This is a genomic window from Bradyrhizobium sp. Leaf396, from assembly GCF_001424605.1.
GTDB classification, from domain to species: domain Bacteria; phylum Pseudomonadota; class Alphaproteobacteria; order Rhizobiales; family Xanthobacteraceae; genus Bradyrhizobium; species Bradyrhizobium japonicum_C.
On record NZ_LMQJ01000007.1, the window covers coordinates 1 to 112,529 of the forward strand.

Annotated in this window: 105 protein-coding genes and 1 tRNA gene; 60 read left to right on the forward strand and 46 right to left on the reverse strand. The window is 64.8% G+C overall.

Going from position 1 to position 112,529, the window contains the following annotated elements; translation table 11 throughout:
- Together ASG57_RS37600 and ASG57_RS08765 are read right to left on the reverse strand one after the other, a co-directional pair.
- The coding region (locus tag ASG57_RS37600) for a HoxN/HupN/NixA family nickel/cobalt transporter (protein ID WP_502690773.1) at window positions 1–201 on the reverse strand (201 nt) is incomplete at its 3' end.
- Between the two features lie 187 nt (window positions 202–388).
- Complete coding sequence (locus ASG57_RS08765; protein ID WP_024337757.1) at window positions 389–1,435, reverse strand: putative FMN-dependent luciferase-like monooxygenase; 1,047 nt, start codon at window positions 1,433–1,435, stop codon at window positions 389–391.
- Window positions 1,436–1,659: 224 nt separating this feature from the next.
- Between ASG57_RS08765 and ASG57_RS08770 the strand changes: the two genes are divergently transcribed.
- The gene (locus tag ASG57_RS08770) at window positions 1,660–3,447 is read left to right on the forward strand and encodes a peptide ABC transporter substrate-binding protein (RefSeq protein WP_057196093.1); all 1,788 of its coding nucleotides are present in this window, start codon (window positions 1,660–1,662) and stop codon (window positions 3,445–3,447) included.
- 277 nt (window positions 3,448–3,724) lie between these two features.
- Here ASG57_RS08770 and ASG57_RS08775 read toward each other — a convergent pair whose 3' ends face one another.
- The 4 genes from ASG57_RS08775 to ASG57_RS08790 all read right to left on the reverse strand — a co-directional run bounded on the left by ASG57_RS08775 (window position 3,725) and on the right by ASG57_RS08790 (window position 13,659).
- Entirely contained in the window at window positions 3,725–4,003 is a 279-nt protein-coding gene (locus tag ASG57_RS08775) for a DUF2934 domain-containing protein (RefSeq protein ID WP_024337755.1), read from the reverse strand.
- Window positions 4,004–4,138: 135 nt separating this feature from the next.
- Window positions 4,139–4,324, reverse strand: coding sequence for a hypothetical protein (locus ASG57_RS08780; protein ID WP_024337754.1), 186 nt, complete (start codon window positions 4,322–4,324; stop codon window positions 4,139–4,141).
- Window positions 4,321–4,482 carry a DUF2934 domain-containing protein gene (locus ASG57_RS08785; protein WP_080654833.1) on the reverse strand — a complete coding sequence of 54 codons (162 nt, stop codon included), beginning with the start codon at window positions 4,480–4,482 and terminating at the stop codon, window positions 4,321–4,323. The genes ASG57_RS08780 and ASG57_RS08785 overlap by 4 nt, the downstream gene beginning before the upstream one ends.
- A gap of 681 nt (window positions 4,483–5,163) precedes the next feature.
- Window positions 5,164–13,659 (reverse strand): ExeM/NucH family extracellular endonuclease, encoded by an 8,496-nt coding sequence (locus ASG57_RS08790; RefSeq protein ID WP_057196152.1) that lies wholly within the window; start codon window positions 13,657–13,659, stop codon window positions 5,164–5,166.
- 492 nt (window positions 13,660–14,151) lie between these two features.
- Between ASG57_RS08790 and ASG57_RS08795 the strand changes: the two genes are divergently transcribed.
- Complete coding sequence (locus ASG57_RS08795; protein ID WP_057196094.1) at window positions 14,152–15,930, forward strand: type I secretion system permease/ATPase; 1,779 nt, start codon at window positions 14,152–14,154, stop codon at window positions 15,928–15,930.
- Window positions 15,931–15,940: 10 nt separating this feature from the next.
- The gene (locus ASG57_RS08800) at window positions 15,941–17,263 is read left to right on the forward strand and encodes an HlyD family type I secretion periplasmic adaptor subunit (protein ID WP_057196095.1); all 1,323 of its coding nucleotides are present in this window, start codon (window positions 15,941–15,943) and stop codon (window positions 17,261–17,263) included.
- Window positions 17,264–18,071: 808 nt separating this feature from the next.
- Here the strand turns inward: ASG57_RS08800 and ASG57_RS08805 are convergent.
- The 4 genes from ASG57_RS08805 to mnmA form a co-directional block, all read right to left on the reverse strand.
- A tRNA-Met gene (locus ASG57_RS08805) sits at window positions 18,072–18,148 on the reverse strand.
- A gap of 297 nt (window positions 18,149–18,445) precedes the next feature.
- On the reverse strand, window positions 18,446–18,802 hold the full coding sequence (locus ASG57_RS08810) for a hypothetical protein (protein ID WP_024337750.1): 357 nt from the start codon (window positions 18,800–18,802) through the stop codon (window positions 18,446–18,448).
- Between the two features lie 134 nt (window positions 18,803–18,936).
- Complete coding sequence (locus ASG57_RS08815) at window positions 18,937–19,575, reverse strand: class I SAM-dependent methyltransferase (RefSeq protein WP_024337749.1); 639 nt, start codon at window positions 19,573–19,575, stop codon at window positions 18,937–18,939.
- A 248-nt stretch (window positions 19,576–19,823) separates the two neighbouring features.
- The gene (gene mnmA / locus ASG57_RS08820; RefSeq protein ID WP_024337748.1) at window positions 19,824–21,005 is read right to left on the reverse strand and encodes a tRNA 2-thiouridine(34) synthase MnmA; all 1,182 of its coding nucleotides are present in this window, start codon (window positions 21,003–21,005) and stop codon (window positions 19,824–19,826) included.
- 346 nt (window positions 21,006–21,351) lie between these two features.
- Between mnmA and ASG57_RS08825 the strand changes: the two genes are divergently transcribed.
- The 9 genes from ASG57_RS08825 to ASG57_RS08865 all read left to right on the forward strand — a co-directional run bounded on the left by ASG57_RS08825 (window position 21,352) and on the right by ASG57_RS08865 (window position 30,897).
- On the forward strand, window positions 21,352–22,950 hold the full coding sequence (locus ASG57_RS08825; protein WP_057196096.1) for a flagellar hook-length control protein FliK: 1,599 nt from the start codon (window positions 21,352–21,354) through the stop codon (window positions 22,948–22,950).
- A gap of 13 nt (window positions 22,951–22,963) precedes the next feature.
- Window positions 22,964–23,671 (forward strand): flagellar hook assembly protein FlgD, encoded by a 708-nt coding sequence (locus ASG57_RS08830; protein ID WP_024337746.1) that lies wholly within the window; start codon window positions 22,964–22,966, stop codon window positions 23,669–23,671.
- Between the two features lie 265 nt (window positions 23,672–23,936).
- Window positions 23,937–24,212 (forward strand): CtrA inhibitor SciP, encoded by a 276-nt coding sequence (sciP, locus tag ASG57_RS08835; protein WP_002714638.1) that lies wholly within the window; start codon window positions 23,937–23,939, stop codon window positions 24,210–24,212.
- A 179-nt stretch (window positions 24,213–24,391) separates the two neighbouring features.
- Entirely contained in the window at window positions 24,392–26,005 is a 1,614-nt protein-coding gene (gene fliF, locus ASG57_RS08840) for a flagellar basal-body MS-ring/collar protein FliF (protein ID WP_024337745.1), read from the forward strand.
- 18 nt (window positions 26,006–26,023) lie between these two features.
- Window positions 26,024–27,118: a flagellar motor switch protein FliG gene (fliG, locus tag ASG57_RS08845; protein ID WP_024337744.1), complete on the forward strand. Its 1,095-nt coding sequence runs from the start codon at window positions 26,024–26,026 to the stop codon at window positions 27,116–27,118.
- A complete protein-coding gene (locus ASG57_RS08850) occupies window positions 27,118–27,741 on the forward strand; it encodes a FliH/SctL family protein (RefSeq protein ID WP_057196097.1) in 624 nt (207 codons plus the stop codon). The genes fliG and ASG57_RS08850 overlap by 1 nt, the downstream gene beginning before the upstream one ends.
- 3 nt (window positions 27,742–27,744) lie before the next feature.
- Window positions 27,745–28,095, forward strand: coding sequence for a flagellar motor switch protein FliN (gene fliN, locus ASG57_RS08855; RefSeq protein WP_024337742.1), 351 nt, complete (start codon window positions 27,745–27,747; stop codon window positions 28,093–28,095).
- A gap of 49 nt (window positions 28,096–28,144) precedes the next feature.
- Window positions 28,145–29,530, forward strand: a complete 1,386-nt coding sequence (gene flbD, locus ASG57_RS08860) for a sigma-54-dependent transcriptional regulator FlbD (protein WP_024337741.1) — start codon at window positions 28,145–28,147, stop codon at window positions 29,528–29,530.
- 218 nt (window positions 29,531–29,748) lie between these two features.
- Window positions 29,749–30,897 (forward strand): M20 family metallopeptidase, encoded by a 1,149-nt coding sequence (locus tag ASG57_RS08865; protein WP_057196098.1) that lies wholly within the window; start codon window positions 29,749–29,751, stop codon window positions 30,895–30,897.
- A 60-nt stretch (window positions 30,898–30,957) separates the two neighbouring features.
- Here ASG57_RS08865 and ASG57_RS38585 read toward each other — a convergent pair whose 3' ends face one another.
- Window positions 30,958–31,113 (reverse strand): hypothetical protein, encoded by a 156-nt coding sequence (locus tag ASG57_RS38585; RefSeq protein ID WP_024337739.1) that lies wholly within the window; start codon window positions 31,111–31,113, stop codon window positions 30,958–30,960.
- 383 nt (window positions 31,114–31,496) lie between these two features.
- Window positions 31,497–32,663: a cytochrome P450 gene (locus ASG57_RS08875; protein WP_057196100.1), complete on the reverse strand. Its 1,167-nt coding sequence runs from the start codon at window positions 32,661–32,663 to the stop codon at window positions 31,497–31,499.
- Window positions 32,664–32,877: 214 nt separating this feature from the next.
- On the opposite strand from ASG57_RS08875, the gene ASG57_RS08880 reads away from it, so the two are divergent.
- Window positions 32,878–33,225: a response regulator gene (locus tag ASG57_RS08880; protein WP_024337736.1), complete on the forward strand. Its 348-nt coding sequence runs from the start codon at window positions 32,878–32,880 to the stop codon at window positions 33,223–33,225.
- A gap of 113 nt (window positions 33,226–33,338) precedes the next feature.
- Here the strand turns inward: ASG57_RS08880 and ASG57_RS08885 are convergent, their stop codons facing one another.
- Window positions 33,339–33,602 (reverse strand): DUF2934 domain-containing protein, encoded by a 264-nt coding sequence (locus tag ASG57_RS08885; protein ID WP_024337735.1) that lies wholly within the window; start codon window positions 33,600–33,602, stop codon window positions 33,339–33,341.
- Window positions 33,603–33,614: 12 nt separating this feature from the next.
- Window positions 33,615–33,959, reverse strand: coding sequence for a hypothetical protein (locus tag ASG57_RS08890; protein ID WP_156402625.1), 345 nt, complete (start codon window positions 33,957–33,959; stop codon window positions 33,615–33,617).
- Between the two features lie 305 nt (window positions 33,960–34,264).
- Between ASG57_RS08890 and ASG57_RS37605 the strand changes: the two genes are divergently transcribed.
- Both ASG57_RS37605 and ASG57_RS08895 read left to right on the forward strand, forming a co-directional pair.
- Window positions 34,265–34,432, forward strand: a complete 168-nt coding sequence (locus ASG57_RS37605) for a hypothetical protein (protein WP_155248274.1) — start codon at window positions 34,265–34,267, stop codon at window positions 34,430–34,432.
- A gap of 61 nt (window positions 34,433–34,493) precedes the next feature.
- Window positions 34,494–34,700: a hypothetical protein gene (locus ASG57_RS08895; protein ID WP_024337733.1), complete on the forward strand. Its 207-nt coding sequence runs from the start codon at window positions 34,494–34,496 to the stop codon at window positions 34,698–34,700.
- Window positions 34,701–35,011: 311 nt separating this feature from the next.
- Here ASG57_RS08895 and ASG57_RS08900 read toward each other — a convergent pair whose 3' ends face one another.
- Both ASG57_RS08900 and ASG57_RS39070 read right to left on the reverse strand, forming a co-directional pair.
- Window positions 35,012–35,761 (reverse strand): helix-turn-helix transcriptional regulator, encoded by a 750-nt coding sequence (locus ASG57_RS08900; RefSeq protein WP_422866953.1) that lies wholly within the window; start codon window positions 35,759–35,761, stop codon window positions 35,012–35,014.
- A gap of 134 nt (window positions 35,762–35,895) precedes the next feature.
- On the reverse strand, window positions 35,896–36,270 hold the full coding sequence (locus ASG57_RS39070; protein WP_230646630.1) for a hypothetical protein: 375 nt from the start codon (window positions 36,268–36,270) through the stop codon (window positions 35,896–35,898).
- A gap of 620 nt (window positions 36,271–36,890) precedes the next feature.
- Between ASG57_RS39070 and ASG57_RS08915 the strand changes: the two genes are divergently transcribed.
- Both ASG57_RS08915 and ASG57_RS08920 read left to right on the forward strand, forming a co-directional pair.
- Window positions 36,891–38,165, forward strand: coding sequence for an SDR family oxidoreductase (locus ASG57_RS08915; RefSeq protein ID WP_024337729.1), 1,275 nt, complete (start codon window positions 36,891–36,893; stop codon window positions 38,163–38,165).
- Window positions 38,165–38,644, forward strand: coding sequence for a DUF2269 family protein (locus ASG57_RS08920; protein ID WP_057196102.1), 480 nt, complete (start codon window positions 38,165–38,167; stop codon window positions 38,642–38,644). Before ASG57_RS08915 ends, ASG57_RS08920 begins: the two co-directional genes overlap by 1 nt.
- A gap of 59 nt (window positions 38,645–38,703) precedes the next feature.
- On the opposite strand, the gene ASG57_RS08925 is transcribed toward ASG57_RS08920, so the two are convergent.
- The 4 genes from ASG57_RS08925 to ASG57_RS08940 all read right to left on the reverse strand — a co-directional run bounded on the left by ASG57_RS08925 (window position 38,704) and on the right by ASG57_RS08940 (window position 43,562).
- Window positions 38,704–39,504 carry a DsbA family protein gene (locus tag ASG57_RS08925; protein WP_035697743.1) on the reverse strand — a complete coding sequence of 267 codons (801 nt, stop codon included), beginning with the start codon at window positions 39,502–39,504 and terminating at the stop codon, window positions 38,704–38,706.
- A 40-nt stretch (window positions 39,505–39,544) separates the two neighbouring features.
- Window positions 39,545–41,737 carry a hypothetical protein gene (locus ASG57_RS38590; RefSeq protein ID WP_200948538.1) on the reverse strand — a complete coding sequence of 731 codons (2,193 nt, stop codon included), beginning with the start codon at window positions 41,735–41,737 and terminating at the stop codon, window positions 39,545–39,547.
- Window positions 41,738–41,742: 5 nt separating this feature from the next.
- Window positions 41,743–42,213 carry a DUF3617 domain-containing protein gene (locus ASG57_RS08935; protein ID WP_024337725.1) on the reverse strand — a complete coding sequence of 157 codons (471 nt, stop codon included), beginning with the start codon at window positions 42,211–42,213 and terminating at the stop codon, window positions 41,743–41,745.
- Between the two features lie 155 nt (window positions 42,214–42,368).
- A complete protein-coding gene (locus tag ASG57_RS08940; protein WP_024337724.1) occupies window positions 42,369–43,562 on the reverse strand; it encodes an LLM class flavin-dependent oxidoreductase in 1,194 nt (397 codons plus the stop codon).
- A gap of 234 nt (window positions 43,563–43,796) precedes the next feature.
- Here ASG57_RS08940 and napE point away from each other — a divergent pair, with 234 nt between their 5' ends.
- The 12 genes from napE (at window position 43,797) to ASG57_RS08995 (ending at window position 54,099) form a co-directional block, all read left to right on the forward strand.
- Window positions 43,797–43,982: a periplasmic nitrate reductase, NapE protein gene (gene napE / locus ASG57_RS08945; protein ID WP_024337723.1), complete on the forward strand. Its 186-nt coding sequence runs from the start codon at window positions 43,797–43,799 to the stop codon at window positions 43,980–43,982.
- Window positions 43,983–44,008: 26 nt separating this feature from the next.
- Entirely contained in the window at window positions 44,009–44,323 is a 315-nt protein-coding gene (locus tag ASG57_RS08950) for a chaperone NapD (protein ID WP_057196104.1), read from the forward strand.
- A 16-nt stretch (window positions 44,324–44,339) separates the two neighbouring features.
- Window positions 44,340–46,853 (forward strand): nitrate reductase catalytic subunit NapA, encoded by a 2,514-nt coding sequence (napA, locus tag ASG57_RS08955; RefSeq protein WP_024337721.1) that lies wholly within the window; start codon window positions 44,340–44,342, stop codon window positions 46,851–46,853.
- Window positions 46,850–47,320: a nitrate reductase cytochrome c-type subunit gene (locus ASG57_RS08960; protein ID WP_024337720.1), complete on the forward strand. Its 471-nt coding sequence runs from the start codon at window positions 46,850–46,852 to the stop codon at window positions 47,318–47,320. Before napA ends, ASG57_RS08960 begins: the two co-directional genes overlap by 4 nt.
- Window positions 47,317–47,970 (forward strand): NapC/NirT family cytochrome c, encoded by a 654-nt coding sequence (locus tag ASG57_RS08965; protein WP_024337719.1) that lies wholly within the window; start codon window positions 47,317–47,319, stop codon window positions 47,968–47,970. The genes ASG57_RS08960 and ASG57_RS08965 overlap by 4 nt, the downstream gene beginning before the upstream one ends.
- Before the next feature lie 189 nt (window positions 47,971–48,159).
- Window positions 48,160–49,251 carry a DUF2336 domain-containing protein gene (locus ASG57_RS08970; RefSeq protein WP_024337718.1) on the forward strand — a complete coding sequence of 364 codons (1,092 nt, stop codon included), beginning with the start codon at window positions 48,160–48,162 and terminating at the stop codon, window positions 49,249–49,251.
- A 99-nt stretch (window positions 49,252–49,350) separates the two neighbouring features.
- Window positions 49,351–50,466, forward strand: coding sequence for an ATP-dependent DNA helicase (locus tag ASG57_RS08975; RefSeq protein WP_024337717.1), 1,116 nt, complete (start codon window positions 49,351–49,353; stop codon window positions 50,464–50,466).
- 169 nt (window positions 50,467–50,635) lie between these two features.
- On the forward strand, window positions 50,636–52,009 hold the full coding sequence (locus tag ASG57_RS08980) for an alpha/beta hydrolase family protein (protein WP_051160641.1): 1,374 nt from the start codon (window positions 50,636–50,638) through the stop codon (window positions 52,007–52,009).
- A gap of 159 nt (window positions 52,010–52,168) precedes the next feature.
- Window positions 52,169–52,873 (forward strand): peptide-methionine (S)-S-oxide reductase MsrA, encoded by a 705-nt coding sequence (msrA, locus tag ASG57_RS08985; RefSeq protein WP_024337715.1) that lies wholly within the window; start codon window positions 52,169–52,171, stop codon window positions 52,871–52,873.
- Window positions 52,874–52,903: 30 nt separating this feature from the next.
- Window positions 52,904–53,323: a peptide-methionine (R)-S-oxide reductase MsrB gene (gene msrB / locus ASG57_RS08990; protein WP_024337714.1), complete on the forward strand. Its 420-nt coding sequence runs from the start codon at window positions 52,904–52,906 to the stop codon at window positions 53,321–53,323.
- 106 nt (window positions 53,324–53,429) lie between these two features.
- Window positions 53,430–53,594 carry a DUF3309 family protein gene (locus ASG57_RS36180; protein WP_035697745.1) on the forward strand — a complete coding sequence of 55 codons (165 nt, stop codon included), beginning with the start codon at window positions 53,430–53,432 and terminating at the stop codon, window positions 53,592–53,594.
- 211 nt (window positions 53,595–53,805) lie between these two features.
- Entirely contained in the window at window positions 53,806–54,099 is a 294-nt protein-coding gene (locus ASG57_RS08995) for a hypothetical protein (protein ID WP_024337713.1), read from the forward strand.
- Between the two features lie 135 nt (window positions 54,100–54,234).
- Here ASG57_RS08995 and ASG57_RS09000 read toward each other — a convergent pair whose 3' ends face one another.
- Window positions 54,235–54,777, reverse strand: coding sequence for a DUF4112 domain-containing protein (locus ASG57_RS09000; RefSeq protein WP_024337712.1), 543 nt, complete (start codon window positions 54,775–54,777; stop codon window positions 54,235–54,237).
- Window positions 54,778–54,836: 59 nt separating this feature from the next.
- Window positions 54,837–55,262 (reverse strand): DUF5413 family protein, encoded by a 426-nt coding sequence (locus ASG57_RS09005; RefSeq protein ID WP_024337711.1) that lies wholly within the window; start codon window positions 55,260–55,262, stop codon window positions 54,837–54,839.
- Between the two features lie 145 nt (window positions 55,263–55,407).
- On the opposite strand from ASG57_RS09005, the gene ASG57_RS09010 reads away from it, so the two are divergent.
- The 3 genes from ASG57_RS09010 (at window position 55,408) to ASG57_RS09020 (ending at window position 56,440) form a co-directional block, all read left to right on the forward strand.
- A complete protein-coding gene (locus ASG57_RS09010) occupies window positions 55,408–55,647 on the forward strand; it encodes a hypothetical protein (protein WP_024337710.1) in 240 nt (79 codons plus the stop codon).
- Between the two features lie 36 nt (window positions 55,648–55,683).
- The gene (locus tag ASG57_RS09015) at window positions 55,684–55,911 is read left to right on the forward strand and encodes a hypothetical protein (protein WP_024337709.1); all 228 of its coding nucleotides are present in this window, start codon (window positions 55,684–55,686) and stop codon (window positions 55,909–55,911) included.
- A 253-nt stretch (window positions 55,912–56,164) separates the two neighbouring features.
- Window positions 56,165–56,440 carry a hypothetical protein gene (locus tag ASG57_RS09020; protein WP_349509749.1) on the forward strand — a complete coding sequence of 92 codons (276 nt, stop codon included), beginning with the start codon at window positions 56,165–56,167 and terminating at the stop codon, window positions 56,438–56,440.
- A 158-nt stretch (window positions 56,441–56,598) separates the two neighbouring features.
- Here the strand turns inward: ASG57_RS09020 and ASG57_RS09025 are convergent, their stop codons facing one another.
- On the reverse strand, window positions 56,599–58,194 hold the full coding sequence (locus tag ASG57_RS09025; RefSeq protein WP_024337707.1) for a hypothetical protein: 1,596 nt from the start codon (window positions 58,192–58,194) through the stop codon (window positions 56,599–56,601).
- Between the two features lie 37 nt (window positions 58,195–58,231).
- A complete protein-coding gene (locus ASG57_RS09030) occupies window positions 58,232–59,524 on the reverse strand; it encodes an adenylosuccinate synthase (RefSeq protein WP_024337706.1) in 1,293 nt (430 codons plus the stop codon).
- Window positions 59,525–59,894: 370 nt separating this feature from the next.
- Here ASG57_RS09030 and ASG57_RS09035 point away from each other — a divergent pair, with 370 nt between their 5' ends.
- Window positions 59,895–60,827 (forward strand): DMT family transporter, encoded by a 933-nt coding sequence (locus tag ASG57_RS09035; RefSeq protein ID WP_024337705.1) that lies wholly within the window; start codon window positions 59,895–59,897, stop codon window positions 60,825–60,827.
- A gap of 45 nt (window positions 60,828–60,872) precedes the next feature.
- Here ASG57_RS09035 and ASG57_RS09040 read toward each other — a convergent pair whose 3' ends face one another.
- Window positions 60,873–61,262: a DUF1330 domain-containing protein gene (locus ASG57_RS09040; RefSeq protein WP_200948540.1), complete on the reverse strand. Its 390-nt coding sequence runs from the start codon at window positions 61,260–61,262 to the stop codon at window positions 60,873–60,875.
- A 105-nt stretch (window positions 61,263–61,367) separates the two neighbouring features.
- On the opposite strand from ASG57_RS09040, the gene ASG57_RS09045 reads away from it, so the two are divergent.
- Both ASG57_RS09045 and ASG57_RS09050 read left to right on the forward strand, forming a co-directional pair.
- Window positions 61,368–62,300 (forward strand): DMT family transporter, encoded by a 933-nt coding sequence (locus tag ASG57_RS09045; RefSeq protein ID WP_024337703.1) that lies wholly within the window; start codon window positions 61,368–61,370, stop codon window positions 62,298–62,300.
- Window positions 62,301–62,402: 102 nt separating this feature from the next.
- A complete protein-coding gene (locus ASG57_RS09050) occupies window positions 62,403–63,380 on the forward strand; it encodes a Bug family tripartite tricarboxylate transporter substrate binding protein (RefSeq protein WP_024337702.1) in 978 nt (325 codons plus the stop codon).
- A 108-nt stretch (window positions 63,381–63,488) separates the two neighbouring features.
- Here the strand turns inward: ASG57_RS09050 and ASG57_RS09055 are convergent, their stop codons facing one another.
- Window positions 63,489–65,174 carry a methyl-accepting chemotaxis protein gene (locus ASG57_RS09055; RefSeq protein WP_024337701.1) on the reverse strand — a complete coding sequence of 562 codons (1,686 nt, stop codon included), beginning with the start codon at window positions 65,172–65,174 and terminating at the stop codon, window positions 63,489–63,491.
- Window positions 65,175–65,430: 256 nt separating this feature from the next.
- Here ASG57_RS09055 and ASG57_RS09060 point away from each other — a divergent pair, with 256 nt between their 5' ends.
- The 5 genes from ASG57_RS09060 (at window position 65,431) to ASG57_RS09080 (ending at window position 71,365) form a co-directional block, all read left to right on the forward strand.
- On the forward strand, window positions 65,431–66,474 hold the full coding sequence (locus ASG57_RS09060; RefSeq protein WP_024337700.1) for a C-terminal binding protein: 1,044 nt from the start codon (window positions 65,431–65,433) through the stop codon (window positions 66,472–66,474).
- An 83-nt stretch (window positions 66,475–66,557) separates the two neighbouring features.
- Window positions 66,558–67,907: an ABC transporter substrate-binding protein gene (locus tag ASG57_RS09065; protein WP_024337699.1), complete on the forward strand. Its 1,350-nt coding sequence runs from the start codon at window positions 66,558–66,560 to the stop codon at window positions 67,905–67,907.
- A 121-nt stretch (window positions 67,908–68,028) separates the two neighbouring features.
- A complete protein-coding gene (locus ASG57_RS09070) occupies window positions 68,029–68,985 on the forward strand; it encodes a carbohydrate ABC transporter permease (protein WP_024337698.1) in 957 nt (318 codons plus the stop codon).
- Window positions 68,978–69,877, forward strand: a complete 900-nt coding sequence (locus tag ASG57_RS09075; RefSeq protein WP_024337697.1) for a carbohydrate ABC transporter permease — start codon at window positions 68,978–68,980, stop codon at window positions 69,875–69,877. The genes ASG57_RS09070 and ASG57_RS09075 overlap by 8 nt, the downstream gene beginning before the upstream one ends.
- A gap of 132 nt (window positions 69,878–70,009) precedes the next feature.
- Entirely contained in the window at window positions 70,010–71,365 is a 1,356-nt protein-coding gene (locus tag ASG57_RS09080; RefSeq protein ID WP_057196106.1) for an esterase-like activity of phytase family protein, read from the forward strand.
- A 55-nt stretch (window positions 71,366–71,420) separates the two neighbouring features.
- On the opposite strand, the gene ASG57_RS09085 is transcribed toward ASG57_RS09080, so the two are convergent.
- From ASG57_RS09085 to ASG57_RS09110, 6 genes are all read right to left on the reverse strand, one after another.
- Window positions 71,421–72,251, reverse strand: a complete 831-nt coding sequence (locus ASG57_RS09085; protein WP_057196107.1) for a TonB family protein — start codon at window positions 72,249–72,251, stop codon at window positions 71,421–71,423.
- A complete protein-coding gene (exbD, locus tag ASG57_RS09090; protein WP_057196108.1) occupies window positions 72,251–72,691 on the reverse strand; it encodes a TonB system transport protein ExbD in 441 nt (146 codons plus the stop codon). Before exbD ends, ASG57_RS09085 begins: the two co-directional genes overlap by 1 nt.
- A gap of 4 nt (window positions 72,692–72,695) precedes the next feature.
- The gene (gene exbB, locus ASG57_RS09095) at window positions 72,696–73,472 is read right to left on the reverse strand and encodes a tonB-system energizer ExbB (protein ID WP_057196109.1); all 777 of its coding nucleotides are present in this window, start codon (window positions 73,470–73,472) and stop codon (window positions 72,696–72,698) included.
- Window positions 73,473–73,499: 27 nt separating this feature from the next.
- On the reverse strand, window positions 73,500–74,015 hold the full coding sequence (gene hutX / locus ASG57_RS09100; protein WP_057196110.1) for a heme utilization cystosolic carrier protein HutX: 516 nt from the start codon (window positions 74,013–74,015) through the stop codon (window positions 73,500–73,502).
- Window positions 74,016–74,040: 25 nt separating this feature from the next.
- Entirely contained in the window at window positions 74,041–74,376 is a 336-nt protein-coding gene (gene hmuQ / locus ASG57_RS09105) for a heme-degrading protein HmuQ (RefSeq protein WP_057196111.1), read from the reverse strand.
- A 98-nt stretch (window positions 74,377–74,474) separates the two neighbouring features.
- Window positions 74,475–76,817 carry a TonB-dependent hemoglobin/transferrin/lactoferrin family receptor gene (locus ASG57_RS09110; RefSeq protein WP_024337690.1) on the reverse strand — a complete coding sequence of 781 codons (2,343 nt, stop codon included), beginning with the start codon at window positions 76,815–76,817 and terminating at the stop codon, window positions 74,475–74,477.
- A gap of 254 nt (window positions 76,818–77,071) precedes the next feature.
- On the opposite strand from ASG57_RS09110, the gene ASG57_RS39075 reads away from it, so the two are divergent.
- The 4 genes from ASG57_RS39075 to ASG57_RS09130 are packed head-to-tail and all read left to right on the forward strand — an operon-like array spanning window position 77,072 to window position 80,129.
- Window positions 77,072–77,278, forward strand: a complete 207-nt coding sequence (locus tag ASG57_RS39075; RefSeq protein WP_024337689.1) for a hemin uptake protein HemP — start codon at window positions 77,072–77,074, stop codon at window positions 77,276–77,278.
- Between the two features lie 6 nt (window positions 77,279–77,284).
- Window positions 77,285–78,235: a heme/hemin ABC transporter substrate-binding protein gene (locus tag ASG57_RS09120; protein ID WP_057196112.1), complete on the forward strand. Its 951-nt coding sequence runs from the start codon at window positions 77,285–77,287 to the stop codon at window positions 78,233–78,235.
- Window positions 78,232–79,317 (forward strand): FecCD family ABC transporter permease, encoded by a 1,086-nt coding sequence (locus ASG57_RS09125; RefSeq protein ID WP_057196113.1) that lies wholly within the window; start codon window positions 78,232–78,234, stop codon window positions 79,315–79,317. Before ASG57_RS09120 ends, ASG57_RS09125 begins: the two co-directional genes overlap by 4 nt.
- Window positions 79,314–80,129 carry a heme ABC transporter ATP-binding protein gene (locus ASG57_RS09130; RefSeq protein ID WP_057196114.1) on the forward strand — a complete coding sequence of 272 codons (816 nt, stop codon included), beginning with the start codon at window positions 79,314–79,316 and terminating at the stop codon, window positions 80,127–80,129. The genes ASG57_RS09125 and ASG57_RS09130 overlap by 4 nt, the downstream gene beginning before the upstream one ends.
- Window positions 80,130–80,141: 12 nt before the next feature.
- Here the strand turns inward: ASG57_RS09130 and ASG57_RS09135 are convergent, their stop codons facing one another.
- The gene (locus ASG57_RS09135; protein ID WP_024337685.1) at window positions 80,142–81,821 is read right to left on the reverse strand and encodes a mucoidy inhibitor MuiA family protein; all 1,680 of its coding nucleotides are present in this window, start codon (window positions 81,819–81,821) and stop codon (window positions 80,142–80,144) included.
- 227 nt (window positions 81,822–82,048) lie between these two features.
- Window positions 82,049–83,260 carry an NnrS family protein gene (locus tag ASG57_RS09140; RefSeq protein WP_024337684.1) on the reverse strand — a complete coding sequence of 404 codons (1,212 nt, stop codon included), beginning with the start codon at window positions 83,258–83,260 and terminating at the stop codon, window positions 82,049–82,051.
- Between the two features lie 128 nt (window positions 83,261–83,388).
- Between ASG57_RS09140 and ASG57_RS09145 the strand changes: the two genes are divergently transcribed.
- Window positions 83,389–84,099, forward strand: a complete 711-nt coding sequence (locus tag ASG57_RS09145) for a Crp/Fnr family transcriptional regulator (protein WP_024337683.1) — start codon at window positions 83,389–83,391, stop codon at window positions 84,097–84,099.
- Between the two features lie 108 nt (window positions 84,100–84,207).
- Here the strand turns inward: ASG57_RS09145 and ASG57_RS09150 are convergent, their stop codons facing one another.
- Complete coding sequence (locus ASG57_RS09150) at window positions 84,208–84,405, reverse strand: DUF1858 domain-containing protein (protein ID WP_024337682.1); 198 nt, start codon at window positions 84,403–84,405, stop codon at window positions 84,208–84,210.
- Between the two features lie 184 nt (window positions 84,406–84,589).
- Window positions 84,590–85,942 carry an oxygen-independent coproporphyrinogen III oxidase gene (gene hemN / locus ASG57_RS09155; protein WP_024337681.1) on the reverse strand — a complete coding sequence of 451 codons (1,353 nt, stop codon included), beginning with the start codon at window positions 85,940–85,942 and terminating at the stop codon, window positions 84,590–84,592.
- 167 nt (window positions 85,943–86,109) lie between these two features.
- On the opposite strand from hemN, the gene ASG57_RS09160 reads away from it, so the two are divergent.
- From ASG57_RS09160 to ASG57_RS09180, 5 genes are all read left to right on the forward strand, one after another.
- Window positions 86,110–86,310, forward strand: coding sequence for a hypothetical protein (locus ASG57_RS09160; RefSeq protein ID WP_024337680.1), 201 nt, complete (start codon window positions 86,110–86,112; stop codon window positions 86,308–86,310).
- Window positions 86,311–86,798: 488 nt separating this feature from the next.
- The gene (gene nirK, locus ASG57_RS09165) at window positions 86,799–87,923 is read left to right on the forward strand and encodes a copper-containing nitrite reductase (RefSeq protein WP_024337679.1); all 1,125 of its coding nucleotides are present in this window, start codon (window positions 86,799–86,801) and stop codon (window positions 87,921–87,923) included.
- A 50-nt stretch (window positions 87,924–87,973) separates the two neighbouring features.
- Entirely contained in the window at window positions 87,974–88,852 is an 879-nt protein-coding gene (locus tag ASG57_RS09170; protein WP_057196115.1) for an SUMF1/EgtB/PvdO family nonheme iron enzyme, read from the forward strand.
- 161 nt (window positions 88,853–89,013) lie between these two features.
- Window positions 89,014–90,042, forward strand: a complete 1,029-nt coding sequence (locus ASG57_RS09175) for a Fe(3+) ABC transporter substrate-binding protein (protein WP_024337677.1) — start codon at window positions 89,014–89,016, stop codon at window positions 90,040–90,042.
- Between the two features lie 67 nt (window positions 90,043–90,109).
- Complete coding sequence (locus tag ASG57_RS09180; protein ID WP_024337676.1) at window positions 90,110–91,741, forward strand: ABC transporter permease; 1,632 nt, start codon at window positions 90,110–90,112, stop codon at window positions 91,739–91,741.
- A 199-nt stretch (window positions 91,742–91,940) separates the two neighbouring features.
- Here the strand turns inward: ASG57_RS09180 and ASG57_RS09185 are convergent, their stop codons facing one another.
- Together ASG57_RS09185 and ASG57_RS09190 are read right to left on the reverse strand one after the other, a co-directional pair.
- Window positions 91,941–92,591: a CoA transferase subunit B gene (locus tag ASG57_RS09185; RefSeq protein ID WP_024337675.1), complete on the reverse strand. Its 651-nt coding sequence runs from the start codon at window positions 92,589–92,591 to the stop codon at window positions 91,941–91,943.
- Window positions 92,591–93,328, reverse strand: coding sequence for a CoA transferase subunit A (locus ASG57_RS09190; RefSeq protein WP_024337674.1), 738 nt, complete (start codon window positions 93,326–93,328; stop codon window positions 92,591–92,593). The genes ASG57_RS09185 and ASG57_RS09190 overlap by 1 nt, the downstream gene beginning before the upstream one ends.
- A 272-nt stretch (window positions 93,329–93,600) precedes the next feature.
- Between ASG57_RS09190 and ASG57_RS09195 the strand changes: the two genes are divergently transcribed.
- The 4 genes from ASG57_RS09195 (at window position 93,601) to ASG57_RS09210 (ending at window position 98,975) form a co-directional block, all read left to right on the forward strand.
- Window positions 93,601–95,529 (forward strand): AsmA family protein, encoded by a 1,929-nt coding sequence (locus tag ASG57_RS09195; RefSeq protein ID WP_024337673.1) that lies wholly within the window; start codon window positions 93,601–93,603, stop codon window positions 95,527–95,529.
- Window positions 95,530–95,759: 230 nt separating this feature from the next.
- The gene (locus ASG57_RS09200) at window positions 95,760–97,145 is read left to right on the forward strand and encodes an ABC transporter substrate-binding protein (protein WP_057196116.1); all 1,386 of its coding nucleotides are present in this window, start codon (window positions 95,760–95,762) and stop codon (window positions 97,143–97,145) included.
- Window positions 97,146–97,239: 94 nt separating this feature from the next.
- Window positions 97,240–98,112, forward strand: a complete 873-nt coding sequence (locus ASG57_RS09205; protein WP_024337671.1) for a carbohydrate ABC transporter permease — start codon at window positions 97,240–97,242, stop codon at window positions 98,110–98,112.
- A complete protein-coding gene (locus ASG57_RS09210; protein ID WP_024337670.1) occupies window positions 98,109–98,975 on the forward strand; it encodes a carbohydrate ABC transporter permease in 867 nt (288 codons plus the stop codon). The genes ASG57_RS09205 and ASG57_RS09210 overlap by 4 nt, the downstream gene beginning before the upstream one ends.
- A gap of 104 nt (window positions 98,976–99,079) precedes the next feature.
- On the opposite strand, the gene ASG57_RS09215 is transcribed toward ASG57_RS09210, so the two are convergent.
- From ASG57_RS09215 to ASG57_RS09235, 5 genes are all read right to left on the reverse strand, one after another.
- Window positions 99,080–99,892 (reverse strand): ABC transporter permease, encoded by an 813-nt coding sequence (locus tag ASG57_RS09215; RefSeq protein ID WP_024337669.1) that lies wholly within the window; start codon window positions 99,890–99,892, stop codon window positions 99,080–99,082.
- 4 nt (window positions 99,893–99,896) lie between these two features.
- Complete coding sequence (locus tag ASG57_RS09220; protein ID WP_057196117.1) at window positions 99,897–100,811, reverse strand: ABC transporter permease; 915 nt, start codon at window positions 100,809–100,811, stop codon at window positions 99,897–99,899.
- Window positions 100,808–101,980: an ABC transporter ATP-binding protein gene (locus ASG57_RS09225; protein WP_057196118.1), complete on the reverse strand. Its 1,173-nt coding sequence runs from the start codon at window positions 101,978–101,980 to the stop codon at window positions 100,808–100,810. Before ASG57_RS09225 ends, ASG57_RS09220 begins: the two co-directional genes overlap by 4 nt.
- Window positions 101,981–102,032: 52 nt before the next feature.
- A complete protein-coding gene (locus tag ASG57_RS09230) occupies window positions 102,033–103,508 on the reverse strand; it encodes a glycerol-3-phosphate dehydrogenase (RefSeq protein WP_057196119.1) in 1,476 nt (491 codons plus the stop codon).
- Between the two features lie 133 nt (window positions 103,509–103,641).
- On the reverse strand, window positions 103,642–106,329 hold the full coding sequence (locus ASG57_RS09235; protein ID WP_024337665.1) for a sensor domain-containing protein: 2,688 nt from the start codon (window positions 106,327–106,329) through the stop codon (window positions 103,642–103,644).
- A 202-nt stretch (window positions 106,330–106,531) separates the two neighbouring features.
- On the opposite strand from ASG57_RS09235, the gene ASG57_RS09240 reads away from it, so the two are divergent.
- Window positions 106,532–107,635, forward strand: a complete 1,104-nt coding sequence (locus ASG57_RS09240) for an NAD(P)/FAD-dependent oxidoreductase (RefSeq protein WP_024337664.1) — start codon at window positions 106,532–106,534, stop codon at window positions 107,633–107,635.
- A gap of 169 nt (window positions 107,636–107,804) precedes the next feature.
- On the opposite strand, the gene ASG57_RS09245 is transcribed toward ASG57_RS09240, so the two are convergent.
- A complete protein-coding gene (locus tag ASG57_RS09245; protein WP_024337663.1) occupies window positions 107,805–107,984 on the reverse strand; it encodes a YdcH family protein in 180 nt (59 codons plus the stop codon).
- A 330-nt stretch (window positions 107,985–108,314) separates the two neighbouring features.
- On the opposite strand from ASG57_RS09245, the gene ASG57_RS09250 reads away from it, so the two are divergent.
- From ASG57_RS09250 to ASG57_RS09260, 3 genes are all read left to right on the forward strand, one after another.
- Window positions 108,315–108,521, forward strand: a complete 207-nt coding sequence (locus tag ASG57_RS09250) for a YdcH family protein (RefSeq protein WP_008546179.1) — start codon at window positions 108,315–108,317, stop codon at window positions 108,519–108,521.
- 121 nt (window positions 108,522–108,642) lie between these two features.
- Window positions 108,643–108,861, forward strand: coding sequence for a hypothetical protein (locus tag ASG57_RS09255; RefSeq protein ID WP_024337662.1), 219 nt, complete (start codon window positions 108,643–108,645; stop codon window positions 108,859–108,861).
- 21 nt (window positions 108,862–108,882) lie between these two features.
- On the forward strand, window positions 108,883–109,134 hold the full coding sequence (locus tag ASG57_RS09260) for a hypothetical protein (RefSeq protein WP_024337661.1): 252 nt from the start codon (window positions 108,883–108,885) through the stop codon (window positions 109,132–109,134).
- On the opposite strand, the gene ASG57_RS09265 is transcribed toward ASG57_RS09260, so the two are convergent.
- On the reverse strand, window positions 109,131–109,862 hold the full coding sequence (locus ASG57_RS09265; RefSeq protein ID WP_024337660.1) for a GGDEF domain-containing protein: 732 nt from the start codon (window positions 109,860–109,862) through the stop codon (window positions 109,131–109,133). The two genes, ASG57_RS09260 and ASG57_RS09265, sit on opposite strands and share 4 nt — an antisense overlap.
- 142 nt (window positions 109,863–110,004) lie before the next feature.
- On the opposite strand from ASG57_RS09265, the gene purE reads away from it, so the two are divergent.
- Window positions 110,005–110,493: a 5-(carboxyamino)imidazole ribonucleotide mutase gene (purE, locus tag ASG57_RS09270; RefSeq protein ID WP_024337659.1), complete on the forward strand. Its 489-nt coding sequence runs from the start codon at window positions 110,005–110,007 to the stop codon at window positions 110,491–110,493.
- Window positions 110,490–111,596, forward strand: a complete 1,107-nt coding sequence (locus ASG57_RS09275) for a 5-(carboxyamino)imidazole ribonucleotide synthase (protein WP_024337658.1) — start codon at window positions 110,490–110,492, stop codon at window positions 111,594–111,596. The genes purE and ASG57_RS09275 overlap by 4 nt, the downstream gene beginning before the upstream one ends.
- A gap of 37 nt (window positions 111,597–111,633) precedes the next feature.
- On the opposite strand, the gene aqpZ is transcribed toward ASG57_RS09275, so the two are convergent.
- Window positions 111,634–112,356 (reverse strand): aquaporin Z, encoded by a 723-nt coding sequence (gene aqpZ, locus ASG57_RS09280; protein WP_057196120.1) that lies wholly within the window; start codon window positions 112,354–112,356, stop codon window positions 111,634–111,636.
- Window positions 112,357–112,529 lie beyond the last annotated feature (173 nt).

Consider the following 112,529-nt stretch of genomic DNA (forward strand, 5'->3'; position numbering starts at 1 on the left):
GGCGGCGATGTGATCGGCATCGACGGCGTGGCGAAGGCCGAACACCCAGGCCAGCAGCGCGGTCGCCATGATGGTCGGCCGGTCGCCGAACGCCGCGAAGGCCCAGGCCCATGCAGCGACGTTGGCGGCGATAAGCCCGCCGAACAGCAACGCCATTCCGGGCTCGACCGCCCGCAAAGACAATTTCGTCACGCCAAACATTCCGTCCGTTACACGCCCCGTCCCGCCATCAGTATGATCTTTTCATAGGATGGTCATACTGACCAGTGCAATTCCAACGCACCCGGACCGGGCGCGCGCAGAGCTGGCCGCGCTTCAAGGCCCAGCACGGGTGTCGGGACCTGGCGCTATCGCCTCGGCGCTGTGACGACTTACAATGACATGATGCTCATCCCGGCGAGCCCGCCAGCGCCCCGTCGGATGCCGCCGTCCCGGTCCAGCCCAGCGCCGGCGCGACCTTTTCTGCCACGAGGTCGATCGAGCGCAGCACGTAAGGATGCGGCGCATCGACCGAATGCGCCTGGAACACCAGATCCGTCACCCGCTCCAGCGTGGCATCCGAGCGGAGCGAAGCGATGACCTCGTCGGCGGTACCGACATGGGTATCAAACGCCGCGATCATTTCCTGCAGGGTCTCGCCCGGCCTGGCGTGGCCGCCCTTGAGGAACTGCGGCAACGCGCGGCGCAGTCCGATCTCTGCGAAGCGCATCGCCTCGCCATGGTCGTCGGCCACGAAGACGCTGCGCGATGCCATGATGCGCGGCTCGCAGCCGTGTGGCAGCGCCCCGAGATAGGCATCGATGATCGGGTTCTGGATCTCGGCGAGCGTGGCCTTGGGCGCCTCCTTGGATCGCGGCTGCGTCCGCGACAGCATGAGGCCATCGCCGGCCTTGCCGGCGCGGGCGCCGCCCGCGACCGAGAATGTCGCCTGCCAGATGCGCTTGTCCAATTGCGGCCGCTGCGGATAGAGCGTATCGCCACCGGCGAGCGGCTTGCCTAGCAAGGCCGTGCGGACGATCTCGAGATTGCGCGCAAAGATCTCGTTGCGTTGGGCGCTATCGAGGCCGAAGGCGGCAAAGGCGGACGGGTTGCCGCCGGTGCCGACGCCGAGTTCGAAGCGCCCGTTGCAGAGGAGATCGAGCACCGCGGCGTCCTCTGCAACCCTGACCGCATTCTCCAGCGGCAGAGTGACGATGCCGGTGCCGAGGCGGATACGCGAGGTCTGGGCGGCGGCGTAACCGAGAAACGCGAAAGGCGACGGCAGGCCACCCTCCTGCTCGTGGAAGTGATGCTGCGCGATCCACGCGGAATCCAGGCCCGCTCTTTCGGCGTGCACGATCTGCTCGGCCGCGAAGCGATATCGCTCGGCGGCCGGAGCCTCGTCGAGCAGCCGCGTAAAGAAGCCCAGGCGTTTCAGGCTTGCAAGGCGTATCATACGACCCCTGTCGGCGAGGTTGGCCACGTCCCGATGATGTCGATTGCCGCAGTTCCAGGCAAGCGGCCATGGCGCAAGGCTGCCCGCGGGATCGGGCCGGCGCCGCGCAATCCGGCTACGGCGGCTCGGGCCCGCCGCACCTCTTTGACTCCGCCGAGCCCGACGTGCTGAACTGGCGAGCACACAGCCGGTGACGACGTTGCTTCGAGGGTGGAGGTCATCTGATGAACGAGAACGAAATCCGCAAATGCATCGCAGAGGTAAAGCAAGGCACGCTGTCGCGGCGCTCTTTCATTAAGACACTGGCCGCGCTCGGAATCGCCGCGCCGGTCGCGAGCCAGATCCTCGCCTGGCACGACGTCGCCATGGCGGACGCCACGCTTGCCTACAAGCCGACCAAGGCTGGCGGCGGCGGCACGCTCAAAATCCTGCTCTGGCAGGCGCCCACCCTGCTCAATCCCCATTTCGCGCTCGGCACCAAGGACCAGATCGCCGCGCGCATCTTCTTCGAGCCGCTCGCCGGCTGGGACAAGGAGGGCAACCTCATTCCCTGCCTTGCCGCCGAGGCTCCGACCAAGGCGAACGGCGGCCTTGCTGCGGACGGCATGAGCGTGGTGTGGAAGCTCAAGCAGGGCGTCAAGTGGCATGACGGCAAGCCGTTCACCGCCGACGATGTCGTCTTCACCTGGCAGTATGCCGCCGACCTCGCCACCGCGGCATACACGACGGGCTCCTACAAGGACATCAAGGTCGAGAAGATCGACGACCATACCGTGAAGGTGAACTTCAGGGCCCCGACGCCGTTCTGGGCCGATCCGTTCGTCGGCTCGGTCGGGATGGTCCTGCCGAAGCATCATTTCGGCGACTATGTCGGCGCCAAGTCGCGCGAAGCGCCAGGCAATCTGAAGCCGGTCGGCACCGGCCCGTACAAGTTCGTCGAGTTCAAGCCGGGCGACATGATCCGTGCCGAGCGCAATCCCGACTATCACATCAAGAACCAGCCGCATTTCGACACGCTCGAGGTCAAGGGCGGCGGTGATGCTGTATCGGCGGCACGTGCCGTGCTGCAGACTGGCGAATACGACTTTGCCTGGAACATGCAGGTGGAGGAGGAGGTGCTCAAGCGCATGGAGGCCGGCGGCAAGGGCAAGCTCGACATCACGCCGTCCGGCAATGTCGAGTTCATCATCCTCAACACGACGGACCCGTGGACCGAGGTCGACGGCGAGCGCTCCAGCGTCAAGACCAAGCACCCGACCCTGTCCGATCCTGCCGTGCGCCGCGCGATCAACCTCCTGATCGACCGCGACTCGATCCAGAAGTTCATCTATGGGCGCGGCGCCATAGCCACCGCGAGCTTCGTCAACGCGCCCAAGCAGTTCAAGTCGCCCAAGCTGAAATACGAGTTCGATATCGACAAGGCCAACAAGATCCTCGACGAGGCCGGCTGGACCAGGGGCGCGGACGGCATCCGAGAGAAGGACGGCAAGAAGCTCAAATACGTGTTCCAGACCTCGACCAACGCGCCGCGGCAGAAGACGCAGGCTATCATCAAGCAGGCCTGCCAGAAGGCCGGCATCGAGATCGAGATCAAGGCGGTCACCGCCTCGGTGTTCTTCTCCTCCGACGTCGGCAATCCCGACACATATTCGAAATTCTATGCCGATATGGAGATGTACAACACGACGCAGCCGCAGCCCGATCCGGAACGCCTACTGAACCAGTGCGTGTCCTGGGAGATCGCCACCAAGGACAACAAGTGGCTCGGCCGCAACAACTCGCGCTATTCCGACCCCGAGGCCGACAAGGCCTACAAGGCCGCGCAGAACGAGCTCGATCCGGTCAAGCGCGCCGCGCTGCTGATGAAGGTCGACGAGATCTTTTGCGGGGCGAACGTGTTCCTGCCGCTGCTCTCGCGCCACGTCGTCAACGCCAGCGTCAACAACTTGATGATCGACATCTCCGGCTGGGACACCATCACGTGGAATGTGGCCGCGTGGCATCGGAGCTGAGGGGCGGTGAGCGCCTATTTTTGCGGCGCAGCGCGAGCCTCGGAACGCTGCACCGAATCCCCTCCACTGTGTGCTCCAGATCACAGCAGAATCACGCGCCTTCCCCTACAAGGATTGTGCATGGCCGCAAACAAGGTAACGGCGGTACGCACGAGGCTGGGAAGACGATCAACAGCTACGGACTTCGCAAAGCCGTCAGGGTGAAGAACCCGGCGGCTTTTTCCTTGCTTTCGAACGGCATCGGCTACGGCGTGCAGCGGACGCGGACACCACGCGCCTACGAGGCGCCCGAGCCCTTTCGCTCCTCGCGTTCATCCTCGATCTGGCGTTCGGCTTCGAGCCAAAAGTCCAGCTCCCGATTGCTCGGCCGGCCGGCCTGTTCCCAGAGCTCATAGGCGCGAGTGCGCACCTTGCCACGACGCATCATGCGAAGGAGCCTTCTTTTCAGCTCATCGGCGAAGCTTCTGAAGCGTTGCCCGGTGCTTTCGTCCCTGACGAGCGAGGCCGCTCGCGTGGCGAGGTCGATCTGGTGCTCTAGTTTTCTCTGCTCATCCACCGCGAAACTGCCGTGGGAACGATCGTTGTCGGAGCCGTGCGGACACTCAATTCTCTTCCTGGATGGTCCGTTCCCCCTGGATGGAGCGCGCGGGAAGTGATCACCTTTGCACTTGAATCGAAGCAGCCAACGCCGCTAGTGCCATGTGGTATCGGCTTCGACGATCACCACTCTGACTTCAGGGTCCTCGGCCGTGTTGCAGGTGCAGGGCATGCCCTCGCCGCAGCGGCAGCCGCCGAGCTTCTCGCTCCAGACCCGGAGCGGATGGTTTTCGCAGACCCATCCAATACCCTGGCAGAATGGGCAGGCCTTGTCGGTCACAGCGTATCCGGGGTCCGCAACGTGTTCGACTTGTCCTCGTTGCGCAGATCCTGCTCGGCTGCGTGCCAGAATTCCTCCTCGCGGCCTTCGGGCTTGCCGGCCTGCTCCCACAATTGATGCGCGCGTTCTCTGATCTCTTGCTCGGTCGGCTCGGACAATTGCACCTCCTGCTTGGGAAGCACGGCCCCACCCTTGGGGGGTATGGGGGGCTTGGAGGCGGGGCCGTGCAGACCAGCGATCGGCGGCGATGCTGGCCCACGGAGTCAAGCTTCGACCACGGGCAAGAGTTCCTTCGCCTGACCGCGACCGGGCGGAATCCATTCCGACCAGCGAATTTCGCTCGATTGTCGTGCAGGGGCACGGCACGGCGGCTCGCAAAAACCTCGGGCCACGGTCGGTTCCGGGGCAAATGTGAAGATCAAGGATCGATTCTGTTTCGCGGCCTCCTCTAACACCCCTATCCAGAACTGTTCGCGCAAGCGCGAAAAAGCTCTCGTACCGAACGGAAAACCGCGCCGACCGCATCCGCGACGAGGTGATTGCGAAACGGCGCAATCCCCGTCTGCGCCGCAAGGCTTCCGCGGTAGAAAACAGGCCTCTTCCGTCCAACCTTGGCCGCTACTTGGACGATCCACGCGAAGACATCGGCAGCCTCCAACAATTGTCTACCACGGCCGCTTCTGACCCGTCCGTTTCCACACAACCAAGATCATAGCGAACATTCGAGGCCGTCTCTAGAGTTGGTCTTTCGTCTTGTTTCACCGGCATCGACGCCGGCGCGTTTGCGAAGAACCACGGAACGCTCTTGCGTTCCGTGGTTCGGTTCAGTCGGCGATGGATCAGACGAAGCGGAAATCGTCTGCCGCGAGCGAGGCCATCTGCATATTGGCCAGGGTCACGGTGTTGTCGGCATCGAGCGTCACGACGACGTTGTTGCCGACCTGCGTGGTGTGCGACATCACTTCGGCGAAGTCGGCGAACAGGCTGCTCGAGAATTGCAGCACGTCGGCCGAGCCACCGGTGGCGGCGAAGTCGGTGACGGTGTCCTTGCCGAAGCCGGCGGCGAACGTGAACACGTCGGCGCCCGAACCACCGGACAGGATGTCGTTGCCGGCATCGCCCGCGAGGATGTCGGCACCCGAGCCACCCTTGATGGTGTCGTTGCCGGCACCGCCATTCAGCATGTCGTTCTCGGAGCCGCCATCGATGTTGTCGTCGCCGTCGCCGCCGGAGACGACGTCGACCCCCGAACCGCCCTTCAACGTGTCCTTGCCGACGCCACCCTCGATCACGTCGTTGCCGGAGCCACCGTCGACGCTATCGTCGCCTTGGCCGCCACGCAGCGTGTCATTGCCGGCACCACCGGCGATGACATCGTTACCGGCTCCGCCATCGAACATATCGGCGCCGTTGCCGCCTGTGACATGGTCCGCACCGGCACCGAGCACGAAGCCCTCGATGCCGCTGAAGTGGTCGGTGCCAATGCCTGCGCCGGTCGCGGTGCCGGACACCAGGTTGATGGTGACCGCACCGGTGGCGTCGGACAGATCCAACAGATCCTGACCGAAGCCGCCGTCGATGGTGTCGTCACCAGCACCGCCACGGAGCACGTCGTCGCCGAAGCCGCCGAGCAGCACGTCGTCACCGGCGCCGCCGATCAGCAGGTCATTGCCAAGGCCGCCATTCAGGGTGTTGGCTCCGGCCGAGCCGATCAGCGTGTCGTCATACGCCGTGCCTACCGCGTTCTCGATCCCGGCGAGATGGTCGGCGCCCGGGATGTAGCCGGGATAGTAGGCCAGCCCGGAGTCGAGATCGATCGTCAGCTTGAACGAGATGTTGCTGTAGTCGATGGTGTCGACGCCGTCGCCGCCATCGTAGCGATCCAGACCATAGCCGCCGATGAAGGTGTCGTCGCCGGCGCCGCCGAACACCAGATCGTTGCCAAGGCCGCCGACGATCGTATCGCTGCCGCCGGTTCCGGTGCGCAGCGTCCAGGTGCCGTCGGCGAAGCCGAGTTCCTCGATGTTGCTGAGCGTGTCGGTGCCGTCGGTGCCGGCCTGATCAGCGATGTTCACCGAGTCATCGGCGTTCAGCGTCATCGCGTAACCGGCAATCGCGCCGGAGAAGGTCGCGGTGTCGGTCCCGGCGCCGCCGTCGATGATGTCGTCACCGGCACCACCAATGATCAGATCGTCGCCGTCGTTGCCGTAGATCTCGTCGTTGCCTGCATCGCCGTAGACGGTGTCGTTGCCCTGGTTGGCATAGATCCGATCGTTGCCTTCGCCGCCGTGGATGGTGTCGTTACCGAACGAGGTGTAGATCTCGTCATTCCCGGCACCGCCGTCGATCTCCATCTTGGTCGAGATCCAGTCGTTGGAGATCAAGATATCGTTGCCGTCGCCGAGCAGGATCTGGCCCTGGATATCGGACCCGATCCAGATGTTGACGAAGTCGTCGCCGGCGCCGAGATCGACCTTGCCGACGATCTTGCCGGTGTTGCCGAGCCTGTCGTTGCCGTCGCCGAAGCTGACGTCGCCGGTGATGACGCCGGAGCTCTGGTTGATCAGCTCGTCGGCACCGGCGCCGAGCAGGACGTCGCCGGTGATGATGGCGCGGTTGACGATCAGATCGTCACCCTCGCCCATGTTCACCGCTGATCCGCCGGTGGCGGTGATCGAGCCGTCATTGCTCAGCGTGTCGCTGCCGCCGCCCATCGAGACGCCGCCGACGATCTGACCGGTGGCGCTGTTGGTGAGGCTGTCGGCATATGTGCCGACCAGGTTGATCGCCTCGTTGCCGCGCAGGTCGAACCGCGCCGCATCCTCGGGGGTGACCCCTTCCGGACCGTGGCCGTCACCCTTGATCAGGCCGTGGTTGACGATGGTCGTCACCCCCAGCGCGTTGGCGTTGCTGGAGTTGTCGACCTGGATCGCACGGCCGTAGCCGTAGATCTCGCCGCCGGCATTGTTGACGATGCTGCCGCCGCCGATCGCGATCGCTTCGGAGACGTTCGGCTCGCCGTCGTGATAGCCCTCGGCGCCGAGGCCCGAGATCTTGCCGTAGTTCACGATCTGCACCAGACCGTCGACATCGATGGCGTCGCCGTCGCTGTCGGACAGTTCGGCCGAGCGGCCCTCCATCACGCCGTGGTTGGTGATGAACGCCTTCTGCGCTTCGGTCCCGTCGGTGTCCAGGTTCACGGCGGACCCGTTGCGGCCGATCATCGTGCCACTGTTGATGACGGTGACGGCATTGTCACCGGTTACAGCGTGACGCGAACCTTCCATCCAGCCACCAGCATAGTTGGTGACCTTGCCGCCGGTGTCGCTCTGGAAGTCGATCAGATCGCCTCCGCCCACGAACGTCGGATCCGTCGTGATCGTCCCCCAGTTGTTGACGACGCCGTCAGTGCCCGGGCGGATCACGTCGGTGTCGCTGCCATGCTGGCGGATGACGCCCCCGGCAAGGTTGTTGATCACCGCCGAGGCGCCGTTGTTGTCGAAGGTGCGGAAGTCGATGACGCGGCCGTTCGCTTCGATCACGCCGGCGTTGTTGACGATGATGGTCGCGTCGGCGTGACCGGCCCGTTCCGGGGTCAGCGCGCCGCGGACGACGCCGCCGGCCTGGTTGTCGAGGGTCACCGAGCCGGTCGCCCCCGCCGTGGTGGTGAGCGCACGGGTCGAGCCCGAGATCTCGCCGGCATTGTCGATGACCGCGTTGCCACCGCCCTGCCAGACGATCGCGTTGCCGGACACAGAGAGCGCGCCGCCGGCCTCGATGGCGACGTGATCGTTGTTGTCCACGACGAGGCTCGAAGCCAGCATCGCGCCGCCCTGGATCGTCACATCGTCGTACGATGCCGATCCGGCCACCGACCAAGTGCCTGCGGCCACCAGCAGGTTCTCGACATTGAGCGTGGCGATCAATTCCGCCGTGCCGCCGCCGATCAGCTTGACGGTGTCGTTGCCGGCGCCGCCGTCGATCGAGCCCGGCGCGGGGTCGTCGGTGGAGACGATGATGAGATCGTCGCCGTCACCGGCTTCCGCGGTGTCGCCGGCGCCAGCCATCAGTTCGTCGTTGCCGTCGCCGCCTTGCAAGGTGTCATAGCCTTCGCCGCCGATCAGGACGTCGTCGCCATCGCCGCCGGTCAGGGTGTCGTCACCGTCGCCGCCCACCAGCCGGTCGTCGCCAGCGCCACCGTCGAGCGTGTCGTCGCCTGCACCGCCAAGCAGCGTGTCGTCGCCATCGCCGCCGGACAGGGTATCATCGCCCTCGCCGCCATCGAGTTGATCGTCGCCGCCGAGCCCGGCGAGGACGTCGTCGCCCCCGAGGCCGGTGAGGACGTCGTCTCCGAGCGCGCCGGCGAGTTGGTTGTCACCGTCGTCGCCGACCAGCACCAGCGCCTCTGTTTCGAGCACCGTGTCTTGACGATAGTCGAGGTTCTGGATGCGCTCGTCGTGCGCCCGGTCGGTGTCGGCGACGTCGTAGGGCGTGTCGGAGTAGTTCGCCGCCATGTATTCGGCGAAGGCATCCTGCTCGGTGCCCTCGGTGGCGAAGTTCGCCTCCTGCCCCGCATCTGGAACTAGGTCTGGCGACAGATTGACGACGTTGGCAAAGGTGGGATTGGCCGTGATGAAGCTCGCGAACGGATAGCCGTCGCCGCCGGTGAGCAGGAAGCTCAAGGTCACGACCCGGATCGCCATCTTCGGATCGACCACCAGTTCGCCGTTCGCGACCAACGCCAGCACCGGGTTGCCGTTGTCATCGATCAGCGCTGCCGACTGCACGCGGTTGCCGGCCGGCAAATCCTTGTCGAACGAGAATGCGATGCCGCCGACCTGGGCGAACTGGCCGGGCGTCGCGGTCGCCGTGGTCGCCGCCACTGCGTGCTCGAGCACCTTGAGCAGCTGATCCGCGGTCACCGTGACCATCGACAGCGCGTTGTTGAAGCGCAGCGAGTTGGCGATATCGAGCTGCGACACCTCGCCCGCTTCCTTGCCGACGCTGGTGTTCGCCAGCGGCGGGCTCTCCACCGCTTCGCCACCGACCGCATAGACGTAGCCGATCGAGTCGCGGATGCCGCCGCCGTTCTTGATCGAAACCAGCACGGTCGGGTCGACCTTCTGGGCGTACCACAGGTTCGCATCGGCGGAGAGGTCGCCGAGGTTGGTCTCCTCGGTGCGAGCCTCGCTGCGACGGCCCTCGAGATAGACGTCCGTCTTGCCGAAAGTGTTGCCGTCCTGCGCGTCGATGATGCCGCCCACCGCCTGGGCGATGTCGTTGACCAGATCGCCGCGGCCGCCGTCGGCAAACGGATCGGCGTCGTCGGTATCCACGTCGCCGTCATGGTCGACGTCGACCGTGGTGTTGCCGTCGTACAGGGAGGTGACCACCTCTTCCGTGCTGGCGTAGGCGCCATTGACCGCCGAGTTGGCGGTGTAGATCACGTTGCCTTCAGCATCGAAATCGACCACCAGTCGTCCGACATAGGAGTATTCGCCGGAGGTGTTGACGATAAGCGTGGTTTTGCCGTCGGCGTTCGCGGTGACGATCGGATAGGTGTCGGCAGCGGTCTCGCCGACACGGAGCGTGTCGGTCTCGTCCGCCAGCAGCGTGTGCGAGCCGCCGGCGACGATGACGTCGACGCCGTGCAGCAGGGGCGCCAGCGCCTTTTCGAGCGCGAGCTGCTGCAGATGGCTGACCAGGATGATCTTGTTGATGCCCTGAGCCAGCAGACCATCGATCGTCGGCTGCAGGATTGCCGCCAGAGCCGCCATGTCATCGACATTGTCGCCGATCACTTCGACGCCGCCGGTCGAGGAGATGCTCTGCACGATCTGGGTGGTCGCGCCGATCACGCCGATCTTTTCGCCGTTCTCCTCGATGACCGTGGCCGGCGCGATCTTCTTGCCGATACCGGCCACCGGCGGGAAGCCGGTGTAGACGTCGGCATCCTGGATCGTGCCGGTGTAGACCGAAGCGAGATTGGCATCGGCCGAGAAGTCCAGATTGGCCGCGAGGTACGGGAACTGCGCGCCGGGATATCCGGCGGTCTGCTTGATGATGTCGGCGAACGCCTTGGTGCCGGCGTCGAATTCGTGATTGCCGATCGCCGAGGCCTGCACGCCGATGATGTTCAGCATCGCCATGTCGGCGGTGCCGAAGCCGGGCGAGATGTTCAGCGTCCCGGCAGCGAGGCCGTAATAGGTTTCCAGCGCGGTTTCGTAGACCTCCTTCAGCGAGCTGTCGCTGCCGGCGCTGAAGAACGGGCTGGGAATGAAATTATCTCCCGAAGACAGCGTGATCGAGTTGTCGTAGGTCTCCTCGAGATAATCGACGATCGCCGCGAAGTTGCCGGCGCGATCGACTGCGTTCAGGCCCGCCTCGAAGTCCGATGCATGCAGGATTTGCAGCGTGTAAGCCGGAGTCGGCTCCTGTTCCCCCAGATTGAGGCCCACGATCACCGGGTCGTGGTCGGACACCCGGATCGAGGAGTCGCCGTCGAAGATCGAGGTGTCGCGGCCATAGTCGGTATTGTAGTCGAGCGCGTCGGCCTCGTCGGCATTGATGTGCCAGGTGGTCACACCGGACACCTGCCCGCCGAGGCTGGCATTGGCGAAGGCATAGTCGAGCGTGCCGGTCTGGCCGTCGAATACATAGGAATAAGCGCCGTCCTCGCGATCCTGCAGATTCTCATAGCCCGCGCTCTCGATGAGAGCGGTCGACTGCTCCTTGGCGTAGCCGTTAAAATCGCCGAGCAGCATCACGTCCGGATCGCCCGAGCCGGTCGGATCGCTCGCCGCCCACGCGGTCAGCGCTTTGGCGGCCAGCTCGCGCTGGTTCTGCCAGTTGCCCTGGCCGTCGCCCTGATCGGAATCGGCGCCGGAGCCGGTACCGCTCTTGGACTTGAGATGGTTGGCGATCGCCGTGAAGGTTTCCCCGGTCGCAAGCTCCTCGAAGGTCACCGCGAGCGCGTTGCGGCTGGTGTTCTCGCCGTCGAACACCGCGCCGACCGTGCTCTGCCCGATCAGGCCGCCGAGGCCGAGGCCGGGCAGGTCGGCGTCGTTGAGGGTCTCGATGGTCGTACCGTCGGCGATCTTCACTGCGGTGGTGTCGTAGATGAAGCCGACCGCGATGGCGTCGCCGCCAACGAACTGCCGGCCGGGATCGACCCAGGCATAGGTACCGGCCCCAGCCACGGCATTGAGCTGTTCGACCAGATACTTGATCGCGTTGCCGGACGATGCAGCGGAGAAATCGTTCTCCAGCTCGGTCAGCGCCAGCACGTCGACGTCCATGTCGAGGATGGTCGCGACCAGCTTCTCGGTCTGACGTGCAAACTCCGCCGCATTGTCGGCGCCGCGCGGCGCTTCGCCGATCGCGGTGGTGCCACCGTTGTCCAGCGTGGTGAAGTAGTTCAGCACGTTGAAGCTCGCAACCTTCAGGCGGCCGCCGACGTCTTCCGGCGCATCGGTGCGCGGATTGGCGCCGGCTTCGAAGGTGTTGGCGCCGTCCTCGACCGAGCGGATCCGCCAAGTCGCCCCCGAGGCGGAGTTTCCGGCCCATTGATAGTCGAGCACGCCGGTCAGGCCGGTGACGGTATCACCCATCCGGACCGCGTCGGCGGTGCCGTAGTTCGGCGTGGCGGACGGGTTGTCGTTCGGATCGAAGCCGTCGAGATTGTTGATCGCGGCGTTCTGGACGTTGAGGCCATCGTCATAGGTGATGGTGCGAGCACCGAGCTCCGCCAGATACGCCTGGTAGGCGGCGGCGTCGGGCGCGCTCTCCTGCGTGAATTGCTCGGGCCGTTCGCCCGCCGTCAGCTTGATCTCGTTGAACCGGTCGAGATTGTACTGCTCGGTGACGGTCAGGGTCTGCGGAATCGTGACCAGCATGCCTTCATAGGCTTCAAGATCGGGCTGGTAATCGCCGTCCTGGCTCAGCGTGGTGCCCATCGCCGACAGGTCGATCTGCACCGCCATCGTGTCGACGTCGGCCACCGCGCCGGCCTGGACGACCGAAATGTTGCTGGCGGTGAGCTCGGTCAGGCCGAAATATTCGCTGATCGAGCCGGTGACGCGGACCCGGTCGCCGATCTGGACGTCGGTAGCGCCGCCGTAGACGAAGATCGCCTCGGAGGTCAGCACGTTGCCGTCGGAATCGGTGGTCTCCTCCTGGACATAGAAGCCGTTGAGATTGCGGCCGGCGTCGGCATCGCCGTTCTGGAAGTCGCCAACCACGATGGCTTCGACGGTCACAGTCTGACCGACCATGGCGCTGCTGGCTCCGCTGCCCTGAATCGCGCTGATCTTTGTGATGCCGACGTCGTCGTTGACGATGGTGCCGGTCGCCGTCGTGGCGCTGCCGATCGTGGTGGTCACGCCCACCGAATTGGAAACGTTCTGCAGCGTCAGCGTGAAGCTCTCGCTCGCCTCATTGTCGGTGTCGCCAGCAACGGTGACGGTCACGATCGCGGAGGTCTCTCCCGCCGCGATGCTGCCGCTGAAGCTGACCGGGTTGCCGCCGACATAGTCGGCCGCATCGGTCTGTGCCGAAGCGATCGTTCCCGAGAACGCGACGTCGCCCGTGGTACCGCCGCTGCGCTCGACGATGAACTGATAGACGGTCGGACCGCTGTTGCCTTCGTCATGCGACACCGTAAGCGAACCCGGCGCGAAGGAAACGTGCTGCGCTTCGACCGACGATTCGGATGAACTGGTGACGCGGATGTCGTCGATACCGACCCACTCGTCATTGCCGGCGGCGTTTGTGGTGAGAATGCGAACCTGGATGTCGTTGCGGCCGTCGACGGCGGCGGGCAGCAGCAGATCGAACGGCGTCACCTGGGTTGCGGCGCCACCGGTGGTGGTGTCGGCGGCGTAACCGCTCGGAACGTTGGTCCACGACCCGCTCGAACCGAGCCGGTACTGCACGTTGATCTGCTGCGCGGAGTCGTCCGTGCCGCCGTCGAGGTCGCGTGCATTGAAGCTCAGCCGGACGTCTTTGCGGCCGGTGGCGTCGAGATGGATCACGAGGCCAGGAGCATCCGCGCTGTTCGAGCCGTTCAGCGCCAGCGTCGGGTTGGCGATCTGGAATTCGGCCACACCGCCGTTGGTGATGGCGGTGTTGGTCTGGTTGGCGATGACGTCGACGTCTCCCGACGACGATCCGGTAGCCGTGCGCGCGTCCACCCCGGTGGCCGAAACGACATCGTTGCCGAGATAGCCGACGATCGATGCGACCCCCGACCAATCATCGTTAGTCGTGATGAGGCCGGTGTTGGACCAGTCCTGCAGGAAATCGCCGTTCGCCAGGACATGAGGGGTCGTCGACATGTATTGCACTCCAGCGCTTGAGAAGAAGACGTCGCGGATCGCCGCCTCACGGCATGCGTGAGGGCGCGGTCCAGACGGCCGTTGGTTAACGGATCGTTAATGCGCGTTGATAGAATGCCGACGACAACAGATCGGTGACTGCTTCTTAACGGGCCGGTGAAGTCACAACATGGAAAGTGCCGCGAAGACCGCGCGCACCAACCACTCCTCGCGGCGCGCTCGACGCTCGGCCGACGGCAATCGCCATTGAGTCATCGCGTTAAAGCTTGATCAGTCCGCCGCGAGGGACGACCACGCCAGGCTTCGGTTGCCGGGTGGTGCGGCCGAATTCCGAACCAGAGCGGCGTTTCGTCGCAGGATGTCGCGCCTGGTCGCCACTGGAACGCGTTTTCGCGCACGCGCCGCATTGTCATGCGCCTGACGTTGAACCTCGCTAACGAACGCCGGCCGCATCCGACCGTGACTGTCCGACGTCGTTTTGAATTGAGTATCATGACTGCAACAACGTCCTCCGCGTCGTCCCCCCCGTCCGGCGATCTCGCGTCGGCCGCGCTCGCCTCCTGCAGAACGGCCTTTCTGACGGTGGGACTGTTCTCGGCGGTGCTCAATCTGCTGATGCTCAGCGGCTCGATCTACATGCTTCAGGTGTACGACCGAGTCATTCCATCGCACAGCATTCCGACCTTGATCGCACTGTCGATCGCGGTGGCGGCGGCGTATGCGATGCAAGGGCTGTTCGATCTGTTGCGTCAGCGCATTCTGACGCGGATCGGATCAGCGCTGCACGCCGCGCTGTGGCAACCGGTCGTCTGCAACATCCTGCGGGGGCCGCTGCGCGGCGGCGGCGCAAATCGCGGCCTGCAATTGTCTCATGATCTGGACTCGGTCCGGTCGTTCCTTTCCGGGCTCGGCCCGACGACCCTGTTCGACTTGCCATGGATGCCGCTGTATCTCGCCGGCTGCTTTCTCTTGCATCCCTATCTCGGCTGGACGTTGGTCGTGGGCGCGGTGCTGCTGTTCGGGATCGCGCTGCTCACCGAGGTGCTGACGCGGGCGCCGACCCGGGACGCGTCGCGTGCCGGCGCAATCCGCGGCGTTCAACTTGAAGCCGGTCGGCGCAACGCCGAAATCGTGGCCGCGCTGGGGATGGAGCAGCGGTTGATCGACCGGATCGGCGCCGCCAATGACGATCTCGTCGCCGCCCAGCAGCGCAACGCCGATATCGCCGGATCGCTCGGCGCGTTGTCGAAGGCGCTGCGCTTCATGCTGCAATCGGCGCTGCTCGGCCTCGGCGCCTATTTAGTAATCGAGGGGCTGGCCAGCGGCGGCGTGATGATCGCCGCGTCGATCATGGGCAGCCGCGCGCTCGCGCCGGTGGAGCTTGCGATCTCCATCTGGCGTCCGTTCCTCGGCGCGCGACAGGCGGGCCAACGGCTCCGCGCCGCTCTGCGCAACGGCGACGCCCCGAAGCCCGACGTCGCCCCCGAACGCGCCGTCCATCGACTCACGGTCGAGCAGGTAACGATCGCCGCCCCCGGCGGCACGACCGCGATCGTGCACAACGCCTCGTTCGTACTTGAAGCCGGCCAGGCGGTCGGCATCATTGGCCCGTCAGCCGCCGGCAAATCGACGCTGGCGCGGGCGCTGGTCGGGATCTGGCCGATCGCACGCGGCGAGATCCGCCTTGATGGCGCCACCCTCGACCAGTGGCCGGCAGAAATTCGTGGCGGCATGATCGGCTATCTGCCGCAGGATGTTGAATTGTTCGACGGAACGGTGGCGGAGAACATCGCACGTTTCGACCGGGAGATCGACGAGGCGGCGGTGATCGCCGCGGCGAAGGCCGCCGGCGCCTACGAGATGATCCTGAAGCTGCCGAAGGGCTTCGAGATGCGGATCGGCGAAGCCGGCGCCACCCTGTCGGGCGGCCAGCGGCAGCGGATCGCGTTGGCGCGCGCGCTCTACAAGGATCCGTTCATGGTGGTGCTCGACGAGCCGAACGCCAGCCTGGACGCCGAAGGCGACGCCGCGCTGACCGACGCCATCCGGCGTGTCCGGGCTCGCGGCGGCATTGCCGTCATCATCGCGCATCGGCCGGCGGCGCTCGCGGCAGTCGATCTCGTGTTGACGCTGGCGGCCGGTCAGGTGCAAGCGTTCGGCCCGAAGGACGAAGTGCTGCGCAAATCGCTTGCCGCTCATCCGGCGCCGGGCGGGGCGGCGCTGCAGGCGGTGCCCGATGCGCGCTCGGTTCCGGCCGCAGCCGTCAGTTGAGGACCTCCACATGACCGCCCTCTCCACGCCCGAAGCTCGCCGCAACGATCCGTTTCGCGATATCCGGCGCGCCACCGGACTCGGAATCGGTACCTTGGCGATCGTGGTGTCCACCGCCGGAGTCTGGGCGATGACCGCGCCGCTCGCCAGCGCCGTGATCGCGCCGGCGCAAGTGGTGGTCGACAGCAACGTCCGCAGGGTTCAGCACCCGACCGGCGGCGTGGTCGCCGAAATCTACGTCAACGACGGGGATCAGGTTCGGGCCGGCGATATGCTGGTCCGCCTCGACGAGACGCTGTCGCGCGCCAACCTTGCGCTGATCGAAAACCAGCTCAACCAGCTTGGGGTGCGTCGCGCCCGGCTGCAGTCCGAGCAGAACGGCCGTGACGCGGTGGTGCTGCCCGGCGAGATCTCCGCACGCCGCGCCATCGGTGCGATCACGGAGATGATCGAGGGGGAGACCACGTTGTTCGCCCGGCGGCGCGAGGCGATCAGCGGCCAGCAGTCGCAGCTGCGCGAACGCAAGGCGCAGATCGTGGACGAAATCCGCGGCCTGGAGGCGCAGATCGCGTCGAAGCGCGAACAGATCCGCTGGATCGAAACCGAGCTGGAGGGCGTCCGTCAGCTATACGAAAAGCGTCTGGTGCCCTATGCGCGCCTCACTGCGCTCGAGCGCGAGGCCTCCCGCCTGACCGGCGAGGAAGGCCAGCTGATCGCCGAGATCGCGCGCGCCAAGGGCCGGATCACCGAAACCGAACTGCAGATCATCCAGCTGGTTCAGGACCAGCGCCGTGAGGTCGCGACCGAACTGCGCGACGTCGAGACCAAGCTTGCCGACCTCGGTGAACGCCGCATCGCCGCGATGGACCAGCTCGATCGCGTGGTGTTGCGCGCGCCGCAAGACGGCCTGATCCACCAGAAATCGGTCTTCACCGTCGGCGGCGTGATTACTGCGGGCGAACAGCTGATGCTGATCGTGCCGAAGGACTCGCTTGTGGTCGAGGCCCGGGTCGATCCACAAATGATCGACCGGCTCAAGGTGGGGCAATCCGCCAAGCTCCGCTTCAGCGCGTTCGACGCCGCCGTGACCCCCGAGCTCGACGGCACGCTGACGCGGATCGCCGCCGACTTGACCAAAGACCCGCAGTCCGGCGCGGCTTACTACGTCGCCCGCATCAGCCTCGACGCGAGCGAACTCGCCAAGCTCGACGGCAAGGCTTTGGTGCCCGGCATGCCGGTTGAAGCCTTCATCCAGAACGGCGTGCGGACGGCGATCGCCTACCTGCGCAAGCCGCTGGAAGATCAGCTCGCCCGCGCGCTGCGGCAGAAATAATCCAAGTCCCTATCGTCGTCATTGTTCAGCCTGCTGCCACATTGCCGCCAGCACGATGTCCCGACTTTCGAAGCCGCTAGATCCTCGGATCCTCGCCAAGTGAGCAGGCGTGGTGTGCTGATGCTGCCTGAATCTGTTTCTGGCCTTGGCTGCCCTTTGCTCAGAAGCCTTCGAGGTCAGCTTTCGGGAGACGAGCCGACCAGCGCAATTCGGCCTGGCCAAGCGCAGCGTTGACCGGACACCGACGATCTACCGCTGTCGCGGGTGCGCTGCTCGTCAGTTCGCCCCTTTGGAAACCGGAGCACTCGCCTAAGGGGATAGTCGTGAGCTAGCGACAGCTTTGGAGGTGCCGGCGTCTTCGTGCTGGAAGTAGGCCATTGCGATTTAGCTTCGGTAGAACCACCGCGTTGAGCTGACGGAGCTACCGATGGCAGCGGGCCAATGATTCTAATCAGCGAAACATTGATTTCATGATCAGGTACTTGGCTTCCGAGGAGGATACCAAGCAACGGATCGCAACTGAAGCAGGAGCCGTTGCGCGTCCAGGCGGAGCTGGCTGCCCTCGAGGAGACCCCTACCCCCATCACTGCATCCGGCAACGCTGGACCGCTACATCGAGACCGTCAACGCTCTTGCCAACGTGATAGCACGCGATGCAAGCGCGAGGACGACGGGCCTCTTGGTGGCCGATTCCAGGTCGCTTGTGCACAGCGTCATCGTTCACCCGAAAGAGCCTCGGGAAGGCTTCGACGTCAAGGGAAAGCTGGCCGCTCTGGTCCGGAGGCCCACCACAACAGTGGGTCATACGTGGTAGCGGGGGAGGGACTCGAACCCCCGACCCCAGGATTATGATTCCCGTGCTCTAACCAGCTGAGCTACCCCGCCACAGGGATCGCGGCGGCGAATAGGGCCGATCTCGCGAACGCGCGGCATATAAGGAAGGGGGCGGCGGGAAGTCAAGCAAAGCGGCGGCCTTTTCCGCCATTGCCAGGCTGTGGCGGGACGCGCCGCCTGGTGAATACGGACCTCTTTTCAACGGGTTCGTCATGGCCGGCCAGCTAGTCCCGGCCATACCCCACCTTCAGTCGCGGCCAAGAACCCGGATGCCCGGGGCAAGCCCGGGCATGACGGTCTGGGAGGCGAAACCGGCTTCCGCCTTCGCTCAAGCTTCGGCGGGACAGGCTATTTCGGCCTCACATTCGGGTCGCCGCCGGGGCTGCCGGGGGGCGGGATGACCGGGGTGTTGCTGTCGGTGCTAGGCGCGGGGGCGTGCATGTCGGGATCGACGCCCGAGGGCGGGCAGAGCACGCCGTCCGTCTTGGCGAGCTTGTCTCCGAGCGGTTCCCGGGACTGGCCGGTGGTGGTGCCGTCGGGGGTGGTGGCCAGCCGATCGGATGGGGCACAGCCGGCGGCGCGTTGCGGGGATGGCGGCGCGGTTGCTTGCGGCGGCGTCGCTGGGGCGGGCGGCGCCTGCGCGATCGCGGCGCCGGAGGCGGCGATCAGGAGGCTTGCCAGGATGATATTCGATGTCGTGCTCATGAGAAGGAAACGCGCGGGGCAGGCGGGCTGTTCCCCAGGCGGAGTGCGATCTGATCGGGGTTCGATCGGAGCCAGCCGCGGGCGAACTCCACCCTCCCCTCGGGTGAGCTGCGCACTGCCCGTGTCGCTCGCAGCTACGCTTTGCGGTAGCGGATCAGGGAGAAGTGGCCCATCGGGGGCATCGGGCGGCGCTCGGTGAGCGTGACGCCACCGTGTCTTGCGGCCCAGTTCGCGAGGCGCGCCCAGGGGAATTCCGGGCGCCAGCCGAGGCGGCGAGCGATCGGGGCGAAGGCGAGCTCGAACAGCTTTCGCGGGCCGCTCTCGGCGCCGATGTGGTTGACCAGGATCAGCTCGCCGCCGGGCCGGAGCACGCGCACGAACTCGTCGAGCGTGCCTTCGGGATCAGGCACGGCGGTGATGACGTATTGCGCGACCACCGCGTCGAAGAAATCATCGGGGAAGGCGAGGTTCTTCGCGTCCATCACCGAGAGCACTTCGACGTTGGAGAGACGAAGCGCGCGCACGCGCGCTTGCGCCTTGCGCAGCATCGGCTCGGAAATGTCGACGCCACAGACTTTCGTCGTGCGCGCATAGTCGGAGAGCGAGAGGCCCGTGCCGACGCCGACGTCGAGCACACGACCGCCAATGCGGTCGGCCTCCGCGATGGTCGACTGCCGTCCGGCATCGAACACTTTGCCGAACACGAGATCATAGACTGGCGCCCAGCGGCCATAGGCCTTCTCGACCCCAGCCCGCGAGATGTCTGCTGCCATGCCCCCCTGCCCTGTGCGTTTCTAGAGTGTGATGCGCGCTGGTGAAATCGATACCGGCTCCGCGCTCGGCCTAGCGCCTCTCCCGCTTGCGGGAGAGGTCAAAACGCTCGCAAGAGCGTGGCGGGTGAGAGCTTCTTCCCCTCGCGACGAATCGATGATGGACAGAGCCGCATCTCCTACCATCTCCTGCAGGCGGGAGAGGGGGCGCACCGTCGCTGCGGTGACAGGCGGGCTCGATCTCATCGTGCTCAGCCGCGAACCGCTTCCACCAGCGGGCGCGATGTCGCGTCTCCGACCTTCGCGGCGGCGCTCTGGATGAAGCCGCCGCCGAGCACGCGCGCCTGTCCCGAGGGCGCATCGTAGAACACGCAGGCCTGGCCGGGCGAGACGCCTTCCTCGCCGGCGACGAGTTCGACCTCGTAGCGGCCGTTGCCGCCGCGCAGCCAGGCCGGCTGCGGGCTGCGGGTCGAGCGCACGCGCACGAACATCTCTAACCCGCCGCCGATGGCGCAGTCGATGTCGCCGTCGCCGATCCAGTTGACGTCGCGCAAGGAGATGCGGTGCATCTTCAGCGCATCGCGCGGGCCGACGACGACGCGGCGGTGCGCCGCGTCGAGCCGCACCACGAACAGCGGCGAGCCGGAGGCGATGCCGAGGCCGCGGCGCTGGCCGACGGTGAAATTGGCGATGCCGTTGTGCCGGCCGAGCACGCGTCCGTCCAGATCGACGATGTCGCCGGGATCCATCGCATTTGGCCGCAGGCGCGTGATGATGTCGGTGTAGCGACCCGTAGGCACGAAGCAGATGTCTTGGCTGTCGTGCTTGTCGGCGACCGCAAGCCCGAAGCGACGCGCAAGCTCGCGCGTCTGCGGCTTGGTCATGTCGCCGAGCGGAAAGCGCAGGAAGTCGAGCTGCTCGCGCGTGGTCGCGAACAGGAAGTAGCTCTGGTCGCGGTCGCTATCGGCCGCACAGACCAGCGCGCGCGAGCCGTCATCCAGACGACGCGAGGCGACATAATGGCCGGTGGCGAGCGCGTGCGCCCCGAGTTCACGCGCGGTCTTCAGGAGGTCGCGGAATTTTACGCTGCGGTTGCACTCGATGCACGGCACCGGCGTCTCGCCCAGCGCGTAGGAATCGGCGAAGTTGTCGATGACGGACTCGCGAAAGCGATCCTCGTAGTCGAGCACGTAATGGGGAATGCCGAGCTTGGCCGCGACGTCGCGGGCGTCGTGGATGTCCTGACCGGCGCAGCAGGCGCCCTTGCGGTGAGTCGCCGCGCCATGGTCGTAGAGCTGCAACGTGATGCCGACGACGTCATAGCCCTCCGCCTTCAGCAGCGCAGCCGTCGTCGAGGAATCGACGCCGCCCGACATGGCGACGACGACCCTGGTGTCCTCGGGACGGCCTTCGAGATCCAGACTGTTGAGCATGGGCCTAAGCGTTGTGACGGCGTCGTGGCGCGAACTGCGATTCCTGTGCCTTCTCGCGGGACATCGGCGATCTTCCGGAACTATTGTTCCCGAAGCGCAGACTGCCCAAGTCGAAAGCGGCTGAGAGTAACCTCTTTAATATAGGCGGCCTTCCGGTGAAGCAATCACGCGGGCACCCTGTTAGGGCAATTCTTGCCGGGCCGGCAGAAACGACGGGGCTGCGGGGTCTTGCCGGACTACGGCGCCACGCGCACATGATGTTGATTCTACTATATAAATTGCCGTAACGGGACGCTGGCCCGCTCCTTGCTACCCCTTGTCCGAAGTTGTTTCCAAGGGGTCGCCAGTGGTTGGTCGTACGTCAGATGTCGTGGCAAGCGTGCAGGTCCCGAGCGCGCAGCAAAAGCCTGCGCGGAGCCAAGGGCCGAAAGACGCGTCTGCGAACGACTCCTTCGGCTCGCTGGTCGACAGCAACACTCAGGCGATCAACAACAATGCGCAGGCGCAGGACCCCGCGCCGCGACGGAGCGAATCCAAGTCATCCTCCCCGTCCTCCGACCGGAGCGCGCGCGACACCTCATCGACGGACCAGCCTTCGCAGAGCAAGGCGGGCGAGGACGTCGACACGACTGTGCCGGCGAAGAATGAAAAGAGCGAGGCGACCAGCGATCCGGCCAAGGATGCCGGCAAGGCCAAGGACAAGTCGGAGACGTCGGACGCCAAACCGGCGGACAAATCCGAGGAGACCGACGCTGACAAGACTGACGGCACGCCCGTCACCGGCGCCGATGCGGGCGCCGCCGCGACGGCCGATGCGACGCAGACCGCCCTGCCCGATCCCGGCATCATCGTTGCCGCGCCGGCCGTGCCGGTCGATCCGAACGCGGCGGCCAACCAGGCCAGCGATGCCGCTTCGCCACTATCGATCGCCGCGGCAGGTCTTGCCGCCAGTGCCTCCACTGCGGCCCAGATCGCCGGCACCAAGACCGATACCGCCAAGACGAGCGACCAGAGCGCCAAGGTCGCAGGCGCCGAGGTCGATGCCGACACCACGGCGACCCTCGGCGAGGCCGCGACCGGCACGGACGAAGCCGCCACGACCGATGCGAAAGCCAATGGCGGATTGATCGCCGTCAGTCAGGGCACGCCGAAGACCTCGTTCAAGGATGCTGTCGCGGCGCAGGCCCAGACCGATGTCTCCAATATCGGCCAGGACAGCGGCACGGCGAACGCCGCCACGACGCAGGCACCGGCTGCGAGCGCCGCACATGCAGAAGGTGTCAAGCCGCAGGCAGATGGCGGAGCGATCGAGGCAAAAGCGGGGGCGGCCGACCGCACCGCCGATCTGGCCCACGGCGCGCCGGCCACGCACGCGCATGCGGGCACACAAGCGGCCGTCACTCCGACCGATAGCGGCGCCCAGGCGGCTTCGGCCGTGCAGGCCCCGCTGACCAATAACACCTCGGCCGCCACGGCATCGACCGCGACGCTCACCGCAACCGCGGCCACCGCGACGGCCGTGCCGATCAGCGGCGTGCCGATCGAGATCGCGGCCGCCATACGCGCCGGCAGGTCCCGGTTCGACATCAGCCTCGATCCGGCCGAGCTCGGGCGCATCGACGTGCGCATCAACGTCGACCGCAACGGGCAGGTCACTTCGCATCTGACGGTGGAGAAGCCGGAGACGCTGCAGATGCTGCGTCAGGACGCGCCGCAATTGCAGCGCGCGCTCGACGATGCGGGCTTCAAGACCGGCAGTAACGGGCTGTCCTTCAGCCTGCGCGATCAGAACTCATCGGGCCAGAATTCCGGCCAGAACAACGACCATGGCGGCAACGCCCGCCGGCTGATCATCAGCGAGGACGAAGCCGTCGCTGCCGCGCCCGTTGGGCGCGGTTACGGTCGCATGCTCGGATCGAGCAGCGGCGTCGATATCAGAGTGTGAGGAGTATTCGATCATGACCACCACGAATGCCGCCACCGCACCGTCGGTCGTCTCCGGGACGACCGACATCCCGAAATCCTCGTCGAACTCGTCGATGAGCTCGACCACCGGGTCGACCCTCGCCGGCAACTTCCAGACCTTCCTGACGCTGCTGACGACGCAGTTGCAGAATCAGAACCCGCTGGATCCGCTCGACACCAACCAGTTCACCCAGCAATTGGTGCAGTTCGCCGGCGTCGAGCAGCAGCTCAAGACCAACGAGTCGCTGGCCCAGCTCGTCAGCCTGCAGCAGACCACGCAGGCAACTCAGGCGCTGGGCTTCGTCGGCAAGACCGCCTTGGTCGACGGCTCGACCGCAACCATGACCAACTCGTCGGCGGTCTGGCACCTCAACGTGCCGACCGACTCCACCGTCGAGATCTCCATCGCCAATTCGAGCGGCCAGACCGTGTTCAATGGCAAATACACCGCCGCCGCCGGCACCGACATTCCCTTCACCTGGAACGGCATGGGCAATGACGGCACGCAATGGCCCGACGGCAAGTACACGATCTCGGCCACGGGGAAGGACGTGGCGAACAATAATGTCGGCATCGCCGCGCAGGTGCAGGGCGTGGTGTCGTCGGTCGACCTGACCCAGTCGCCGCCGCTGCTCACCATCGACGGTGCCAGCTACACGATGAGCCAGGTCAAGAGCATCATCGCGACAAGCAGCTATTGAGGCTCGCAGCATCTCTCCCAGCGGGGAAAAGGCGGATCAGAGTTCCGGGCTCGCGCCGACCCCGCAAGCGTCGTTCCGCGTTAGCAAAGCATTTACCTTCTGCCCCGCTCAGCCGGCCGAGATCACCTCTCCCGCCCGCGAGACGGCCGTGTTCCCGCAAGTTTCAACGAGAATTGTATTGAAGCCTTAGGCTTAGCGGATTTTTAAGCCGCGGGGCGTAGGGTTACGGGCGTGAGTTCAGTGGTTGAGAGTTTGTGAGTACGCCATGACAGAACCCCATCGCCCGAGGGTAAAATACGTCATCGGGCCGGACGGTAGTCCGTTGACGATCGCGGATCTGCCTGCACCCGGCACCAAACGCTGGGTCATCCGCCGCAAGGCCGAAGTCGTCGCCGCTGTCCGTGGTGGACTTCTCTCCCTCGAGGAGGCCTGCAGCCGTTATACCCTGACGGTCGACGAATTCCTCTCCTGGCAGTTTTCCATCGACCAGCACGGTCTGGCGGGTCTTCGCACCACCCGCATCCAGCAATATCGCCAGTAAGCGATCCGGAATCTGCTGCTTTTGACGAAAATCGGCCTCGCTTTGCGAGGCCGATTTTTTTCATGATGCACTTTTGTCCGACCTCTTAATCTTCGTTAACCATATCGAAACCATCACCTAGGCAATAATTGCCCAGTCGGCCTTTCCAGTGAAAGCGGCCGAATCTGTGGGGCGGTTGCTTGCAAGGGCTTGCGGACTTTCTGAAGAGTATCGGCGCCGCCCGGTTCGGGGCGATGATCGCGGTCACCGCCGCGCTCATCGGCTTCTTCGCCTTCGTCATCATGCGCGTCACCACGCCGCAGATGACGACGCTGTTCACGGACCTGTCCGTCGAGGATTCCTCCAGCATCATCAAGGACCTGGAACGCCAAGGCATCCAGTTCGAGATCCGCAACGAGGGCTCCATCATCATGGTGCCCAAGGACAAGGTCACGCGCCTCAGGATGAAGCTCGCCGAGGGCGGGCTGCCCAAGGGCGGCGGCGTCGGCTACGAGGTGTTCGACAAGTCGGACGCGCTCGGCACTACCTCCTTCGTCCAGAACATCAATCACCTCCGCGCGCTGGAGGGCGAGCTCGCCCGCACCATCCGCGCCATCGACCGCATCCAGGCCGCCCGCGTCCATCTCGTGCTGCCCGAGCGCCCGCTATTCGCGCGCGAGGCGCCGGAGCCTTCGGCCTCGATCGTGGTGCGCGTCCGCGGCTCGCTGGAAGCCCAGCAGATCCGGGCCGTCCGCCATCTCGTCGCCTCCGCCGTCAACGGGTTGAAGCCACAGCGGGTCTCGATCGTCGACGAGGCCGGCCAGCTGCTCGCGGACGGCGCGGCGACCGATCCGGAGCAGGCGGTCGGCGACGAACGCCGCATCTCCTTCGAAAAGCGCATGCGCAAGCAGGTCGAGGACATCGTGTCCTCCGTCGTCGGCTCCGGCCGCGCCCGCGTGCAGCTCTCCGCCGATTTCGACTTCAACAAGGTCACCCAGACCTCGGACAAGTTCGACCCCGAAGGCCGCGTGCTACGCTCGAGCCAGACCCGCGAAGAGCAGAGCATGACCGCCGACAACAACGGCCAGGTCACCGTCAATAACGAGCTGCCCGGCAACCAGCAGAACAACGGCGTCGCGCCCAAGGACCAGAGCAAGAAGACCGAAGAGACGAACAACTACGAGATCTCCCGCACCACCAAGACCGAGGTGACCGAAGCCGGCCGGGTCAACCGCATCTCGGTCGCGGTGCTGGTCGACGGCATCTACACCAAGAACGACAAGGGCGAGCTGGCCTATCAGGACCGCACCAAGGAGCAGCTCGACCGCATCGCCGCCCTGGTGCGTTCGGCCATCGGCTTCGACCAGAAGCGCGGCGACCAGGTCGAGGTCGTCAACCTGCGCTTCGCCGACGCCCCCTCCACTGCACCGATCGGCGAACCCGGCGGCCTTCTTGGCATGCTGCAGTTCACCAAGGACGACGTCATGTACTTCGTCGAACTCGGGGTGATGATGCTGCTCGGCCTGGTCGTGCTGTTCCTGGTGATCCGGCCGCTGGTCAAGCGCATCCTCGCCTCGGACGAGGTCGCCGCCGCCATCTCCGGCGTGCTGACGGGCCCCGCCGCTTCGGAAGAGGCCGCGCCGGCGGCGGGCCAGCCGCTGCTGCCGAGCGGCGCCGCCAGCGCGATCGACGTCGCCACGGTTCAGGGCCAGGTCCACGCCCAGTCTGTTCATCGCGTCGGCGAACTGGCCGAGCGCAACCCCAACGAGACCGTCGCCATCGTCCGCCAGTGGCTGAGCGAATCCGCAAAGTGATACGAGAAGTGAACTGACATGGCCGCCTCCCTGCAAAACGCCAATTCCAACGACATCACCAGCGTGATCTCCACGCTCGGCCAGCGCGCCGGCAGCCGTGCAGGCGGGCCCAGGACCGAAGGGCTGACCGGACCGAAGCGTGCCGCGATCCTGATGCTGGCGCTCGGCGAGCAATATGGCGGCAAGATCTGGAGCCTGCTCGACGACGACGAGGTGCGCCAGCTCTCGCTGGAGATGTCGACGCTCGGCACCGTCGAGGTCGAAACCGTCGAGGACATGCTGCTCGAATTCGTCTCGCGCATGTCGGCGTCGGGCGCGCTGATGGGCAATTTCGACGCCACCGAGCGCCTGCTCCAGCAATACCTGCCGCCGGAGCGCGTCAACGGCATCATGGACGAGATCCGCGGCCCGGCGGGCCGTAACATGTGGGAGAAGCTCTCCAACGTGCAGGAGGAGGTTCTCGCCAACTATCTCAAGAACGAATACCCGCAGACCATCGCGGTGGTGCTGTCGAAGCTGAAGTCGGAGCACGCCGCCCGCGTTCTCAGCATCCTGCCCGAGGAGCTCGCGCTCGACGTCGTCAACCGCATGCTGAAGATGGAGGCGGTGCAAAAGGAGGTGATCGAGAGCGTGGAGAAGACGCTGCGCACCGAGTTCATGTCCAACCTGTCACAGACCCGCCGCCGCGATGCCCACGAGGTCATGGCCGAAATCTTCAACAATTTCGATCGACAGACCGAAACCCGCTTCATCACCTCGCTGGAAGAGGACAATCGTGAATCGGCCGAGCGCATCAAGGCGCTGATGTTCACCTTCGACGACCTCGTGAAGCTCGATTCCGGCTCCGCCCAGACCCTGATGCGCAACGTCGACAAGGACAAGCTCGGCGTCGCGCTCAAGAGCGCCAACGAGGACGTCCGCAACTTCTTCTTCGGCAACATGTCCTCGCGCGCGGCCAAGATGCTCCAGGACGACATGGCGGCGATGGGTCCGGTGCGCCTGCGCGACGTCGACGAGGCCCAGGCGCTTCTGGTCAACCTCGCCAAGGACCTCGCCGCCAAGGGCGAGATCATGCTGACCAAGAACCGCGCCGACGACGAGCTGGTGTACTGATGGCCGCTCCGGCAAAATTCCTGTTCGATACCGATTTCGCGGCTCCCGAGCGGACGACGCGTGAGAAGGCGGCGACTGCGGCCGAGATCGCCCAGAAGGTCGCCGAAGCCGAAGCGCGCGCCTATCAGGAAGGCTTTGCCGCCGGCCAACGCGAGGCCAAGGCCGAGAGCGACCGCCGCGTCGCGCTCGCCATGGAGGAGATCAACATCGGAATCCGGGGCCTCGCCTCCGGCATCTCCAACATCGAGACCAAGATGGAGACCGAGGCGGTCGAGGTCGCCGTCGCGGTGGCGCGCAAATTGTGCGCCGATCTGGTCGCAGCCGAGCCGCTCGGCGAGGTCATCGCGCTGGTCAAGGACTGCTTCTCGCATCTGGTCGCGACACCGCATCTCGTCGTCCGCATCAACGATGCGCTCTACGACGCCGCGCGCGAGAAGATCGAGCGGCTCGCCAAGCAGAGCGGCTTCGAGGGCCGGCTGGTGATCCTGGCCGAGCCGGAAATTGCCAGCGGCGACTGCCGGATCGAATGGGCCGATGGCGGCGTCGTGCTGGAGCGCGGCGCCATCATGGCCAAGATCGATGAAATGGTCGGACGCTATATCGCGTCCCGCAGGGGGAATTAAGCCATGAGCGATACCGAGGGACAGGTCCCGCTGCCCGATCTCAACGGCCCGATGCCCCCTGGAGGCACCGACGTTGGCTACAACGAGGACGAATATGCGGCACGCGCCGCCGCCGACCTCGAAGCGGTATTCGACGTGCCGGTACAGGTCTCGGCCGTGCTCGGCCGCTCCAAGATGGACGTCGGCGAGCTCCTCAAGCTCGGACCGGGCACCGTGCTCGAACTCGACCGGCGCGTCGGCGAGGCCATCGACATCTACGTCAACAACAAGCTGGTCGCTCGCGGCGAGGTCGTCCTGGTCGAGGACAAGCTCGGCGTGACCATGACGGAAATCATCAAGGCCGAGCGCGGCTAGCACAAGGACATGACGCGCGGCAGCGCGAGCAGACGGACAGGAGACTGACATGCGGCTTCTCATCGTTGGCACATTGAAGGGCCAGCTCACCACCGCCACCAAGATCGCGATGGAGAACGGCGCCACCGTGACCCATGCCGAAGATCACGAGCAGGCGATGCGCGTGCTGCGCGGCGGCAAGGGAGCCGACCTCCTGCTGGTCGACGTCGCCCTCGACATCCGCGACCTCGTGCTGCGGCTGGAGGCCGAGCACATCCACGCCCCGATCGTCGCCTGCGGCATCACCAACGATGCCCGCGCCGCGGTTGCCGCGATCCATGCCGGCGCCAAGGAATACATCCCGCTGCCGCCGGATCCGGAGCTGATCGCGGCGGTGCTCGCCGCCGTCGCCAACGATTCCCGCGAGCTGGTCTATCGCGACGAAGCGATGGCAAAGGTAATCAAGCTCGCCCAGCAAATCGCGGGGTCGGACGCCTCGGTGATGATCACCGGCGAATCCGGAACCGGCAAGGAAGTGCTGGCCCGCTACGTCCACACCCGCTCGGCGCGCGCCAAGCGTCCGTTCATCTCGATCAACTGCGCCGCGATCCCCGAGCACCTCCTGGAATCCGAGCTGTTCGGCCACGAGAAGGGCGCTTTCACCGGCGCGGTCGCGCGGCGCATCGGCAAGTTCGAGGAGGCCACCGGCGGCACGCTGCTGCTCGACGAAATCTCGGAGATGGACGTCCGCCTGCAATCCAAGCTCCTGCGCGCCATCCAGGAGCGGGTGATCGACCGCGTCGGCGGCACCAGGCCGGTGCCGGTGGACATCCGCATCATCGCGACGTCGAATCGCAACCTGGCCGAGGCCGTGCGCGAGGGCACGTTCCGCGAGGACCTCCTGTTCCGCCTCAACGTGGTGAACCTGAAGATCCCGCCGCTGCGCGAGCGCCCCGCCGACATCCTGGAGCTCGCCCAGCATTTCGTGAAGAAGTACGCCGAGGCCAATGGCGTGCCGCTGCGCCCGATCTCGGCGGAAGCCCGCCGGGTGCTCACCGCCAACCGCTGGCAGGGCAACGTCCGCGAGCTTGAAAACACCATGCACCGCGCGGTGCTGATGGCGCAGGGCGACGAGATCGGTCCTGATGCCATCATCACGCCGGACGGCGACCGCCTGGACCTCGCCAAGACGCCCCCGGCCGTGGCGCATGCCACCATGGCCGCCGAGCAGGTGACGCGCGCGCTCGTGGGCCGCACCGTGGCCGATGTGGAACGCGACCTCATCCTGGAGACGCTGAAGCACTGCCTCGGCAATCGCACCCATGCCGCGAACATCCTCGGCATTTCGATCCGCACCTTGCGCAACAAGCTCAACGAATATGCCGACGGCGGCATCCCGATCCCGCCTGCGGGCACGCCGGGTGAGTATCCGCGGATGCCGATGGTGGGGGCGTAGAGGCGCCCACGACCATCGAAAGATGTGAATGCCCGGGCTGGTCCCGGGCATCTTGTTTTGGCGACGAGACAACCACGGGCGCAACCCCCTCGGTGTCGCGGTAGGGGTTCCCGCGTTCGCGGGGACGACCCTGGTCGGCATGGCGGCACCGCATCCGGCGACTAGGTCGCACCTGCGTCAGGCCATATAACGCTGCGTGAGAACACACGAGGGACCGCATGTCTGAAGCTCAAGTAACGAACTGGCTGGCGTCGCAGCGGCAAGCGATGATCGATCTCTTGCGCGATGTCGTGAACATCGATTCCGGGTCCTACGACAAGGAAGGCGTCGATGCGGTCGGTGCGCGGTTCGAGCGGCATTTCGCCGAGCACGGCATTCCGTGCCGGCGCGAGAGCCACGACACCTTCGGCGATGCGATCCATGCCGAGGTCGCAAAGCCCGGCAGCAACGAAAAGCCGGTGCTGTTGATGGGGCACCGCGACACCGTGTTCGGCAAGGGCGAGGCCGGGCGCCGTCCGTTCACGATCCGGGATGGCCGCGCCTATGGACCGGGTGTCGCCGACATGAAGTCCGGCCTCGTCATGAACGTGTTCGTGGCCACCGCCTTCCACAAGTTCGGCGGCAATCCGCATCCAATCAAGGTGCTGATCACCTCGGACGAGGAGATCGGCTCACCCTCCTCGCGGCCCGTGATCGAGCGCGAGGGGCGCGCCGCGCGCGCCGTTTTCAATTCCGAGCCGGGACGTCCGACCGGCAACGTCGTCACGGGACGCAAGGGCGGCATCTTCATGCACATGGCCATCACCGGCAAGGCCGCGCATTCCGGCGCCAAGTTCGCCGCTGGCGTCAGCGCGATCGGCGAGCTCGCCCACAAGATCGTGCAGATCCATGCGCTGACAGATCTCGACAAGGGCATCACGCTCAATGTCGGCCTCGTCTCGGGCGGCCAGTCCGTCAACACCACCGCGCCCTATGCCGAGGGCCAGATTGACCTGCGCTACGTCGATCCGGCGGATCGCGCGAAGGTGATGGCTGCGATCGAAACAATCGTCGCGACGTCCTACCTGCCGGGCACCAGCGCAACGCTCACGATCAAGGGCGAGTTCGTGCCGGTGGTGCAGAGCGCAGAGTCGAAGGCGCTGTTCGAGAATTACCAGGCTGCCGCAAGAGATGTCGGCCTCACCACGCTCCAGGGCGAGTTCTCCGGCGGCTGCGCAGATTCCGGTTTCACTGCCGCCGTGGGAACACCGACCATCTGCGGCCTTGGCCCGGTCGGCGGTCTCGCGCATACGCCGGAGGAATATCTCGAGGTCGAGAGCATCGTGCCACGCGCGCAGGCGCTGGCGCTGGCGATCCTGCGGGGGTAGTCGCGGCACACCCCGCCGTCATGCCCGGGCTTGCCCGGCCATGACGAGGAGAGAGTGCCGTCACGAATAGCTCGGCGCGTCGGGCTTGCGGAAGATGTGGATGGGGTCGCCCGGCACGATCGGCGAGCCTGAGAACATCGCATAGGCATAGAGCGCGAGATAGGCGATCGCGATCGCGCCGATGGCGTAGAAGGCCCAGGTCGCGACGCGCTTCATCGTTTCGCTCCATTGCCGTTCGGCGGGAAGGCTCGGGGCGCTTCTAGAGCGATGATGGGAAAAAGGCCAGCCTTTCGCCAACCCGCGCGGCGATCAAATGCCGCGGCAGGCTGCGTGCGGGAACGCCGACATCTGCAATCCTGGCAGCGTCTACGTCCTGGTTCACCGCCACGTCCTGGCCGCGCCAGCAGGCCGGCGCCGCAGTCGCGTCGAACGTGACAAGCGCCGGCCCGAACCAAGAACGCGAAAACAACCCCATGCACAGTAGCCAAGGTCTTGCCAGGAAATGCTTATTCGAATTTTGCGAATGTCGCTTTGACCTGTCGGGCAAAACAGTGGCAGAATGTCACCATGCCGCGGAAGGGATGGCAGGCCCTCGGCAGCTAGTGCCGCCATGTCACCGGCAGATTCTGCAGCCCGCGGAAGGCCCAGCCGCCGATTCGCACCGGCTCGTCGTCAGCGATCTCGATCCGGCTGGAGCGCGCGAACACCGTCGGCAGCGCGACGTCCGCAATCATGGCGCGGGAGGCAAACGCGCCGGCGCAGAAATGCGGGCCCGCGCCGAAGGCGACGCTCTTGGAGGTGTCGCGACGCACGTCGAACGCATCGGCGCGCTCGAAATGCTTCTCGTCGCGATTGGCGGAGCCGAACATCAGGAAGACGCGCTCATCCAGCTCGAACGAGACGTCGCGGATGATCCAGGGCTTTGCGATCCGCCGGGGCGACATGCCGATCGGCGAGATCCAGCGGGCATATTCCTCGAAGGCCTGCAGCCAGGACACTTCACCGCGCAGGACGAGATCGAGCTGCTCGGGATGGGTAAGCAGCGCCCAGACCGTGCCGGCGATCGCCTTGCGCGGCTCGTTCTGCCCGCCCGAGATCGCGAGCTTCACATTGGCGCGCACGCTCTCCATCGGCATGCCGGAGGCCAGGAGGACGCCGAGGATGCTCTGGTCGGGATGTTTGCGCATCACAGGCAGGATGTCGTCGATCGCGGCATCGATGCCTGATGTCGCCGCATGGCAGCGCGCCTCGACTTCGGGGTCGCCGGCATAATTGGCGATGCCCTCGATCATGCCTTGCGACCACGCGTCGATGTCCTGGTAGCCGATGTTGGTGAGGCCCGTAATCGACTTCAGGCATTCGCCGGAGAACGGCAGCGCGAAGTCGCGCATGAAGTCGATGCGCCCGGGCTCGAGGTGATCCAGGATGCGATCCGCGTGGGCCTGGAACTGCGCGGTCCAGTGCGCCTTCACCGTCTTCGGCGACACCGTCGGAAACATCGCGCGGCGCTCGACCAGATGCGCCTCGCCGTCCTTGCGCATCATGTTGTGGCCCATCAGCCGGTTCATCAGGCCTGCGGGCTGGTGCGAGGAGAACACATCGATCTGCTTCTCCGAGATCGAGATGTCGTCGCGGCTCGTCAGCAGTGTCGATCCGAGCTGCGGCACGAAGGCGATCGGCGCCTCCTTGCGCATCCTGGCGAGCATCGGATAAGGATCGGCCCAGAATGCGGCGGGATCGATGTCGATGCGCGGCGCGGTGCTCAAGCTTCGCTCCCTTGCTGTGTTGCGTCGAGACTAGCGCCTTCCGGAGCCGCCGTCTGTCCCCAGCAATTGGGACAGGCGTCCCAAGGCTGTCGGCGAGGCGCCTGCAGCACCTCGCGGGGAACGGCCGGAACATATCGGCGTTTGATCAAGATGCCTCACCATCTCTCAGCCTGGCGAGCCCAGATAAAGAGAACCTGCCGGCCGGGAGATTGATTTGCAAATTCTGGTAGTCGAAGACGAAGATCTGATTCGCGACGTGGTCGTGGACATTCTGGAGAGCCAGGGCCACGAAGTTCTCCAGGCCGAGAGCGGGGAGCGCGCGCTACAGCTCTGCGCCGAAGTCACTCCGGACCTGATTTTCACCGACGTAAAGCTGCCGGGGCCGCTTTCCGGATGGGACGTCGCCATAAGATGCCGGGAGAGCCATCCCGGCATTCCCGTCATCTACTCAACGGGACACACCCACTCCGCTCCGCGACCGGTGTCAGGAAGCATCATGCTCCACAAGCCCTACCGTCTCGAGCGACTTCTGGAGTCTATCCAGACGCTGACAGGCCGGTAGCTCGCCGCCGTCACTTTGGATTGCCCACAATCAGCGGCCGGTACGGCCGCTGTAGGCCGGGCAAGCCCAGCTCCGAAGCCGGGCGAGCGGCGTTCGGCTGCAGTCGGGGAGCCTCAGTCTGGATCGGCCATCTCGCCCGGAATGTGCTGCTCGCCCTGGTCGGTGAGCGTTGGAAACTCGCCCTGGTTCGCCCAGGCTTCCACCGGCTCGACGGTGTCACTTATGACGGGTCTCTGCATCGCCGGTTTGGCGTCTTCGAATGCGATGGCCATGCGCGCGAGCTCCCAATGGACGTCTGCTTTTCCCTCCGGTTGGCCTTCGTCGCACCACATGCGATGCGCGCGGTCACGTATTCTCTGTTCCAGATCGTCGGTCATGATGCCCGCACCTCAGATGATCTTTGGCATCGAATCGGCTCGGTCAAACACCGGCTCCTCCAGGTCGAGGCTCTCCTCTTCGTCCTCTGCTGCAGCACGCACCGCTTCTTCTGTCTCACTCAGTCCGTCGGTGGTCTCGTTCGCTCCCATACCGGGCTGGGGCTGCCCGGTTACATCGCTCCTCGGCCGAGCCCCGACCGGCTGGTTGACGTCAGCAACGGATGGAGACGCCGGATCGGCGCCGAGATCGTCTTCTCGGCCCGCGATGCCGGGCAGAAGCACTTGATCAGATCCCCGCACTTGTGCCGTGTTGGCGTATTGCGGTTCCATTGAATTGTTGTGTTCGTCGCGAGCCAACGATGCGCTCCTATCTTTCATGTGTCATCGCTCTGTCGTGTATTAGCGCTCTGCCGTTCTCATCGTTCCTATGGCCACGCGAGTGGCGGAGATGCCTGGGCCGCTCGGCGAGGCGCCCTCCACTCGGGAGTCAGCCACCCTTACACGCGGCATCTTCTGAACCGCACGTGTTCAAGGGCGTGCCTCGCCTGCAGCGGGCCACAGCTGCGGCGCCGCCCAGGTAAGGTTGATCGGTGAGGTTAATTCAAGCCGGCGTTTGCCCATCGCGGCCGTCCTGGGTACTCGTGAGACAAGCAGGGAATGACATGCTCGACAGGACCGACCAGCACGCGCTGCTGAAGGCCGATCGCCGCAACGCTAGCGGCTATGCCCTCGCGTTGGCATTTTTCGGCGCCGTGGGCATCGTCATGACAGCCTGGATTGCCGCAATCGTTTGGGTCAGCTGGCACCTGATCGCGTGGATATTTCAGTAGGAAGTGCGCCGGTCACACCATGAGTGAGTTTGAAGGGCTTTCCGACCATTTCATCTTGCGAATGTACGAGTTCATCCGCAACGAGGTGCAAGCCGACGCGTTGGCCGGCACCCGGCTGGTCGGCCTGCCTGCCAGGCGTCGCGCAGATCATCTTTTCAGGGAAATCGAGCGTCGCGGGCTTTTCTGCAGGCCGATCGAATGGCCCGAGCATTTGGCTGACAGCTCGTGCGAGCCGGCCGACTGGTCGCTTCAGAGGATCGCGAACTGATTGCTTTCGGCTCGTCTCGCGCAATTGTGCGCGACAAGACAGCGCGCCGGGCAACATCGATTCACGAGACGCAAAGCATCGGACCGAACACCATCGCACAAGCGTTCACACGTGAACATGCGCCGACATGGAACCAGCCTAACCTCGCGGCCTCGGCTGGATTCGCCTCCGTGCCGAAGCGTTCGCGGCCTCAGCTCATAACTCTGGGTTGAGGCCGCCTCCTTTCCTCCCAAGTCGACAACCGGCCCCCTGAGCGGGCGCGCGCCCACTGCACAGGGACAAGAAGACATCGCGGAGCTCAGGTTCACGCCTCAGTTCAGCCGAGGGGCGAGCAGGCGAAGCACGATCGCAAACAGCTCGCTCTGCGAGGAGATGCCGAGCCTCTCATAAGCGCGCTTGCGGTAGGTCAGGGTCGAATGCAGGCTGATGCCGAGCTCGTTGGAGATCGCCTCGGAGCTGAAGCCTTCGAGGATGCGGCGACAGACATCCCGCTCGCGCGGCGTAAGACCGGCGAGTGGAGCGCAGGTGGCGAACATTTCGGCGAGAGAGCGCTCGGGTGCTGCGCTATGCTGAAAATGCCGCGCAACACTCGCAGCGATCGCCGGCGCCATCGTCTCGAGCCGCTCGCGCTGCGCAGCGCTGAAGCGCCCCTGCGCTGCGATGCGGTAAAAATTGACATAGAAGCAGGTACCGCTGACCCAGATCGCGGTCGCGCATTTGTCGACGATGCCGGAATCCTGGAAGAAGATCTTCCGGTAGCGCGCGCCGTACATGCGCGGCGCAAACGCCGGAAGCATGATCGGCGCATTGCCCTCGCCTTCGAACAGGGCATCGCGGTTGGGATCGAATTCATGGAACTGTCCGGCATAGGCCGCGCCGAGATCGCCGCCGATCGCGATGCTGCCTGCGTCGAGCATGCAGCTCGCCGCACCGGCCCGGCTCAGCGCGAACACCATGCAATGGCCGACGCCGGCCTGCCGGCGCAGCGTGTCGATCAGGACTTTCGGGAAATCAGGGCGACCGATGGCCAGCACCGCGGGCGCGACGTCCCCTTCCGCCAACCCCGAGCATGAGCCTCTCCCGCGCGACCGCATCGCTTCCTCCTTCAGCTTTGCCGCGCATTCTAGCAACAACTGCCAAGCGCCGGAAGCCGGTGGCGTTACGACAGCAAGCGAGGGATCGGAAGCCTTCTCGATCAGCGGGGCGAGCTCGGGCCGCGAATCCAGCTTTCAAGTGCGACGGCAGCTTCCGCCTCGCGGGCCTTTTGCAGCAGGAGATCGCGATCGTGTCCCGGCGCCATCCCTTGTGCCCTGGATTTGGCGAGGGTGGCGGACGCAAGCAGGCGTTCGGTCAAGCTCTGCGTTTGTTTGACCCGTCGGCGTTTCTTGGTTCGGTCTTGCATGATCACGTTCTCACTAGGAATTTGTTCTGTCCGATGCGGTGGCCCATTCGATCGACGATGAAGCGGCCGAGCGACATGCGCCCGCACTGCCTTTTCATACTTGCCAAGGTCGGCGCAGACCTCGTCGAGGACCAGGCGCAGCATTGCCGTTGTTTGCCGATTGAACATGGCCCCTCTCGGGATGGCTCATCACCCTGTACCGGGACAGCCCCGCTCGGACATTTACATTGTTAAAGACGGCTTCGATGTCTGCCTCGACGCCGTCTTTTTCGGTGCACCGGCGCAAGCACAGGAAGCGCGTCAGAACTCATCGGCCCGTGCGAGGCAGCGTGCACTCAGCAGGTCAATCCAGCAGCCGCGCCAAGCTCCAGCTCCAGCGGGTCGCGCTCGCCGCGCCGAGTGAGATAGAGCAGGTTGAGCGCGACCTGGCGCCGGTTGCGAGGTGTGCGCATTCGGCTTGGAAGCGAGTCAACGACCAGATCGTAGGTCGCTCCGAGCAACGACAGTTCTTCGGGTGAAAGAACATTCGGTCCGAGCATTTCGATAATGTCCGCTCTTCTGTGTGATGCCTCATCAATCACACGACCGGGACGCGAGGCGTTATCATTTGAGATCTTTGCGGTTTATTTTTCCCTGCGCCTCGCTCGGCGGGAGATCGTCGTCCAGGGTGGACACGGTGCCCCGGGTTCCGCGGCGAGGAACGATTGCATCGGGCCCGCTTTGTCGTCGCATCCTCATTCCGGCCGGCCCTTTGTCGCTACCCAGGTTGCTATTGGAGGCACGAGGCAATGCGCATTCTTCTCGTCGGGGGAACGGGACTTATCGGGTCGGCAATCCACGCCAAGCTGTCAGCGGAGGGGCACGATTGCATCCTGGTGTCGCGTCATCCGGCGGCAGCGCGCGATCGACGCCACATCACGCTCGACATCACCCAGGCCACCGATCCGTCCAAATGGAAGGGGCTTCTCTCCGGCGTCGATGCCGTGATCAATGCGGCCGGTGCGCTGCAGGGTCAGGACATGCAAGGCGTTCATGTCGCCGGCAGCGCGGCGCTCTACGCGGCCTGTGAAAGCGCGGGTGTCCGCCGGGTGATCCTGTTCTCGGCGATCGGCAGCAATGTCGATGCTCCGAGCGCGTTTTCGCGCAGCAAGCGCGATGGCGAAGCCGCCTTGATGGCGCGGGATCTCGACTGGGTCGTGCTGCGTCCTTCCGTCGTGGTGGGCCGGCCCGCCTATGGCGGCAGCGCGCTGCTGCGAGGTCTTGCGGCGCTCCCGGTTCTGCCGGTCATGCCCGAGACGGCAGCCATTCAACCGGTGCATCTGGACGATGTCGTCGAGACGGTGCTGTTCTTCCTGCAACCCGGCGCTCCCTCCCGTATCGCGCTCGATCTTGCCGGCCCACGGCAGATCGCCTTCAGCGACGCCGTCGCGCTGTTTCGCGCCTGGCTGCGCTGGAGGCCGGCCTACCGCCTGCACCTGCCGTCCTGGCTGGCCTCGGCCGCCTACCGCGCGGGTGACGTCGCGCAGGTGCTGGGCTGGCGAACGCCCATCAACGCCACCGCACAGGCAGAAATGCGGCGCGGCGCGGCGGGCGATCCCGAGCCCTGGCGCCAGATGACCGGTTTGAGGCCGCGCGATCTCGAGGTCGCGCTCGCACGCGAACCCGCCTCGGTGCAGGAACGCTGGTTTGCGCGCCTCTATGCGCTCAAGCCGCTGATCTTCGGCGTCTTCGGCCTGTTCTGGATCGCCACGGGCATCATTTCGCTGAGCGCCGGGTGGAACATCGGCATGTCGTTGCTGCGGGAAGGCGGGCTGCAGGAGAACGCCGCGGCGCTCACCGTCACTGCAGGCGCGCTAGCCGACATCGCTATCGGCCTCGCCATTCTCTGGCGACCTCTGAGCCGCTACGGGTTGTGGGCGGCATTGATCATTTCGCTCAGCTATGCCGTGATCGGCACGGCGCTGGTGCCGCGGCTGTGGGCCGATCCGTTGGGACCGATGCTGAAGATCTGGCCGGTGATCATGCTCAACCTGGTCGCCATGGCGATCCGGGAGGATCGCTGATGCTCTACTTCCTGGTGAAGATGGCGCACATCATCGGCGCTGCGGTCCTGCTCGGCACCGGGGCCGGCATCGCCTTCTTCATGCTCGTCGCGCATCTGCGCGGCGATCCGCGCGAAATCGCGGGCGTCGCTCGGACAGTGGTGCTGGCCGACTTCCTGTTCACCGCGAGTGCGGTGATCCTGCAGCCGATCACCGGCACATGGCTCGCCTGGTCGAGCGGGTACTCCCTCGGCGACGGTTGGATTGCGGCCTCGATCGCACTGTATCTCGTGACCGGCGCCTTCTGGCTGCCGGTGGTGTGGATGCAGATGCAGATGCGCGATCTCGCCGTCGCGGCGGTCGCGAGCAACAGCGAATTGCCGGCCCGGTATCACCAGCTCTTCCGATTGTGGTTCGCATTCGGCTTCCCGGCCTTTGCAGCCGTGCTGATCATCTTCTGGCTCATGATCGCACGCCCGGCGATTCCATACTGGGATTGATCGGCGCGTGTCTTCACAGGTGCCGACGGATCTCAGACAGCGGCGCAGGGCCCCCGCGCCTATCTCGATCGCTCCGCCGCGATCTTTTCCTTCAGGCCTGCCGCGCCGATGGCGCCTGCAACGACCGTGTCGCCGATGACATAAGCGGGCGTGCCTTTGATGCCGACCGCCCGGGCGAGCGCGGCGTTCTCCTCCAAGGTCAGCCGGACTTCCTCGCTCGAGAGGTCCCGCTCCAGCCGCGCCATGTCGAGCCCTTCCTCGCGGGCAGCGGCGAGCGCGCTCGCACGGTCCGCCGGGCCGCGGCCGCCGAGCAGCCGGCGGTGGAACGCGAGGTACTTCTCCCCGGTCCGATCCTGCATCCGGACCGCGACTGCGACGCCTGCTGCCTCGGTCGAGGCAGCACCGAGGATTGGAAGCTCCTTGAGCACGATGCGCAGGTCTCGATCTTCCTGCAGCAGGACCAACGTGTCGGACAGAGCGCGCCGGCAATAGCCGCAATTGTAGTCGAAGAATTCCACCAGCGTCACCCGGCCATCGGGCTTGCCCAGCACCACCTGGCGCGGCGAATTGAACAGCGCCGCCGCGTTGCCGTCGATCGCTGCCTTTCGATCCGCCGGCGCAGGGCGCGCCGCCGCGGGCGCCCGTTTGGTGATCAGCTCGGTCAGCGCGTCCCGCAGGATTTCGGGATGGTCCTTCAGATAGTCCTTGACGATGCGCTGCACGTCCTCGGGGTGCGCATCGAGATAGTCCTTCACGACGGCCTCGATTTCTGCACGCGTCGTTTCGGCCGCCGCAGGCGCACCGAACAGGGCTGCACAGAGGACGGGCCACACGGCCAACATCCGTTTCCATCGCGTCATGACGGTTCCTACCTCTCGTCGCTGCATCAACGGACTCCTGCTAGTTCCGGGGAGCGGCCGCCCCTGGCCTCAGTCGCATCGGTGCTTCGCGCACAGGCGCTGGCCGACGCACTCCCGCAGGAGGAGCAGGCCTTGCAGCCGGAGGAGCAAACCTCGGTCCCGGAGGCGCAACCCTCGGCGGCGCAGGCAAGCGGATACAGGCGGTCCCGGCAGCGTTCGGCACCAGACCTGGCCGGCATCGAAGCGGCGGTCGGGCGGTCCGCCCGGGCAACATCGGAACGATCGCGGGCCCGGTGGGCCGACCGGCGGCAATGCAGACATTGCGCTCCGCATTGGCAACGCTCCCTCCCGGGCAGCGCATGCAGGCCGCCGGATTCTTGGGGTCATTGATGTAGTTCGGGCCCAAGGTCGAGCAGTCTTTCAGCGGCAGATGCTGAAGGCTCGGCGCAACACACTTGCCGCCCTCCAGACGCTGCCCTGTCGGACAGATGCATGCGTTCTTGGCTGCATTGAGCGTTGCCCCGGCAGGGCACGCGCAGGCACCGGATGCCGCGTCGAAATGCGCCCCGGCCGGGCAGGCACAGGCGAAGACCGTGCCTGGAGCTCCCGGCAACGGGACCTTGGTGGCTCCTTTTGCACAGACGCACACCTCGCCCTGCAGCACCTGGTTCTCGCCGCAACCGCAATGACCCGGCACGACCTGCATGCCGCCCTGGCCCGGCGACGGGCCGGTCACACTCTTCTTTTCGGTCGGAATGTAGATCTGGGTCGGCGGGCAGCTCTTGCAGGCGTGCGGATTGTCCGGGTCCTGGTAGGAACCGGGCGCACAGTTGAGATCGAAGCACCGGGTCGCGCCGGCCTTCGAGTACGTACCGTCCGGGCACGGCAGACAGACGCCCTTGCTGCTGTCGGGGCTCTCATAACTTGGGGCGGTGTTGTCCGGGCAGGTCTGGCATTGCGTGGCGGTCGGATCGGACATTTGGTCCTTGCCGAGCATCAGCCCGCCCATGATCTGCCCCGGTGCGCAGGCCGGAATGCAGGACTTGTGATCGGCGGACACCTTCTGACCGAACGCGCAGGCCTCGCACTGACCGCAGCTGCCGGAGAAATAGACCGACTTGCTGTTGGACGGGCAGGCAACGCATTTGCCCTTCTCGAAGATCTCACCTGCCGCGTTGTTGCAGGGTGGGTTGCAGGTGAGCTTGTTCGCGCTTGGCTGGGTACAGAGTGGACAGGCCTCGCACCGTCCCTCCGTCAGAACGCCGCCCTGCACCTTGAAGGGCACGTATCTCTCGGTGGCGCCGCAGGCTTTGCAGCCTCCGGCATAGTCCGATTGCGTGCCGAACGGGCATTGACAGAAGCCGCCGGAATAGACGAACGGCGCGTTGCACGAGAATGTGCAGGACTCCAAGACCTTCATCTTGGCATCGGAATAGCCGGGGAGATAGAGCCAGAAGGCATCCTCTGAATAGCCCGACTTGCAGGCGCATTCCCCGTTGTTGCCGACCGTCGCATTGGCGATGCTCTCGCAAGGCACGCAATTGCCGTTCCTGTCGGACTGTTGCCCAGAGGGACAGGAGTAATTGTAGTTCGCCTCGACGTAATCGCTGTCCTCGCAACCGAGTGAAAGATGCTTGCAGGTCCAAGCCTCGATCGCGTCAAACGCCCTCGCGGCGGGGTTGCCCGGCAAGCAGTCGTAGTGAACCGTGAAACCCGCGATCACGATCGGCTCGCATCCGACGGCTTCCGCCACGTCATTGACGCACTGCCCGAAGCTGGACTCGTTGGCAATGTTGAGGTCCTTGGTCTTGCACGCGCAGCGCACGAACTGCAAAGCGTCCGAAATATAGCTGGCGTATTGGGACAGATCGGCCATGTCCTGTTGCGACAGGAACGGCGCGAGCTTGGCCATGAGGTCCTCGACCTTGGCGGGTATGTCGACGCAAATCGGGCTGACGTCCACGCCCTGCTTGACGTCGAAGGTGAGCGCGGCGGCCAGCACGGCGACCGCGTAGCATTCGTACTGGTTCTTGCAGACGGGCTCGCACTCGATCGTCGTCGCCACCGCCTGCTTGAAGGCGGCCACCATATCTTCGAAATTGCAGCCGGCGCGGACCGGCGATGCGGACAGCAGCACCGTCAAGGCGAACAGGATCGGGAGCATCCAAGTCCGGAGGCGCCGGCCCACACCGGGCAGCGATCGCAAGCGGCAAGCCAGGACAGCACGATTCATGGCGCTCATCGCGGACACTCGCCCTTGTGTTGAGCCTCGGTGGTCGTCACGATCGTGACGGTCTTGCTGCCGGTGGTGACACGCGTCGTGGTGACCGTCACGTAATGCCGGGGATTGTCGAAGCGGGCGGTGAACTCTCTCTCGGCGCTGGTGCCGCCAGTGCACAGCAGCCGCCACGTCATCAGGTTCTTGTCGTTCTTCGCATCGGAAAGCTTGCAGCTCTCCTGGCTGGGCGACGATCCCAAAGCCGTCTTGAAGCCGGTGCCGATATCGAGAGCGGACGCTGTGCGCGCGGCACGCGCCTGGTCCGCGGTGACGCATCTTCCGGACCGCGGCCGCGTCGTCCCGACGCCGTCGCGCTCGATCCTGGTCGTGAGCTGCCAGAGGCCCGGCTCCATTTCGACCGCCGCCGCATGGGAAACGGGCAGCACATCAATCAAGATGCTCGCCAGAATGAGCATGAAGCCTTTGTGCACGAGATGGCTCCCTCCAAGGGCACGACCATCGACGTGCCAGCCGAACGCATTTGTGCGGCCGGCCTCGCGAACTTGCGTTGCGTTAGATCAAACAAAAGCATGTCGCGTCGCTGAGTTCGCGCGCGCCGGCTCGGAAACAAGGGCTATGGGTGCTTCTACCCCGCGCGGGCCACGTTGATCGCGAGCCTGCCGTAGCGGTCGGTGAAGGCCTGCGTGTCGATCTCTTCGAGCTGGATCTCGCCGCTCATCACGCCTCGTTTCCATTCGGCCTGGGCGGGATCGTTCTGGAACTCGGGCATCACCTCGCGGCCGAACAGCTCGAGCGATTCACAGATGTGCTCGTGGCTGTTCTTGCCGGCCTGGTTGAGCAGGATGACCTGGTCGATATGCGAAGACTGGAAGCGCTTCAGCTTCCTGCGGATGGTCTCGGGCGAGCCGATCAGGCCGCCGCGCAAGGCCGCCTCCTGCGCCTCCGGATTGTCGCGCTTCCACTTGTTGTACTCGTCCCACATGTTGACGGTGTAGGGTGCGGGACGCTGGCGGTTCTGCGCGGCGCCGTAGAAGCGGAGCGCGAACTGGAAGAAGGTGGCGCCGTCGGCGCGGGCGCGCGCCTCCTCGTCCGTCTTGGCGCACATGAAGAACGAGACCAGCGCCATGTTCGGATTGATCTCGTAATCGGCGAGCTTGTGCAGCCGCTTGGTCATCGCATTGTAGTAAGCGTGCACCCAGGCGTGCGCGGCGTCGGCGCTGACGAACTGGAAGCCGAGCGCGCCGAAGCCGTGGCGGCCGGCGCGTTCGATGGTCGGCAGCTGCGAGCAGGCCATCCACAGCGGCGGATGCGGCTTCTGCACCGGCTTCGGCACGACGTTGCGCAAGGGGATGTCGAAATACTTGCCGTGATGCTCGCTGCCGGCATCCTTGAACATCGGGAAGATCGCAGCTACGGCCTCCTCGAACACCTCCTTCTTGGTCTCCATGTCGCGGCCGAAAGGCTCCAGCTCCGTGATGGACGCGCTCTCGCCCATGCCGAACTCGCAGCGGCCGTTCGAGAGCAGATCGAGCACCGCGACGCGCTCGGCGACGCGCGCCGGATGGTTGGTGGTGAGCTGAAGGATACCGTGGCCGAGCCTGATGTTCCTGGTGCGCTGGCTGGCCGCCGCCAGGAAAGACTCCGGCGAGGGCGAGTGCGAATATTCTTCGAGGAAGTGATGCTCGACCACCCAGGCATGGTCATAGCCGAGCTTGTCGGCAAGCTCCATCTGCGAGAGCGCGTTCTGGTAGAGCCGGAGCTCATCGCCCGCCACCCAGGGCCGTGGCAATTGCAGTTCATAGAAAATGCCGAACTTCATGGCGTCGCTCTCCCGCTTATTGTTGTTGACGGCATCTTAATGCGTGAAGCGGTGCTGTCTACGCATTCGCAATTCCGCCCCATGGGAGACGATCCATCCTTCGGCGCAGGAAGACGCAGCCGACTGACGATTGATCCAAATCAACGCGCTGTCGGTTAGACAGCATCTAAACTGCAGCAAGGCAACGGCCCGGATGCCGTCCACTCCCCAACATCCTTATCTGTGAGACCGAATATGTCGGCCCCTGACGACGCGATGTCGCGCGTGCGCCGTAAGCGCATGGAGATTTTCGCCTTCCTGTTCCTGACCGCGATCGTGATGCCTGTGCTCGCGGTTGGAACCGTCGGCACTTACGGCCTTGGCGTCTGGATCTACCAGATGATGGCCGGCCCTCCGGGCCCGCCGCCCTCCCCTCGTTGATCCCCAACCAGCGAAAGACAGGCATCATGGCTCACGCCACGCTCAATCGCCGCGCCCTGATCACCGGCCGGGTGCTCAGCGCCGACCGCGTCATCGCGCCGCCAGGCGCCGAGATCACCAGCATCATCGTGCAGGCGCGGCCCGAGCGGCTCGCCGATGTCGAAGCCGAGATCACGGCGCTGCCCGGGTGCGAGATCCATGGGCGGGACCCCCGCGGCAAGCTCGTCATCGTCACCGAAGCGCCCGACTCCGGCAGCCTCGGCACATTGCTCAACACCATCCAGTCGCTGCAACACGTCTATTCCGCGGTGCTGGTTTTCCACGCCATCGAAACCGCCTGAGTCAGGAAGAGCCATCATGACATCGCCAAAGCTCGACCGCCGCCAGATGCTGAAGCTCGAGGCCGCCGCGATCGCCGCGGCCGCCGCAGGCATGCCGGCTCCGGCGCTCGCCGCCAACCTCGTTGCCGAGCGCAACGCAAGCGAAATGAAATGGGACAAGGCCGCCTGCCGCTTCTGCGGCACCGGCTGCTCCGTGATGGTCGCCACCAAGGATAACCGTGTCGTCGCCACGCACGGCGACACCAAGGCCGAGGTGAACCGCGGCCTGAACTGCGTCAAGGGCTACTTCCTCTCCAAGATCATGTACGGCCACGACCGCCTGACCCAGCCGATGCTGCGCAAGACGAACGGCAAGTACGACAAGAACGGCGAGTTCACGCCTGTGAGCTGGACCGAAGCCTTCGACATCATGGAACAGAAATGGAAGGAGGCGATCAAGAAGCGCGGCCCGAACGGCGTCGCCATGTTCGGCTCCGGGCAGTGGACGATCTGGGAAGGCTACGCGGCATCGAAGCTGTTCAAGGCCGGCTTCCGCACCAACAACATCGATCCGAATGCGCGGCACTGCATGGCCTCCGCAGTGGCCGGCATGATGCGCACCTTCGGCATCGACGAACCGCCCGGTTGCTATGACGACATCGAGGCCACCGACGCGTTCGTGCTGTGGGGCTCCAACATGGCGGAGATGCACCCCATTCTGTGGACGCGCCTGACCGACCGCCGGCTGTCCGCTCCGCATGTCCGCGTCGCCGTGCTCTCCACCTTCGAGCACCGCTCGTTCGACCTCGCCGACATCGGCATGGTGTTCAAGCCGCAGACCGACCTCTACATCCTCAACGCCATCGCCAATCACATCATCAAGACCGGCCGGGTCAACAAGGACTTCGTCGCCAAGCATACCGTGTTCAAGCGCGGCCAGACCGATATCGGTTACGGCCTGCGGCCCGAGCATCCGCTGCAGAAGAAGGCGACGGGTGCGGCGAAGCCCAACGACGCTACCGACATGAGCTATGACGAGTTCGTCAAGTTCGTGTCCGAGTACACGCTGGAGAAGGCCGCCGAAATGTCTGGCGTGCCGCTCAACCGCCTCACGGCACTCGCCGAGCTCTACGCCGATCCCAAGACAAAAGTGGTCTCGTTCTGGACCATGGGCTTCAACCAGCATACGCGCGGCGTCTGGTGCAACAACCTCGTCTACAACATCCATCTGTTGACCGGAAAGATCTCCGCGCCCGGAAACAGCCCGTTCTCGCTGACCGGTCAACCGTCGGCCTGCGGCACCGCGCGCGAGGTCGGCACCTTCTCGCACCGCCTGCCCGCCGACATGGTCGTGACCAACAAGGCGCACCGCGATCACGCCGAGCACATCTGGCAGCTGCCCGAGGGCACCATTCCCGACAAGAACGGCGCCCACGCCGTGCTGCAAAGCCGGATGCTGAAGGACGGCCTGATCAACGCCTATTGGGTGCAGGTCAACAACAACCTTCAGGCCGGCCCCAACATCAACGAAGAGACCTATCCGGGCTTCCGCAACCCCGACAATTTTATCGTGGTCTCGGATGCCTATCCGTCGGTGACCGCGCTTGCGGCCGACCTGATCCTGCCCACCGCGATGTGGGTGGAGAAGGAGGGAGCCTACGGCAATGCCGAGCGGCGCACCCAGTTCTGGCACCAGCTCGTCTCCGCCCCGGGCGAATCGAAGTCGGATCTCTGGCAGCTCATGGAATTCTCCAAGCGCTTCAAGATCGCGGAGGTCTGGCCGGAGGAGCTGATCGCCAAGAAGCCGGAATATCGCGGCAAGACGCTGTTCGACGTGCTCTTCAGGAACGGGCAGGTCGACAAATTCCCCGTTAGCGACATCGAGCCCGGCTACGCCAACGACGAGTCCAAGGCGTTCGGCTTCTATGTCCACAAGGGCCTGTTCGAGGAATATGCCCAGTTCGGGCGCGGCCACGGCCACGACCTCGCGCCGTTCGACACCTACCACCGCGAGCGCGGCCTGCGCTGGCCCGTCGTCAACGGCCAGGAGACGAAGTGGCGCTTTCGCGAGGGCAGCGATCCCTATGTCAAGCAGGGCACCGAGGTGCAGTTCTATGGCCACGCCGACGGCAAGGCCCGTATCTTCGCGCTGCCCTACGAGCCTCCGGCGGAATCGCCCGACAAGGAATATCCCTACTGGCTCTCCACCGGCCGTGTGCTGGAGCACTGGCATTCCGGCACAATGACGCGCCGCGTGCCCGAGCTCTACAAGGCATTCCCCGAAGCCGTCTGCTTCATGCATCCCGACGATGCCCAGGAGGCCAAGCTCCGCCGCGGGGATGAAGTAAAGGTCGTCTCCCGCCGCGGCTTCATCCGCGCCCGCGTCGAAACCCGCGGCCGCGACCGGCCGCCGCGTGGCCTCGTGTTCGTGCCGTGGTTCGACGAATCCAAGCTGATCAACAAGGTGACGCTCGACGCCACCGACCCGATCTCGCTGCAAACCGACTTCAAGAAATGCGCCGTGCGCATCGAGCGGGTGAACATGTCATGATGAAACGATCCGCAATCATCCTGCTCGCCTTCGCGATCGCAGCGGGCACGAGTTCGCTGACGGCGCAGACCGTGACGTCCGGCCTGCGCGGCCCGACCCCGCTCAACGACGAGGGCCCGGCGCCGCCGATGCTGCCGAACCGCAACACCTCCGAGAAGGAGGTCCGCAACTATCCGGAGCAGCCGCCTGTCATCCCGCACACGATCGACGGCTACCAGGTCGATCTCAACGGCAACAAATGCCTGTCCTGCCATGCGCGGGCGCGCACCGCGGAATCGCAGGCGCCGATGGTTTCGATCACGCACTTCATGGACCGCGACGGCCAGTTCCTGGCGTCGGTCTCGCCGCGACGTTTCTTTTGCACCGAGTGCCACGTGCCGCAGAGCACCGCCACTCCGCCCGTCAGCAACGACTTCATCGACATCGACACGCTGCTGTCGCGCGCCACCCCAGGTGGCCGGCGATGACGACGACCGCTGACGATCCCAATGCCGGGCTGAACGCAAGGCGCAGTTTCCTGGCGCGAAGCCGGGACTTTGCGCTCGAGCTCTGGCGGGTGCTGACCCGGCCGAGCTCGGTGTTCGCGCTCGGCACCCTGGTGCTGGCCGGTTTCGTCGCCGGCGTGATCTTCTGGGGCGGCTTCAACACCGCGCTGGAGCTCACCAACACCGAGAAGTTCTGCACCGGCTGCCACGAGATGAAGGACAACGTCTACGCGGAGCTGAAGTCGACCGTCCACTTCACCAACCGCTCCGGCGTGCGCGCGACCTGTCCGGACTGCCACGTGCCGCACAACTGGACCGACAAGATCGCACGCAAGATGCAGGCCTCGAAGGAGGTCTGGGGCAAGATCTTCGGCACGATCGACACGCGCGAGAAATTCCAGGATCACCGGCTCGAGCTCGCCGCACATGAATGGGCGCGCTTCAAGGCCAACGATTCGCTGGAATGCCGCAACTGCCACAGCGCCGATTCCATGGACGTCACCAAGCAATCGCCGCGGGCTTCGGTGGCGCACCAGCGCTTCCTGTTCACCAAGGAAAAGACCTGCATCGACTGCCACAAGGGCATCGCCCACCAGCTGCCCGACATGCGCGGCGTTCCCGGCTGGCAGTAAGCTCCGCTCCAGGCGCACCGCTCGCCGGGCGCGGCGGGCGGACAACGTCAGACATGCCGAATTCTGATAGCGAAAGTTCCCCTCGGCAGTTTCATTATACCGCCGCGTTATGCCGGGCTTAAATCGCAGGACCGATCATGTCAGGCGCGGCGTAAGCCGTCCCAGTCCTACTGCGATGGCCAGAAAAGCATGATGCAGCAGACGAATTCCATCATCGACGAGCTCGAAGATGCGGTCCGTAACGGCTCCTCGGCCAAACGGATCGAGACGTTGCGACGGGTGACAGACCTGTTTCTCGACCAGGGGCAGCGCCTCAGCGACGATCAGGTCGAGGTCTTCGATCATGTGCTCTCGCATCTGGTGACGCGGGTGGAAAGTCGTGTCAGGGCCGAGCTTGGCGATCGTCTGGCGCCGCTGGATTATGCACCTGCCGGCGTGCTCGAACGCCTCGCCTGGGACGACGAGATCGCCGTCGCGGGCAAGGTGCTGACCGAGTCCAATCGCCTGAGCACCCCGACGCTGGTCGAGATCGCGAAAGCCAAGGGACAGGATCACCTGTTCGCCATTTCCGGCCGCGCCGACCTGCCGGAGGTCGTCACCGACGTCCTGGTCGAGCGCGGCGAGCGCAAGGTCATCCGCCGCCTTGCCGTCAACACGACCGCCCGCTTTTCCGAGGACGGCTATGGCGGCATGATCGCGCACGCGGAAGCCGACGAAACGCTCGCCGAATCGCTCGGCCTGCGCATCGATCTTCCCATCAAATATCTTCGCGACCTGCTGCAGCGCGCGACCGAAGCCGTGCGCGCGCGCCTTGCGACCATTGCCCCGCCGGAGCTCCAGGCCGAGATCAAGCGCATCCTCGCCGCGATCACCAGCAAGGCGGCCCCGCCAGAGCCGAAGCGGGATTTCAGCCTGGCTGAAGCGGCCGTCAAGCGGATGAAGGGCCTCAACGAACTCAACGATGCCGCCATCGCCCGGTTCGCGGAAACCAGGAGATTCGACGAGGTTGCCGCCGCGCTCGGGCTTCTCAACAACAGCGCGCCAACCGAGCTGATGGCGAAGGTTCTGGAAGGGCCGCGTGCCGATCTCGTGCTGATCCCGTGCAAATCGGCAGGCCTCGGCTGGCCGACGGTCGAAAGAATCCTCTGCAATCGTCCAGCCAAGTACCGCATCGACGAGGCCACCCTGAAGCTCGCGGGCACGGATTTCGCCAAGCTGTCCCCCGCGACGGCCGAGCGCACACTGCGATTCTGGCAGCTGCACGACCGGATCGACAAATAGCCGGGGACGGGCAGGACGGCCTGAACGCCGCTTGAACGGCTGGCCGCAATGGTTAGCTTCCGCGAAGCGGCGAATCGCCGGTTCCTTCTCAAGACGGACATGCCCACCTTCACCCCGCATCAGGACGCCGCGCTCAAGGCCGTTGGCGACTGGCTCAAGGCCAAGCCCGGCCGGGGCGGCACGCCGCCGGTGTTCCGCCTGTTCGGCTTTGCCGGCACCGGCAAGACCACGCTGGCGCGGCACATCGCCGAGGGCGTCGATGGCGAGGTGAAGTTCGCCGCCTTCACCGGCAAGGCCGCACTCGTCATGCGCAACAAGGGTTGCGACGACGCGTCCACCATCCACTCGCTGATCTACCGCGCCCGCGAATCCGGCGAGGAGCAGCCGAGCTTCGAGCTGTGGGACGATGCGCCGGCCTCCAAGGCCAAGCTGATCGTCATCGACGAATGCTCGATGGTCGATGCCGAATTGGGGCGCGACTTGATGTCGTTCGACTGCCCTCTCTTGGTGCTGGGCGATCCCGCGCAGCTGCCGCCGATCCAGGGCGGCGGCTTCTTCACCAATTCGGAGCCGGATGCGATGCTGACCGAGGTGCATCGTCAGGCCCAGGACGATCCGATCGTGCGGATGTCGATGGACGTCAGGGAAGGTCGCGAGCTCGACATCGGCCGCTACGGCGAGAGCGAGGTGGTGTCGCGGAAGGAGCTCGATCCCGACCGCGTGATGGGCGCCGACCAGATCCTGGTCGGTCGCAACAACACGAGGCGCGCCTACAACATGCGGGTGCGTCAGCGCCAGAACATCGAGGACCAGTTTCCAGTCGCCGGCGACAAGCTGGTGTGCCTGCGCAACAATCGCAAGAAGGGCCTGTTCAACGGCGGCCTGTGGCGCGTGAAGTCGCGCAACACATCGCGATCGAAGTCACGCATCCTCAGCATGCGGCTGATGCCGGACGAGGATTTCGGTCACAAGGTCACGAAGGTCTCGGTTCGCGCGGATTGCTTCGAGGGCGGCATCGAGCAGATCGCGTGGGAGCAACGCAAGCCCTATGACGAGTTCGATTACGGCTACGTGCTGACCGTGCACAAGTCGCAGGGCTCGCAATGGGACGATGTCGTGCTGTTCGACGAGAGCTTTGCGTTCCAGGAGTCCAGGGCAAGGTGGCTCTATACCGGCATCACGCGCGCCGCGAAGCGGCTGAGCGTGGTGGTGTGATGCTGCAACCCGGATGAGCGTAGCGACATCCCGGAAGAAAGGACCCGCCTGTCGCTGCGCTCATACTGACTGCGAACCCGCCCGCAAAGGGCAGCCGCGCCGAGGTACATTCACCGCGCGCTAGGCTTTTCAGTGTATCAGCTTGCGATCTGCATCGGAGCGGAACGTTATGACTGCACGCGCAACAAGATCTCATGAACTCGTTACCCGATCCGATTGTACACTGAGCCGACGGAGCTTCCTGAAGTCCGCGAGTGTGGCAGCAGGCTCCCTCGCACTGTCGACCGCGATTCCGGGAACCGCTCTTGCGGCGCCGGCGACGCGTACGAACCCGAGCGGGCCGGTGCGCGTCTCGAAGGAACGGCTCGATAAGCTGGCCGCGACGTTCTATGCCGTCTTCAACGAGGGCAATATTCTGCCGGCGCCCTTCCCGGACAAATTCGCCGCGCGCAACGACGTCGAGCTGAGGCGCATCGTCACTTTCACGCGCATCCCCGAGACGGGAGAACGCGTTGAGGTCAGCGGCCTGCTTGCCGTGCCGGCCGGCGCGCGCGGCGCCTTGCCGCTGGTGTCGTGGCAGCACGGCACGATCCTGTCGTTCGACGAGGTCCCCTCGAATCTTCTGCGCCTGGACGACCAGAAATATGAGCTGCGCGACAATGTCGACTCGATCGAGACCCTGTTCAACATCCAGCGCTTCGCCGGCAACGGCTATGCGGTCGTCGCGGCCGACTATGTCGGCAAGGGCCCCTATCGCCGCGGCCGGAGCGAAGCCTACGCGGTGAAGGGCGCGACCGTGCAATGCTGCCTCGACGTTCTGAGCGCCGGGCAGCGCGAACTGCGGACGCTGGGCCTGCGCCAATCCTCCCTGTTCCTGAACGGGTGGTCGCAAGGCGCGCTGAACACGCAGTGGCTCAAACAAGAGATGCAGCGCCGAGACATCAAGGTGCGGGCGGCCGCGGCTGAGAGTCCGTTCAACAATCTCGCCGAGAGCTTCCACTATTGGTCGAACCCCGCCGCCTATATTCCGGCCTCGGAAAGCTCGTATCCGATGCCGCCGGCCTGGATCACGCCTTGCATCATCGTCCTGCTCGGCAGCTATCGGCGCTATTACGGGCTGAACGATTTGTTCAAGACGGCGATCAAGCCGCAATATCGGGCCTTCGCGGAAAAGTACTGGACCGATTACAGCCTCGATGGAGAGATCGCGAAGAGCATTCCTCCTGCGGGCGATTTCCTGACCGACGGCTTCTTCGATCGTTTCACCAACGACACGAACAGCAAGTTCATGCGCCGGCTGGGCGACAACGGCACGACGTTCTGGGACTACGATTCCCCGATCAAGTTCTACTACGGAATGGCCGACGAGGCCTTGCCGCCGCGCCTGGTGCAGCCGGCCATCGTCGCCGGCGGGCACTTCGCCGACGGCGTTCCGGTCAAGGGCGCGAGCCACCGCGGCACGTTCCTGGCGAGCCTCTATGGCGAAAGTACCGTCCTGAACGGATCTCCGACGGCGTTCGACTGGTTCAATACGCTGCTGTGAGCGGGACCCCCGGCCCGGCGGGCGCCCTCACGGACTCGTGTCCGGCCGCCTGTAACAGCGGGGCGGGACAGTCGTATCTTCGGCAACGACCGACGCCGGCGAGGCTATTCGCCCGGGCCGGCTCGCCTTAGACTGCCCACCCTTGCCAGAGGATCCGCCATGCGCCGACCCGCCCTCGCCTTCCTGCTCGCCGCAACCACCGCCCTGACGCTGGCCCTTGCCGTGCCGTCACGCGCCGCGGAGGAGGCGGTCGTGATCCCTCCTCCCGCAATGGACGCGGCGCCTGCGAGCGGCATCCAGACCGCCGTGCTCGCCGGCGGCTGCTTCTGGGGCGTGCAGGGCGTCTTCCAGCACACCGCGGGCGTCCTCAACGCAATCTCCGGCTATGCCGGCGGCACCAAGGCGACCGCCGACTACCAGAGCGTATCGAGCGGCCGCACCGGCCATGCCGAGGCGGTCGAGATCAAGTATGACCCGAAGAAGATCTCCTACGGCAAGATCCTCCAGATCTACTTCTCCGTGGTGCACGACCCGACCCAGCTCAATCGGCAGGGCCCCGATGTCGGCCCGCAATATCGCTCGGCCATCTTCGTGTCATCCGACGAACAGAAGAAGGTAGCGGAGGCCTATATCGCCCAGCTCAACGGCGCGAAGGTCTTCAAGAAGCCGATCGTGACCAAGGTCGGTGCGCTGGAGGCGTTCTACCCGGCGGAGGCTTACCACCAGGATTATCTGACGCTGCACCCGAACCAGCCCTACATTGCCTATAACGACATCCCGAAGGTCGAGAACCTGAAAAAGCTGTTCGCGGATAACTATATCGAGAAGCCGACGCTGGTGAATGCCGGCAAGGCCACCAACTGATCGAAAGATCACCAAAGCAACGGGAGATCCATGCCCGACACCAAGACGAAGATCACGGATGACAAAGTCATCAAGAGCGAGGAGCAGTGGCGGCGCGAACTGACGCCGATGCAGTACGCCGTGCTGCGCGAGAAGGCGACCGAGCGGCCGTTCTCCGGCGAGTATGAGCACGAGCACCGTGCCGGCACTTATGTGTGCGCCGGCTGCGGCAATGTGCTGTTTGAATCCGACGCCAAGTTCGACTCCGGCTGCGGTTGGCCGAGCTTCACCCAGCCGGCGGTCGAGAGCCATATCGACGAGGAGCGGGATACGAGCCACGGCATGATCCGCACCGAGGTGCTCTGCTCCAAGTGCAGCGGCCATCTCGGCCATGTCTTCCCCGACGGGCCCGGGCCGACCGGCCTGCGCTACTGCATCAACTCGGCAGCGCTGAAGCTGGAGCCGAAATGAGCGGCGCGGGATCGGGTTCCGACGTGGAACCCGATCCCGCGATGTGCTTTTCTCTTCTGGCGGAGCGGCCGATCCTCACGTTTCGGCGGCTGCCAGGGAGGATGCCATGACGCTTGGGACCATCCTGATCATCCTGGTCATCATCTATCTGATCGGCGGGCTCTCCGGCCGGTTCGGCGGCTACGGCTATGGCCTGGGCCATTCCGGCATGGGGATCGGCGGGGTGGTGCTGGTCGTGCTGATCGTGCTGCTGCTTCTTGGCAAGTTATGATGCAATAAGTCGTTGATATTGCTGGATTTATATCACCCGTAGAGCTGCCATGCGCGGATTCATCATCTCGCATCGCAGGGGTCGCATTTCTGTCAAAACGGCCTATATTAGAGGACGAAAATGACATGCGGCGGGCCCGCTTGATTGCGGCCTCTGCCCTCCCCAACCCCACGCGCTTAAAGCCCCAGAGAAGATCACGAGGTCTTTGACCATGCGTCCACTGCGTCCGTTCAACTTCAACACCTCCGCCGAACTCTTCCCCGCCGCGATTCGCAAGAAGAAGCGCGCCGGCTTCACCTATCGCCGGTTCGGCACCGCAGCCGAGGCCGTGCAGTTCGCGATGGAGCAGTTGCCGACGGATTCGCTGAACGGCGCCTATCTCCAGGTCGAGGAAGCACGCTTCGACCAGAACGGCATCCGCTCGCTGTACGAAAGCGATGCCTTCCCGCTGCCCCGTCGGCCCAAGCCGGCCCCGGCCGCTGAGACCGACGCCGACGCGGCATAGGCTTTTCGCAAAACAGTTCGATGTGCGCAGAAGGCGCGATGGCCGAAAGGTCGTCGTGCCTTTTGTGTGTCGAGGCTCCTCTCCCGCCGGAGACATCCGGCGCATTGTCGACCGGATGGATATGCGGGAAGCGGCCTACATCCGCGGCTGCTTCTCCAGCCAGCGCTGGAGGAGGCGCACGTTGCGCATGTTGGCTCGGAACATCACGTCGAAGGCGTCGCCGGCGAATGGGATCAGGCCGACCGCGCCATCGAGCGCGACATTGCCGAGCATGCGCGCCGTGATGTGCCAGGGCGCGCCCAGCGCGCGAGCCTCGCGCACAAGCCATAGCGAGATCGCAGTCGTGATGATGTCGCCGACGACGGGGATCAGCCCGATCAGCCCGTCGATGCCGTAGCGGATGTTGGTGCCGGGCAGGATGAAGGCGACGTCGAGCAGCTTGGCGATGGCCTCGAGCCGCGCGATCCGCTGCTCGCGCGTCAGATTGCCGAACGGATTGCCTTGCCCGAACTCGAACCGAAACTCGCGAAATCCCTGCTCCAGCGTTTCGGGCCTGATTTCGTGCCCCTCCTGATCGATGATCGGCCCGCGCGCCTCCTTGCCGAAGGAGGTCGTACGCGAACTGCTCCCCGAAGGAGCTCGGCGCGGCGCAAGGATGTCGTCGTCGGACATGGTCATGGCCTCCACACAACGCGCCGCCGCGACGGAGGTTGCCGCGCCGCGCCCGAAGGTCGCGCTCAGGTCGGCGCCGCCGCGGCTTCCGGCTCCTCGACATAACGATGCACGAGCCAGGATGAGATCACTGCCGGCACGAAGCCGACGAGCCCATACAGGATGAACTGCACCGCGCCCGAATCCGGCCCGCGCGAGCTGTAGGTGAACGAGGCCAGAGCGAAGGCGAACAGGCCGACCAGGAGCATCCGCAAAACCGGGCCGATCCGGCGGATGTGGATCAGGATGTCATCGATTGCGCCGATCATCAGCGCGGGCAGGAACCCGAACAGGTAGCTGTATTGCAGGGTCTTGAAGAACACGGCGAACAGTTTGCCGACCTCGCCAAGATTGGTCTGGGTCCAATAGCCGGACTGGTAGGTGGTCGTCAGCAGCAGCAGGAACCCGCCGACGAACGGGCCGACCAGCGCAAACACCAGATAGCGTTTCATCAAGCACCTCACCCTTTGCCAGCGTTATAGCAGCGCGGAGGGAACCTTGAACAGCGGGGCACCAGGCGTCCGCATCAGGGGAACAAGTGGCAAGGCGACGAGTTCATGCTGGACCTGAATTTAACCCTGGCAGACTGGAGCCCTGATGGCCCGCAAACTTCTCCTGGCGACGATCGCGCTGGCAGCCCTTGGCCTGTCCGACGCGCCTGCTTTCGCTCAAGGCCACATGGGCACGCCGCAGGAGCAGAAGGCCTGCTCGCGCGACGCGCAACGTTTCTGCCGCAAGAACCTCGGCAACGACCTGGCGGTGCAAGGCTGCCTGCAAGCCAATCGGGCCAAGTTGTCGAAGTCGTGCAGCAAGGTGTTTCAGAGCCACGGCATGTGAGGATCGGACCCCGCCCCGCGAATGGAGAGTGAAGCCATGTTGCACGACGAAGAACTCTCAATCCTGCGGGACATCAGCCAATCCATTGCGTTTGCGGACGATCGGCAAGGCAAGATGGGGCAATTGATCGCCGACGGCTACGTCATGAAGGACGGCGATCTGTTCGAGCTCACGGCCAAGGGCGTCACCGCCGTCGAGGAGCACGCCGCTCTCGGCATGAGCGATGCGGAACAAGCGAACGCATCCTCCGACCGACTGATCTGACCGCCCGCGACGTGACTCGCGCGCAACAATTGCGAATTCCTTTGCGCCGACCATTGCAGGTGCGCGCCAATGGCGCATACTTCGCTCGGGCGGCGCAGCACTTTCGATTCGAACAACATCAAAGAAATCGAGCGACCACATGCGGGACCAAGTTCCCGGCGTGGAGGCTGTGACATGCGGCAGATCAAGCCGCGTGCGGCGCCCCAAGAAACCAAGCGGCTCAAGCCCGCGGAAACTCGGGGACCAATCTCGCATGACACGCAATCAGACGATCGCTTCGCTCTTCGCTTTCGCCGTCACCAGCCTGGCACTCCAGACCTCACCCGGCCTCGCCTTCACGTCCGAAGCACAGCAGATGTGCTCGGGCGATGCGATGCGGCTGTGCTCCAGTGAAATTCCGGATATTCCGCGAATCACCGCCTGCATGGTGCGGAACAAGTCGCAGGTCAGCCCCGGCTGCCGCGCCGTGATGGACCGCGAGCACGCAGCCGCCGCGGCATCCCGCAAGCGGGAAGCTTCGGCGCGGTAGTGACCGTATGGGGTGTCATTCCGGGGCGGTGCGCAGCACCGAACCCGGAATCCATGTCTCGACGTCACGCGCTGCACGATGGCTTCTCAGATGCGCAATTGCGCATCATAGCTCGTGCTTCGCATGCCGCGGGATGACGGAAGTGGCGGCCGCCTAACTCAATCGCCCCACTGCGCGAACGCGTCGTTGAAGGCGCGTTCGCCGGGAGCGCCCTTCTCGATGGCGATGATGGCGCGGCGCTGGTTGGAGTAGACCAGCGGCACGTCGAACCAGGAGCGCTCCTTCAGGAGCTGGATGTTGCGGGCGCGGTCGGCGTCGACATTGGAGAGGCCGACCAGGAAGAAGCCGTCGGTGACCTTGACCGCGAGGCCTGCGAGCGGCGTGCCGCGCGCCTGCTCGTTCGACTTCATCAGAATGCCCGGCACGTTGGAGACGCTGCCGCCAGGAAAATCCGGCGGCAGGATGAAGGTCAGCTCCGCGGTGTGGCTCGCCGGCAGCGAGGAATCGGTGTTGCGGCGGAACGACATGGTCATCTTGAACTTGCGGTCGGGGATCTCGATGTCGGCGCGCACGGCGACGTCGGGCTTCTGGTTGCCGGACGCCTTGATCGGCTCGAGCCGCCACACCACCGAGCCGACATATTGCTTGCCCTTCGGGTCGGACGGATCCTCGTCGTAGAGCACGACCTTCTGCGCCACGGGCGCGACCGGCTGATCCGCCGAAGGCTGGCCGACGCGATCGGGGATCTTCGGCTTGCTCTGCGGCTGCGCCGGAGTCGGCGCCTCCACCACCTGCGTTGCGGATGGCTTGAAGAAGCCGTTGACGACCTGGACCAGCTGCCTGCCCCAGAGGATGCCGGCCCCGACCAGGATCAGCACGATGCCGACGGCAATCGCGCTCTTGAACGGGAACGCCGAGCTGGTGCGGACGCGCTTCTTGACGTCGCGCTCGGGGGCGACGCGCGCACGGGGCGAGGGCGGCTGCGGCGCGTAGCGCTCGGCTTCCTCGATCGATTCGTCGTAGGAATAGGGCGCCTCGGACTCGCCGGCGCGGCTTTCCAGGCTCGGCTCCAGCCGGTCGAATTCCGGCGAGGGCGAGGGGACGTTGGCATAGGTGCGGCGCGCGGCGCGGCTCGCCTGCGCGGCAGCACCGCCGAGATCATTGGCGTCGGCCGTGATGTCGCGGAAGCCGCGCACGCCCGGTGCCGGCGGCAGCGGCGGGGCAGGTCCGACATCGGGCGGACGGCGCCCGCCCGCGCGATCGCGGCCGGCCGGCGGCTCAGGTGTCGGCGGCGGGGCCGTGGGGCCCGGCTGGCGCGGGGCGTCGAAACGGGGAGCGCGCGGCGGGCGCGGGGTCTCGCCCTGGTCATCGACGTTGAAGGACGGGCGGTCGGCTCGCGGCGGGGTCGGGGCAGGACGCGTGCGCGGCGGGGCCGCAGCCGGGCTGCCCTCAGCGGCACGGGTGCTGGCGCGTCGGAAGGCATCTCCACTGCCGCCGGAGCGCGGGCCGCCGCCGCCGGGGCGCGAGGCCTCTCGGGCACGTTGGGCAGCCTCCGATTCGACCTTGCGAACGGCCTCTTCCAGCGACAGCCGCTCGCGCGTGATCTCGGACTCGGACAGCGGCGGCTGCACACTGCGCAGCTGCGCGATCAGGGCCGTGCGAGCCCGCTCATAGAGCGCGCGACGGCTCTCGCCGGGAGCATTCGGGTCCAGGGCGGCAATAGCGCGGGCGATCAGCGGATAGTAATCAGCCATTTCTACTCAACTATACGCGCGTCCCGGTAAGAGATCGTTAAGCCTCAAACGGATTTTGCACCAGGATAGTATCCTCGCGTTCCGGGCTGGTGGAAAGCAGCGCGACGGGGCATCCCACCAATTCCTCGATCCGGCGGACATATTTGATGGCCTGGGCCGGCAGGTCGGCCCAGGACCGCGCGCTGGCGGTCGGCTCCTTCCAGCCCTCGATGGTCTCGTAGATCGGCTCGACCCGGCTTTGGGCGCCCTCGCCGGCCGGGAAATGGTCGATCTCCTTGCCATCGAGCTTGTAGCCGGTGCAGACCTCGATCGTGTCGAAGCCGTCGAGAATGTCCAGCTTGGTCAGCGCCAGACCGTTGATGCCGCAGGTCCGGACCGCCTGACGCACCAGCACGGCATCGAACCAGCCGCAGCGGCGCGGACGGCCGGTATTGGTGCCGAACTCGCGGCCCCGCTCGCCGATCTTGCGGCCGATCTCGTTGTCCTGTTCGGTCGGGAACGGGCCCTGGCCGACACGGGTCGTGTAGGCCTTGCACAGGCCGAGCACATAGCCGACCGCGCCCGGCCCGAGGCCGGCACCGGTCGCGGCCTGCGCCGCCACCGTGTTGGACGAGGTGACGTAAGGATAAGTGCCGTGGTCGACGTCGAGCAGCGCGCCTTGCGCGCCCTCGAACAACATGCGCTTGCCTTCGCGCCGCTTGATGTCGAGCAGCCGCCACACCGTCTCGGCGTAGGGCAACAGCTGCGGCGCCAGCGCGGTCAATTCCTTCAGGATCTCCTTTCCGTCGAATTCCGGCAGATTGAGGCCACGGCGGAGCGCATTGTGGTGCGCCAGGAGGCGGTCGATCTTGTGCGGAAGCGTGTCGAGATCGGCAAGGTCCATCAGACGGATGGCACGGCGGCCGACCTTGTCTTCATAGGCAGGTCCGATGCCGCGGCGGGTGGTGCCGATCGCGGTCGCGGCGCTCGCGGATTCGCGGTGAGCATCGAGCTCGCGGTGCAGCGGCAGGATGAGCGTGACGTTCTCGGCGACGCGCAAATTGTCCGGAGAGACCGCGACGCCCTGGGCCCTGAGCTTGGTGACCTCGTCGAGGAAGGCGGTGGGATCGAACACCACGCCGTTGCCGATCACCGACAGCTTCTGGTCGCGCAACACGCCGGAGGGCAGCAGCGCGAGCTTGTACGTCTTGCCGTTGATCACCAGCGTGTGGCCGGCGTTGTGACCGCCCTGGAAGCGGACGACGATATCCGCCTGCTCCGACAACCAGTCGACGATCTTGCCCTTCCCTTCGTCGCCCCACTGGGCGCCGACGACGACAACATTGGCCATTCTCGGGTAATCCTTCGAAGATTTTAGATGCGCCACCCAAGCTGACGGCCGGGAGCCGCTCGCACGCAAGGCAGCCAACCGGATAAAGGAAGCAGCCCCTCTAGGCAAGCAAGAACGGGGCATTTTCCGGGCCCGAGAGACACTTTAAGCCTTTGATATCCCCCGAAAATCCTGAAGGCTGCCGGATCAGATCGGCAAGCCTCGACCAAAGCGGGAGACCGATCCCGGCCGCTGCATGGTCGCGATGCATCCCGCCCCCGTTGATGCAACCACGATTTCCGTGTCTTTGGGTCTTTGCCGGGCTGTCAGCCGGCCCGACCTTGCCGGGCCGGGGCCCCGGCGCGCATGACGCGGAGCCAAAACAATCAGAATGTCCGCCACCGGCCAGAGCACGGGCTCCGAATCATCAGGCCATCACTGGATCGCCAACCAGCCTTACCTGCTGCTCAGCATCACAGCCCTGTGCTGGGCCGGCAACGCCATCGTCGGGCGGCTCGCCGCCGGCCACATTCCGCCGGTCACGCTATCCTTTTTGCGCTGGTTCTTCGCCTTCCTGCTGGTGCTGCCGTTTGCCTGGAAGCACCTCGTGCAGGACTGGCCGGCCATCCGCGGCAAGCTCGGCCTGATGGTCACGCTCTCGATCACCGGAATCGGCGCCTTCAACACGCTGCAATATTGGGCGCTGGAGCATACCCAGGCGCTGAATACGCTGCTGCTCCAGTCGGCCGCGCCGCTGCTCGTGGCGCTGTGGTCGCTGGCCATCCTCGGCATCCGCCTCACCGCGGCGCAGGCTTTCGGCGTGCTGCTGTCGATGTGCGGCGTGCTGACGATCCTGCTGCACGGCGACTTCACCACGCTGTCGAACATCGAGTTCAACAAGGGCGACCTCATCTTCATCGTCGCGCTCGTCATCTTCGCACTTTACTCGGTGCTGACCCTGAAGCGGCCGCCGATGCACGGACTGTCGTTCCTCGCCTTCACGTTCGGGGTCGGTGCCGCCTGCCTGATTCCGCTGGAGATTTGGGAACTGTCCGCGCGGCCCGTGATGAAGCTCGACGGGCCGAACCTGTTGACGCTGTTCTACGTCGCCGTCTTTCCGTCGGCGCTCGCCTATCTCTGCTTCAATCGCGGCGTGCGCCTGATCGGGGCCAACCGCGCTGCGCCGTTCTTCCACGTCGTGCCGGTGTTCGGCTCGGTCATGGCGATGGTGTTCCTCGGCGAGCACCCGCAGATCTTCCATTTCGTCGGCTTCGCGCTGGTGTTGGCGGGCGTGTTCGTGGCATCGCGGAAGCAGACGACGTAGGCGCCAAGCACAGGCGCATTTTGCGCGAGCTGGCGCGTGCGCTCGCTATTTCACCTTGAACTTGCTGTAGGCCTCGCTCGTCGCGATGATCACGTGCTCGGCGCAGCCGTTGACGCGATGCGGATCGGCTTCACGCTCGTAGGCTTCCGACGTCATCATGTCGAGAAAGGCCGAGACGGACGGATAATGGACCAGCGCAACGAAATCCCACGCGTTGCCCGCGTGCGGACCGAGGGCGACCGTTTTGGCTTCGCCGGTCCAGAGCAACGTGCCGCCGCGCGCCCTGATCATCGGCACGGTGATCGCACTGTAGCGCAGATACGCGTCCCAGCCGGAGCCATTGCCATCGCGCGAACGCGCGTGGAAGCGCATCAGGTTCAGCATCACCACCGGCGCACTCGGATCGAGCCGCTCCAGGCCTTCGATGTTCAACATATTGACCGCCAATGGCACCTCCTCAGCTCATGCCTGCATTGTAGCATTGCGGCGCTGTGACTTGTGTCACGGCGGCGATCCGGCGCAAGCTCGCATCCAACGCCAATGACGACCGCTTCGCCCGCGCCACCGGCCTCGAATCCGGCCAACTGGCTCAACAACCAGCCCTATCTGCTGCTCAGCCTAACCTCGCTGTTCTGGGCCGGCAACATCGTGCTCGCTCGCCATGTCGGCGCGCATGTGCCGCCGCTGACGGTGACCACGATCCGCTGGTACGGCGTGTTCCTGATCCTGTTGCCGTTCGCCTGGCAGCATCTGAAGCGCGACTGGCCTGCCTTGCGCAAGAGCCTCCCCTTGATGCTGTTCCTGTCGCTGGTCGGCTTTGCCTTCAACAACGCGATCTCCTACTGGGCAATGCAGTACACGGAGGCGCTGAACGCGCTGCTGATCCAGTCGGCGGGTCCCCTGTTCGTGGCGCTGTGGTCGCTGGTGCTGTTCGGCGTGCGGCTGACCGGGGCGCAGCTTGGCGGCATCGCGATCTCGCTCTTCGGTGTGCTGATCATCATCCTGCGTGGCGACCTTGCCGCGCTTGCGAGCATCAGCTTCAACAGGGGCGACATCATGTTCGCCTCCTCGCTGGTGGCGTTCGGCATCTACTCCGCCTTCATTCCGCGGCGGCCGAAGATTCATCAGCTCTCCTTCCTGTCCTTCACCACCTGCTGCGGCGCGACGATGCTGCTGCCGACGGCGATCTGGGAGACAGCAAGCGGCCACGTGCTGCACTTCGACGGGAAGACGCTGGCGACGCTGGGCTACATCCTGATCTTTCCCTCCACCCTCGCCTACCTTTTCTTCAATAGGGGCGTGGCGCTGATCGGGCCGAACCGGGCGGCGCCGTTCTTCCATCTGGTGCCGGTGTTCGGCTCTGCGATGGCGATCCTGCTGCTGGGTGAAAAGCTCCAGCCGTTCCATCTGATCGGCTACGCGCTGGTGCTCGCGGGCGTCGTGCTTGCATCGCGCCAAGGCTCGGCGCGGTGACGTAATTCCGCGCGACGGACGCATTAACGACCTCCGACCATCTTTCGAATCCTTTTCGGACGAGCTAGGTTCCGCGCCAACCAAAAAAGGGAACGACCAAAGATGATTTCAACGTTGATTCGAAACCTGCGGACGGTCGGTGTGGCCGCACTCTGCCTCGCAGCGGCATCCACGGCCCAGGCCGACAATTATCCCAGCCGGAATATCACGCTGGTCTTGCCGTTCGCGGCCGGCAGCGGCACGGACACAACGACACGGCTGATCTCGCAGCACCTGTCGCAAGCGCTCGGCGTCGGCATCGTCATCGAGAACAAGGCGGGCGCCAACGGCATGCTTGCCGCCACCTATGTCGCGAAGGCCGCACCCGACGGCTACACGCTGCTGGTGACGACCAACACCACGCATTCGGCCAATCCCTATCTGCTCAAGAGCCTCACTTACGATCCGGTCAAGGATTTCACCCCGATCGCCCGCACCGGCGATTTACCCTTCATGCTGGTCATCAATCCGGAAGTGCCGGCCAAGACCGTCGGTGAGCTGGTGGCCTATGGCAAGGCCAATCCGGGCAAGCTGAGCTACGCCTCGGGCTCATCGTCGGCGATCGTGTCGGGCGCGACCTTCGCGCACAATGCGGGCCTCGACCTCCTGCACGTCCCCTACAAGAGCTCGCCGCCGGCGCTCAACGACGTCATGGGCGGCCGCGTCTCGATGATGTTCGTGGACATCCTGACCGGTCTGCCGCACGTCAACGGCAACGCCTTGCGCGCGCTTGCCGTCACCACCAAGGACCGCTCGCCGCTGGCGCCGCACCTGCCCTCGATGCAGGAAGCTGGCGTGCCGGATTTCGACATCTCGTCCTGGCAGGGCTATTTCGGCCCTGCCGGCATGCCGAAGGAGATCGTGACGCGGCTCAACACCGAGATCCGGAAGATCATCGAGAACCCGGAGATCAAGGCCAAGCTCGCTACGCTCGGCATGGACGCCTTCTCCGGCACGCCGGAGCAGCTTGAAGCGTTCGTGAAGGATCAACTCGTGCTTTGGGAGAAGCTGATCACGAACGCGAAGATCGAGAAGCAGTAGCCCAGTCATTCCGGGGCGCGCGTAGCGTGACCCCGGACTCCCGCGATTCCGGGTTCGATGCTGCGCATCGCCCCGGAATGACTGCCCGAGATGAGCTTGCGCGGCGAGTTACGCCGCCCGCACCTTGGCGAGGAAGTTGTCAACCGCCGAGCGCAGCGCGCCGGACTGGTTGTCCAGTTCGCGGGCGTTTGAGAGCACGTCGCTAGCAGCGCTCCCGGTCGCTTCCGCGGCCGAGGTCACGCTGCCGATATGGGCATTGATCTCGCTCGAGCCGGCCGCGACCGACTGGATGTTGCGGGCGATCTCGCGGGTCGCCTCCCCCTGCTGTTCGATCGATGCGGAAATGCCCGCGGTGATCTCGCTCATCTCGGCAATGGTCTGGGTGATGCCGCCGATCGCGGCGACGGCATCGCTGGTCGAGGTCTGCATCGCAGCAACTTGCGCAGAAATCTCCTCGGTCGCCTTCGCGGTCTGGTTGGCAAGCGCCTTGACCTCGGAGGCGACGACGGCGAAGCCGCGGCCGGACTCGCCGGCACGGGCCGCCTCGATGGTGGCGTTGAGCGCGAGCAGATTGGTCTGCGCCGCGATCGAGTGAATGAGCTTGACCACCTCGCCGATCTTCTCGGCGCCAGTGGAGAGCTCCTGCACCGTGGCGTTGGTGCGCTCCGCATCGTTGACGGCTCGGCTCGCAACTTCGGTCGAACGCGTGACCTGGCGGGAGATTTCCGCAACCGAGCTCGACAGCTCTTCGGCGGCCGCCGCGACGGTGCCGACGTTGCCGGAAGCCTTTTGCGAGGCCGCACCGACCGTCGCCGCACGCGACGAGGCGTCGCTGGCGGTCGCGGTCATCGACTGTGCCGTCGTCTGCATGCCGGCCGCGGCCGAGGAGACCGAGCGGACGATGCCGTTGACGCTGCGCTCGAAGTCGTTGGCGATCTCTTCCATCGCCTTGCGGCGTTCCGCCGCGGCGCGTTCCTGGGCATCGGCCTCGGTCTTCTCGAGGTCGCGGATCCGAACCGCATTGTCCTTGAAGATCTGGACGGTGGCCGCCATCGCGCCGACTTCATCGCCGCGGCCGACGCCGGGGATGTCACCGTCGAGCTTGCCGTCAGCGAGGTCCTTCATGCGGGCGCCGAGCATTGCGAGCGGCCGGCTGATGCTGCGCCCGAGCAGCCAGGCGACGCTGCCAGCAACGATCATGATGCCGAGCATGGCAAAGCCGAGAAGCCAGTAGACCGGGCCCATCTTGGCGTCGATATCGTCGAGATAGGCGCCGGTGCCGATATACATGTCGAAGCCAGGCACCGCGACCGCGTAGCCGATCTTGCGGATCAGCGTTTTCTGGCCGGGCTTGACGTAGTCGTAGTACAGCAGGATCGAGCCGTTGGCCTTGACGCCGTTCATCAGTTCCATGGACAGCTTGCGCCCGTTGGTCACGACATCCATGCGGTTCATGCCGATCTGCTTCGGGTCTGGCGCAAGCTGCGTGATGCCGTCATAGGACGTGCCGAACAGATAGCCGGAGCCATTGTCGTAGGTCATCGCGTTGCCGTAGCGGCGAAGGTCGGCGAGCGCGGCATCCTTGGTCAGTTCCCCGGCATCAACCCGCTTCTTCAGCGCCATCGCGTAATTGCGACCCATGTCGACGATCGACTTGGCCTGGTCGATGCGTGCGTTCACCATTTCCTGTTTCATCAGGTAGCCGGCGAGAACACCGGAGACGCAGAGGCCGAACAAGGTGACGCCGACAAGAATGCCGAGCTTCGGGGCGATCTTCAGATTGCTCAATTTCACGGATGGCTCCAGCAATATCGGGGTAAGCGGCACGCACGATCGATCAAAATCGAATCGATTCTTAGGGGGAGAGCCCTTAGCAAGTTACTTACGGGCCTCCGTAGAAGCCCGGACGCCACCGTCAGAACCGGCAATTTATCTCGGCGGCAACAACCTGGAATTGTACGCGAGCGCCCCGATTTCGCGTAAAAGACGCACAGGCCTGCCCGCGAAGGCGGGTCACAACAAGAACCGACAACCAAATCGGGAGCAGAAAATGCCGAAATACAGGGTGGTGACGCCGAAGGGTGCGAGCTTCACCGTCGCGGGCAGCGATTATTCCTACGAGCGCGAGGCGCTCGATCCGATCGATGCCGAGATCGTTGAGGCGCCCGCCGACGAGGCCGGGTTCATCGCCGCCGCGAAAAATGCCGACGCCATCTACGCCAAGGGCATCCCGATCACCAAGTCGATCATCGACGCGCTCGAAAGCTGCAAGGTCATCACGCTCGGCTCGGTCGGCGTCGACAGTGTGGACGTCAAGGCCGCCACCGCGCGCGGCATTCCCGTCACCAACATCCCGGACACCTTCATCGAGGAGGTCGCCGACCACGCCATGATGCTGCTGCTTGCAGGCTTCCGACGCCTAGTCGAGCAGGACAGGATGGTGCGTGACGGCCGTTGGGCCGAAGGCCGGCCGGCGCTGCTCAAGATCCCGAGGCTGATGGGCCAGACGCTCGGCTTCATCTCGTTCGGCCGCGTCGCGCGTGCGGTCGCGAAGCGTGCCGCGCCGTTCGGCCTGCGCATGATGGCCTACGATCCCTTCATCCAGGAAACGCTGATGTATGACCACGGCGTCATCCCGGCGACGCTGAACGAGGTGCTGTCGCAATCCGACTTTGTCTCGATGCACGCGCCCGCGAGGCCCGAAGTGCACCACATGCTGACCGAAAAGCACTTCCGGCAGATGAAGAAAGGCTCGATCTTCATCAACACCGGACGGGGCGCCACCGTGGACGAGGAGAGCCTGATCAAGGCCCTGCAAGAGGGGTGGATCGCCCACGCCGCCCTCGATGTGCTGGAGAAGGAACCGCCTTCGCACAACAACCCCCTGCTCGGCATGGAGAACGTGACCCTGACCGCCCACGTGGCCTCGGCCTCGGCACGGTTTGACGAGGCGCGCAAGCGCCGCGTGGGCTACGAATTGTCACTGGTGCTTCAGGGCATGTGGCCGGTAAGCTGCGTCAATCCGTCGGTGCTGCAAAACACCGCGCTCCGCCGCTGGCAACCTGTCAGCATGGACCGCGGCCCGAACAGCTAGGCGGCCGGCGCGAACGCGCAACGACCGAAACGGCCCTTCACCGGCGACCAACGCCGGGAAGGGAGACATCAAGGGAGGAACTGATGAGGAACGACATCACCCGTCGTGATGCTCTGGCGCTGGGCCTGTCCGCTGCAACGCTCGCGGCCACCGGTGCTGCAGCGCAACCAGCGCAATCGACGATCAAGGCCGCGGACGTTGCGGCACCGAAGCGAGAGATCGAGAAAGGTGCCACCCTGCGCATGCTGCGCCCGGTGCGCTTCGTCCAGGCCGACGAGGACGTGTTCCGCGCCAACGCCGCAAAATTCACCAAGGAGACCGGCGTCGAGGTCAAGGTCGACTTCGTCGGCTGGGAAGACATCAACCAGCAGACCGCGGTGACCGCCAATTCCGGCGCCGGCCCCGACATCATCATCGGTTTCTCCGATGCACCGCACATCTATATCGACAAGCTGATCGAGCTGACCGATGTCGCCGACTATGTCGGCAAGAAGTATGGAGGCTGGCTGCCGCTGGCGCAGCGCTATGGCAAGAAGAACAAGAGCAACGCCTGGATCGGACTGCCGTTCGGCGCCACCGCGGGGCCCCTGATCTACCGCAAGTCGATCCTGCAATCGGTCGGCTTCGACAAGGTGCCGGAGGACCATGCCGGAATCCTCGATTTGTGCCAGAAGCTGCACAAGGCCGGCAAACCGGCCGGCTTCGCACTGGGTAACGCCAAGGGCGACGGCAACGGCTTCGCGAACTGGGCGCTGTGGTCGCACAACGGCTCCCTGCTCGACGAGGAAGGCAACGTCGTCATCAACAGCAAGGAGACGATTGCCGCGCTGAACTGGGTCAAGAAGCTGTACCCGACCTTCATCGCCGGAACTCCCTCCTGGAATGACGTCAGCAACAATCGCGCCTATTCCTCGCAGGAGATCTCGCTGACCGCCAATGGCGTCTCGCTGTACTTCTCGCTGAAGAACGATCCGGCGACCAAGGCGATCGCCGACGACAGCGAGCATCAGTTGCTGCCCAAGGGCCTTGCGAAGATCTCGCCCATGGCAGGTCTGACGCTGAACGCCATGGTGTTCAAGCACAGCCAATATCCCAACGCGGCGAAGGCCTTCCTGCAATACATGCTGGAGAAGGACCAGTACGAGCCGTGGCTCAACGCCAACTCCGGCTACTGGTCCCAGCCGTTGGCCGCCTATGCCGAGGCCGCCGTGTGGTCGCAGGATCCCAAGGTGAAACTGTTCAAGGACACGATGAACAGCCCCTACTACGACGGCTACAAGGGCCCGATCTCGACGGCGACGGGCGCCGTCAGCGCAGACTACGTGCTGATCCAGATGTTCTCGGCCGTTGCCACCGGCACCGCCACGCCGGAGGCCGCGGCCGCAGAAGCCGAGCAACGCTGCAAGCGGTACTTCCGGCGGCAGAACCGTTAGGCGGCTGACCTGACGTCATTCCGGGATGGTGCGCAAGCAAAGCCCGGAATCTCGAGATTCCGGGGTTGGTGCTGCGCATCGCCCCGGAATGACCTTGGAGCCCTGAAAAGACAAAGGTCCGATGTCCATAACCGCTCTTTCAACGCATGGCGTAGCGGCCCGGCAGCCGAACTGGCTGGTGCGATTGTTCGACTACAAGCCGTTCCTGATCGTGATGTGCCTCGCGCCCGCGATCGGATTGCTGACGGTGTTCCTGACCTATCCGCTCGGTCTCGGCATCTGGCTCGCCTTCACCGACACCACGATCGGCCGCAGCGGCATCTATGTGGGGATCGAAAACTTCCAATACCTGCTCACCGACTCCCTGTGGTGGAACGCGGTGTTCTACAGCGTTCTCTACACGGCGGTCGCGACGTTCGGGAAGTTCGCGCTCGGCTTCTGGCTGGCGCTGCTGCTCAACAACCATTTTCCGTTCAAGAGCATCCTGCGCGCGATCATCCTGCTGCCCTGGATCGTGCCGACCGTGCTCTCGGCGCTGGCGTTCTGGTGGATCTACGATCCGCAGTTCTCGATCATCTCCTACCTGCTTGTCGACGTGCTGCATTGGCGCGACAGCAACGTCGACTTCCTCGGTTCGCCCTGGCCGGCGCGCTTCTCGCTGATCGCCGCCAATATCTGGCGCGGCATTCCCTTCGTCGCGATCTCGCTGCTGGCAGGACTGCAGACCATCTCGCCCTCGCTGTACGAGGCGGCGATGCTCGACGGCGCCAGCGCCTGGCAGCGCTTCCGCTACATTACGTTTCCGATGATGATGCCGATCCTCGCCATCGTCATGACGTTCTCGATCATCTTCACCTTCACCGACTTCCAGCTGGTCTATGCCATCACGCGCGGCGGCCCCGGCAACTCGACTCACCTGCTCGCAACACTGGCTTTCCAGCGGGGCATCGCCGGCGGCGAGCTCGGCGAAGGTGCAGCGATCGCGGTGTCCATGATACCGTTCCTGGTATTCGCGACGCTGTTCTCATATTTCGGCCTCGCGCGCCGCAAATGGCAGCAGGGAGAAAGCAATGACTGATAGTGCCGTCCAACCGGCCGTCGCGGACGCGAAGGCGGCGCCCGATACCATGGCCTGGGATTCCGGGCTGCGGCGGCTGATGATGATTTATCTGCCGCTCGGCTGCTTCGTGTTGATTCTTCTGTTCCCGTTCTACTGGATGGCGATCACGTCGTTCAAACCGAACGCGGAGCTGATGAACTACAAGGATCACAACCCGTTCTGGATCTCCTCGCCGACGCTGGCGCACATCAAGCATCTGCTGTTCAACACCGCCTATCCTCACTGGCTGTGGACGACGATGCTGGTGGCGATCGGATCGACCACGCTGTCGCTGGTCGCGAGCACGCTCGCGGCCTATGCCATTGAACGCTTGCGCTTCCGCGGCAGTCCCTATGTCGGCCTCGGCATCTACCTCGCCTATCTCGTGCCGCCGTCGATCCTGTTCATCCCGCTTGCGACCGTGGTGGTGCAGTTCGGCTTGTTCGACAGCCCGATGGCTCTGATCCTGGTCTATCCGACCTTCCTGGTGCCGTTCTGCACCTGGCTCCTGATCGGCTACTTCAAGTCGATCCCCTACGAGCTCGAGGAATGCGCGCTGGTCGACGGCGCCACACGGCTGCAGATTCTGCGGCGGATCACGCTGCCGCTCGCCGTGCCCGGATTGATCTCGGCCGGCATCTTCTCCTTCACGCTGTCCTGGAACGAGTTCATCTATGCGCTCGCGTTCATCCAGAGCGGCGCCAACAAGACCGTGCCGGTCGCGATCCTGACCGAGCTCGTCACCGGCGACGTCTACCAATGGGGCGCGCTGATGGCGGGCTCGCTGCTCGGCTCGCTGCCGGTCGCGATCTTCTACTCGCTCTTCGTGGATTACTACGTGTCCTCGCTGACCGGCGCGGTGAAGGAGTAGCTCGCGACTCGCTCGCCCCCCTCTCCACGTCCTTGCGGGGAGAGGGGGAGTGCGCTGCGGCGTTTGGCCCGGCTTCACAATACTGCAACACGCGAACCGCATAAGGCGTGCGTCCGCCAACAGGAGACGCACATGCGCGCGACCTTTCTCAGCACCGTCGCAACGATCATTCTCACCGCCAGCTCCGCGCTGGCGCAGAGCGAAGGCGAATTCCCGGCCAAGCTCGCCGGCCACGTGGTGATGCCGGCCGAAACGTTCATCGATGCACCGGCTGACGCACCCGCCGACCTTAAATCCGCAGGCAAATACACCAGCGGCAAGCGGGTCGAAGCGCTCGGCACCGTGATGGGCAAGTCCTATGAGCGGCCGACCGGCGTCTCGCTGCCTTTCAAGGGCCAGCCGTTGCAGGGCCACTCCGGCATCAAGACCATGCCCGACGGCACGTTCTGGGTGATCACCGACAACGGCATGGGCGCCCGCGCCAACTCGCCGGATTCGATGCTCTACCTGAACCGCTACAAGATGGATTGGGCGAGCGGCAAGATCGAGCGGCTGGAGACCATCTTCCTGCACGATCCCGACAAGAAGGTTCCGTTCCGCATCCTGCATGAGGACACCCAGAAGCGCTATCTCACCGGCTCCGATTTCGACACCGAGGGTTTCCAGATCCTCGGCGATACCTTCTGGATCGGCGACGAGTTCGGTCCGTACATCCTGAAGGCGGACAAGACCGGCAAGATCCTCGGCGTGTTCGATACGGTTGCCGACGGCAAGCCGGTGCGCTCGCCGGACAATTGGGCGGTTGGAACGCCGGCCGCGCCGGGCGCGACCTACACCAACGTCAATCTCCGTCGCTCCAAGGGCTATGAGGGCTTTGCGTCCTCCAAGGACGGAAAATTCCTCTACGGCCTGCTCGAAGGACCGCTGTGGGACGGCGATAAAAAGGACTGGGAGAAGGTCGACGGCAGGGAAGCGGCCCGCATTCTCGAATTCGACGTCGCCGCCCAGAAATTCACTGGTCGCCATTGGCAGTATGTGTTCGAGCAGAACGGCAACGCCATCGGCGACTTCAACATGATCGATCAGGCCTCCGGCCTCATCATCGAACGCGACAACGGCGAGGGCACGTCCGACAAGGCCTGCCCGCAAGGCAAGCGCGGCGAGAATTGCTTTCCCGACCTGGCCAAGTTCAAGCGCATCTACAAGATCGAGCTCACCGACGCCAATATCGGCAAGCCGGTGCGCAAGATCGGCTATATCGACCTGATGAAGATCAAGGATCCCGACAAGAAGGCGAGGAAGCCGCTCAACGACGGGGTCTACACCTTCCCGTTCTTCACCATCGAGAACGTCGATCGCGTCGACGGTACCCACATCATCGTCGGCAACGACAACAACCTGCCGTTCTCTTCCAGCCGCGACCCCAACAAGGCCGACGACAACGAGTTCGTACTGCTCGAGGTCGCGGATTTCCTGAAGGCGAAGTAAAGCCCGTCTCCTTCAACTGTCATCGCCCGGCTTGACCGGGCGTGACAGCGGGGGACTACCTCACCGTAAATTCCACCGGAATCGCAAAGCTCATCGAGCCGTTCCTGATCTCATCCGGAAACGGCGGGAACGGCGCGGCATGGCGTAGCATGGACATGGCCTGAGCATCGAAGGCCGCGACGCCCGATGAGCCGCCAAGGCGGCTCGAAGTCACCTGCCCGCTGCGGCTGATGGTGAAGCTGAGCCTTGCGACACCGCGCTGGCCGCCTCCGGCCGACGGATATTGATGGAAGCGCATCAGATGCGCACGGACTCGTTGATTATAGGATGCGATCGCGGAGGCCGTCGCACCCGCACTCATGGCGGAAGCCATCGGCGCCTCGCGCTCGGCGCGCGGTGGTGCGCTGGTACGCGGCGCCGGAGTTGCGTTGGACGGCTTCTTGGCCTCGCGGCGGATCACTTTAGGCTTCTCGAGCGCAGGTTTTTCGACAGGCACGATTCTTGCGGGCTCAGGCTTTGCTGGGGTCGGCTCCAGCTTCTGCTCGGGTGGGGCGACCACCTCCGGCGCTTCCTGCGGCGGCGTCGGCGCGATGGTCTCCTCGACAGCCTGCTGCTTCACGGCTTCGGGCGGCGATGCATCTGCCTCCTGCATCACCGGCCCCGGCGCGACGTCATCCAGCGTCGGCTGCGGAGCCGAAGTCACCGGCGACATGTCGATCATGATCGCGGGCAGGCTGACGCCCTGCTCGGGCTGCGACTTGAGCCAGCTCATGGCGAGCAGCGCGGCTGCCACATGCAGCACGACGATCACGACCGCCGAGCCCCCCCAGCGCGTGCCCTCGCGCTCGCCAAGCGGCTCGTGCAGGACGAAGGCGCTCGCGGCCATCAGCTTCGTCCGTCGAGGCCGACGAGAGCGACCTTGAGATAGCCGGCATTGCGCAGGCTGTTCATCACCTCCATCAGGTCGCCATAGGAGACGGCCTTGTCGGCGCGCAGATAGATGCGCTCGTCCTTGCGGCCCTTGGTGGCGGCATCGAGTGAAGCACTGAGCGTGTCGCGCCCCACGAAATCCTCACCCACGGCGATCGAAAGGTCCGGCTTGACGGTGACGAAGACCGGCTTGTCCGGCCGCGGCGCGGGCTGGGCGGCGGTCGCCGGCAGGTCGACGCCGATATCGACGGTCGCGAGCGGTGCGGCCACCATGAAGATGATCAGCAGCACCAACATCACGTCGATGAACGGCGTGACGTTGATCTCGTGGCTGAGGTCGAGATCGCTCCTGTCCCCGCGCGAGCCGAGCTTCGATGCCCCGAGCTTTACGGCCATGGCCCTACTCCGCCGCCCGCGCCAGACGGAAATGGCCGTGGTCGCGCTGGCGGCTCACCAGAAGCATGAGCTGCGCCGAGGCGTCCGCGAGCAGGGCACGGTAATTGGCAATGCCGCGGACGAGGTGATTGTAGATCACGACCGCCGGGATCGCGGCGACAAGCCCGAGCGCGGTGGCAAGCAGCGCCTCCGCAATGCCGGGCGCGACGACCGCAAGGCTGGTGGTGTGGCTCTCGGAGATGCCGATGAAGGCGTTCATGATGCCCCAGACGGTGCCGAACAGGCCAACGAACGGCGCGACGGCGCCGATGGTCGCGAGCACACCGGTGCCGCGCGCAATCTGCCTCGACATGGCTGCCTCCACCCGCTCGAGCCGCAGTGCCACACGCTCCTGGAGGCCGTCGTCAAGGATGCCACCGGAGAGCTCCGCTTCCCTGGCGCAGGACCGGATCAACTGGGCGACCGCGTCGCGCGCGTCGCCGGCCCGCGCGGACGCCTCGGCCAACGTCATGTTGCCTTCGAGCGCGCGCGTCCGCTGCAAGGCGAGCGAGCCCTTGCGGCGCAGCTCGATGGTCTTCGCCAGCCAAACCGTCCATGTCGCCAGCGAGGCGATGGCGAGCCCGACCATCACGACCTTCACGACGATGTCGGCACCGACGAACATGCCCCAAGGCGACAGATTGCGCGGCAAGAGCGCCTCGTCGATGGCGAAGGCAGGTGCCGGCGCGAGCGCCAGCACGATGGTTAGGATCACGTGCCGAAGCCTGAGAATGCTCTGCATCCTGATCTCCCGACAGGTTGAAGCAGTTCACGCGGCGGGCGCTGCCGCGATTTGGTCCGCAAGCTGGCGAAACCGCACCAATTGATCCGCCCGCAGCGCCCGGGTCTCATCGCGTCCGACGAAGACCTTGAACATGATGCCACCGTCCGCGTTCACGAACGCCACGAATGCCGACGTCTTGCCCATGAACGGCCGCTCGACGAAGGCTACGGCCGCGCAGCGCTCGTGGCGCAGATGGCCGTGCAGGCCCTTGGGCTGCATCAGGTTGAAATAGCCGCGGCCGATCTCACCCGCCGGAATTCCACCTGTGAACTCGAAGATCGCATCGTCCGTGTGAACGATCAGCGTGACCTCGCCCCATTGTGCGATGTCCTGCATGACGGCGGCGAAATGTTCGCCGCCTCCCATGCGCACCATGGAGGGCGGCAGCGCTTCGATCACCGCGCGCGGGGTGACGCTGCGCTCGCGCGCGACATCCTCGATCACCGCACCGGGATTGTCGGCCATATACGCCTTGAGGTCGGCGAGATCGGTGCTCAGCATGTCTGGCTCTCCTCAACCAGCCGTCTCAGGCAGCCGCGCTCGCCTTGCGCTCGGTCATGATGACCTTGAACCCCTCGAACTTGGGGTGGCCGAGATAGAGGCTTTCGCCGGTCTTGTTGTCGGCGCGCGCATGGGCGCGGCGGAATTCCTCCGAGCGCGTCCAGGCCTCGAAAGCCGCCTTGTCGACCCACACCGTGTGCGAGGAATAGAGCGTGTGGTCCTCGGCGACCGGCCCCTTGAGCAGATGAAATTCGACGAAGCCCGCCATGCCGCCGAGATAGGACTCCCGGGTCCGCCAGACGGTCTCGAAAGCGGCTTCCTGGCCGGGCTTCACCTGAAAGCGATTCATTGCGATGAACATGCAGGTCTCTCCTTGCTATCAAGTCGAAAACGCGCCGAAGCCGCACTGGAGCATCAGCGCGGCCCGGCGGAGGTTGTGGTGCTGCGGCGCCTTCAGGCTTACGCACCTCCAAAGTGGATCTTCATTCCGGCCTTGTAGACTCTGCCCGGTCCCGGGCTTGACCACAGCACGTCGTTCTGCGACGTGCCGTCGGTCGAGCTGCCCGGAATGGCGTAAGGCCGGTAGTACTGGTTCAAGAGATTGTCGATCGAGGCCGTAAACACGATGTCCCTGGTCGCGTTGTAGGTCAGGTACAGGTTGACCAGTTCGTATCCCGTTGAAGGCAGATAGCCGGCCGGCACATCGTTGTTGGCGCCGAACGAAGCCCACTGCGCCGTCAGGATCAGCGTGCGATCGAGCAGGCGTACGCCGCCGGTCGTAACGACCTTGCGCGGAGTGATGGTGGCCAGGCCGATATTGGTGGCGACGTTCTTGCCCTGGATATAGTGACCGGCAACACCAATGAACCAGCTTCCGGCATCATACATGGTCTCCGCCTCGAAGCCCTGGATGCGGGCGTTGGCGATGTTCTGGTACTGGTAGTACTGGCTGAACGAGCCGAACGGCGGCACCGGCGTCGGCGCCGAAGCGACGAGATCGATGTAGTCGCTGACGTCGTTGCGGAACAGATTGATCTTGCCGCGGAACGAGTCGTTGGCGCTGAAGATGTTGTCGAACTTCAGGTTGAAGCCGACCTCCTTGTTCTTGCCCACCTCCGGACGCAGGTTCGGGTTGGGCAGGAAGCAGAACAGGCCGACGGTGCCATCGGGACATGGGAAGAAGGCAGGTCCGCCACCGGTCGCATGCGCGCCGGAGATCACCGTCTCGGTGATCGACGGAGCACGATAGCCCTCGGCGTAGCTCACATAGGGCTGGAAGCCCGGAACCGGCGTCACGCCGAGGGTAATCTTCGGCGAGAAGCGGTCACCACCGGCGTGCGTATTGCCGGAGTCCAGGTCATAGCGGTCGTAGCGGACCGCGCTCACCGCTTCGAACCAGTTGCTGTAGTTCTGCTTCAACTGCATGAAACCGCCGGACACGGTACGGATGCCGCTCGGCGTGGTGATGTTGGAATTTCCGCGGCTGTCGGTCGTGATCACGTCGTCCTGAAAGGCATCGACACCCCAAGTGACCGCATTGCGCCAGTCGCCCACGTTGAAGCGCGTGGTATTGTTGACGTCGATGCCGTAGGTGTTGAGCACATAGCCGCGCGTGTCGCCGACACAGCCCGAGATGTTGTTGCCGAAATTTCCGGCGCCGCAATAGGCCGCGCCCGAGGTCGAGTAGTGATAGGTCTTGGTCTGGTCGTTGTCGACGCGATTGCCGTAGAGCGACATGTGCCAGTCGAACAGATTGTCGCTGGGCAGCGAATAGTTCCACGTAACAGTGCCGGTGTAGTTCTTCGTGTCGGAAGCATAGACTGACGAGCCCTGATAGAGGGCGCGCTGTGCCGCCGTTGCGACCGGGCCGCGATTGAACTGGCCGACATCGTACTGAAAGTCCTGGAAGACGGCGCCGAACTTCACCTCATGGCCGAGGGCGGGCCGCACGGTGAGCTTCATCAACCCGGATTCGACCTGATTGCCGGTGTTGCCGATCTCGGTGCCGTTGCCGTCCTTGTAGTTGCCTTGGGTCCGATAGACCGCGCCACCGAAGATGTCGACGTCCGGCGTTGCGCGCACGCCGCCGAACACGGAGCCCAGGCCGCGATTGTTGTTTGATCCGTAAGAGCCCGAGAGATCGACGCCCCAGCGCTCGCCGGGACGCAGCACGTCATTGATGTCCTTGGTACGGAACGAGACCAAGCCGCCGATCGCACCCGAGCCATAGATGTTGGCGGTCGGGCCGCGCACCACATCGACGCCGCCGATCAGTTCAGGATCGAGGAAGAAGGAGCCGTTGGCATTATGGCCGGTGCGCTGGTAGTTCTGCCGCGCGCCGTCGACGACGACCGCGACGCGGCCGAAGTCCTGCAAGCCGCGGATGTTGACGACGGTCGCGGGATCGTCACCGCGCTCCTGGAACGACACGCCTGGCACGGCATAGAAGATGCCCGACAGCCGGTTCGGCTGGATGCCCTGAATCTGGTCGAGCGAAATCGAGCTGACCGGCGCCAGCGCGTCGATTGCGCGCTCCTTGGTCTTGGTCGCGGCAACCGTGATGGTGTCGAGCACCTGAACGGGCGCAGCGGCGCCCACCTGAGCGCGGGCGTTCATCACCTCGGGCGTTGCCTGCTGCGCCACTTGCGGCTTGCGCTTGGCCTGCTTCGGCCTTTCCGACGACCCGTCTTCCGCTGGCCGAGAGGCAGTCTGCGCGAGACTGCCCTCCGCCATCACCGCCGCAATTGAAACCACCGACGCGCCGAAAATCAGGGCGCGCGAATACCTAGCCCCGCCAGCCATATCAGCCCCAGCCTGCACTTCACTTTAGTTTTGGAGTCTTTGGCTGGCGTGCGTTCGCAACGCGAACGACTGGCTGGCTGAAAGCCGCGGGTAAGTTACCCGCTGCCGCAACTGGTAACTTGGCAACACTCTGACGGTCAATGACGTCGCGTTGCAGTTTATATCGATTGTAAATTGCCGCCGTTGGAATGCGCCTCGCGCCGCTTGTACAAAGCAGCACGCATCTGAAAATTTCGAAAGCGCATCACAGCACAATGTCAGCAACATCGGGAGACAGCAGCGGCGTCGCGGCAGGGCCGGCGGGAAGCCCTTCTGCGACAACGAGAACCCTCACGATGCGAGGGAGCCGGATCGACAGCCGTGAGCTGTTTGCGGCCGAACGCGAGATCATCATCGCGCATGGCGACGACAGCTATCGCCTGCGCCTCACGTCGCAGAACAAGCTGATCCTGACGAAGTAAACTGCAATGGCATTTTGTCGCACCCTTGCAAGCGTCGCACTTTCCTGCACGTTCGCGCTCGTGTCCGGTGCGCATGCCGCCGGTATCATCGTGCATGATGCGCGCAATCGCGACATCGCCGTCAACGACTTCGCGCGCACGGTCTCGATCGGTGGCGCCATCACCGAGATCCTCTATGCGCTCGGATTGGAGAACCGGCTGGTCGGTGTCGACACCACGAGCCTCTATCCGCCGGCGGCGCTGCACGACAAACCGAACGTCGGCTACATGCGCCAGATCTCCGCGGAGGGCGTGCTGGGGCTCAACCCCACGCTGATCCTGGCAATCCAGGGATCGGGCCCGCGCGAGACCATGGAGATCCTGGAGGCGGCAAAGGTGCCTCTGGTGCTGGTGCCCGAGACTTTCTCCGAGGACGGCCTGATCGAGAAGATCAAGCTGGTCGGCCATGCCATGGGCGTCGACGAGCGAGCCGAATGCCTGAGCGCCGCGGTCGCGGCCGATCTTGCGCAACTCCGCGCGCTGCGCGCCAAGGTGACGAAGCCGGTCCGCGTGATGTTCGTGATGTCGCTCCAGAACGGGCGGGCGATGGTTGCCGGCCACAAGACTGCGGCCGACGAGATTATCCAGCTCGCCGGCGCTGCCAACGCCGTCGACGATTACGACGGTTACAAGATCATCGGCGACGAGGCCATCGTGGCCGCAAAGCCCGACGTCGTGCTGTCGATCGAGCGCGGCAAGGATTCGCTCCAGGCCGAAGCAATCTATGCCCATCCCGGATTCGCACTGACGCCGGTTGCGGCCAACAAGAGCTTCGTCAGCATGGACGGGCTCTATCTGCTCGGCTTCGGGCCGCGGACGGCAGCCGCGGCACGCGATCTCTCGGTCAAACTCTACCCGGCGTTGGCAGACCGGGGCACCTTCACGTCGGCTCTGTCAGCCGCGAACTGCCGCCAATGAGCGTGGCTGTCGGGATCGCACAACGGAGCCCGCGACGAAGCGGCGGACGGCGGTCTGCTTCGTTCGCGATCTCCCTTCTGCTCGTGGTGCTGTTGCTCGCCGCAATCGTCGCGCTGACGGTCGGTGCCGCCGGCATCCCCCTCTCCCGCCTGCCTGCCGCGCTCGGGATTGCCGGCGAGAACACTGCCATGACCGCCCGCGACCAGCTCGTGCTGTGGTCGATCCGCATCCCCCGGATCGCCGCGACCGCGATGATCGGCGGTCTGCTCGCGGCGGCCGGCGCGATCATGCAGGGGCTGTTTCGCAACCCGCTTGCCGATCCGGCCCTGGTCGGCGTTTCCAGCGGCGGCGCGCTCGCGGCCGCAAGCGCGATCGTCTTCACCGATTCGCGCTTCGGCGAGGCGGTGCGCTTTCTTCAGACCGAGCTGTTGCCGCTCGCGGCCTTCGCAGGCTCGCTGGCGACCACCGCAATTCTCTACGGCATCTCCAGCCGCTCGGGGCGGACCTCGATCGCAGTATTCCTGCTCGCCGGCGTCGCCATCACCGCCATCGCCAATGCCGGCATCGGCCTGCTCGTCTTCATCGCCGACGATCGTCAGCTCCGCGACATCACGTTCTGGATGCTCGGCTCGATGAGCGGCGCGACGTGGACCAAGGCCGCCGTGCTCGCGCCGGTCCTCGTCATCGGACTCGCAGCTTGCGCCCTCATCGCGCGCGGTCTCGATCTGCTGGTGCTCGGCGAGGCCGACGCCTTTCACGGCGGGGTCGACGTCGAGCGTCTGAAGCGGATCTCGATCGTCATGGTTTCCGCCATGACCGGCGTTGCCGTGTCGATCAGCGGCGTCATCGGCTTCGTCGGCATCGTCGTGCCGCACCTGCTCCGCCTCGTGATCGGGCCGGCGCATCGGCTGCTGCTGCCGGCCTCGGTGCTGCTCGGCGCGGTCCTCATGGTCGGCGCCGACACGCTGGCGCGCACCATCGTGGCCCCGGCCGAGATGCCGATCGGTATCCTGACCGCGGCCGTCGGCGCGCCCGTCTTTCTCTTCATCCTGCTGCGCCAGCGCGGGCTCACCGCGCTATGACCGTCGTAATCGAGGCGCGACACCTGAGCAAGCGCGCCGGCCGGGCGACGCTGCTCGATGGCGCCAGCCTGACGGTGGCAGAGGGTGAAATGGTCGCCATCATCGGCCCGAACGGGGCCGGCAAGTCGACGCTGCTGCGGCTGCTTTCCGGCGATCTCCGCCCGAGCGCAGGCGAGGTGCGCCTGATGCAGCGCGACATCGGCAGCTTCACGCCGCGCGAGCTTGCCGCGCGACGCGCGATGCTCTCTCAACACATCAACGTCACCTTCCCGTTCACGGTCGAGGAGGTCGTGCTGATGGGAGCAGGCGAGCGCAGCCTTCGTGATGCTGCGCCGCTCGTCGACGCCGCACTGGACGAAGTCGGCCTCGCACATTTCCGCGAACGGCAATTGCCGACGCTGTCGGGCGGCGAGCAGCAGCGCGCCCATTTCGCCCGCGTGCTGGTGCAACTCGCCTGCGGCGAGGCCGAGCATGGGCCTGGGCTGCTGCTGCTGGACGAGCCGACCTCAAGCCTCGATCTGCGTCACCAGATCGACCTCGTCGAAGCGGCGCGCCGCCGCGCAGCCGCCGGCACCGCCGTGATCGCGATCCTGCACGATCTCAATCTCGCGATCCGCTTCGCCGACCGCCTCGTCGTGCTGGCCGGCGGCAAGCTCGCCGCCGACGGGCCGCGCGCGGAGATTGTCACACGCGAGACCATCCGGGATATCTTCGAGATCGATGCCGTCGTGCATCAGGACGGCGGCGGAGTGCCTTTCGTGCTGCCGCAATCGATGCGGGCGGCGCCTCACCTCTCCCTCCGGGAGAGGTGAGGACACAACGACCTAACCTGCCGGCACGATGACCACGCTCTTGTCTTTCGGCCAGCGGATGCGCCAAGCGAAGTTGATGTCCTTGATCTCGCCGGGCTTGGCGTCGAACGACCATTCCAGCACACCGCGCTTGTCGCGGATGTTGGTTGCGGTGGGCTGAGTGCTCGAGGGCAGCATCTCGACCACGATGTCCTCGTTCTCGCTGACCGGCAACTGATCCTCGATCGCCACCTTGATCGGGAAGTCATGGCCATTGCGGATCGTGGTCCTGAACGAGCGCTCGTCGGTCTTCGACGTCGTCACCAGGAGACCTGCCGAGCCTTCGTTTCGCTTGAGCACGGCCCGCTGGATTTTGACCTTCTCGTCGGCGCCGAAGCCGAGGCGCACGATGTCGTCCCTGGCGGACGCCGTGATCTTGCCGCGGCCGACGAAGATGCCGTCGCGGTAGATCGCGACCTTGCCGGGCAGCAGGGTCGTGTCATCGGTCTGCTTGAAGCTGGCTTCGAGGAAGGCGGTCGGGTCGAGCACCGGTGCCGCGCGCACTGCGAGATCGGCGGGAACATTCATCGAGGCGATACGGAGGCTCTTGGCGCCCTCGGCGGCGCCGAGGCTGACGCGGCCCGGAATTTTGAAGGTGGCCTGGAAATCGCCGATCTCGGCGACGGCCTGTTGCTCGTCGGCGCGCTCGCGCGACTCGGCCGCCTCGGCGATCTTGGCCATCGACGGCGATTGCGCCTGGCGCGTCATCGGAGCCGGCCGCGCCAGATCGGACGCCGTGCCGAGCGCCAGCGGCTTGGGGACTTGCGGATATTGCGCAACCAGCGAGTTCAGCTCCGGAGCACTGCCGCCGCGGCTGATGCGGACCGTGGAGACGCCAAGTGTCACGTTGGACCAGTCCTCACCGGTCGACTGCGTGACCTCCGCACGGCGCACCAGTTCGAGCTGCGGCTTACGGTCCTTGGCTCCGGTGTCGAGCCGGGCATCGTAAAGCGGCGTCCAGCGTGCGCTGCGCACCGTGTAGGTCACGCGCAGCGTCGCCTTGGTCGGGGCGGCCGAGGCGACATCGATTCGCACTTCCAGCTTGTTTGGCGGCTTGGCCGAGCGCTCGGCCTCCAGCTGCGCGATCTGACGATCGAGTTCGCGCTGTTTTCGCGTGGCCTCGCGGATGGTGGTGTCCGCGATCGCGACCTCCTCCCCGACCGCCGCAAAGGCGGCGCGCCACTCGGTGATCGGCCTCGCCTCGCCCTTGTCGCCAAGTCCGGCGGGAGAGGTTTCGGCGAAATGCTGCGCGAATTTGCGTCGCGCTGCGGCCGATTCGATTGCGCCTTGCAGGTCCGCGCGCTGGTCCTTCAGCGCTTCGATACGCTTGTCGAGTTCGGGCAGATTGACCGGCGGCGCCGCCTTCGGCGGCCGCGCATCGATCGTGCCGATGGTGAGCTTGGCACCCGCCTCGCCTTCGACGCGGAGGGACGACGGATCTAGCGAGAGCGGAAAATCCCTTACGACCAGCGTCGAGTCACCGGAGACGAGATCCAAGGAAATGACGCGGGTGACGGTGGCCCCGTCGGGATAGACGGTGACCGTGTCGATCGCCGAATTGGTATCCACGTTCGCCGCCCACGATCCAGATGCGACGGCAAAGGTCACGAGGACCAAGCTCGTGGTTGCCAACCATTTTGCGGTGATGCGCATAAAGTCCCTCCTGCCAGTACCACCGCGCTTCCAGCCGGGCGCGCGCGATGAAATGCCTCGCCATCGTGATTGGACGCGGCAGGGAAGGAACTGGTTCGATTGAGGCTTCGGTGGGACGCCGCTAAGGCGGCCCCGTGACCGCTGAACGCTTTGCCCGGCGGCCTTCAAGGCCAGGGGCGAGACGCGGTGAAACCGGCTGAAATCCCCGCGGCGTCGGTAGCATGGGCTCAGCGTGCCGGCGACGGCACGCCCATGACGGCCAGAGCGCGCCGGGGACGACCGGCCAGCAACGGACCGAAGGCAATCGCGAAGCCAAGGAACGCAACGATCCAGCCGCAGGCAGCGATTTGCAGCAGCGCATCGCCGTGCGCAGGCCACATCACGGCAGCGACCCGGGTCAGAGCCGCGATCACGATCGCAGCATAGATTCCCTGGATTGCCGGCGAAGCCGTCAAGGCCTGTCCGGTATGGCCGAGGCTCGCGCGGGTCATCACCGCGAGCGTCATGGTTCCCGCCGCACCCGCCATCCAGGCGTGGATGCCGGCGCTTGGCGGCAGCTCACCGAAACCGGCGATGGCATTGAGGACAAAGCCCAACGGCACGAAGGAATAGCCGACATGCAGGATCACGAGCAGCCGCTCGCGGGAGGTGCGATCACCGGCCCAGCGCGCAAGCCGCACCACATGCAGTCCGCCGACGAGTGCCATCAGGATGCCCGTGACGGCATTCAATGGCGCCACGATCCACGTGATGAGCGCGAGCGCACTGCATCCGATCACTGCTCCGTCGAAGCGTCCGAACGGCACGGGCAGGCGGCCGGGATTGAACTTGACCAGCCAGTTGCGGGTGAAGCTCGGAATGATGCGGCCGCCGATCAACGCGATCAACAGAACGACCACGCTGATGCCGACGCGGATGCTGACGTCGGCCGCTCCCGCGTAATGCGCTTCGACATGAAAGGCGATGTTGCCTGCGAGCAGAGCGAGCACCAGCCCCACTACCGGCAGGTTGCGCCAATTGCCGCCCGCGATGATCTCGCGCGTCGCGGCGGCGACGACCAATGCGAGGAAGGCGGCATCGACGAGCAGCGCAAATGTCCAGCCTGTATTCGCCGACACCGTCACAACGACACGCCCGGCGAGCCAGACCGCCAGCAGCACGCCCAATGGCGTACCCTGGATCGGCAGCCGCCCTGTCCAGTTCGGGATGGCCGTGAACAGAAATCCGGTGATCACGGCGGGCAGGAAGCCATAAAGCATCTCGTGGATGTGCCAGTCGCGCGGCGCGAATGCGGAACTCACCGACAATTCGCCATAGAACATCGGCAGCCAGGCCAGGATCGACAGCGCTGCCTGGATGGCGGCAAGCAGGAAAAAGGGCCTAAAGCTGTTCGCAAACAGCGGCCAGCCCGCAAAATTGCGGGATCGAGCGCCAGCCATGGGTCAACTCCAGTAGATTCAGATCGTTGATTGGAAAAATACCGCCATCCGGTCGGCCCGTTTTGCGCTAACGCAAACTACCTGACGGTTGCAGGTGCCATCACACTCCCGAGCGCCAAGGAGACAGAATGGCCAAGGTCGACACATCGCTGGTTGCGCATTTGCCGCTGTTTGCCGGAGTGACGCCGGACGCCCTCGATGAGATCCTGCGTGAGGCCCGCTCGGCACGCTATCCCAAGAACACCGCCATCTTCGAGCAGGGCGCCGACGCACAGTCCTTCTTCCTGCTGCTGCACGGCCATGTCCGTGCGGCCAAGACCACGCCGACCGGCGAGCAGATCGTGGTCCGCTATGTCGGGCCCGGCGAAACGTTCGGGCTCGCGATGGCAATCGGAGCCGCGCGTTACCCGGCAACGGCGATGGCGGTCGATGACAGCGTGGTGCTGATCTGGCCGACCTCGGCCTGGCCGCGCCTGGTCGAGCGGTTTCCGGCGCTCGCCGCCAACACACTCCAGACCGTCGGTGCGCGCCTGCAGGAAAGCCACACCCGCATCCTGGAAATGTCGACCAAGCAGGTCGAGCAACGCGTCGCGCACGCGCTGCTCCGTCTCGCCAAGCAATCCGGCAAGAAACTCGACCATGGCATCGAGATCGACTTTCCGATCAGCCGCCAGGACATTGCGCAGATGACCGGCACCACGCTGCACACCGTCAGCCGCATCCTGAGTGGCTGGGAGAGCCAGGGCCTCGTCGAAAGCGGGCGTCAGCGCATCATCCTGCGCGAGCCGCACAAGATCGTCGTGCTGGCGGAGCGGAGCGCCGACAGCGGCGCGGCCTGAGAGCCGAAGCATCCCCTCCCCAAGCCTTGGTGAGGGGCGCTTCCGCGTACGGCGAAAGCGCTTCCTCATCCGGGAACCCGCGCGCGCCCGCACGAATTCCAGACCGGCTCACGCCGGCACGCAATCGCTCAATGCGGCGAGGAATTTTTCGCGGTCGATGCCATGCTCGCGGCAGGCGTCATCCACGGTGTGGAAGGTCGCGATCGGACAGCCGACACAAGCCATCCTGAAGGCGAGAAACACGCGAATCGTGTGCGGCGCCGTTTGCATGATGTCATCGACCAGATCGTCAAATCCGAAGGACATGGACAACTCCGTTCCCGGCTGACGATAGCGGCGTGGGCGGAAGTCTCTTTGTTGAAGCGCAAGCTGGCTTGTCATTCCGGGGTGCGCGAAGCGCGAACCCGGAATGCACCGTGCTGTGGATGACGTGGAACAATGGACTACGGGCTCGCACCAAGGGTGCGCAGGGAATGACGGGCGAGAGACCCTACACCGCGCGGCTATGCAGCTGCTTTCCCGGATCCAGATGCGCGTCGAATGCAGCAGCGACGCTGCGCACCAGGAAGCGCGAATCCTTGGCGACAGCGAGCCTGTCGCCGTCCAGCCTCACCACGCCGTCGGAGATCAGCGGCTTCAGACGCGCCGCCGATTTCAGCATCGCGCCTGGCTCCGCGCCATGGCGCGCGCAGATGTCGCCGAGATCGGCACTGAACTCGCACATGATGCGTTCGATGATGTCGGCGCGCAACCGGTCGTCGTCGGTGAGCCCGTAGCCCTTCGCGGTGGCGAGGCGGCCAGCGGCGATGCTCTGCGCATAGGCGCCGATCTGCACCTCGTTCTGGACATAGCCCTGCGGCAGATGTCCGATCGCGCTCGCGCCAAAGCCGAGCAGAGTTTCGCTCGTGTCGGTGGTGTAGCCCTGAAAATTTCGCCGCAGCGTCCGCTGCTCGTACGCCACCGCCATGGAATCACCGGGACGCGCGAAATGATCGAGCCCGATCTGCACGTAGCCGGCCTCCTTCAGCGCATTCGCGATCGCGCAGGCCTGGTCGTGGCGCGCAAGGCCGTCGGGCAGCACGGCCGCGTTGATCATGCGCTGGTGCTTCTTGAAATCAGGCACGTGAGCATAGCCGAACACAGAGAAGCGGTCGGGCGCGAGCGCGAGGCTGCGCCGCACCGTATCCAGACACGAAGCTACCGTCTGGTGCGGCAACCCGTAGATCAAGTCGAAATTGATTCCCTCGATGCCGGCGCGGCGGAGCATCTCGACCACGGCAGCCGTCTGCTCGAAGCTCTGCACCCGGTTGATTGCCCGCTGCACGACGGGATCGAAGCTCTGGACGCCCAGGCTCGCACGGTTGACGCCCGAGAGCCGCATGGCCTCGACCATGTCCGCCGTCAAGGTACGCGGATCGATCTCGACCGCGATTTCGGCCGAAGGCAGCACGAAGAATTTCTGGCGCATCACCGCCATCAGTTCGGCGAAGGCCTCCGGTGCCATGATCGTCGGCGTGCCGCCGCCGAAATGAATGTGCTCGACCTTGATGCGACGGCCGATGGTCTCGGCGGCAAGCCCGATCTCGCGAAGCAGCGTCCGCTGATAGCCGACGATGAGCTCGTCACGACGGACGATCTGGGTATGACAGCCGCAGTACCAGCACATCTCCCGGCAGAACGGCACGTGCAGGTAAAGTGACGCGCTGGCCCCCGCCGGCAGCTCCGCCAACCACCGGGCGTACGTCTCCGGACCGATCGCCGACGTAAAGTGCGGTGCGGTCGGGTAGCTCGTGTAGCGCGGGAGACGTTCCTCGCCGTAGATCGCCGCAAGATCAGCTCTCATATCTTACCCATTCGTAAATTCCCGCCGCGAGCATAGATCGCGGCAAATCACGGAATGAGTTCAATTAACCCGGATGCGCGGAAGCGACTTTGCGGTGGCGCAAAGCGGAACGGCCGGTTCCCGGGGATGATTGGGGCCATTCTGCGCAGCCATCCGGAGCGTCTGCCATGAGGCTTTTTGCACTCGAACTCATTCTCTCCCTGCTCGACGTCCGCGGTCATATCCCGCGTTTCGACGACTTCCGTCCGGCTCCGGCCACACCGGCCACTGCCGGCATCGTGCGCGCGCTGGCCGCCGCGATTGCCGTCTTCGCCGTGTTGTCGCTGGCGATCTGGGGAACGGTCTGGCTTGCCGTGCAGCTCATCTAATAAGTTGCGCTACGACGGTCGGTCGCATGGACCACGCACCGCAACGGTCGCAGGCCAGTGTCGGCCGCCTCTGCGAAGAGACGACAGCCAACGTCATCGCCTCGCCGGTCGGGTCGAAATGCCCACCCCACTTGAAGATGCGAACGAGTCGCCGCTGAGCACAGACGCGGTGGCGGTCACGCCCGGCAATCCTGCACACCGCATGGCAACTGGTAACCGCGACGCCCGAGGCGTCGGCAACGATCAGTCGCATGTCAGCATGTCAGAATGTCGACACCGCTGTCCGGCTGCTGTTTGCTGAGCCTCGACGTCCGCATCACGGCGCCGGAATCGATCAACGCGGTATCGGCGATACTACTTCACCGCGACGCCTAAGTACCGTTGCGGAGGTGAATCACGGCGAAAGCTTGTCGCAGCGCAAACACGCTTGCCGCGATCGGCGCACACTGCATCCGTCATCAAATCTTTTCACATGAAGGATGCTTCCGATGTTCACCCGCAGAGCCGCATTGATCAGCGCCGCCGCCACCGCCCTGATGTTGGCGGCCCCGGCTTTCGCCGCAAGCGATCTCAAGTTGCCGCGCCAGAAGGTCGAGCTGGTCGCTCCGCCGTTCGTGCACGCGCACGAGCAGGCCACGACGCAGGGTCCCAAGATCGTCGAGTTCAAGATGACGGTCGAGGAGAAGAAGGTCGTCATCGACGAGAAGGGCACCACCTTCCAGGCCATGACGTTCAACGGCTCGATGCCGGGACCGCTGATGGTCGTGCACGAGGGTGACTACGTCGAGCTGACGCTGGTCAATCCCGCGACCAACAGCATGCCGCACAACATCGACTTCCATTCCGCGACCGGAGCGCTCGGTGGCGGCGAGCTCACGCTCATCAATCCCGGCGAGCAGGTCGTGCTGCGCTGGAAGGCGACCAAGACCGGCGTGTTCGTCTATCACTGCGCACCGGGCGGCCCGATGATCCCCTGGCACGTCGTCTCCGGCATGAACGGTGCCGTGATGGTGCTGCCGCGCGACGGGCTGAACGACGGCAAGGGCCGAGCGCTGAAATACGACAAGGTCTACTATATCGGCGAGCAGGACATGTACGTGCCGCGCGACGAGAAGGGCAATTTCAAGTCCTACGACTCGCCGGGCGAAGCCTTCACCGAGACCGAAGAGGTGATGAAGAAGCTGATCCCGACCCATGTCGTGTTCAACGGCAAGGTTGGCGCGCTCACCGGCAAGAATGCGCTCACCGCCAAGGTCGGCGAGAACGTGCTGATCGTGCATTCGCAGGCCAATCGCGACAGCCGTCCGCATCTGATCGGCGGCCATGGCGATTATGTCTGGGAGACCGGCAAGTTCGGCAATGCACCCGAGGTCGGGCTCGAGACCTGGTTCATCCGCGGCGGTTCGGCGGGAGCTGCGCTGTACAAGTTCCAGCAGCCCGGCATCTACGCCTATGTCACGCATAATCTGATCGAGGCGGCCGATCTCGGCGCCACCGCGCACTTCAAGGTCGAAGGCAAGTGGAACGACGATCTGATGACCCAGGTGAAGGCGCCGGCGGAGATCCCGCCGCAGACACAAGGCGCCCTGCAGACCGGTCGCAAGATCAACTGACCAGGCGAGAGGGGCCGGCAGACAGCCGGCCCCTCTTTCGGAGGACCATCATGCTGATCGCATTCAAGCTGAAGCTGGTGCTTGCCTGCGCGGCCGGGCTTGCAGGGCCGCTCGCCGTTGCGCCTCTCATGTCGGAGATGAAGACACACGCCGCGCAAGAAGAGCCGGCGATTGTCGAGGTCGCCGCGGGCAGCTTCCTGTATCGCGAGGCCGGCGACTTCACGCGCGGCGGGCAGCAGGCAGAAGCGCCGCTGCGCACACTCCGGTTCGACCGGCCGCTGCACATCATGCGCGAGCAGGTCTCGTCCGCCGACTTTCAGCTCTGCGTGCGGGATGGCGCATGCCGCGCTTTGGGCCGCGACGTCGTCATCGCGCCGGATCGTCCTGCGGTCCAGGTGAACTGGTATGACGCCGAAGCCTATGCGGGCTGGTTGTCGCGCAAGACCGGCAAGCATTATCGACTTCCCAGCGACGAGGAATGGGCATTCGGCGCCGGCAGCCGCTTCAAGGACGACGGCGTGCCGGTCGATGCAAGCGATCCGTCAAAGCGCTGGATCAGCCGCTACGAGCGCGAGTCCGAGCGCGACGCTTCCGACACCGCCGCCCATCCGTTCGGCAAGTTCGGCCTGAACGAGCACGGCCTCGAAGGCGTCTCCGGCAACGTCTGGGAATGGACGTCGACCTGCTTCGTGCGCTCGCGCGTCGACGAGGCCGGCAACGCGATCCGCCCGACCGTGAACTGCGGGGTTCGTGTCGCCGAGGGCGCCCACCGCGCCTATGTCACCGACTTCGTTCGCGATGCCCGCGCCGGCGGCTGCGCCCAGGGCGTGCCGCCCGCCAATCTCGGCTTCCGCCTGGTCCGCGAGCAGACGTCGTGGCTGGTCAGCGTGTCGAAGCGCCTGAGCAAGGCGTGGCCGGCAAGATCATAGCTGCCCGCCGTTTCCCCACGATAGTCGCCGCCTCTTAGAACGAGTCTAAACTATTATTGGAATCACTCTAAGTCATGTCTCTTCGCGACATCGCGTCGCTGACTTTGCCGCACTGTCTGCGCTACTCAGTGAGGCGTTCAATTGCCCGCCTGGGAGCCCTTATGATCAATCTTCGTGTCCTCGCCGCGTCCGCGGCGGTGCTGAGCCTGACCTCGGCCTTCGTGTCGAAAGCAGCCGCCGACAATGGCGCGGTCAACGTCTATACCTATCGCGAGACCAAGCTGATCCAGCCGCTGTTCGATGCCTTCAGCAAGGATACGGGCATCAAGGTCAATGTCGTCTCCGCAAGCTCCGGTCTGGAGCAGCGCATGAAGGCGGAAGGCGCCAACAGTCCGGCCGACGTGCTGCTGACGGTGGATATCGGCCGCATCGACGAGGCCGTCCAGGCCGGCGTCACCCAGCCGATCAAGTCGGAAGTGGTCGATAAGGTCGTGCCGGCGCAGTATCGTGATCCGGACGGACACTGGGCCGGCATCTCCATGCGCGCGCGCGTGATCTATGCCTCGAAGGATCGCGTCAAGCAGGACAAGATCACCTATGAGGAGCTTGCCGACCCCAAGTGGAAGGGCAAGATCTGCATCCGCTCGGGCCAGCACATCTACAACAACGCGCTGTTCGCGGCCTACACGGCAAAGCACGGCGAGGCCAAGACCGAGGAATGGCTGCGGGGCGTGAAAGCCAATCTCGCGCAAAAGCCGTCGGGCGGCGATCGTGAAGCCGCGCGTGACGTCGCCGCAGGCAAGTGCGATATCGGCATCGGCAACACCTATTACTGGGCGCTGATGATGAACAACGATCCCGAGAAGAAGCCGTGGGCGGAAGCGACGCGCGTCATTCTGCCGACCTTCGAAGGCGGCGGCACCCACGTCAACCTCTCGGGCGTGCTGCTCGCCAAGCACGCGCCCAACAAGGCCAACGCCATCAAGCTGATCGAGTGGCTCGTCAGCGAGCAGGCGCAGCAGATGTATGCCGACCAGAACTACGAATATCCGGTCCGCGCCGGCGTCGCCGTCAACTCCACCATCGCGGGCTACGGCAAGCTCGGCCCCGATCCGTTGCCGATCGCAAAGATCGCCGCCAACCGCAAGGCTGCGGCCTCGCTGGTGGACAAGGTCGGCTTTGACAACTGATCTCTGGCAGCCCTCGTCTGTCAAACTGGTAGAAGCAACGAGCACACGGCCTCGCTCGAGAGGCCGTGTGCACGCCGCAACCGCAACCGCCATCGCAGTCGCAGCCGCGATCCTGGTCGCGGCGCCCGTGATCTCGATCGTTTCGCTGGCTTTGCAGCCGGCGTCCGATGTGTGGCACGACCTGATCAACTACGTGTTGCCGGCCGCCCTCCTCGACACTGCCCTTCTGCTCATCGGGGTCGGCGCGCTCACACTTCTGATCGGCGCCGGCACTGCGTGGGTGATGTCGCGCCACGATTTTCCCGGCCGGGGCATGCTCCTGTGGCTGATGCCGCTGCCGCTGGCGATTCCGACGTATCTTGCGGCGTACGTCTATGCCGATCTGTTCGAGCCGCTCGGCCTGGTGCATCGCACCCTGGCGATCTGGCTGCCGCTGGGCGATGCGCTCGGCCTTCTGCCCAACCTCCGCTCGCTGCCGGGCGCCATCTTCGTGATCGGGCTCGTGCTCTACCCTTACGTCTATCTCTCGGCGCGTGCGACGTTCCAGGTTCAGTCAGCCGAATTCGCGGAAGCGGCGACGACGCTCGGCGCCGGCCGATGGACCATCTTGTGGCGCGTTTCACTGCCCATGGCGCGGCCGGCGCTGGCGGTCGGCGTGGCGCTGGTCGCGCTGGAAACGCTCAACGACATCGGCGCGAGCGAATATCTCGGCATCCGCACCCTGACGGTCTCGATCTTCACCACCTGGCTCAACCGCGGCAGCCTTGCCGGTGCTGCGCAACTCGCCTGCCTGATGCTTGCGATCGTCGCCGGCCTGATCGCGATGGAGCGCTACGGCCGCCGCAACGCCAACATCGAATTCTCGGCCGAAAGCCCCCATGTGAGGCAGCGGACCCCGCTTTCGGGCGCAAGAGCGTGGACTGCGTTCGCGGTCTGCCTGCTGCCGGCGCTGATCGGCTTCATCGTGCCGCTGCTCTATCTGGCGCATCAGGCTCTTGGCCGCGGACTGCTTGCAAATTTCGATCCGCTCCTGTGGCGCCACACCTTCCATTCGTTTGCCTTTGCAGCGCTCGCGACGGCCATGGCGCTGATACTTGCGCTCGCCACGACCATTGCGCACCGCTTTCGGCCGGATCCTCTGCGATATGTGGCGATGAGCATCGCGCAGACCGGATACGCGCTGCCGGGCCTCGTGATTGCCCTCGGCCTGCTGACCCCCGTACTCGCGGTCGATAACGCGCTGAGCGCGGTCGCCACCTGGACCGGATTTTCGCTGCCCGGGCTGTTGCTGGTCGGCTCGGGGACGGCCGTCGTCATCGCCTATACGATCCGTTTTCTGGCCGTCCCGGTCGGCATGATCAAGGCCGGGTTCGACAGCATTCCGCGCGACTATGACGAGAGCGCGCGCACGGTCGGCGCAGGCCAGGCGGTCATGTTGAGACAGATCTATCTGCCGCTGCTCCGGCCCGCGATGCTCGGCGCCATCATCATCATGTTCGTCGACTGCCTGAAGGAGCTGCCGGCAACGCTGCTCTTGCGGCCCCTCAACGTCGAAACGCTGTCGACGTCGATCTACCAGTTCGCAAGCCGAGGCAATTTCGAGGACGGCGCGCTGGCGGCCCTCCTGATCATCGCGGCCAGCATCGGCCCGGTTGCCTGGCTGACCCGGTTCTCCGAAGTGCCGAGCGGCCCCGCTTGAAGGCATGGGGACATTGTCATTCGTGGCGCCTCGACCCGTTAAGTGGTCATCGCCCAACCTGATGGCGCGATACGGCACTTCGGGGAGTTCGTGATTGATCGAACGGCCGCCACGGCCGGCCTTCACGGGATGGCTGCACTGAATCAGAATCGTGAGGACGCGCAGACAGTTTGTGAATGCGCGACCCAGCGTTTTCCGCTTACGTGTTCTTCAGCGCGACGCGGAATTCGGCTTCGGTCTTGGCCTTGACCTCGTCGAGCGAAACGCCGTCGGCGAGCTCGATCAGCGCCATGCCGCCGCTGCCGTGCTTGTCGATGGTGAAGACGGCGAGATCGGTCACGACCATGTCGACCACGCGCTCGCCCGTCAGCGGCAGGTTGCACTGCTTCAGCAGCTTCGGACCGTCCTTGGCCGAATGTTCCATCACCACGATGACGCGCTTGACGCCGGCGACGAGATCCATCGCGCCACCCATGCCCTTGACCATCTTGCCAGGGATCATCCAATTGGCGAGATCGCCGTTCTGGGCCACCTGCATCGCGCCAAGGATGGAGAGATCCATGTGGCCGCCGCGGATCATGCCGAAGGAATCGGCGCTGGAGAAATAGGAAGTCGAGGGCAGCTCGCTGACGGTCTGCTTGCCCGCGTTGATCAGATCAGGATCCTCTTCGCCCTCATAGGGGAATGGACCCATGCCGAGCATGCCGTTCTCGCTCTGCAAGGAAACGTCCATGCCGTCGGGAATGTAGTTCGAGACCAGCGTCGGGATGCCGATGCCGAGATTGACGTAGTAGCCATCGCGCAATTCCTTTGCGGCGCGCGCGGCCATCTGTTCACGGGTCCAGGCCATCAGATTTCAACTCCAGTGCCAGCCGCCGGCGCCGTCGTCGGACGCGGGCGCGTGTTGCGGAATTCGATGCGCTTCTTGGCCGTACCGACCTCGACGATGCGCTTCACGAAGATGCCCGGCGTGTGAATGTGGTCGGGATTGAGTTCGCCGGCCGGAACCAGATGCTCGACCTCGGCCACGGTGATCTTCGCGGCCGTCGCCATCATCGGGTTAAAGTTGCGCGCGGTCTTGCGGTAGATGAGGTTGCCGGCGGTGTCGCCCTTCCAGGCGTGCACGATGGCAAGGTCGGCGAACAGGCCGCGCTCCATCAGGTACTTCTCGCCGTCGAATTCCTTCACTTCCTTGCCTTCGGCGATCAGCGTGCCTACGCCGGTCTTGGTGTAGAAAGCCGGGATGCCGGCGCCGCCTGCGCGGATGCGCTCGGCCAGCGTGCCCTGCGGATTGAATTCGAGTTCCAGCTCGCCGGCCAGGAATTGCTGGGCGAACAGCTTGTTCTCGCCCACGTAGGACGAGATCATCTTCTTGATCTGGCGGGTTTCGAGAAGGCGGCTGAGGCCGATGCCGTCGACTCCGGCATTGTTGGAGACCACCGTCAGGCCCTTGACACCGGATTCGCGGATCGCGTCCGACAGCTCCTCGGCAATGCCGCAGAGGCCGAAACCGCCCGACATGATCATCATGTTGTCTTTGAGAATGCCCTCAAGAGCCGACTTGGCGTCGGGATAGACCTTGTTCATGCAAAAAACCTCGACTGAACCTTCGGCTCGCAGGCCTCGCGCCTAATTGGCGGCGATTATTAGGCGAAATCGTCCGAAGCCGTCAATGATACGGGGTTCTCCGCTTCGCCCCTGGGTGATAGAAGCTGCCCGCGTCGTGGGCATAGCCGTGCCGCGGCCTTGAAAGCGTCAAGAAAACCCATCAAGTTGCGGGGGTTGGGTGTGGGCGCGCAGGTTCACCGGCCAGCCCTTCTAACGCCAGCGACCAACCCGATCAGGACATGCCATTGACCATGGCCCAAGGAATGAAGCGCCTGGGGACGCCGATCGCGGCGCTGCTCGGCATGGCGCTGATCGCCCTGATCGCGACCTCCTGGCTCATCAACCGCGACGCGCTGCGCAAGGCGGTCGAAGCGCAGATCCGCAACGTCACCGGGCTGGAGCTCAGCGTCGCAGGCACCATCGACATCTCGGTGCTTCCGGCAAGCTACATCTCCTTCCGTGACGTCGGTCTCAAGGGCGGCGGCACCAGCACGCCGGCGCTTCAGGTCGACGTGCTCACCGCAAACCTGCGGCTGTTGCCGCTATTGCTGCAGCGGTTCGAGATCGCCGACCTGACGCTGTTGCGGCCGCGCATCCATGTCAGCCTCAAGCCGGACGGCGAGAGCAACTGGACGCCCTTCATCCAGACCATCGCGCGCACCATGAAGCCCGGCGCGGAGAATCAGGTCTCGTTCTCCGAAATCCGGATTCAGGACGGCGTGCTCGATTACGTGGACGTCGCCACGCAAGCCACCGACAAGCTCGAGGACATCGACCTTTCGTTGGCCTGGCCCTCGATCTCGCGCTCCTTTGCTGCGACCGGGCAGTTCGACTGGCGCGGCGAGCGCGTCGACGGCTCGATCAGCTTTTCCGATTTCGTCGCCGCCCTTTCCGGCGACCGGTCCGGCCTGAAGGCGCGGATCGCCAGCCCGCCGCTCAAGCTCGCCTTTGACGGCAGCGTCGCCAATCGCACCAGCCCGATGATGGAAGGCACGCTCACCGTCGACAGCCCTTCCCTGCGCAACGCGCTGCGCTGGACCGGACAGCCGCAACCCGGCAGCGGCGGCTTCGGCCGGTTCGCGCTGAAGGCGCGCGCCAATGTGGTCGGCCCCTCGATCGCGCTCACCAACGTCAACGTCGAGCTCGACGGCAATGCCGCCGAGGGCGTCATGACCTACGCCAATAACGGCCGGCAGACGCTGCAGGCGACGCTCGCCGCCGACGCGCTCGACTTCACGCCTTATATCTCCACGTTCCGCCTGCTCGCGAGCGGCGCACGCGACTGGAACAGGCAGCTATTCGATCTCAACGGGCTCTCGACCACCGACCTCGACATGCGCCTGTCCGCGGCAAAGCTGACGGTCGGACCGACGAAGCTCGGCCGCACCGCGATCGGCGCGAATTTGCGCAATGGCACATTGGCGCTCTCGGTCGGCGAGGCCCAGGTCTATGGCGGGATCGCCAAAGGCTCGTTCGGCATCGCGCGGTCCGATACGGTCGCCGACATCAAGGCGCAATTCCAGTTCACCGACGTCGACCTCCAGGCTTGCGCCACCGAACTGTTCGGCCTCAACAAGCTGTCCGGCCGCGGGAACATCAACGTCTCGCTCCTCGCCTCCGGCTCGAGCCCATTCGGCCTCGTGCAGTCGCTCGACGGCAGCGCTACCATCACCGGACATGATGGCGCGATCGCGGGCTTCAACGCCGAACAGCTCCTGAAGCGGCTGGAACGGCGGCCTCTGTCGGGCGGCGGCAATTTCCGCAACGGCTCGACGCCTTATAACAATCTCACCATCGCGGTGAAATTTTCCGACGGTATCGCCACCGCCGAGGACATCCGCGTGGAAGGGCCGGCGACCAGGATCACGCTCACCGGCACCGCATCGGTGCCGACGCGCGAATACGACATGAAGGGCGTGGCCAGCCTCAACAGCGCGTCGGGGTTCGAACTGCCCTTCGTTGTGCAGGGTCCTTGGGACGATCCGCTGATCTTCCCCGATCCGGAAAGCCTGATCCGCCGCTCGCCAGCCTCCGCGCCGCTGCTCGACATGCTGAAGGAGCGCAAGGCGGGAGACGCCGTGCGCTCCGCAATCGAGCGCATCACCGGCAGCGGAAAGCGCCCCGCGCCAGCGGAATCGCCAACGGCCGAGAATTCCAAAGAGAACGCCAAGTCCAACTAGGCTGACGCAGGTGAGTTTCAACTGAAGCGGAGCCTCTCCGGCGTCGGCCGGACATCGCGAGTTGATCTGGCCGAATTGATGCGGCGATTGGATCGATGCGCGCGTCAAGCAACTGCCCTGGCCCGACACCTCAAGATCTGGGTCTGACAAGATGCGTTGATTGCGCTACCATCCTACGCTAGTGTTTTATACGACCGGTTAAAAACACCGGCCGTTTGAGGGAGAAAAACGTGAGATCCAGGGTTATTGGCGCAGTATCATTGGCGGTCGCTGCGGTCGGGCTTTTTGCCGCCACCGCACCCGCCTTTGCGCAGCAGAAGACGATCACGGTCTGGTGGGGCAAGGGTTTCTATCGGTCCGAAGACGACGCGCTGATCGAAACGATCAAAAAGTTCGAAGCCAAGACCGGAATCAAGGTGGAACTGTCACAGTACGCGATCCAGGACATGATTCCGAAGACGGTCGCTGCGCTCGACGCCGGTACCGTGCCCGATGTCGCCTATTCCGACTCCTATGACGTTCAGGCGCAGGGCAAGTGGGCCTACGAGGGCAAGCTCGAGGACCTCACGGACATCATGGAGCCGATCAAGGGCCGGTTCGTGCAGAACACGCTGGACGCGTCGATCCTCTACAACGACGTCGCCAAGAAGAAGGCCTATTACGGCTTCCCGCTGAAGCAGCAGAGCATGCACGTCCAGATCTGGAACGACATGCTGGAGAAGGCCGGCTTCAAGCAGAGCGACATCCCGAACGACTGGGCGGGCTACTGGACGTTCTGGTGCGACAAGGTGCAGCCGGCGATCCGCAAGGCCACGGGCCAGCGCGTCTACGCCGTCGGCCAGCCGATGGGCGTGGAATCCACCGACTCCTTCCAGTCGTTCTACACCTTCATGGACGCCTATCACGTCAAGCTGGTCGACGACGACGGCAAGCTGCTGGTCGACGACCCGAAGGTCCGCGACGGCCTGATCAAGGCGATGAAGGACTATACCGACACCTACATCAAGGGCTGCACGCCGCCGTCCTCGACCACATGGAAGGACCCGGACAACAACGTCGCGTTCCACAACAAGACCATCGTGATGACCCACAACTTCACGATCTCCATCGCGGCTAAATGGTTCGAGGACTCGCAGAACCAGGCCCTTACCCAGGAACAGCGCGACGCCGGCAAGAAGGCCTATGAGCAGGACATCATCACGGCGTCCTTCCCGAAGGCGCCCGATGGTTCGACCATCAAGTACCGCTCCGACGTCAAGACCGGACTGGTGTTCACCGCGGCCAAGAACAAGGCCGAGGCCAAGCAGTTCATCAGCTTCCTGCTCCAGGAAGAGAACGTCCGTCCGTACATCGAAGGCGCGCTCGGCCGCTGGTTCCCGGTGACCAAGGAAAGCCAGGAAAGCCCGTTCTGGCAGGCCGACAAGCACCGCAAGGCCGTCTACGCGCAGTTCAAGGGCGGCACCGCGGCGTTCGACTTCACCAAGAACTGGAAGTTCACGATCCTCAACAATGAGAACGTGTGGGCGAAGGCGATGAACCGCGTCGTCAGCGAGAAGGTTCCGGTCGACAAGGCGGTCGACGAACTGATTGCCCGCATCAAGCAGGTCGCGGGTTAAGTCGCCCGCCCCTTTCCCCGCATCACGGAGAGAGGGTGCAAGAACAACACCGGCCGCGTCTCGCGGCCGGCTTCTCTTTGAAGAGTCCGAAAGAATGGCGATCACGCTCTCCGGCGATCAGGCAATGCCCGGCCCGCCCTTGTCGTCGCGGCTGACCCCGGCGCAGGTTTGGGGCATCATCCTTCTCGCGCCCTATCTGCTCGTCTTCCTTGCTTTCGTCGTCTATCCCGTCTGCTACGGGTTGTGGCTGGCGCGGGCCCCTTCGAATTATGTGGCGCTCTACAACGATCCGATCTTCGCGCGCGCCGCGGTCAACACGCTGATCTTCCTGGTCATCGGCATCAACATCAAGATGTTGATCGCACTGTTCCTGTCCGGCTTCTTCGCCCAGCAGCGCACCTGGATCAAATGGCTCTCGGTGATCTTCATCCTGCCCTGGGCGGTGCCGTCGATCCCGACCATCCTGTCGGTGCGCTTCATGCTCAATCCCGAATGGGGCATGATCAACCACTACATCTTCTCCTTGACCGGCGATGACGGCCCGAACTGGCTGAACGATCCGACCGTGGCGCTGACCATGGCAATCGCCGTGCATATCTGGAAGTCGCTGCCGTTCTGGACGCTGATCCTGATCACCGGCCGGCTCGCGATCTCGCACGATCTGTTCGAGGCCGCCGAGGTGGATGGCGCGAGCTGGTGGCAGAAATTCCGCTATATCACCTGGCCCTCGATGCAGACGCTCTACATCACCTGCACGCTGCTCTCGATGATCTGGACGCTAGGGGATTTCAACAGCGTCTATCTGCTCACCGGCGGGGGACCTGCCGACCTCACGCACGTGCTGGCGACGCTCGGCATCCGGTATCTCAGGCTCGACCAGCTCTCGCTGGCAATGGCGTCCATCGTCTGCGCGATGCCGTTCGTCCTGCCGCTCGTGTACTTCATGATGAAACGGTTGTCGCGATGAAGCTCCCCGGCGTAAGCGAATTTTCCTGGCGCGACGTCGCGACCGAAGCGCGGCTGCTGCTGATCGGAATTCCCGTCTTCCTGTGGACGATGATCCCGATCTATCACATGTTCCTGTTCGCGATCTCCCCGAAGGAGGATGCGTTCTCGGGCAAGCTGTGGCCGGATCACCCGACGCTGCACAATTTCCAGATCGTGTTCAAGCAGCAGCACTACTTCCTGCGCGACTTCTACATCCAGTTCTGGAATTCGACGGTGATCGCCGTCTCCGTCGGCGTGCTGACGCTGGTGATCGCGACCTCGGCGGCGTTCGCGATCTCGCGATTGAAGGTGCCGGGCGGACGCACCGTGCTGAACCTTGCGCTCTTCACCTATTTCATCCCCGCGGCGTTCCTCGCCGTCCCGATGTACCGCACCATGGGCAATTACGGCCTGCTCAACAATCACTGGTCGCTGATCCTGGCGATGGTGACGATCGCGAGCCCCTATGCGATCTGGGTGCTGAAACAGGCGTCCGACAAGCTGCCGGTCGAGCTTGACGAGGCCGCCGTGATGGACGGCGCGACGACGCTGCAGATCTTCCGCCTGGTCTATTTGCCGCTGATGATGCCCTCGCTGGTCGCGATCGGCACCTACGCGGTGCTGCTGGCGTGGAACGAGTACCTCTATGCGTTCCTGCTGCTCTCGAACGACCGCGAGATCACCCTCCCCGTCGCGCTCGGCAACTTTCTCGCCGCCGACGATTCGCCGTGGGAGCTGCTCATGACCACCGGCTTCATTTACGCGCTGCCGCCGGCCGCGGTCTACTACGCCTTCCGCCGCTACATGGTGGGCGGCCTCACGGCAGGCGCGGTGAAGTCGTAGGCATCCTTCGCCATTGCGAGCGCAGCGAGGCAAATCCAGGCCAGCTCGGCAGAGACAGACTGGATTGCTTCGTCGCAAGAGCTTCCCCGCAATGACCGCAGCGCCTACAGCGGCGCCGCGCTCTCGCCACGCGAACTCGACAATTTGGAAGCGAGCGAAGCCAACACGATCACCACCGCGATCAGGGCGATCGCCAGCGTGCAGATCGCGTTGATCTCGGGCTTCACCCCCAGCCGCACCTCCGAATAGATCCGGATCGGCAAGGTGGCCGAGCCCGGCCCCGTGGTGAAGCTCGCGATCACGAGATCATCCAGCGACAGCGTGAACGCCAGCATCCAGCCGGCGACGATGGCGGGCGCGATCAGCGGCAGCGTCACGGATAGGAACGCGCGCACCGGGTCGCAGCCGAGGTCCATCGCCGCCTCCTCCAGCGAGCGATCGAGCGAGCCGAGGCGGGACTGCACGACCACGGTGACGAAGCACATCGTCAACGTGGTATGGGCGATCGTCACGGTCCAGAAGCCGCGCTCGGCGTTCAGCGCGACGAACAGCAGCAGCAGCGAAAGTCCGGTGATCACCTCCGGCATCACCAGCGGCGCGTAGAGCATTCCGGAGAACAGCGTGCGGCCGCGGAAGCGCTCGCCGCGCGACAGCGCGACGGCAGCGAGCGTGCCGAGTAGTGTGGCAATCGTCGCTGAGGAGACCGCGACCCGCAGGCTCATCCACGCCGCCTCGATCATCGCGCGATCATTGAAGAACTCGTGATACCAGCGCAGCGACCAGCCGCCCCACACCGTCACCAGACGCGAGTCGTTGAAGGAATAGATGACGAGGATGAGGATCGGCAGATAGAGGAATGCCAGACCCAACGCCAGCGAGGCGATGTTGAAGCGGGAGAGACGAGGGGCCTTGCGCATCGCCTCAGCGCCCCTGTTCGAGCTGCTGCTTCTGCAGCCGCTCGTACAGCAACAGCGGCACCAGCAGCATCACCAGCAACACGATCGCGGCAGCAGAGGCGACCGGCCAGTCCTTGTTGGTGAAGAATTCGAGCCAAAGGGTCTGACCGATCATCAGCGCGTTGGAGCCGGCGAGGAGATCCGGGATGACGAATTCGCCGACGATGGGGATGACGCATAGCAGCACGCCGGCTCCGACACCGGGCAGCGACAGCGGGAAGGTGACAAGCCAGAACACCTGCCAGGGCGGCGCGCCGAGATCGGCGGCTGCCTCCTCCAGCGCCGGCTCCATCTTGGCGAGCGTGGCGTAGAGCGGCAGGATCATGAACGGCAGATAGGAATAGACGATGCCGATATACATCGCGGTATCGGTGGAGAGCCACACCACGGGCTGACTGACCAGATGCAATGCCAGCAGGATCTGGTTGAGCAGGCCGTCGTGCTGGAGGATGTTGATCCAGGCATAGATGCGGATCAGGAACGAGGTCCAGAACGGCACGATCACCAGCACCATCGCCACGGCCTGCCAGCGCTTCGGCAATCGCGCCATGCCATAGGCGATGGGATAGCCGATCAGCAGCAACGCTGCGGTCGCAATGATGGCGACGGTGAGGCTGCGCACATAGGCGAACACGTAGATGTCGTCGGAGATGAGCAGCTTGAAATTGTCGATCGAAAGTGCGGCAAAGGCGCTGGTGAGCGCGTCCCATCCTGCCGTCAGGTCGAAAACCGGCTCGTAGGGCGGCTGCGCAATCGCCGTCTGCGACAGGCTGATCTTCAGCACGAAGGCGAACGGCACCAGGAAGAACAGCACCATCCAGACGTACGGCGCAATTGCGGCAAAGCGCGCCGGCCGCGCGAAGATGCGACGCGAGCTCATGAGGTCAGCACCATGCAATCGTCGGGGCCGAACCAGGCGACGACATGCTGGTTCAGGCTGTAGGCATCGACGTCGAGGCGCGCGCTGTTGGCAACGGAAGCCTGCAGCACCCCGCCGCTGTCGAGCTTCACCTTGTAGGTGGTGGTGCCGCCGAGATAGCAGATGTCGGCAATGACGCCGTCAAGCCGGTTGATCGCCAATTGATGACCGGCCTCGCTCGCGGGGCCCCGGCGCGAGAGCTTGACCTTCTCGGGGCGGATCGCGACCGCCAATTTTCCCGCGCCGACCGGCTCGCGCGGCTCGGCGACCACCAGCGCACCCGCATCACGCGTGCCAATCACCAGGCGATGACCGTCGCGCAATTTCGACTCGCCGTCGAACAGGTTGATGTCGCCGACGAACTCCGCGATCCAGCGCGAGCGCGGCACCTCGTAGAGTTCGCGGGGTTTCGCGACCTGGACGAGCTTGCCGGCCTTCATCACGCCGATCCGGCTCGCCATCGTCATCGCCTCCTCCTGGTCGTGCGTGACGACGATGAAGGTCATGCCGAGCCGCCGCTGCAGCTCCATCAGCTCGGCTTGCGTGTTCTCCCGCAGCTTCTTGTCGAGCGCCGCGAGCGGCTCGTCGAGCAGCAGGAGCTGCGGCCGGCGCGCCAGGGCGCGGGCGAGCGCCACGCGCTGGCGCTGACCGCCGGAGAGCTGGTCGGGCTTGCGCTTCTCGAGCCCCTCGAGCTTCACCAGCGCGACCATCTCGGCGACGCGGGTCGCGATGTCGGCGCGCGCCATGCCGGCGCGCTTCAGGCCGAAGGCGATGTTGTCGCGCACCGACAGATGCGGGAACAACGCATAGTTCTGGAACATCATGTTGACCGGGCGTTCGTGCGGCAGCGCCTGTGCGATGTCCTTGCCCCCGAGAAGGATGCGCCCCTCGTCCGGCGTCTCGAACCCGGCGAGCATACGGAGCAGCGTGGTCTTGCCGCATCCGCTCGGACCGAGCAGCGCGAAGAACTCGCCGGCCTTGATGTCGAGCGAGACACCATCGACGGCGCGGAACGTGCCGAACGTCTTGGCCACGCCCTCGATGCGCAGCAGCCCTTGCTCCGCCGCGGGAAATGCATCCGCGCCAGCCGCTTCAGCCGCAATGTTCGTTCCGGACAACTCTTCCGCCATAATCCCTGCCAACCCCGATTCCGCCGCACGCTAGCGGCCGATCGCGATTTGCTCAACCGGTTCGGGATGAATCGTTCCCCGCCATGAATGCGGCCAGCGCGTCACGGTCTGCCGCGGTCATTGTCAGGCCGAGCTTGGAACGACGCCACAGAATGTCCTCAGGGAAGCGCGCCCATTCGCGGGTCATGAGATAGCGCACCTCGGCGCCGGTCAGTTCAGGGCCGAAGTTCGGCCCCAGTTCGTCGCGTGTCCTTGCCTCGCCCAGCACCGCCGACAATCGCGAGCCATAGGCGGCAACGAGGCGCTGGGCCTGCGGCTCCGACAGAAAGCGCCAGCGGTCACGGGCGAACTCGACCTCGGTGTCGAAGCGATCCCAGGCGAAATCTCCGCCCGGTAGCGCAGCGCCGGCGGTCCAGGGCGGGGACATCGGATAGAATGGCGTCAGCCTGGTCACCGCCTCCTCCGCCCGCAAGCGCGAAGTGGTGACGTCGCCGCCGAACATCGTGAGCAGCGGCGCCTTGCGCCGGCGCGCGTGGAACAGCGTCGTGCCGTCACCTCGGCTCGCGGACACCGGCCTCATGTTGACGCCCGAAACCGTCCGAACCACGTCGGCCGGGGCGATGTGCGCGCGGAAGTAGCGGCTGGCGGCTTCGCAGAGATAGCCGATTTCGGCCCGGGACACCGCAACGATTGCGGGATCGCCGGTGAAATCATGCGTGACCGTACCGATCAGCGTGAACTCCCGCTCGTACGAGCTTGCGAAGATCAGTCGGCCATCACCGTTCTGGAAGACGTAGACGTTGTCTGAATCGAACAGCCTGGGCACGATGATCTGGCTCATCTGCATGGCCGTCGCGGCGGGCTGCGGCTGGCGCAGGACCATCTCCGCGACCATCGACGTCCAGCCGCCGGTGGTGTTGGCCAGCGCCCGGGTCGTGATGGTGCGGCGATGTCCGCGATCGACCACGGCGAGCCGCCAGATGTCGGCACAATCGGCACGCACGCAGCGCGCTCCGGTCCGGATCGTCGCGCCACGCTCGGCGGCGTCCAGCGCCGTGAGCACGACAAGGCGGGAATCGTCGACGACGCAGTCCGAATATTCGAAGGCCGTGCCAAATGGGCGCTTCAGCGCGTTGCCGACCGGATGATGCGTGATGTCGAGGGTCGCCGATCCGGGCAGGCCGCCCCGGCCGGCGAGGCTGTCATAGAGGAACAGGCCGGCGCGCAGCAGCCAAGGCGGACGCTGGTCCGAATGCGCAGGTATGACGAAACGCATCGGCCGGACCAGATGCGGCGCGATTCGGAGCCAGGTCCGCCGCTCGGCCAGCGCCCGGTGCACCCGCCAGAAGCCGCGCCGCTCCAGCACCGAGAGGTCGCCGTGGATCAGCCGCGGTGTTGCCGACGATGCCGCGCCGCCGAGATCGCCTTGCTCGAACAGGATAACCCGCAGGCCGCGGCCGGCCGCATCGCGCGCGAGGCCGACACCGTTCAGGCCGCCGCCGATGATCGCGAGATCGTAGTCTGCCATGAAGCCGTCAAATGGGAGCGAAGCGCAGCGCTCTCATCACTAGAGCCATTTCCGTTGCGATGAAATCGGAACAAGGCTTATTTCAGACGAGTCTTCTTGACGCGAACCGGGATCCACTCCGCTCGAAAGCGCTCTAGCCGGTCTTGAGCGCGAGCTCCACCGCGTCGGCGCGACCGACGAGCCCGGCATATTTTCCGATCGGCAGCGGTTTGCCGAGCAGATAGCCCTGCACGCCGTCGCAGCCCTCCCTGGCGAGGAAGGCGAGCTGATCGACGGTCTCGACGCCTTCGGCGATGATCGACATGTCGAGGCCGTGGCCGAGATCGATCACGGCGCGCACGATCGCCGCCGATTGCGGGTTGCGGCCGAGATTGATGATGAAGGCGCGGTCGATCTTGATTTTGTCGAACGGGAACGCCTGAAGGTAGCTCAGCGACGAGTAGCCGCTGCCGAAATCGTCCATGGAGATGCGTACGCCAAGCGCCTTCAGGCGGCGCAGCAGCGCGAGGCCTCGATCGAAATCCTCGATCAGCACCCCCTCGGTGATCTCGAGCTCGAGCCGGCCGGGCGCAAGTCCGGTCTCGAGCAGGATCGAATGGACGAGGCCAACCACGTCACCGTGCATGAACTGCGCCGGGGACAAATTAACCGCGACCTGGAGCGGCTTCGGCCAGGACGCCGCCTCGCGGCAGGCCTCGCGCAGGATCCATTCGCCCATCTCGACGATGAGGCCGCTCTCCTCGGCGATCGGGATGAATTCGGCGGGCGAAACCTGGCCGCGCACCGGGTGCTGCCAGCGTGCCAGCGCCTCGAAGCCCATGATCTCGCTCTCGCCGACGCTGTGGCCCGCGGCCCCCTGCGGCTGGAAGGCGAGCGAGAGCTCGCCGTTCTTGACTGCCATCGAGAGGTCCTGGTGCAGCACGCGGCGATCACGGATCTGCTGGTCCATCTCCGGCTGGTAGAGACTGATCGTGCCGCGCGACTTCTGCTTGGCGCGGAACAGCGCCGCGCCGGCGTTGGCGAGCAGCGAGGCGCCATCGGTGCCGTTGTGCGGGAAGACCGAGATGCCGGTGGTGATGCCGGCGCGGACCGGCCGGCCGTCGATTTGGAAGTCCTTGGCGACGGCTTCGCCAATCTGCTGCGCCAGTGCGAGGCCCGCCTCGGGCTGCTTGCCGTCGATGATCAGGCCGAACTCGTCGCCTGACAGGCGCGCCACCAGGCCGCCGCGCGCGGAGTCCTCGAGCCGCCGGGCGACCTCGATCAGGAGCTTGTCGCCGAGCGCATGGCCGAAGACGTCGTTGACCTCCTTGAGGCCATCGAGGTCGACGCAGAGGACGGCGAACTCCTCGCCGGTACCCTCGCAGGCCTCGATCATCTGCATCAGCGCCTGCAGGAAGGCGGCACGATTCGGCAGATCGGTGAGGCCGTCGTGATAGGCCATGTGCGCCATGCGCGACTCGGTCTGCCGGCGGTCGGTGACGTCCTCGTGGGTCTTGATCAGATATTGCGGCTCGCCTGCATCGCTGAGCACGGTGGCGCGGCGGGTCAGGAACAGGCGCAGGCCGTCCTTGGTCGAGATCGGATGCTCCTCGGTGATCATCCCGCGCTTCTTGATCGCGGCCTCGTCGCGCGCGATGATCAGCTTGGCTTCCTTCGCATTGAAAATGTCGGACGCCGTCAGGCCGGTTGCTTCCTCGCGCCTGCGGTTGAGGATCGTCTCCGCGCTGCGGTTGGCGAGCAGATAGCGGCCATCCTTGACCTGTTCCACGATCAGCGCAACCGGGATGTTGTCCACCACGAGTTCGAGGAACTTCTTGGTGCTCTCCAGTTCCTGAGAGAGCGATCGGCGGTCGGTGATGTCCTCAAACACCAGCAGCAGGAATCCCGGCCTGTTGCCTTCGTTGCGAACCGCGATCCGGATGGAGGCGACCATGCGCCGCTCCCCGCCCCGCTCGACCTCGAACTCGTTGCGGAACTGCCCGTCCGGCGAGTTGAGCGCCGCCCGGTCGGCCGCATCGATGCTGTCCGCCGAGACCGGCGCGAACAGCTCGCGCGCCTTCTTGCCGACGACGTGGTCCCGTGAAAAACCCCAGAACCGCTCATAGGCGGTATTGGCGAAGATGTAGCGGCCGTCCTCGATGTTCTTGGCTGCCACGCAAGCCGGCACATGGTCCAGCACCGATTCCAGGAACTGCGTGGTAGAGGCGAGCTGCCGGGATAGCTTGCGCTGTTCACTGACGTCGAGATGCGTCGCCACGGAGCCGCCGTTCGGCAGCACGAAGAACTTCACCAGGATGGCGCGCCCGTCCGGCAGTTCGGTGATCAAGCCGTTGGCGCTGGCTGCCTTCTCGTAGAACTCGTCGTCGGAGGCGGCATCCAGCACCCCGCGCCTGCGACGCAGTTCGAGCAGGTCGTGGCCGTTCATGTTAGGCCGGATATCGGACCGCGTCAGACCGTAGATCTCGAGATAGCGGTCGTTGCAGAAAATGATGCGGCGCTGCGCATCCGTCATCACCACGCCCTGGTTGAGATTGTTCATGGCGGAGGAGATGAAGGCGTTGCGCCGCAGCTGCAGACGCCTGCTCCGGCGCAGCGAGGAAAGGATCCACAGCCCGATCGCGGCGAGAAACGAGCACACGACGATGGCTGCGATCAGCGCTTCCCAGATCACGTTGGGCTCGAGCTTGGCGAAATCGCTCGGAGCGGGAAAGCTGTCGGATAGCGCAAAGGCACGTGCAGGTGCGACCGCGCCGGCCAGGCAAGTAAGGGCCTGCACAGCAATCGGAAGCGTGCTGCCCACCTGCCAGTTCTTCTCAGCCATCAGCCACCCGCGATTTCAACGTCGGATTGTCTGGCCTCGCGGGTTTGGATCGGGTAAACGCCTGTACCCGCAACAGAAAAATGTGACGTGCGATACGGCAATTGCCCTGACATGATAAATGCTTTCTTAACGGAAAATCCCCCCGCGCGGCCGTTCCGGGACCTGATGCCGCCGGCGGCTCCAGCGGAGATCATGCACAACCATGGATAGGGTGGACTGTGTCGTCGTCGGAGCCGGCGTGGTCGGTCTCGCGGTGGCTCGAAAGCTCGCCCAGTCCGGGCGCGAGGTGATCGTGCTCGAGGAAGCCGAGGCCATCGGCACCATCACCTCCTCGCGCAACAGTGAGGTGATCCATGCCGGCATCTACTACCGCGCCGGGAGCTGGATGGCGCGCATGTGCGTCGCGGGCAAGCACGCGCTCTACCGCTACTGCGCCGAGCGCGGCATCCCGCACAGAAATTGCGGCAAGCTGATTGTCGCGACCAGCCAAAAGGAAACCGAGAAGCTCCAATCGATCAAGGCGCATGCCGAAGCCAACGGTGTGCTCGACATGCAACTGCTCACGGGCGAGGTCGCACGCGCGCTGGAGCCGGCGCTCGCCTGCGACGCTGCGCTGCTGTCGCCGTCGACCGGCATCATCGACAGCCACGCCTACATGCTCTCGCTGCGTGGCGAAGCCGAGGACGCCGGCGCGGCCTTCGCGTTTCACACGCCGCTGATCCGCGCCAAGGCTGCCGGCGGCATCATCGAAATCGAGGCCGGCGGCGATGCGCCGATGACGCTCCAATGCGACCTTCTCGTCAACGCCGCAGGACTCTCGGCGACAACGGTCGCACGCAACATCGACGGCATGCCGATGGACCGGATCCCGCCGGCCTATCTTGCCAAGGGAAACTACTTCAGCTGCAACGCCAAGGCGCCGTTCTCGCGCCTGATCTATCCGGTGCCCGAACCCGGCGGGTTAGGGGTGCACCTGACGCTGGACATGGCCGGCCAGGCGCGCTTCGGGCCCGACGTCGAATGGATCGAAACGATCAATTACGAGGTCGATCCGTCCCGCGCCGAGCGCTTCTATCCGGCGATCCGCAAGTACTGGCCTACTCTGCCCGATGGGGCGCTGATGCCGAGCTATTCAGGGATCCGACCAAAGATCGTGCCGCCCGCTGTGGCCAGCCAGGACTTCTTGATGCAGGGCCCGCCCGATCACGGTGTCGCAGGCCTGATCAATCTGTTCGGCATCGAATCGCCAGGACTGACGTCGTCGCTCGCGATCGCCGACCACGTCGCCGAACTCGCAACCGTCTAGAGAGCTTTCGAGCGTGGTCGATCACAGATCGTTGTCGAGAAAACGCGCCCAAGCAAAACATCATCCCCGCGCAAGGATCGTGCGCAGTTTGTATCTTGCAGCAGGGATGAGCACGTGGCTCTCATCCCTGCAAGAAGGATGCGATCAACTCTACGCTGTTATGGGGGTGCTAGTGGAGCGTATCGCTGTGCTTCAGACGCTCGATCTGGTCCTTGACCATCAACTTCCGGCGCTTCAACTCAACAATTTGCAGGTCGTCCGTTGAAAGGTGCACGAGAGCTTCGTGCAATTCGTTTTCGAGCAGTTTGTGCTTCCGTTCCAATTCAACGAGATGTGCCTGAATTGTCATTCGAAACCTCCTCGGTAGGGTTGAACCTCAGGATTCGATCCGGACAAGCAAGTCTACATCACCGATTCGTCCTGTCGATGGGTATCCGTCGTCACAGTGTCATTTTTGAAAGTTCATATGTAACGAAGCGTGACTAAAGGGAACCACGCGGGAAAAATCCGTGATATCAATGCGGCTGCGCAACTTCCGCGGCTCCTTGCAGAAATATCTTGCGGGAGACCGGCGGACGAAGCCGCAGATCGCTTGCGATCACGCTGCGCAAGGACGATAATTTCCACAGGGCATCCACAGCCCGGATCTCACGCCTATCGGTTTTCGGCCACCGCAGACATGACCAACGAAGATGAGCGTGAGCTCGAAGCCGAGCTCACCCGGTTGCAGCAGGAACACCGAGATCTCGATGCGGCGATCGATGCATTGCATCAATCGCCCGCCCCCGACCTGTTGCGGTTACAGCGGTTGAAGAAGCGCAAACTGTTGTTGCGCGACCGCATCGCGTTCATTGAAGACCAGATCACGCCCGACATCATCGCCTGATCCGTCGACGGGTCGTCCCGCGGCTCACCAATGAATCCGCTTGACTCGATCGGAACAAAAGATGAACATTCAGGGCCCGCAGCTCAGCAGATGCCTAAACACAGGACACGAGGACAACGCGATGTCGGCAACGCCCCTTCTCGACAACACTCATTACGAACAGGCCTGCGATCAGGCGATCGCGATGTGCGACGGCAATCTACGCAGCACCATCAAGGCGCTGATCATGGCCAATGAATATCTGGAAACCGAGCTGGAGGAGTTGCAGGCGGCTGTTGCCGCCGGCTGCATTCCGGAAACCTCGCGCAGCAAGATGCGGAGCAAGAGCAGCGCCGCTTGAGTTCAACACTGGAGCAACGCCATGTCGGATGTGACCTATTACGTTGCAATGCCCTTTTTGATCGATGACGACGGATCACCCGTCGCTGGCGCGGCGGAAGAGTGTCAGTCCTCAACGGCGGCGCTACGACGCGCCGAGATTTTGGCGCGCGGCCCCGGCCATATCGGCGCAATCGCGTTCAGCCGCAGCGGCGATCCCATGACCGGCGAATTTGGCGACGCGACGCTGCTGCGCAAATTCGGCAACGTGCCCGAAGATCTCGCAACCCTCTAAAGCTCGCTACCGACAAGCCTGATACGCGGCTCATGCCGGCGTCGCGCCTTGCGCACGTACATCGCGGCATCGGCCTCTTCCAGGGCGCGGCCTGCGTCGGCGTGCGGGCCGAGCAGCGCGACGCCGGCGGAGGCGCCCGCGGCCACCGATTGTCCACGAAACACAAAGGACAATTCGTCGATCGCCTGCTCGAAGGCCGCGGCCTTCGCCTTGGCGTCAGTTTCGCTGAGATTCCAGAGCAGCAGCCCGAACTCGTCGCCGCCGAGCCGGCCAACCACGTCGGAGGCACGAATCTGCCGCGTCAGGGTCGCGACAATCGCCTTGAGCACCTCGTCGCCGGCGGCATGCCCGAAGGAGTCGTTGATCGGCTTCAGCCGATCGACGTCGAGGACGATCAGCGCCCCGCTGGCGCGGTAGCGCTTCATATAGGCGATGGCGCGCGCGAGCTCGCGCTCGAAGCCGCGCCGGTTGGGAATCTCGAGCAGGAAATCCGTATCGGCCGCAGCTTCGAGTTCCGCGACCCGGCGCTGTGCTTCCTTGAGCTTGGTCCGCAGGTCCCGGATTGTCGCCCTGAGATTGTCCTTGGCTGCATCATCCGCCGGGGCGTTGCGCCGCGATGGCTTCACCGACCGCTTGGTCAGCCGCCCGGCGGCGGGCGTGGATCGGCCGGCGCTGGTCTTCCGGCCCGCTTTGGCCTTCGCAGCGCTCGCCCTTTTTGGTTTCTTCATGGGCATCCTGCTCAATGAAGGCTTGCGGGGATTCACCAAGACAGGATAGTGGATTCCCTTCTCCTTGCCACCGCCTTGCGAGCCGCCGGCCGGAACCCGCTAATCTGGCCTATCTTTCTGTTTTCCGGGCACAATTGACGTCATGACCGCGCCGATCGCCATCATCATGGGAAGCCAGTCGGACTGGGACACGATGCGGCATGCCGCCGACACGCTCGAGGCGCTCGGCATCGCCGCCGACACCCGCGTCGTCTCGGCGCATCGCACCCCCGACCGGCTGTTTGCTTTCGCCAAGGGCGCCAAGGCCGCAGGCTACAAGGTCATCATCGCCGGCGCCGGCGGCGCGGCACATCTGCCCGGCATGGCCGCGGCGCTAACCGAACTGCCGGTCTTCGGCGTGCCGGTCGAATCCAAGACGCTCAAGGGTCTCGATTCGCTCTACTCGATCGTGCAGATGCCCGCAGGAATCCCCGTCGGCACCCTCGCCATCGGCAAAGCCGGTGCGATCAACGCCGCACTGCTGGCAGCCGCCGTGCTGGCGTTGTCAGACCCGGCCTTGTCCGATCGCCTTGCCGCCTGGCGCAAGGCGCAGACTGACGCCGTCGCGGAGCGCCCGGAGGACAAGGCGTGACTGAGACCAGGCACGTGAAGCTGAAGCCCGGTGACACCGTCGGTATCCTTGGCGGCGGACAATTGGGGCGGATGCTGGCCATGGCTGCGGCGCGGCTCGGCCTGCGCTGCCAGGTGTTCTCGCCCGATCCGGACTCGCCGGCCTTCGACGTCGTACTTAACGCGACCTGCGCCGAATATGCCGATGTCGAGGCGCTGGAGCTGTTCGCGAGCGACGTCGACGTCATCACCTACGAGTTCGAGAACGTGCCGGCCGCGGCCGCGATGGTGCTGGACGCGCGCCGCCCGGTGCTGCCCAACCGCAAGATCCTGGAGACCACCCAGGACCGGCTCGCCGAAAAGGATTTTGTCACGCACCTCGGGATCGGAACCGCAGCCTATGCCGACGTTACCTCCGTCTCCTCGCTGCGCGAGGCGATCGCCAGGATCGGCCTTCCTGCGGTGCTGAAAACCCGCCGGTTCGGCTATGACGGCAAGGGTCAGGCCATCATCCGCGAGGGCGACGACATCGCCAAGGTGTGGACGAGCCTCGCCACCAAATCGGCGATTCTTGAAGCCTTCGTGCCGTACGAACGCGAGATCTCCGTGATCGCTGCGCGTTCGGCCACGGGCCAGGTCGAGTGCTTCGACGTCACCGAGAACGAGCACCGCGACCACATCCTGAAGATATCGCGCGCGCCCGCGCCGATCCCGGATGCGCTCGCCGAGGAGGCGCGCAGCATCGCCGGCAAAATTGCAGGCGCGCTCGACTATGTCGGCGTGCTCGCTGTCGAGATGTTCGTGCTCGCCAATGGCACCGGACCGAAGGTGCTGGTCAACGAGATCGCTCCGCGCGTGCACAATTCCGGACATTGGACGCTGGATGGCGCCTCAGTCTCGCAGTTCGAGCAGCACATCCGCGCCATCGCCGGCTGGCCGCTCGGCAAGCCCGTGCGCCATGGCGACGTCGTCACCATGACCAACCTGATCGGCGACGAGATCAACGATTACGAAAAATGGCTGACCGTGCCGGGCGCGACCGTACACATCTACGGCAAGGGCGCGCCGCGCCCCGGCCGCAAGATGGGCCACGTCACCGAAGTGCGTCCCAGCGCAAGCAAGTAACGGGACCGCGGCTCCGACCTGCGATCCCGCCAGGCGATCAGGCCGCCTTCACTCCCGCGACGATGCCGGTGGGCTCCTCGCTGAGCCAGCGATAGACAACCCCGCCGAGCGCACCACCGATCAATGGTGCAATCCAGAACAGCCAGAGCTGCGACAGAGCCCAGCCGCCGACGAACAGTGCCGGGCCGGTACTGCGCGCCGGGTTCACTGAGGTGTTGGTGACGGGAATGCTGACGAGATGGATCATCACCAACGCGAGCCCGATCGCGAGCGGCGCGAAACCCGCGGGTGCACGGCCATGGGTGGCGCCCATGATGATGAACAGGAACATCATCGTCATCACCACTTCCGTGAGGAAGCACACGACCATGCTGTACTGGCCGGGCGAATGCGCGTCATAGCCGTTGGACGCGAAGCCCTTGCCGACATCGAATCCGGGCGCCCCGCTCGCGATGACATAGAGCAGCCAGGCGGCCACGATCGCGCCGGCCACCTGGGCGATGACGTATGGCAAAACCTGGCCCGCGGGAAAACGGCCACCGGCAGCGAGACCGACTGTGACGGCTGGGTTGAGATGACAGCCCGAGATGTGGCCGATGGCATAGGCCATGGTCACGACGCTCAGCCCGAAGGCCAGCGACACCCCGATCAGGCCGATTCCGACCTGCGGGAAGCCGGCGGCGATCACCGCGCTGCCGCAGCCCGCGAAAGTGAGCCAGAACGTGCCGATGCCCTCGGCAGCATATTTCTTGATATCCATGTGGCGTCTCCCCTGGTTCTCGGCGCAAAGCGTCCGGGAACGACCCCTCATCGGCGCCAAGTCACCCAAATCAGGGCCGCACAGGGGCATTTTCGCCGCATTTAATGGCCGAACTTGGCCCGAAAACCCGCTTGCCCGGTGGACATCTGCGGTTTTGTCTGATACATCCGCGC

Excerpts from the sequence above, each read along its gene's own strand:
- ASG57_RS08765 (WP_024337757.1), bottom strand. The coding sequence starts at position 1,435 with ATGATACGCCTTGCAAGCCTGAAACGCCTGGGCTTCTTTACGCGGCTG.
- ASG57_RS08770 (WP_057196093.1), top strand. The coding sequence starts at position 1,660 with ATGAACGAGAACGAAATCCGCAAATGCATCGCAGAGGTAAAGCAAGGC.
- ASG57_RS08790 (WP_057196152.1), bottom strand. The coding sequence starts at position 13,659 with ATGTCGACGACCCCTCATGTCCTGGCGAACGGCGATTTCCTGCAGGAC.
- ASG57_RS08795 (WP_057196094.1), top strand. The coding sequence starts at position 14,152 with ATGACTGCAACAACGTCCTCCGCGTCGTCCCCCCCGTCCGGCGATCTC.
- ASG57_RS08800 (WP_057196095.1), top strand. The coding sequence starts at position 15,941 with ATGACCGCCCTCTCCACGCCCGAAGCTCGCCGCAACGATCCGTTTCGC.
- ASG57_RS08810 (WP_024337750.1), bottom strand. The coding sequence starts at position 18,802 with ATGAGCACGACATCGAATATCATCCTGGCAAGCCTCCTGATCGCCGCC.
- ASG57_RS08815 (WP_024337749.1), bottom strand. The coding sequence starts at position 19,575 with ATGGCAGCAGACATCTCGCGGGCTGGGGTCGAGAAGGCCTATGGCCGC.
- mnmA (WP_024337748.1), bottom strand. The coding sequence starts at position 21,005 with ATGCTCAACAGTCTGGATCTCGAAGGCCGTCCCGAGGACACCAGGGTC.
- ASG57_RS08830 (WP_024337746.1), top strand. The coding sequence starts at position 22,964 with ATGACCACCACGAATGCCGCCACCGCACCGTCGGTCGTCTCCGGGACG.
- sciP (WP_002714638.1), top strand. The coding sequence starts at position 23,937 with ATGACAGAACCCCATCGCCCGAGGGTAAAATACGTCATCGGGCCGGAC.
- fliG (WP_024337744.1), top strand. The coding sequence starts at position 26,024 with ATGGCCGCCTCCCTGCAAAACGCCAATTCCAACGACATCACCAGCGTG.
- ASG57_RS08850 (WP_057196097.1), top strand. The coding sequence starts at position 27,118 with ATGGCCGCTCCGGCAAAATTCCTGTTCGATACCGATTTCGCGGCTCCC.
- fliN (WP_024337742.1), top strand. The coding sequence starts at position 27,745 with ATGAGCGATACCGAGGGACAGGTCCCGCTGCCCGATCTCAACGGCCCG.
- flbD (WP_024337741.1), top strand. The coding sequence starts at position 28,145 with ATGCGGCTTCTCATCGTTGGCACATTGAAGGGCCAGCTCACCACCGCC.
- ASG57_RS08865 (WP_057196098.1), top strand. The coding sequence starts at position 29,749 with ATGTCTGAAGCTCAAGTAACGAACTGGCTGGCGTCGCAGCGGCAAGCG.
- ASG57_RS38585 (WP_024337739.1), bottom strand. The coding sequence starts at position 31,113 with ATGAAGCGCGTCGCGACCTGGGCCTTCTACGCCATCGGCGCGATCGCG.
- ASG57_RS08885 (WP_024337735.1), bottom strand. The coding sequence starts at position 33,602 with ATGACCGACGATCTGGAACAGAGAATACGTGACCGCGCGCATCGCATG.
- ASG57_RS37605 (WP_155248274.1), top strand. The coding sequence starts at position 34,265 with ATGCTCGACAGGACCGACCAGCACGCGCTGCTGAAGGCCGATCGCCGC.
- ASG57_RS08895 (WP_024337733.1), top strand. The coding sequence starts at position 34,494 with ATGTACGAGTTCATCCGCAACGAGGTGCAAGCCGACGCGTTGGCCGGC.
- ASG57_RS39070 (WP_230646630.1), bottom strand. The coding sequence starts at position 36,270 with ATGTTCAATCGGCAAACAACGGCAATGCTGCGCCTGGTCCTCGACGAG.
- ASG57_RS08915 (WP_024337729.1), top strand. The coding sequence starts at position 36,891 with ATGCGCATTCTTCTCGTCGGGGGAACGGGACTTATCGGGTCGGCAATC.
- ASG57_RS08920 (WP_057196102.1), top strand. The coding sequence starts at position 38,165 with ATGCTCTACTTCCTGGTGAAGATGGCGCACATCATCGGCGCTGCGGTC.
- ASG57_RS08925 (WP_035697743.1), bottom strand. The coding sequence starts at position 39,504 with ATGACGCGATGGAAACGGATGTTGGCCGTGTGGCCCGTCCTCTGTGCA.
- ASG57_RS38590 (WP_200948538.1), bottom strand. The coding sequence starts at position 41,737 with ATGAATCGTGCTGTCCTGGCTTGCCGCTTGCGATCGCTGCCCGGTGTG.
- ASG57_RS08940 (WP_024337724.1), bottom strand. The coding sequence starts at position 43,562 with ATGAAGTTCGGCATTTTCTATGAACTGCAATTGCCACGGCCCTGGGTG.
- napE (WP_024337723.1), top strand. The coding sequence starts at position 43,797 with ATGTCGGCCCCTGACGACGCGATGTCGCGCGTGCGCCGTAAGCGCATG.
- ASG57_RS08950 (WP_057196104.1), top strand. The coding sequence starts at position 44,009 with ATGGCTCACGCCACGCTCAATCGCCGCGCCCTGATCACCGGCCGGGTG.
- napA (WP_024337721.1), top strand. The coding sequence starts at position 44,340 with ATGACATCGCCAAAGCTCGACCGCCGCCAGATGCTGAAGCTCGAGGCC.
- ASG57_RS08960 (WP_024337720.1), top strand. The coding sequence starts at position 46,850 with ATGATGAAACGATCCGCAATCATCCTGCTCGCCTTCGCGATCGCAGCG.
- ASG57_RS08965 (WP_024337719.1), top strand. The coding sequence starts at position 47,317 with ATGACGACGACCGCTGACGATCCCAATGCCGGGCTGAACGCAAGGCGC.
- ASG57_RS08970 (WP_024337718.1), top strand. The coding sequence starts at position 48,160 with ATGATGCAGCAGACGAATTCCATCATCGACGAGCTCGAAGATGCGGTC.
- ASG57_RS08975 (WP_024337717.1), top strand. The coding sequence starts at position 49,351 with ATGCCCACCTTCACCCCGCATCAGGACGCCGCGCTCAAGGCCGTTGGC.
- ASG57_RS08980 (WP_051160641.1), top strand. The coding sequence starts at position 50,636 with ATGACTGCACGCGCAACAAGATCTCATGAACTCGTTACCCGATCCGAT.
- msrA (WP_024337715.1), top strand. The coding sequence starts at position 52,169 with ATGCGCCGACCCGCCCTCGCCTTCCTGCTCGCCGCAACCACCGCCCTG.
- msrB (WP_024337714.1), top strand. The coding sequence starts at position 52,904 with ATGCCCGACACCAAGACGAAGATCACGGATGACAAAGTCATCAAGAGC.
- ASG57_RS36180 (WP_035697745.1), top strand. The coding sequence starts at position 53,430 with ATGACGCTTGGGACCATCCTGATCATCCTGGTCATCATCTATCTGATC.
- ASG57_RS08995 (WP_024337713.1), top strand. The coding sequence starts at position 53,806 with ATGCGTCCACTGCGTCCGTTCAACTTCAACACCTCCGCCGAACTCTTC.
- ASG57_RS09000 (WP_024337712.1), bottom strand. The coding sequence starts at position 54,777 with ATGACCATGTCCGACGACGACATCCTTGCGCCGCGCCGAGCTCCTTCG.
- ASG57_RS09005 (WP_024337711.1), bottom strand. The coding sequence starts at position 55,262 with ATGAAACGCTATCTGGTGTTTGCGCTGGTCGGCCCGTTCGTCGGCGGG.
- ASG57_RS09010 (WP_024337710.1), top strand. The coding sequence starts at position 55,408 with ATGGCCCGCAAACTTCTCCTGGCGACGATCGCGCTGGCAGCCCTTGGC.
- ASG57_RS09015 (WP_024337709.1), top strand. The coding sequence starts at position 55,684 with ATGTTGCACGACGAAGAACTCTCAATCCTGCGGGACATCAGCCAATCC.
- ASG57_RS09020 (WP_349509749.1), top strand. The coding sequence starts at position 56,165 with ATGACACGCAATCAGACGATCGCTTCGCTCTTCGCTTTCGCCGTCACC.
- ASG57_RS09025 (WP_024337707.1), bottom strand. The coding sequence starts at position 58,194 with ATGGCTGATTACTATCCGCTGATCGCCCGCGCTATTGCCGCCCTGGAC.
- ASG57_RS09030 (WP_024337706.1), bottom strand. The coding sequence starts at position 59,524 with ATGGCCAATGTTGTCGTCGTCGGCGCCCAGTGGGGCGACGAAGGGAAG.
- ASG57_RS09035 (WP_024337705.1), top strand. The coding sequence starts at position 59,895 with ATGTCCGCCACCGGCCAGAGCACGGGCTCCGAATCATCAGGCCATCAC.
- ASG57_RS09040 (WP_200948540.1), bottom strand. The coding sequence starts at position 61,262 with ATGTTGAACATCGAAGGCCTGGAGCGGCTCGATCCGAGTGCGCCGGTG.
- ASG57_RS09045 (WP_024337703.1), top strand. The coding sequence starts at position 61,368 with ATGACGACCGCTTCGCCCGCGCCACCGGCCTCGAATCCGGCCAACTGG.
- ASG57_RS09050 (WP_024337702.1), top strand. The coding sequence starts at position 62,403 with ATGATTTCAACGTTGATTCGAAACCTGCGGACGGTCGGTGTGGCCGCA.
- ASG57_RS09060 (WP_024337700.1), top strand. The coding sequence starts at position 65,431 with ATGCCGAAATACAGGGTGGTGACGCCGAAGGGTGCGAGCTTCACCGTC.
- ASG57_RS09065 (WP_024337699.1), top strand. The coding sequence starts at position 66,558 with ATGAGGAACGACATCACCCGTCGTGATGCTCTGGCGCTGGGCCTGTCC.
- ASG57_RS09070 (WP_024337698.1), top strand. The coding sequence starts at position 68,029 with ATGTCCATAACCGCTCTTTCAACGCATGGCGTAGCGGCCCGGCAGCCG.
- ASG57_RS09075 (WP_024337697.1), top strand. The coding sequence starts at position 68,978 with ATGACTGATAGTGCCGTCCAACCGGCCGTCGCGGACGCGAAGGCGGCG.
- ASG57_RS09080 (WP_057196106.1), top strand. The coding sequence starts at position 70,010 with ATGCGCGCGACCTTTCTCAGCACCGTCGCAACGATCATTCTCACCGCC.
- ASG57_RS09085 (WP_057196107.1), bottom strand. The coding sequence starts at position 72,251 with ATGGCCGCGAGCGCCTTCGTCCTGCACGAGCCGCTTGGCGAGCGCGAG.
- exbD (WP_057196108.1), bottom strand. The coding sequence starts at position 72,691 with ATGGCCGTAAAGCTCGGGGCATCGAAGCTCGGCTCGCGCGGGGACAGG.
- exbB (WP_057196109.1), bottom strand. The coding sequence starts at position 73,472 with ATGCAGAGCATTCTCAGGCTTCGGCACGTGATCCTAACCATCGTGCTG.
- hutX (WP_057196110.1), bottom strand. The coding sequence starts at position 74,015 with ATGCTGAGCACCGATCTCGCCGACCTCAAGGCGTATATGGCCGACAAT.
- hmuQ (WP_057196111.1), bottom strand. The coding sequence starts at position 74,376 with ATGTTCATCGCAATGAATCGCTTTCAGGTGAAGCCCGGCCAGGAAGCC.
- ASG57_RS09110 (WP_024337690.1), bottom strand. The coding sequence starts at position 76,817 with ATGGCTGGCGGGGCTAGGTATTCGCGCGCCCTGATTTTCGGCGCGTCG.
- ASG57_RS39075 (WP_024337689.1), top strand. The coding sequence starts at position 77,072 with ATGTCAGCAACATCGGGAGACAGCAGCGGCGTCGCGGCAGGGCCGGCG.
- ASG57_RS09120 (WP_057196112.1), top strand. The coding sequence starts at position 77,285 with ATGGCATTTTGTCGCACCCTTGCAAGCGTCGCACTTTCCTGCACGTTC.
- ASG57_RS09125 (WP_057196113.1), top strand. The coding sequence starts at position 78,232 with ATGAGCGTGGCTGTCGGGATCGCACAACGGAGCCCGCGACGAAGCGGC.
- ASG57_RS09130 (WP_057196114.1), top strand. The coding sequence starts at position 79,314 with ATGACCGTCGTAATCGAGGCGCGACACCTGAGCAAGCGCGCCGGCCGG.
- ASG57_RS09135 (WP_024337685.1), bottom strand. The coding sequence starts at position 81,821 with ATGCGCATCACCGCAAAATGGTTGGCAACCACGAGCTTGGTCCTCGTG.
- ASG57_RS09140 (WP_024337684.1), bottom strand. The coding sequence starts at position 83,260 with ATGGCTGGCGCTCGATCCCGCAATTTTGCGGGCTGGCCGCTGTTTGCG.
- ASG57_RS09145 (WP_024337683.1), top strand. The coding sequence starts at position 83,389 with ATGGCCAAGGTCGACACATCGCTGGTTGCGCATTTGCCGCTGTTTGCC.
- ASG57_RS09150 (WP_024337682.1), bottom strand. The coding sequence starts at position 84,405 with ATGTCCTTCGGATTTGACGATCTGGTCGATGACATCATGCAAACGGCG.
- hemN (WP_024337681.1), bottom strand. The coding sequence starts at position 85,942 with ATGAGAGCTGATCTTGCGGCGATCTACGGCGAGGAACGTCTCCCGCGC.
- ASG57_RS09160 (WP_024337680.1), top strand. The coding sequence starts at position 86,110 with ATGAGGCTTTTTGCACTCGAACTCATTCTCTCCCTGCTCGACGTCCGC.
- nirK (WP_024337679.1), top strand. The coding sequence starts at position 86,799 with ATGTTCACCCGCAGAGCCGCATTGATCAGCGCCGCCGCCACCGCCCTG.
- ASG57_RS09170 (WP_057196115.1), top strand. The coding sequence starts at position 87,974 with ATGCTGATCGCATTCAAGCTGAAGCTGGTGCTTGCCTGCGCGGCCGGG.
- ASG57_RS09175 (WP_024337677.1), top strand. The coding sequence starts at position 89,014 with ATGATCAATCTTCGTGTCCTCGCCGCGTCCGCGGCGGTGCTGAGCCTG.
- ASG57_RS09185 (WP_024337675.1), bottom strand. The coding sequence starts at position 92,591 with ATGGCCTGGACCCGTGAACAGATGGCCGCGCGCGCCGCAAAGGAATTG.
- ASG57_RS09190 (WP_024337674.1), bottom strand. The coding sequence starts at position 93,328 with ATGAACAAGGTCTATCCCGACGCCAAGTCGGCTCTTGAGGGCATTCTC.
- ASG57_RS09195 (WP_024337673.1), top strand. The coding sequence starts at position 93,601 with ATGGCCCAAGGAATGAAGCGCCTGGGGACGCCGATCGCGGCGCTGCTC.
- ASG57_RS09205 (WP_024337671.1), top strand. The coding sequence starts at position 97,240 with ATGGCGATCACGCTCTCCGGCGATCAGGCAATGCCCGGCCCGCCCTTG.
- ASG57_RS09210 (WP_024337670.1), top strand. The coding sequence starts at position 98,109 with ATGAAGCTCCCCGGCGTAAGCGAATTTTCCTGGCGCGACGTCGCGACC.
- ASG57_RS09215 (WP_024337669.1), bottom strand. The coding sequence starts at position 99,892 with ATGCGCAAGGCCCCTCGTCTCTCCCGCTTCAACATCGCCTCGCTGGCG.
- ASG57_RS09220 (WP_057196117.1), bottom strand. The coding sequence starts at position 100,811 with ATGAGCTCGCGTCGCATCTTCGCGCGGCCGGCGCGCTTTGCCGCAATT.
- ASG57_RS09225 (WP_057196118.1), bottom strand. The coding sequence starts at position 101,980 with ATGGCGGAAGAGTTGTCCGGAACGAACATTGCGGCTGAAGCGGCTGGC.
- ASG57_RS09230 (WP_057196119.1), bottom strand. The coding sequence starts at position 103,508 with ATGGCAGACTACGATCTCGCGATCATCGGCGGCGGCCTGAACGGTGTC.
- ASG57_RS09235 (WP_024337665.1), bottom strand. The coding sequence starts at position 106,329 with ATGGCTGAGAAGAACTGGCAGGTGGGCAGCACGCTTCCGATTGCTGTG.
- ASG57_RS09240 (WP_024337664.1), top strand. The coding sequence starts at position 106,532 with ATGGATAGGGTGGACTGTGTCGTCGTCGGAGCCGGCGTGGTCGGTCTC.
- ASG57_RS09245 (WP_024337663.1), bottom strand. The coding sequence starts at position 107,984 with ATGACAATTCAGGCACATCTCGTTGAATTGGAACGGAAGCACAAACTG.
- ASG57_RS09250 (WP_008546179.1), top strand. The coding sequence starts at position 108,315 with ATGACCAACGAAGATGAGCGTGAGCTCGAAGCCGAGCTCACCCGGTTG.
- ASG57_RS09255 (WP_024337662.1), top strand. The coding sequence starts at position 108,643 with ATGTCGGCAACGCCCCTTCTCGACAACACTCATTACGAACAGGCCTGC.
- ASG57_RS09260 (WP_024337661.1), top strand. The coding sequence starts at position 108,883 with ATGTCGGATGTGACCTATTACGTTGCAATGCCCTTTTTGATCGATGAC.
- ASG57_RS09265 (WP_024337660.1), bottom strand. The coding sequence starts at position 109,862 with ATGAAGAAACCAAAAAGGGCGAGCGCTGCGAAGGCCAAAGCGGGCCGG.
- purE (WP_024337659.1), top strand. The coding sequence starts at position 110,005 with ATGACCGCGCCGATCGCCATCATCATGGGAAGCCAGTCGGACTGGGAC.
- aqpZ (WP_057196120.1), bottom strand. The coding sequence starts at position 112,356 with ATGGATATCAAGAAATATGCTGCCGAGGGCATCGGCACGTTCTGGCTC.